At 55.4% G+C, this 115,343-nt stretch carries 83 protein-coding genes and 6 pseudogenes (2 of these 89 cut by a window edge); 47 read left to right on the top strand and 42 right to left on the bottom strand.

Annotation, left to right across the window (positions count from 1 at the left end; genetic code table 11):
* On the bottom strand, positions 1 to 634 hold the 5' portion of the coding sequence (locus RRF56_RS03385) for a class I SAM-dependent methyltransferase (RefSeq protein ID WP_317036222.1). The gene continues 146 nt to the left of window position 1, outside the view; the window shows 634 of its 780 coding nt (coding positions 1–634); its start codon is at positions 632 to 634; its stop codon lies beyond the left edge, outside the window.
* Positions 635 to 842: 208 nt separating this feature from the next.
* Here RRF56_RS03385 and RRF56_RS03380 point away from each other — a divergent pair, with 208 nt between their 5' ends.
* Together RRF56_RS03380 and RRF56_RS03375 are read left to right on the top strand one after the other, a co-directional pair.
* Positions 843 to 1,172, top strand: coding sequence for a hypothetical protein (locus RRF56_RS03380; protein ID WP_317036221.1), 330 nt, complete (start codon positions 843 to 845; stop codon positions 1,170 to 1,172).
* 311 nt (positions 1,173 to 1,483) lie between these two features.
* Complete coding sequence (locus RRF56_RS03375; protein ID WP_317036220.1) at positions 1,484 to 1,873, top strand: AbrB family transcriptional regulator; 390 nt, start codon at positions 1,484 to 1,486, stop codon at positions 1,871 to 1,873.
* Between the two features lie 509 nt (positions 1,874 to 2,382).
* Here the strand turns inward: RRF56_RS03375 and RRF56_RS03370 are convergent.
* Complete coding sequence (locus RRF56_RS03370; RefSeq protein ID WP_317036219.1) at positions 2,383 to 6,063, bottom strand: VCBS domain-containing protein; 3,681 nt, start codon at positions 6,061 to 6,063, stop codon at positions 2,383 to 2,385.
* Between the two features lie 57 nt (positions 6,064 to 6,120).
* On the opposite strand from RRF56_RS03370, the gene RRF56_RS03365 reads away from it, so the two are divergent.
* From RRF56_RS03365 to RRF56_RS03335, 7 genes are all read left to right on the top strand, one after another.
* The gene (locus RRF56_RS03365) at positions 6,121 to 6,288 is read left to right on the top strand and encodes a hypothetical protein (protein ID WP_317036218.1); all 168 of its coding nucleotides are present in this window, start codon (positions 6,121 to 6,123) and stop codon (positions 6,286 to 6,288) included.
* Between the two features lie 708 nt (positions 6,289 to 6,996).
* Positions 6,997 to 7,527, top strand: coding sequence for a hypothetical protein (locus RRF56_RS03360; RefSeq protein ID WP_317036217.1), 531 nt, complete (start codon positions 6,997 to 6,999; stop codon positions 7,525 to 7,527).
* Between the two features lie 264 nt (positions 7,528 to 7,791).
* Positions 7,792 to 8,352 (top strand): hypothetical protein, encoded by a 561-nt coding sequence (locus tag RRF56_RS03355; protein ID WP_317036216.1) that lies wholly within the window; start codon positions 7,792 to 7,794, stop codon positions 8,350 to 8,352.
* Between the two features lie 128 nt (positions 8,353 to 8,480).
* Positions 8,481 to 9,287: a hypothetical protein gene (locus RRF56_RS03350; RefSeq protein ID WP_317036215.1), complete on the top strand. Its 807-nt coding sequence runs from the start codon at positions 8,481 to 8,483 to the stop codon at positions 9,285 to 9,287.
* 255 nt (positions 9,288 to 9,542) lie between these two features.
* Positions 9,543 to 12,911, top strand: a complete 3,369-nt coding sequence (locus tag RRF56_RS03345) for a carboxypeptidase regulatory-like domain-containing protein (protein WP_317036214.1) — start codon at positions 9,543 to 9,545, stop codon at positions 12,909 to 12,911.
* A 279-nt stretch (positions 12,912 to 13,190) separates the two neighbouring features.
* The gene (locus RRF56_RS03340; RefSeq protein ID WP_317036213.1) at positions 13,191 to 15,137 is read left to right on the top strand and encodes a protelomerase family protein; all 1,947 of its coding nucleotides are present in this window, start codon (positions 13,191 to 13,193) and stop codon (positions 15,135 to 15,137) included.
* A gap of 191 nt (positions 15,138 to 15,328) precedes the next feature.
* Complete coding sequence (locus tag RRF56_RS03335; protein WP_317036212.1) at positions 15,329 to 16,168, top strand: YwiC-like family protein; 840 nt, start codon at positions 15,329 to 15,331, stop codon at positions 16,166 to 16,168.
* A 179-nt stretch (positions 16,169 to 16,347) separates the two neighbouring features.
* Here RRF56_RS03335 and RRF56_RS03330 read toward each other — a convergent pair whose 3' ends face one another.
* Positions 16,348 to 21,486 (bottom strand): PAS domain-containing protein, encoded by a 5,139-nt coding sequence (locus tag RRF56_RS03330; protein ID WP_317036211.1) that lies wholly within the window; start codon positions 21,484 to 21,486, stop codon positions 16,348 to 16,350.
* Between the two features lie 581 nt (positions 21,487 to 22,067).
* Between RRF56_RS03330 and RRF56_RS03325 the strand changes: the two genes are divergently transcribed.
* Positions 22,068 to 23,825: an EAL domain-containing protein gene (locus RRF56_RS03325; RefSeq protein ID WP_317036210.1), complete on the top strand. Its 1,758-nt coding sequence runs from the start codon at positions 22,068 to 22,070 to the stop codon at positions 23,823 to 23,825.
* 200 nt (positions 23,826 to 24,025) lie between these two features.
* Here RRF56_RS03325 and RRF56_RS03320 read toward each other — a convergent pair whose 3' ends face one another.
* Entirely contained in the window at positions 24,026 to 25,495 is a 1,470-nt protein-coding gene (locus RRF56_RS03320; RefSeq protein ID WP_317036209.1) for a PLP-dependent aminotransferase family protein, read from the bottom strand.
* A 113-nt stretch (positions 25,496 to 25,608) separates the two neighbouring features.
* Between RRF56_RS03320 and RRF56_RS03315 the strand changes: the two genes are divergently transcribed.
* A complete protein-coding gene (locus tag RRF56_RS03315) occupies positions 25,609 to 26,259 on the top strand; it encodes a pyridoxamine 5'-phosphate oxidase family protein (protein ID WP_317036208.1) in 651 nt (216 codons plus the stop codon).
* 240 nt (positions 26,260 to 26,499) lie between these two features.
* A complete protein-coding gene (locus RRF56_RS03310) occupies positions 26,500 to 27,870 on the top strand; it encodes a flavin monoamine oxidase family protein (RefSeq protein WP_317036207.1) in 1,371 nt (456 codons plus the stop codon).
* Positions 27,871 to 27,948: 78 nt separating this feature from the next.
* Here the strand turns inward: RRF56_RS03310 and RRF56_RS03305 are convergent, their stop codons facing one another.
* Positions 27,949 to 28,230 carry a hypothetical protein gene (locus RRF56_RS03305; protein ID WP_317036206.1) on the bottom strand — a complete coding sequence of 94 codons (282 nt, stop codon included), beginning with the start codon at positions 28,228 to 28,230 and terminating at the stop codon, positions 27,949 to 27,951.
* Positions 28,231 to 28,382: 152 nt separating this feature from the next.
* Between RRF56_RS03305 and topA the strand changes: the two genes are divergently transcribed.
* From topA to RRF56_RS03270, 7 genes are all read left to right on the top strand, one after another.
* Positions 28,383 to 30,569, top strand: coding sequence for a type I DNA topoisomerase (gene topA / locus RRF56_RS03300; RefSeq protein WP_317036205.1), 2,187 nt, complete (start codon positions 28,383 to 28,385; stop codon positions 30,567 to 30,569).
* Positions 30,570 to 30,700: 131 nt separating this feature from the next.
* Positions 30,701 to 31,675, top strand: coding sequence for a GTP-binding protein (locus tag RRF56_RS03295; RefSeq protein ID WP_317036204.1), 975 nt, complete (start codon positions 30,701 to 30,703; stop codon positions 31,673 to 31,675).
* 129 nt (positions 31,676 to 31,804) lie between these two features.
* The gene (locus tag RRF56_RS03290; protein WP_317036203.1) at positions 31,805 to 32,863 is read left to right on the top strand and encodes a WD40 repeat domain-containing protein; all 1,059 of its coding nucleotides are present in this window, start codon (positions 31,805 to 31,807) and stop codon (positions 32,861 to 32,863) included.
* Between the two features lie 784 nt (positions 32,864 to 33,647).
* A complete protein-coding gene (locus RRF56_RS03285; RefSeq protein ID WP_317036202.1) occupies positions 33,648 to 34,274 on the top strand; it encodes a hypothetical protein in 627 nt (208 codons plus the stop codon).
* Positions 34,275 to 34,281: 7 nt separating this feature from the next.
* Positions 34,282 to 36,009, top strand: a complete 1,728-nt coding sequence (locus tag RRF56_RS03280; RefSeq protein WP_317036201.1) for an asparagine synthetase B family protein — start codon at positions 34,282 to 34,284, stop codon at positions 36,007 to 36,009.
* Positions 36,000 to 37,265, top strand: a complete 1,266-nt coding sequence (locus tag RRF56_RS03275) for a hypothetical protein (RefSeq protein ID WP_317036200.1) — start codon at positions 36,000 to 36,002, stop codon at positions 37,263 to 37,265. The genes RRF56_RS03280 and RRF56_RS03275 overlap by 10 nt, the downstream gene beginning before the upstream one ends.
* A 37-nt stretch (positions 37,266 to 37,302) precedes the next feature.
* Positions 37,303 to 38,421, top strand: coding sequence for a hypothetical protein (locus RRF56_RS03270; protein ID WP_317036199.1), 1,119 nt, complete (start codon positions 37,303 to 37,305; stop codon positions 38,419 to 38,421).
* 573 nt (positions 38,422 to 38,994) lie between these two features.
* Here RRF56_RS03270 and RRF56_RS03265 read toward each other — a convergent pair.
* Both RRF56_RS03265 and RRF56_RS03260 read right to left on the bottom strand, forming a co-directional pair.
* The gene (locus RRF56_RS03265; RefSeq protein ID WP_410510527.1) at positions 38,995 to 40,725 is read right to left on the bottom strand and encodes an asparagine synthetase B family protein; all 1,731 of its coding nucleotides are present in this window, start codon (positions 40,723 to 40,725) and stop codon (positions 38,995 to 38,997) included.
* Positions 40,726 to 40,832: 107 nt separating this feature from the next.
* Positions 40,833 to 41,123 (bottom strand): hypothetical protein, encoded by a 291-nt coding sequence (locus RRF56_RS03260; protein ID WP_317036197.1) that lies wholly within the window; start codon positions 41,121 to 41,123, stop codon positions 40,833 to 40,835.
* 607 nt (positions 41,124 to 41,730) lie between these two features.
* Between RRF56_RS03260 and RRF56_RS03255 the strand changes: the two are divergent.
* Together RRF56_RS03255 and RRF56_RS26330 are read left to right on the top strand one after the other, a co-directional pair.
* A pseudogene (locus RRF56_RS03255) lies at positions 41,731 to 42,360 on the top strand (2-phosphosulfolactate phosphatase); the annotation flags it as partial.
* Positions 42,332 to 42,550: a DUF433 domain-containing protein gene (locus RRF56_RS26330; protein ID WP_410510526.1), complete on the top strand. Its 219-nt coding sequence runs from the start codon at positions 42,332 to 42,334 to the stop codon at positions 42,548 to 42,550. The pseudogene RRF56_RS03255 and the gene RRF56_RS26330, both read left to right, overlap by 29 nt.
* A 30-nt stretch (positions 42,551 to 42,580) precedes the next feature.
* On the opposite strand, the gene RRF56_RS03250 is transcribed toward RRF56_RS26330, so the two are convergent.
* The 3 genes from RRF56_RS03250 to RRF56_RS03240 form a co-directional block, all read right to left on the bottom strand.
* Positions 42,581 to 43,231 carry a phosphatase PAP2 family protein gene (locus RRF56_RS03250; RefSeq protein WP_317036196.1) on the bottom strand — a complete coding sequence of 217 codons (651 nt, stop codon included), beginning with the start codon at positions 43,229 to 43,231 and terminating at the stop codon, positions 42,581 to 42,583.
* A 5-nt stretch (positions 43,232 to 43,236) separates the two neighbouring features.
* Positions 43,237 to 43,716: a hypothetical protein gene (locus RRF56_RS03245; RefSeq protein WP_317036195.1), complete on the bottom strand. Its 480-nt coding sequence runs from the start codon at positions 43,714 to 43,716 to the stop codon at positions 43,237 to 43,239.
* Positions 43,717 to 44,078: 362 nt separating this feature from the next.
* On the bottom strand, positions 44,079 to 45,113 hold the full coding sequence (locus tag RRF56_RS03240; protein WP_317036194.1) for a sulfate/molybdate ABC transporter ATP-binding protein: 1,035 nt from the start codon (positions 45,111 to 45,113) through the stop codon (positions 44,079 to 44,081).
* A gap of 358 nt (positions 45,114 to 45,471) precedes the next feature.
* Between RRF56_RS03240 and RRF56_RS03235 the strand changes: the two genes are divergently transcribed.
* From RRF56_RS03235 to RRF56_RS03210, 7 genes and pseudogenes are all read left to right on the top strand, one after another.
* Complete coding sequence (locus RRF56_RS03235; protein ID WP_317036193.1) at positions 45,472 to 46,620, top strand: sulfate ABC transporter substrate-binding protein; 1,149 nt, start codon at positions 45,472 to 45,474, stop codon at positions 46,618 to 46,620.
* A gap of 297 nt (positions 46,621 to 46,917) precedes the next feature.
* A complete protein-coding gene (cysT, locus tag RRF56_RS03230; protein ID WP_317036192.1) occupies positions 46,918 to 47,769 on the top strand; it encodes a sulfate ABC transporter permease subunit CysT in 852 nt (283 codons plus the stop codon).
* A complete protein-coding gene (gene cysW / locus RRF56_RS03225; RefSeq protein ID WP_317036191.1) occupies positions 47,759 to 48,631 on the top strand; it encodes a sulfate ABC transporter permease subunit CysW in 873 nt (290 codons plus the stop codon). Before cysT ends, cysW begins: the two co-directional genes overlap by 11 nt.
* Before the next feature lie 87 nt (positions 48,632 to 48,718).
* Positions 48,719 to 49,030, top strand: a complete 312-nt coding sequence (locus RRF56_RS03220; protein WP_317036190.1) for an NIL domain-containing protein — start codon at positions 48,719 to 48,721, stop codon at positions 49,028 to 49,030.
* A gap of 73 nt (positions 49,031 to 49,103) precedes the next feature.
* Positions 49,104 to 49,250 (top strand): annotated as a pseudogene (locus tag RRF56_RS26325) (TauD/TfdA family dioxygenase); the annotation flags it as partial.
* Between the two features lie 105 nt (positions 49,251 to 49,355).
* Positions 49,356 to 50,153 carry a Crp/Fnr family transcriptional regulator gene (locus RRF56_RS03215; protein WP_317036189.1) on the top strand — a complete coding sequence of 266 codons (798 nt, stop codon included), beginning with the start codon at positions 49,356 to 49,358 and terminating at the stop codon, positions 50,151 to 50,153.
* Positions 50,154 to 50,565: 412 nt separating this feature from the next.
* Positions 50,566 to 52,179: an IS5 family transposase gene (locus RRF56_RS03210; RefSeq protein ID WP_410510506.1), complete on the top strand. Its 1,614-nt coding sequence runs from the start codon at positions 50,566 to 50,568 to the stop codon at positions 52,177 to 52,179.
* On the opposite strand, the gene RRF56_RS03205 is transcribed toward RRF56_RS03210, so the two are convergent.
* Positions 52,112 to 52,489, bottom strand: coding sequence for an NAD-dependent epimerase/dehydratase family protein (locus tag RRF56_RS03205; RefSeq protein WP_317036188.1), 378 nt, complete (start codon positions 52,487 to 52,489; stop codon positions 52,112 to 52,114). The genes RRF56_RS03210 and RRF56_RS03205 overlap by 68 nt on opposite strands.
* A 1-nt stretch (position 52,490) precedes the next feature.
* Positions 52,491 to 52,868, bottom strand: coding sequence for a nuclear transport factor 2 family protein (locus tag RRF56_RS03200; RefSeq protein WP_317036187.1), 378 nt, complete (start codon positions 52,866 to 52,868; stop codon positions 52,491 to 52,493).
* Positions 52,869 to 53,161: 293 nt separating this feature from the next.
* Between RRF56_RS03200 and arr the strand changes: the two genes are divergently transcribed.
* The gene (gene arr, locus RRF56_RS26320) at positions 53,162 to 53,896 is read left to right on the top strand and encodes an NAD(+)--rifampin ADP-ribosyltransferase (protein ID WP_410510525.1); all 735 of its coding nucleotides are present in this window, start codon (positions 53,162 to 53,164) and stop codon (positions 53,894 to 53,896) included.
* A 6-nt stretch (positions 53,897 to 53,902) separates the two neighbouring features.
* Positions 53,903 to 54,103 (top strand): annotated as a pseudogene (locus RRF56_RS03185) (YciI family protein); the annotation flags it as partial.
* A gap of 130 nt (positions 54,104 to 54,233) precedes the next feature.
* On the opposite strand, the gene RRF56_RS03180 reads toward RRF56_RS03185, so the two are convergent.
* The 6 genes from RRF56_RS03180 to RRF56_RS03155 form a co-directional block, all read right to left on the bottom strand.
* Positions 54,234 to 54,629: a VOC family protein gene (locus RRF56_RS03180; RefSeq protein ID WP_317036185.1), complete on the bottom strand. Its 396-nt coding sequence runs from the start codon at positions 54,627 to 54,629 to the stop codon at positions 54,234 to 54,236.
* Positions 54,626 to 55,963 carry an MFS transporter gene (locus RRF56_RS03175; protein ID WP_317036184.1) on the bottom strand — a complete coding sequence of 446 codons (1,338 nt, stop codon included), beginning with the start codon at positions 55,961 to 55,963 and terminating at the stop codon, positions 54,626 to 54,628. Before RRF56_RS03175 ends, RRF56_RS03180 begins: the two co-directional genes overlap by 4 nt.
* Before the next feature lie 167 nt (positions 55,964 to 56,130).
* Complete coding sequence (locus RRF56_RS03170; protein WP_317036183.1) at positions 56,131 to 56,520, bottom strand: VOC family protein; 390 nt, start codon at positions 56,518 to 56,520, stop codon at positions 56,131 to 56,133.
* Between the two features lie 109 nt (positions 56,521 to 56,629).
* Positions 56,630 to 57,142 (bottom strand): DUF1579 domain-containing protein, encoded by a 513-nt coding sequence (locus RRF56_RS03165; RefSeq protein ID WP_317036182.1) that lies wholly within the window; start codon positions 57,140 to 57,142, stop codon positions 56,630 to 56,632.
* Positions 57,143 to 57,395: 253 nt separating this feature from the next.
* Positions 57,396 to 57,926: a GNAT family N-acetyltransferase gene (locus tag RRF56_RS03160; protein WP_317036181.1), complete on the bottom strand. Its 531-nt coding sequence runs from the start codon at positions 57,924 to 57,926 to the stop codon at positions 57,396 to 57,398.
* Positions 57,927 to 58,026: 100 nt separating this feature from the next.
* The gene (locus RRF56_RS03155) at positions 58,027 to 58,155 is read right to left on the bottom strand and encodes a hypothetical protein (RefSeq protein ID WP_317036180.1); all 129 of its coding nucleotides are present in this window, start codon (positions 58,153 to 58,155) and stop codon (positions 58,027 to 58,029) included.
* A 122-nt stretch (positions 58,156 to 58,277) separates the two neighbouring features.
* Here RRF56_RS03155 and RRF56_RS03150 point away from each other — a divergent pair, with 122 nt between their 5' ends.
* The gene (locus RRF56_RS03150; protein WP_317036179.1) at positions 58,278 to 58,532 is read left to right on the top strand and encodes a hypothetical protein; all 255 of its coding nucleotides are present in this window, start codon (positions 58,278 to 58,280) and stop codon (positions 58,530 to 58,532) included.
* Positions 58,533 to 58,605: 73 nt separating this feature from the next.
* On the opposite strand, the gene RRF56_RS26315 is transcribed toward RRF56_RS03150, so the two are convergent.
* The 3 genes from RRF56_RS26315 to hppD all read right to left on the bottom strand — a co-directional run bounded on the left by RRF56_RS26315 (position 58,606) and on the right by hppD (position 61,053).
* Positions 58,606 to 58,680, bottom strand: coding sequence for a hypothetical protein (locus RRF56_RS26315; protein ID WP_410510702.1), 75 nt, complete (start codon positions 58,678 to 58,680; stop codon positions 58,606 to 58,608).
* Entirely contained in the window at positions 58,664 to 59,890 is a 1,227-nt protein-coding gene (gene tyrA, locus RRF56_RS03145) for a bifunctional chorismate mutase/prephenate dehydrogenase (protein ID WP_317036178.1), read from the bottom strand. The genes RRF56_RS26315 and tyrA overlap by 17 nt, the downstream gene beginning before the upstream one ends.
* A 77-nt stretch (positions 59,891 to 59,967) precedes the next feature.
* Positions 59,968 to 61,053 carry a 4-hydroxyphenylpyruvate dioxygenase gene (hppD, locus tag RRF56_RS03140; protein ID WP_410510701.1) on the bottom strand — a complete coding sequence of 362 codons (1,086 nt, stop codon included), beginning with the start codon at positions 61,051 to 61,053 and terminating at the stop codon, positions 59,968 to 59,970.
* Positions 61,054 to 62,446: 1,393 nt separating this feature from the next.
* Between hppD and RRF56_RS03135 the strand changes: the two genes are divergently transcribed.
* The 4 genes from RRF56_RS03135 to RRF56_RS03120 all read left to right on the top strand — a co-directional run bounded on the left by RRF56_RS03135 (position 62,447) and on the right by RRF56_RS03120 (position 72,290).
* The gene (locus tag RRF56_RS03135; protein WP_317036176.1) at positions 62,447 to 65,389 is read left to right on the top strand and encodes an amino acid adenylation domain-containing protein; all 2,943 of its coding nucleotides are present in this window, start codon (positions 62,447 to 62,449) and stop codon (positions 65,387 to 65,389) included.
* A gap of 4 nt (positions 65,390 to 65,393) precedes the next feature.
* Positions 65,394 to 66,452 carry a glycosyltransferase family 2 protein gene (locus RRF56_RS03130; protein ID WP_317036175.1) on the top strand — a complete coding sequence of 353 codons (1,059 nt, stop codon included), beginning with the start codon at positions 65,394 to 65,396 and terminating at the stop codon, positions 66,450 to 66,452.
* A 96-nt stretch (positions 66,453 to 66,548) separates the two neighbouring features.
* On the top strand, positions 66,549 to 67,145 hold the full coding sequence (locus RRF56_RS03125) for a cytochrome b (RefSeq protein ID WP_317036174.1): 597 nt from the start codon (positions 66,549 to 66,551) through the stop codon (positions 67,143 to 67,145).
* Positions 67,146 to 68,000: 855 nt separating this feature from the next.
* Complete coding sequence (locus tag RRF56_RS03120; RefSeq protein ID WP_317036173.1) at positions 68,001 to 72,290, top strand: PAS domain-containing protein; 4,290 nt, start codon at positions 68,001 to 68,003, stop codon at positions 72,288 to 72,290.
* Positions 72,291 to 72,596: 306 nt separating this feature from the next.
* Here RRF56_RS03120 and RRF56_RS03115 read toward each other — a convergent pair whose 3' ends face one another.
* From RRF56_RS03115 to RRF56_RS03040, 15 genes and pseudogenes are all read right to left on the bottom strand, one after another.
* Positions 72,597 to 75,785 carry a CHAT domain-containing protein gene (locus tag RRF56_RS03115; protein ID WP_317036172.1) on the bottom strand — a complete coding sequence of 1,063 codons (3,189 nt, stop codon included), beginning with the start codon at positions 75,783 to 75,785 and terminating at the stop codon, positions 72,597 to 72,599.
* A gap of 251 nt (positions 75,786 to 76,036) precedes the next feature.
* Positions 76,037 to 76,969, bottom strand: a complete 933-nt coding sequence (locus RRF56_RS03110) for a serine protease (RefSeq protein WP_317036171.1) — start codon at positions 76,967 to 76,969, stop codon at positions 76,037 to 76,039.
* A 235-nt stretch (positions 76,970 to 77,204) separates the two neighbouring features.
* Positions 77,205 to 77,663, bottom strand: coding sequence for a PPC domain-containing protein (locus tag RRF56_RS03105; RefSeq protein ID WP_317036170.1), 459 nt, complete (start codon positions 77,661 to 77,663; stop codon positions 77,205 to 77,207).
* A gap of 158 nt (positions 77,664 to 77,821) precedes the next feature.
* Entirely contained in the window at positions 77,822 to 78,526 is a 705-nt protein-coding gene (locus tag RRF56_RS03100; protein WP_317036169.1) for a hypothetical protein, read from the bottom strand.
* Positions 78,513 to 80,909: a CHASE2 domain-containing protein gene (locus RRF56_RS03095; RefSeq protein WP_317036168.1), complete on the bottom strand. Its 2,397-nt coding sequence runs from the start codon at positions 80,907 to 80,909 to the stop codon at positions 78,513 to 78,515. Before RRF56_RS03095 ends, RRF56_RS03100 begins: the two co-directional genes overlap by 14 nt.
* Positions 80,910 to 81,049: 140 nt before the next feature.
* Positions 81,050 to 82,024 (bottom strand): IS110 family transposase, encoded by a 975-nt coding sequence (locus tag RRF56_RS03090; RefSeq protein ID WP_317033747.1) that lies wholly within the window; start codon positions 82,022 to 82,024, stop codon positions 81,050 to 81,052.
* Positions 82,025 to 82,233: 209 nt separating this feature from the next.
* A complete protein-coding gene (locus RRF56_RS03085; RefSeq protein WP_317036167.1) occupies positions 82,234 to 86,496 on the bottom strand; it encodes a tetratricopeptide repeat protein in 4,263 nt (1,420 codons plus the stop codon).
* Positions 86,497 to 86,600: 104 nt separating this feature from the next.
* Complete coding sequence (locus RRF56_RS03080; protein ID WP_317036166.1) at positions 86,601 to 86,804, bottom strand: hypothetical protein; 204 nt, start codon at positions 86,802 to 86,804, stop codon at positions 86,601 to 86,603.
* A 51-nt stretch (positions 86,805 to 86,855) separates the two neighbouring features.
* On the bottom strand, positions 86,856 to 88,025 hold the full coding sequence (locus tag RRF56_RS03075; RefSeq protein ID WP_317036165.1) for a DUF1822 family protein: 1,170 nt from the start codon (positions 88,023 to 88,025) through the stop codon (positions 86,856 to 86,858).
* Between the two features lie 44 nt (positions 88,026 to 88,069).
* Positions 88,070 to 89,407 (bottom strand): hypothetical protein, encoded by a 1,338-nt coding sequence (locus RRF56_RS03070; protein ID WP_317036164.1) that lies wholly within the window; start codon positions 89,405 to 89,407, stop codon positions 88,070 to 88,072.
* Positions 89,408 to 89,559: 152 nt separating this feature from the next.
* Positions 89,560 to 92,304 (bottom strand): CHAT domain-containing tetratricopeptide repeat protein, encoded by a 2,745-nt coding sequence (locus tag RRF56_RS03065; protein WP_317036163.1) that lies wholly within the window; start codon positions 92,302 to 92,304, stop codon positions 89,560 to 89,562.
* 343 nt (positions 92,305 to 92,647) lie between these two features.
* The gene (locus tag RRF56_RS03060) at positions 92,648 to 94,939 is read right to left on the bottom strand and encodes a caspase family protein (RefSeq protein ID WP_317036162.1); all 2,292 of its coding nucleotides are present in this window, start codon (positions 94,937 to 94,939) and stop codon (positions 92,648 to 92,650) included.
* A gap of 159 nt (positions 94,940 to 95,098) precedes the next feature.
* A pseudogene (locus RRF56_RS26310) lies at positions 95,099 to 95,787 on the bottom strand (CHAT domain-containing protein).
* 149 nt (positions 95,788 to 95,936) lie between these two features.
* Positions 95,937 to 96,656, bottom strand: coding sequence for an EAL domain-containing protein (locus RRF56_RS03045; protein ID WP_317036159.1), 720 nt, complete (start codon positions 96,654 to 96,656; stop codon positions 95,937 to 95,939).
* A 9-nt stretch (positions 96,657 to 96,665) separates the two neighbouring features.
* On the bottom strand, positions 96,666 to 97,862 hold the full coding sequence (locus tag RRF56_RS03040) for a diguanylate phosphodiesterase (protein ID WP_317036158.1): 1,197 nt from the start codon (positions 97,860 to 97,862) through the stop codon (positions 96,666 to 96,668).
* Between the two features lie 629 nt (positions 97,863 to 98,491).
* Between RRF56_RS03040 and RRF56_RS03035 the strand changes: the two genes are divergently transcribed.
* From RRF56_RS03035 to RRF56_RS03015, 6 genes and pseudogenes are all read left to right on the top strand, one after another.
* Positions 98,492 to 98,947: a PPC domain-containing protein gene (locus RRF56_RS03035; protein WP_317036157.1), complete on the top strand. Its 456-nt coding sequence runs from the start codon at positions 98,492 to 98,494 to the stop codon at positions 98,945 to 98,947.
* Positions 98,948 to 99,106: 159 nt separating this feature from the next.
* Positions 99,107 to 99,868 (top strand): hypothetical protein, encoded by a 762-nt coding sequence (locus RRF56_RS03030; RefSeq protein ID WP_317036156.1) that lies wholly within the window; start codon positions 99,107 to 99,109, stop codon positions 99,866 to 99,868.
* 94 nt (positions 99,869 to 99,962) lie between these two features.
* Complete coding sequence (locus RRF56_RS03025) at positions 99,963 to 101,279, top strand: CHAT domain-containing protein (protein WP_317036155.1); 1,317 nt, start codon at positions 99,963 to 99,965, stop codon at positions 101,277 to 101,279.
* 70 nt (positions 101,280 to 101,349) lie between these two features.
* Positions 101,350 to 101,787, top strand: a complete 438-nt coding sequence (locus RRF56_RS03020) for a tetratricopeptide repeat protein (RefSeq protein ID WP_317036154.1) — start codon at positions 101,350 to 101,352, stop codon at positions 101,785 to 101,787.
* Positions 101,769 to 101,921 (top strand): annotated as a pseudogene (locus RRF56_RS26305) (CHAT domain-containing protein); the annotation flags it as partial. The gene RRF56_RS03020 and the pseudogene RRF56_RS26305, both read left to right, overlap by 19 nt.
* Positions 101,922 to 101,993: 72 nt before the next feature.
* Complete coding sequence (locus tag RRF56_RS03015; RefSeq protein WP_317036153.1) at positions 101,994 to 102,935, top strand: trypsin-like serine peptidase; 942 nt, start codon at positions 101,994 to 101,996, stop codon at positions 102,933 to 102,935.
* 215 nt (positions 102,936 to 103,150) lie between these two features.
* Here RRF56_RS03015 and RRF56_RS03010 read toward each other — a convergent pair whose 3' ends face one another.
* A complete protein-coding gene (locus RRF56_RS03010; RefSeq protein ID WP_317036152.1) occupies positions 103,151 to 103,333 on the bottom strand; it encodes a hypothetical protein in 183 nt (60 codons plus the stop codon).
* Between the two features lie 581 nt (positions 103,334 to 103,914).
* On the opposite strand from RRF56_RS03010, the gene RRF56_RS03005 reads away from it, so the two are divergent.
* Positions 103,915 to 105,261, top strand: coding sequence for a diguanylate cyclase (locus RRF56_RS03005; protein WP_317036151.1), 1,347 nt, complete (start codon positions 103,915 to 103,917; stop codon positions 105,259 to 105,261).
* A gap of 47 nt (positions 105,262 to 105,308) precedes the next feature.
* Here RRF56_RS03005 and RRF56_RS03000 read toward each other — a convergent pair.
* Positions 105,309 to 105,431 (bottom strand): annotated as a pseudogene (locus tag RRF56_RS03000) (DNA-binding response regulator); the annotation flags it as partial.
* Positions 105,432 to 105,657: 226 nt separating this feature from the next.
* Here RRF56_RS03000 and RRF56_RS02995 point away from each other — a divergent pair.
* From RRF56_RS02995 to RRF56_RS02985, 3 genes are all read left to right on the top strand, one after another.
* Complete coding sequence (locus RRF56_RS02995) at positions 105,658 to 106,611, top strand: chromate resistance protein ChrB domain-containing protein (protein ID WP_317036149.1); 954 nt, start codon at positions 105,658 to 105,660, stop codon at positions 106,609 to 106,611.
* Between the two features lie 129 nt (positions 106,612 to 106,740).
* Entirely contained in the window at positions 106,741 to 107,943 is a 1,203-nt protein-coding gene (locus RRF56_RS02990; RefSeq protein ID WP_317036148.1) for a chromate transporter, read from the top strand.
* A gap of 78 nt (positions 107,944 to 108,021) precedes the next feature.
* Entirely contained in the window at positions 108,022 to 108,375 is a 354-nt protein-coding gene (locus RRF56_RS02985) for a transposase family protein (RefSeq protein WP_317036147.1), read from the top strand.
* 75 nt (positions 108,376 to 108,450) lie between these two features.
* Here the strand turns inward: RRF56_RS02985 and RRF56_RS02980 are convergent, their stop codons facing one another.
* The 3 genes from RRF56_RS02980 to RRF56_RS02970 all read right to left on the bottom strand — a co-directional run bounded on the left by RRF56_RS02980 (position 108,451) and on the right by RRF56_RS02970 (position 110,655).
* Positions 108,451 to 109,161, bottom strand: coding sequence for a cytochrome b/b6 domain-containing protein (locus RRF56_RS02980; RefSeq protein ID WP_317036146.1), 711 nt, complete (start codon positions 109,159 to 109,161; stop codon positions 108,451 to 108,453).
* Positions 109,162 to 109,172: 11 nt separating this feature from the next.
* Positions 109,173 to 109,346, bottom strand: a complete 174-nt coding sequence (locus RRF56_RS02975) for a hypothetical protein (protein WP_317036145.1) — start codon at positions 109,344 to 109,346, stop codon at positions 109,173 to 109,175.
* 193 nt (positions 109,347 to 109,539) lie between these two features.
* Complete coding sequence (locus RRF56_RS02970) at positions 109,540 to 110,655, bottom strand: SDR family oxidoreductase (RefSeq protein WP_317036144.1); 1,116 nt, start codon at positions 110,653 to 110,655, stop codon at positions 109,540 to 109,542.
* Positions 110,656 to 111,184: 529 nt separating this feature from the next.
* Between RRF56_RS02970 and RRF56_RS02965 the strand changes: the two genes are divergently transcribed.
* Positions 111,185 to 112,753 carry a hypothetical protein gene (locus RRF56_RS02965; protein WP_317036143.1) on the top strand — a complete coding sequence of 523 codons (1,569 nt, stop codon included), beginning with the start codon at positions 111,185 to 111,187 and terminating at the stop codon, positions 112,751 to 112,753.
* A 150-nt stretch (positions 112,754 to 112,903) separates the two neighbouring features.
* Positions 112,904 to 114,565 carry a hypothetical protein gene (locus RRF56_RS02960; RefSeq protein ID WP_317036142.1) on the top strand — a complete coding sequence of 554 codons (1,662 nt, stop codon included), beginning with the start codon at positions 112,904 to 112,906 and terminating at the stop codon, positions 114,563 to 114,565.
* Positions 114,566 to 114,704: 139 nt separating this feature from the next.
* On the opposite strand, the gene rppB is transcribed toward RRF56_RS02960, so the two are convergent.
* Positions 114,705 to 115,343, bottom strand: partial view of a two-component system sensor histidine kinase RppB gene (gene rppB / locus RRF56_RS02955; RefSeq protein WP_317036141.1) — the end only. 765 nt of this gene lie beyond the right edge of the window; the window shows 639 of its 1,404 coding nt (coding positions 766–1,404); the start codon falls outside the window, past its right edge; its stop codon occupies positions 114,705 to 114,707.

Below are 115,343 nucleotides of genomic sequence, written 5' to 3'. Positions count from 1 at the left end.
CTTGGGCAATGTGTTGTGGGTTAAGCAAGGTCATGGGGCCAGTGGCGTAGTGCTGAACAGGGAGTCCAGCCTGGCGGCAGGCGTCGATCCAGTTATCGCTGGAGAGGGGTTGGGCGTTGACGCGAATGGCGGCGGCTAGGTCGCTATGAATAACCTCAGGGTTAGGGCCATTGGCTAGCAGTTCGTGGCTGAGGAAACGACCACCGGGCTTGAGGCGATCGCGCACGCCCGCTAGAATTTTGGCTTTGCCGGAGGCCGACTGCATGGTGAGAATGGCTTCGGCCAGAACGCAGTCGAAGGTCTCTGGCACCTGATCGAGGTGAAAAATATCGCCTTCGCGAATGGTGACTTGGTCGCTCAGTCCGGCCTTTGCGACATTGGCACGGGCCTGGGCGACACTGTCGGGGTTTTTCTCGATGCCGACGACGCGCACGCCATAGCGCTGGGCCAGAGCGATCGCACTGTAGCCAAAACTGGCGGCTAGCTCTAGCACCGTTTCTCCCGGTTGCAGGTTTGCCCAGCTCAGCAGTTGCTCGGTAGCACCATAGCCACCGGGTCGCAGTGTCTGCTTACCAGCGGCGGCTAAAACCTGGTGGCCAGGAGCTGTCTTGAGGTTGATCGATGTTTGAACCATGGTCTCTACCTGAGCGCTATGGTTTGAGTCTGACAAAGAACTTCAATGAGTTCTATGAGGTAGCTCATAGTGACGCAGGTATTGAGCTGTGCTGCTGACTAAGCGGCGGGGGATAGGGCTGCCGCCGATTTTTGTGATTGTTATTTTTCTGCTCTAAAGCAGACTGTGATAGATAGCATGGGGCAAGACTGGTTTAGAGGGAGAGGCCATGCTGATAGCTTGGATGCGGCTGTTTCATACCCTTGTTTTTGTAGTGATGTTTGGGGCCATTCTGTTTTTGCTGTATTGCGGCTTGACGAATCAGCTCACCCGGTGGACTGCGATCGCCTTTGGCCTCATCAGTATTGAGGTTGTGATCTACGCTGTAAACGGCTTTCGCTGCCCTCTCAGAACTTGGGCCGAACAGCTTACCCCTCCTGGGCAAGCTGTTCAAGATATTTACTTACCGGCGTGGCTCTCGGCTCGTGTGGTAGCGATCTCTACTCCTCTGCTAGGAGTAGCCTGTCTGCTGCTTTTAGGACGGTTGCTAACGAGGTGACAGCACAGTGTAGGGTAGTCAAGCTCGTCATAAATTATGACAACGGCTATCAACATAAAATTAATTTTATGCTTAAAATTTTACAATGTAATCTTATGTAGTATATAGTAATTATTCGGATCCGTGTGAACAAGCCACCATGGTGACAAAATGAGTGAGCTATAGTTCTACAGAAAGTAGCAGTCAGACAAAAATTATTGCCGATTTTTTTAATTATTGGATTGGGTAGGCGAGAAAATCTAAAATTCCCTGGAATAATTTCCTGTGGATCATTTAGTATTTTGACATGTATTTGGTGGACGTTCTAAATTATGGCCGTAAAAGATAGAGAAGCGTTAACTGGTAAGGATCTTCTAGCAAAGGTTAAAGAGAACGATGGGTTGACCAAGCGGGAACTGGCTAGAGAATGCGGTTATTATACTGTGAGCAAAGATGGGCAGACCCGTGTAGCTCTGGCTGAGTTCTACGATGCCTTACTAGCGGCTAAGGGCATTCAGCTTGAACCCCAGAAAAGTGCAGATGGTAGAGGCCGAGAAGCGTCTTATACCCTAACCGTTCACAAGAATGGTCAGATTGTAATTGGGGCAGCCTATACCCAAGAGATGGGTCTGAAGTCTGGCGATGAGTTCAAAATTAAGCTGGGCTATAAGCATATTCACTTGGTCAAACTGGATGATGAGGGCAATGAAGACGAAGCTTGATTGGGTCGCGAGGTCAATCAAGTGAACTCTGGGGCATTCGGCACTGCTGGATATTAGCCTGGGGCTGCTGTTGGGGATGAGTTTATCCTCGGTGCTGCCCTTTGCGGTGCTGTTTGCTTTAGTCGTCACTTGTTTATGTTTATGGGAGCGCATTCGACTGTGGACGGATGCGCTAGTAATGGCTGTGGACGTATCAACTCTGGGACGGTGAGCAGTGGCAGTAGCAGCGCATACCAAAGCTGACCCACAAAACCCTGATTCGAAACCGATACCTTGTAAGGGCGTTGCACTGCAATGCCCTTACAAAATCAGATGGTTTTCGCTGTGGCGGCCAGTTCGCAGCTGCACGCTCTAGTGGTCGCTAGGGGTGTGATCTAGAGGCCAACGCAGGCTGTTCAATAACAGAAAATCAGCGCTGGAAACTGGTTTTCTATTAAGAATCTCTCCTCAAATATTCCTTTGCAATTCTAGGTAGGCTGTTGAATAGCTTTCCTAAGCTGAGTTGGGGCTTAGGTGAAGAGAAACTGGGTTGTGGTGTTGGAGGTGATGTTGTCTCTGATGTTGGCCTCCGTAAATCCGGTTGTACCTTCTAGAGTCATCAAGATAGTGCCTGTACCAAAGCCTGTATTGCCCGCAGTACCGTCGCCCAGTCGGAACACGGTGTTGGTGCTCGTGGTGACGACATCAATGGCCGCAATGTCTCTGAACTCTAACAGGTCGCCACCCCGCCCTCGCTCGAAGTCATGGAGGGTATCTCGGCCATCTCCTCTGTGGTAAACGACGGTGTCAACAGCGCCGTCGTTCTGGCCTAAATAGATCAGATCGTTGCCCGTGCCGCCAACCAGCCAATCTGATCCCATGCCTCCACGTAGCGTGTCGTTACCGCCTCCACCGATCAGGGTGTTATTACCGGCTCCACCGATCAAGATGTTGCTGGCACCGTTGCCAATGATCACATTGTCTAGATCGTTTCCTGTTCCATTAATGGCGCTGCTGCCTGTCAGGGTGAGGTTTTCTAGGTTGGCTCCTAGGGTCCAGGAGATAGACGATTGGACGGTATCAATGCCCTCGCCTGCGTTCTCGAAAATCATGTCTCCAGCATTGTCAACGATGTAGATATCGTCTCCTTTGCCCCCATAGAGCTTGTCTGCCCCAAGTCCTCCATTGAGGGTGTCATTGCCATCGCCGCCATACAGAATGTCGTTACCGCTGCCGCCGAACAAAAAGTCATTGCCGCTGCCGCCCTGCATAATGTCGTTACCGGCAGCGCCAGTTACTCTATTTCCCTGGTCGCTGGTGAAAACCGTGAGGCTGCCCATGAAACTACTAAAGTCAAATTGCTCAAAGTTTTTCAGGGCAAAATTAGAGATGCCAGGAAGCGTAAGCTGATTTTCAGAGTTCCTCAAGTCAAGGGTTAATTGAATACCCGATTGATCTACACCCGAGTCGCTAAACAGGAAGAATCGATCGCGATCGCCTTCGCCCCCGTCAATGATGTCTCCTGACAAGAGGTGGCTGTAGTAAGCAACCACGACATCGTCGCCACCCAAAGTTTCAATCCACTTAGAGCCAGCGGTGGTTTGCATAACATCGGTAAATTCGGTGCCGATGATGCGGTTAATGGTGTTTGCGCCGGAGATAGTAAAGCTAATTTGCTTTGTAGTGCCATCAACCGACGAAATGATAAAAGTCTCTACCTTACTTTGACCAGCATTGAGGTACTGCAATTCACTGTTGCCTACGCTATAAGTGTAGGCACCGTTGGCATCCAGGGTTAAAACACCGAGATTGCCCTCAGTGCTGGTAACGGTGGTGTTAAAGAACGCTTGTCCTTGGTCAAGGTCGGTAATATCAATGGTACCTGTCGCTATTAGGTTTCCGTTGGCATCAACGTCTTGATCCTTAGTAACAGAACTGGCCGTGGGCTCACCAATTTCCGCTATGTCATTGGCACCTGTAAACGTAACGACTAAGCTCTTTTGATCGCTGAGGCTGCCATCACTAACAGTGAGATCAAAGCTTTCAGACGCATTAGTACCTTCTGGTAATGCGTTGATTGCTTCTGAAGTCGGAATGTAGGTGTACTGTCCGGTTTGGCTATTGAGATAGAGGATCCCGTAGGTGCCACTGCGCATTACATCGTAGGTAATACCATCAATGGTGATACTGGTGGTGCTTCCATCGTTAATGTTGTGGACCAGTACTGTCCCAGCATCAGCATCAACTGCAGAAAGACCACCTGTAAAAGCAGTAAATACATCATTCCCGGATGTATCTGTGTAACTAAGAGGCGCAATTCCTGAAAGTACTGGAGCAAAATTTAAGAGAATTGCCTGGCTGGTATCAGTGCCCGCCGAGACATTTTCGGTCACCAGTCCAGCAGCCGCGCTTTGGGTATTGTCTGCACCTGCCCCAGCACCAGCAGTCACTAAACTTGCGGTAGCGTTTTGGGTATTGTCTGCACCAGGTGCAACATTTTGAGTTAATGTTGCTTGTTGAGCTGATAGCTGAGTACCACCGGTTGTAGCTGACGTAGTGAGCGCTGTTCCCGCTGTTCTTGCGGTAATGGTGATAACACCGTCAAGGGCAGTGGCAGTAACCAGTGTCCCTAAGGTTGAATTTGAATTAATCCTGGTTGCTAAAGCTGTAGCCATGTCAGCGGCTGACACGTTAGTTGGTGCAGTGTAACTAATTTGCGTGCCATTAATTGTAACTGTCGCAGTCCTCGATGCGCCCTGCGCACTACCCGTGAAAGTTACCGTATCGACTTGAGCAACACCGATAGCATTCGCGGCAGAACTGGAGAGGTTAAAAGCAGTCCCTGGGGTGTTAGCGGTTAGGGAGACAACGCCATTGGCAGCCGAAGCTGTTACAACCCCGCCAGTTGTGCCGTTGGCGTTGATGGCTTGTGAGAGTTTAGCGGCAACGTTTGCCAGGGTGGTTGTGCTGTTGGCACCAAGGTCAGCAGCAAGAACTCTGTAAGAGACTGTCGTGCCGTTAATGACGGCAGAAATGCTGTCACCCACCTCATAGCTGCCGCTGAGGGTGACATTGCTCACCTGAGCTACCGCTGCTCGATTAGTAGCAGAACTGGAGAGGGAAAAAGCAGTCCCTGGGGTGTTAGCGGTTAGAGAGATAACGCCATTGGCAGCTGAAGCTGTTACAACACCGCCAGTTGTGCTGTTGGCGTTGATGGCTTGCGAGAGTTTATTGGCAACGTTTGCCAGGGTGACTGTGCTGTTGGCACCAAGATCAGCAGCAAGAACCGTGTAAGAGACTGTCGTGCCGTTAATAACGGCAGAAATGCTGTCACCCACCTCATAGCTGCCGCTGAGGGTGACATTGCTCACCTGAGCTACCGCTGCTCGATTGCTAGCAAAACTGGAGAGGCTAAAAGCAGTCCCTGCGATGTTAGATGTCACCAAAATGCTTCCGGCACTGGCGTTTGCAGTTACTGATGAACTGACAGTGCTATTGGAGTTAATAAGTTGCGATAGCTGGGTGGCAATATTGGCCAGGGTCGCATCAGAGGTGCCAGCGATATCAGCAGCGGTGATGATATATGAAAGAGTAATTCCGTTGATGACTACAGAAATTGTATCTCCAACTTCGTAAAGGCCACTTAGGGTTAGGGCCGCTCTCTCTCCACTTAAAACTGATGTGTAGTCTTGTAGCAAGTTGACGTTAAAAGGTGCGGGCATGTTTTGGTTGGTCAACCTCCAACTGCCACCCTGGCTTGTCGCACCGACTTTCCCAACTGTGGCCGCAACCTGTGCCTGAGTAATGGTTTCTAGCGCCAGAATGAAAGGGCGATCTTCACCTACTTCACAACTGTAGAGGGCAATTTCTTCGACGACCCACTCCTGAAGGAGGGCCGATCGCGCTTGCAGTTGCGCTTGGGTAATGGGGGTAGCGCCAAGGTGAATGACACCGGGCGCACCGTGGGCCACAATGGCCAGCCGCCGGGCGTTGGTCTGGCTAAGCAGGTAGGTAATGGTGAGGAGGGCATCTTCGTTTGGGTCGAGAATGTAGGGAATGGTGTCTTCGACCAGGGCATTTAACAGAATGGGGAGATCGGGAACGCGGGCATCGAAGACGGCTAGAGTGCCACAGGTGGGTGCTTGACCTTGAGGGGAAATCGCTTGTGCCACTACATTTAAACTAGAGGAAAGATGATCTGTGCGACGCATGGTGTGTTGTAGTAATTGATGTGTTTGTTGATGAAGGCGCTACTGCGATCGAGCGCTGTGTTAAATCTTGAAGCTTTTGATTATTGGCAAATGCAGGCTGTGGGTAGAGTGCCGCCGCCATTACCCGACTCACTTTGGTTGGGTTTATTTACTATTGATCAGCCCCATGGAGGGGCGACTATTCCTAATTTTATGGGCAAGATAATAGAAGATTCCAAAGGTTAGATGAGCACCACTCTACTCATCTACCCAAAGGTGGCTAACAGAAGAATCTGTAAGTTCATCAAAAACTTACTCATATTTTTTATTTGGAAAATATTTAAAAATTTGTCCTGATGAATAGTGTGGCGGGCTGAAGGTATTAACTCAAATTATTTATGCAGCATGGTTTGGGCAAAATTAGCCTGCTCTACGGCCTCAAACCTCAGCAGAGGATAAAACCCCTTTGGCTACGTAGCCCTCTAAAACTTTACTTAAGAGCCTTGTTTTTCTGTTGTTTTTAAAAAGCTTTGGGTACTTTGCTATTTCTGCGATCGCAAACATGGTTACTATGGGCGTGGCCAGATGAGACAGGTGGTGCAATCTGCAGCTTATACCAAGCGCAAAAGAAATCCGAGGTTTTGCGATAATTCAAACTGATAAGCCAAGTTGGTCTGATTAGCTTTTGAAGATGGAACTTCGAGAGCCGGACTCGAAGAACAGATCGTAAAAAACAAGGGCTTTGCGTCAGCATCTATGGCTAGATCGTTTGTGAGGGCTATCTCACGCGACAAAGAAACCAAGCTCATAACGGTCGTTATAAGTCTGCTGTGGTTTCTCAGACTATTGCTTAACGACTAAGGAAAGGTTTGGGTGACAGCCTGTTAACCAGCGCAGATCACCAAGCTTCACGGTTCCATACTTCCACTCAATTATCAATTAGGTAGACTGACCATGAAATCTGCTCGTTTTGCTTCTTTTCTAACCGTTGCTATGGCCACCGCTGGTGTTTTAGCCAGCGCAACTTCTGCTTCTGCACAAGCAGTACTAAACGAAGGAGTCGTTACTTTTTCAGGCAATGTTGAGCCTTTCTGTGTTTTTTCCGCTCCAGAACCCGGTACTTTGGATATTGACCCAGGGTCTGCAAGAAGATTAAGTTCCACGGTAGGTATTGGTCAGGCTGCCAGGATTAATGTTGCTTGCAATACGGAAGCAGCTAATCTTAGTACTGACGCCAGGAATAGTACTATTCCTGGCAGCGCAAATAATCTCCTGACTACGCCTACTTATAACGTCGGTGCGACATTGCCGGCGGCCGTGGGAAGTGTCATTGATGGCACAATGCCGGTAGATCTAACTGTTACCTCCGCTAACATTATTCCTGAAGGCATCTATAACTATGACGTTCAATTGACTGTGACAGTGGGCGATGCTGGCACCGGTCTCGTTGACGATGAAACGACGGAGCCAGTGACAGCCCTGTAGGTTGGGTTGAGGTCATGAAACCCAACGCCAGCAACTGTTTTGTTGGGTTTCGCTATCGCTAACCCAACCTACGGCTTAAGCTCTTTTTAGAAGCTGTTAGAGTCAAAGATACAGCGTGTCTGGTAGTGATGTCACTGAATTAAGCATGACGAATGACTCTTATCTAGGTAGGCCAATACTCTGGATGATCTTCAAAACTTAATTCAGTGATGTCTCCCTATGACAATATATTTCTCCTTAATACTGAAGGGTCTTTTTGCCCCCATGACTCTGCGATTTCTCGCCTTTGGCCTGGTAGCGATGGTGCTAGGTATGCCCCATCCTGCCCTTTCCCAAGATACCCTTTTTGAAGTTCCTGCTTCTGAGTTTGAGGTTCCTGCCTATGAGCCTGAATCTCCCGTCTCTGAATTTGAGGTTCCTGCTTCTGAGTTTGAAGATCCCATACCTGGGTTTGAAGCTCCCGTCTATGAGCAGGGTCAAAATGCAACTTTCGAATCAACGGCTGGCGTATTATCTCTAGCAGATCAGGGTGAAAGGTTAAGCACTACGCAGGTCAGCAACGTCATCATTACGGTGCCTGAGGGCAGGCAGGCCACCATTCGTCTGGCACCGCCTCAGCAAGTACAAGGGCCAGCATCTCCTGAAATCACGGCTACAGCTTCAGCAGAAATCAACGGTATTGCTTTAAGCAGCGATCGCGAAACCACCGCGACATTGTCTAGCGGCGTTTTTACGCTACCCGTTCGTCTCGAAGTTGTGAGTCCGCGCTTATTTTTGGCAGGTGACTACGCTTACACCGTCGAAGTTCTCATGCAACTCGACTAAGGCTTGCCGACAAAAGTTCGATAGACAAGGTTTTAAGTGTAATGCCTAAGCTGTTCTAAGCAGACGCAGCCTAGGAAAGGAACACTCGCCCCATAAACAAAGTTTCTTCTTATCTAATTTCAACTTTTATGATTAAGCCCTCTCGCTGGTTTTTTCCGCTTAGTGCTGCCGTGCTATCTGCCCTCACCTGGTTTCCTGGCATGGCCCAGGCACAGGTTCGCGTTGGCCCCATGCTGATCCAGAGTCAGGCCCAGCGGGGGCAGGCTCAGAGCGTGATTCAAATTACTAACCTGGGCAATGAACCGTACCGCGCGCGGGTCTATGCCTCGCCCTTTACCTACGATGACGAGGGATTTAAAGTAGTAGACGCCAGCGCCAGCGATCTGACTCCTTATTTACTCTATGCTCCACGCGAAGTGCTAATCGAGCCGGGGCAAACGCAGCAGGTGCGGTTGGTGGCGCGCCTACTACCCAGTGCCGATGCTGGCGAGTACCGGGCAGTTATTTTTACCGAGGAGTTGCGGGCGGCAGCGCCCACTGCCGATTCGACTGCAACATCGGCTACAACGGCTCAGGTGAGAATTGTGCCCCGGATTGGGGTTGTCATGTTTGTGCGCCAGGGCGACGCCAGATCTGCGATCGCAGCCACAGCCGCACGAGTAGATGCTGCCCGTCAAACCATTGCCCTCTCAGTCAACAACCAGGGCAACGCCTCTGCCAGAGCGATCACTCGCTGGGCACTAAGTCAGAATGGCGCTAGCGTGCAATCTGGCGAGGTCAGTGAGACTACCATCATCGCCGGAGAACAGCGCAACATCAGAATTAACTACGGAGCGAATGGCCAAGCTCTGAGGCCAGGAGCTTACGTGTTGTCTGGAGAACTCACGTCAGGAGACGGCACTATTCCCTTTTCGCTCAACGTCACTATTCCCTAACGGTTGGAGAATCCCCCCTGCCCTCCTTAAAAAGGCGGGGCTGCGTCTGCTTCAAAGTCCCCCTTTTTTAAGGGGGATTTAGGAGGATTGGTTGTTTTAGCCGGTAGTCTCCCAATCTCTAGGTGTACCCGTTCCCACGACCTGTCACCTAAAACCCAACACCCAACACCCTCAGTATTGGTTGCACTATTTTTGCCGATTAGTACAGCCCCCTGCCCTATTTCTAGCCTTCTACCATATTTTTAACCCTTAATAATGAAGAGCGAACCTGCCAATCTTAAGGCGAAGGTCTATATTCTTGCTGCCGTTACTCCCTATTTTCTCCAGCTAAATACAGGGACAGCTACTGCACAGCCCGTTGAGGCCCAAACACCTCCAGAGAATGACCAACAGGATCTAGAAATGCCTCAGCAAACTGAGGTAACCGCAACTGTGTCTACTCCAGAGGGGGTAGATCAGGGGCTGCAACCACAACTCTCTAGCAGCAGCGCGCACCCCCCAGAGATGGCTCAAGCAGCGCGATCGTCGGCTAATTCTTCGACCGAGGCTACTTCTCCCCCGCCAGCGACCGCCTTAGCCCTCGCCCATACAATACCCCCGGAGACGGAGCATACTGCTGCCGACGGGTTGCTGTCATCGTCCACTATGCCGTCGGTTCCGCCCACGACTGCTGCCCCTTCAGAGCCTGAGCAATCAGCCGCTGCGCCAGTTTTATCTGTTGTGCAACCTCCCCAGACCACTTCTCCCCAAACCGCAGTTCAAGCTGTCGCGCAACCTCCCCAAATTACTCTTCCCCAAACCACTTCTCCCCAAGCCACTTTTTCCCGAACCACTCTTCCTCAGACCACTCCTCCCCAAGCCACTTTTTCCCGAACCACTCTTCCTCAGGCCACTCCTCCCCAAGCCACTTTTTCCCAAACCACTCCTCCCCAGACCACTCCTTTAGCCAGCAACCCACTCGTTCAACCGAGCCCAGTACCCGATCAGCCCCCGCCCGACCCTACGCCGCAGCCTAATGCCTCGGCTAAATCTTCAGTTTCTGAGCCTGCCATTGCAGAGCCTGGCGCTGTAGAATCTAGCACCCTGGCCCCAGATGCCGTTGCTGCGCCCACAGAACCCAACCCGTCTGACATATCCGAGATAGCGGTTACGCCACTAACCGTTATCCCCGTTGGCATTAATCTGGGAAACCGTACTGTTGTGGCTGGAGCACTAGTCCGAGGTGCTGAAAACGGTAGGGAGGCGATCGATTTTGACAACTGGCTGATTCCCTTTGATGTAGTGGTTTCGGCCTTGAATATCACGGTGACGCCCAAACCTGAGGGCCAGTGGGAGTTGCGATCGCCCAGCTTTGCCGTTTTCTTGAGTCCCGACGATCTCTCCCGCGACCCCGAACTGGGGCAGGTGATTAGCATTGGCGACATTCGCAGGCGCTTCGGTATTGCGGCTAAATTCGACCTTCGCAGCTACGCCATTCAATTTGAAGAACCGGGCACAACGGGCGGACAGCGCTACGTTGCTCCAGAAAATCAGCCCGTAGTCACCGATGGCCTGCCCTACGTCGGTGCGCCTGAGGCTAACGTAACCGTTGTCTCCCAAGGTTTGGTCTTGTCTGGCAACTCATCCAGCAGCAGTCGCACACAAGGCGGCTTTACAGCCCTCGGCAGCTTGGGGAATGGCAGTTGGTTTACTCGCATCGACCAGTCCAACCTGCTCGATACCAGCACCTGGTCTGTAGGCGAAGCTCAGTACCTGATTGAGAGCGATGCTGCCGACTATGCCATTGGTTCGCAGCCCAGCTTTTGGCGGGGTGAAGAGGCGGGCGATCTCTGGGGTTTTACGACCATACAGCGATGGGGGTACGAGCCCTATCAAGCGGCGGGCGGCGGCGGCTTTAATGCCAATGCCCGCTTGGGGGCCGATGCTGTTCCTCGCAACATTGTCGGAGAAGCCGCGCCAGGCACCCTGGCCCAACTCGTGCTTGGTTCGCGCCGCAATGTGGTGGCAGAAGTTCTCGTAGACGGGTCTGGGCTATATCGCTTTGACAATATTCCGGCTGGGGGGGCCTACCAGGTGCTGCTGTTCCCTGGCGGTCAGCTGTCTGCGATTCCTGAAGTACGCGAGGCTAGCAGTCTGTCTACGCTTCCCAGCCGTTTACCGGCTGGTGCTTCGGCACTGGTAGCTTCAGCCGGGATGCGGCGCACCTCGCGCAACAGTTTTTGGGGTGAGTTTAGCAGTCTTAATGTCGGGGCCGGTTATCGATATGGTGTTTCTGACGAGCTGACAGTGGGGGCTGGGCTGATTTACGACAATGGGGTGCTGGGGCTGGGAGAAATCTTTTTTCAACCAGACAATGTGCCGCTGCAAGTGGCTGTTTCGGCCCTAGTCGGCGGGCGGCAAGGGCTCGACGTGAATGCCAATTTGGCCTATCAGCCCACCCCTGACCTGCGGCTTAGCCTTAATAGCGATCGCTTCTCGTCTCGTGTGGCAGCCAACTGGCGGGCCACCCAAAACCTCTCGTTAAGAGCTACAGGAGATAGTGCCCTTGGGGCGTTTGGCCTGGGGGCAACAGGGTCTTTTCGCAGCGGTGAATTTTATGGAACGGCCAGTGCCGACTATTACCTCAATGGCCGCTATCGCTGGTCAGGTACTGCCCGGTACGATCGCTTTGCCCTCAATACCAACGGCACCGAAAAAGGCACCAATTCAGAACTCTCGGTACGCCTATCCGATCAAGCCTTCCGCGCACCGGAGCATTCTCTGCTGCTGGGGCATTCCACTCGCAGCAGCGGCAGCAGTTTGACAACCCTGGGGTATCGCTTCCGCTCTGGAGAACAAGCCTCTGACGGTCGCTATCTCTGGGGCGTTAATGCGGGCTATGGCTTTAGTGACCAGGGCAGTGGACCCACTCTCGGCGTTTCTACCGCAGCCATTCCTGGTGTTATTTTGCGGGCACAGTACAACGGTGGCGGAGCCCTTTCCAACGATTCAAGCTTCCGGGTTGAGATACAGCCGTTTGTCAATACTCAGGTTGGCACCCTATCCGATAATTCGCGCTTTGACCATCTGCGGCGGCGGGGCGGCCTGTGGTTCCAACCCTTTCTCGATCTCAATGGCAACAACCAACTAGATAGCAACGAAGAAATTCTCACAGAAGATGTGGAACTGTTGGTGCAAATCAACAACCAGAATCTCAGCCGGTACCGCCCCGAAGTTCAAAATGCAGGGGTTTTAGCCGAGGTCTTTCCGGGTGTTTACCGGGTTGATCTCAATCCGGCAGGTTTTCCGCTTGACTGGCGACCGGCTCAAACGTCCTATGCAGTGGAGGTGATTCAGGGCCAGTACACGCCTGTGCTCATTCCTTTTGTCCAATCGTATACGGTCGCAGGCAGAGTCTTGACGGCTGAGGGAAATGGGGTTGGCGGCGCGATCGTCGAAGCTATTTCTGCCCAAACTGGTTTGGCCATTACGTCGGTGACCAATAGCGCTGGGGTCTATTATTTAGAAAATTTGACTCAGGGCAGCTATGAGTTGCGCGTAAACGGTTTGTCTGTTCGAACTAACCCTTTGGTAATTAATCAGGACACCGAAGTCTTTCAGGAAATCAACTTGCAGGTGCCTTAACAGGAGATATCGCCATAGCCGATTTCATGGGGGTAGGGACGTCACACGTTTTCGCGGGGGCCGGCTCTCTGCGGGAGTGATACCAAGCCGGGCGCATGCCGGGCGCTCCTACGGGTTGGCTTGTGGAAATTGGGGTTTTGTGAGTCGGCTTTTGACTAGCACAAGCTAGTTGACTGCTATAATATGGACCCATGGCACCGCTATCTGCTGCGTTAACGTCTTCTCAGCCCCACCCTGAGGGGAGAGACCTCGGCAGACGCACCGAAACCACGCACCACGATGGCACCTGTACTCTCCCACTCCTTTGACAGCACTCGCGCCGAGATCGTCGCCGCTATGGAGCAGCGGATTGAAAAGGGCGATCGCACCAAGCTTACCCGCAAGGAGTTGGAGGAGCTGATCGCTATTTTGGTGGCTCGATTAGTGGACCTCAACCAGCGTGATGCGGACACCAAGGGTGAAATCGAAACCCTCTGTGCAGCGGAGCAAACCCTCTTAGAACAAGCCTTTTCTCGCAATTCGATCAATTCGGTCTATTTTCCTCGCTATACAACGGCGATTAAAGCTGCGATCGCCGAGGGGCGCATTCAACTCACCAGTAAAAATTCTTATCCACGCCCATGGTTTAAGCGCAATCCGCCGCCGGGGGAGTCGAGCCAGGGGGTGGACCGTCGCCACTATGCCCTCGACGGCTTTACCTACCCGATTGAGGTGCAGTCTCAACTCAGGGCCGCCACGACTAAAAATGCCAATGCTCGCCAGGACGATCGCCAGCCCGTCGATCTCGATGCCTACCTGAGTAAAATCAACCTCCTGTTGGCCTCAAATGACCCCATCGACTTGATTATTGCGATCGCCGCCGTCACCGGGCGACGCCATACTGAAGTCGTCAGCCTGGGGCAGCTCCAACCTCACGTTGCAGATACGGCTCAGCTGATTCCCCAGGAGCACCCTTACCTACTGCGCTTTACCGGGCAGCAGAAGGCTGCGAAGCCGGCCTACGACCTGTTGACCCTGGTGCCCGCCCAGGATGTTTTGCTGGCGATTAAAAAACTCAGGGCCACCGCTGATATTCATGACTTAGACGGGGTCGCCTCAGACGATCCTCGGATGGAGGCGCTGAACGCTCGGGTTAACCGCCGGGTCGTCAAGGTGCTAGATGGGGTGCTGCCAACCCCCAAGGGGTTTACCAATATTTCAATTCATCGCTGCCGGGCCGTCTATGTGCCAATTGCCCTCCATTATTTTTGCCCAGCCAATATGGCAGAGCAACGCCTGGCCCAGCATCTCTTGGGCCATGTGCTGCTCGACGACACTGCCTCTGGCAATGCCTCGGTGACGGGTCATTACTACCAGTATTATCTGACTCGCCAGGGGAAGCCGCTCACCGCTCGGGGGGTGAAGTTAGCGGCTAGTGGCCCCATTCCATTGCCGCCCGATGAGCTTGACGCACCCGTTGCCCAACCCTTTACCGAAACCCAAGGAGACTTGATCGTGGCCGATACTCTGCCTTCAAAGACGATGACGACGCCAAGCCCGCAGGTTAATGGGTCAAGGGATAGTGACCCGGTTTGGGCAACGATTTCAACCCAGGCGGCGACGATCTCGACTCAGGCCCAAACCATCTCGGCCCAGGCGGCAACCATCGATCGGCTGGCTCGCTCAGGGGGGGGGGGGCAGGGCAACGATGCAGAACTCAAGGCACTCAAGGTCGATCATGAACGACTGCTGGCGATGCTTGACGAACTCAAGGCGATCGCGGCTGACCCCAATCAGCTCCAGGCGGCCCAGCGGTTCTTTGCCTTTGATTTTGACCTTGAGGTTGAGGTTGAGGTCGATGCGCCTACTGGTGACGCGGTAGAGCCACCCGCAGAGGCACCCTCTGTGCCTAGCCCGACTCTGTTGGCGGCGGCGGACCTCTCCGACAAAGCGCAAAACACTAAGCCCTATCAGCGGGGGGTGCGGCTGCTTGAGATTGCCCAGCAGTGGGCTCAGGAACATCCTGAAATGACGGTCAAGTTTTCGGGGGCGTTACTGAAGGCGGTAGGTGTTCATGCTGCTGCGATTAAGGCGATTACCACTGACCTCGAAGATGAGATTGAGATGTTTAATAAGTCTCTGGGCAATGCTTCGCTCAAAACCCATAACAAGGGTAAAACGGAGTCGTTCCTTGCCTTTGCCAAAGCTAAACTCCAATCAGAAGGTCTCTATTATCCCCGCAGCTAGTATCCCCGCAGCTAGTATCCCCGCAGCTAGAGCGAGCAAGACTGCCCTCTGTCCCCGCCAAACGTGACATCGGTCTTCTATGAGCTATCTCATAGAATTGCCCGATTGAATTTGCCAGAGTAAACCCATAACCTGCCAGGTTTGGATCGCAAAGCCCGCGATCGCCGCCCAGTCTGCCCAGGAGACCCACAATGCAATCTCCCCCCCTTGAGCTGAACCAAGCCGCCACCCCAAAGCGAAACCCCCAGGCCTGGTATCGCCCCATCTTTTCGCCGGAGCACGGGGTTTACGTCATGCTGTTGGTCTCCTTCGTGACCGGGGCGACGGCGGCCCAGGCTTGGAGCTGGGCCACCACCCTGGCTCTGCTCTGTGCCTTTTCTGGCTTCCAAGCTGAGCATCCCTGGATGCTGCAAATCAAGCAGCGCAGCAGTTTCAAGCCTCGGTTTTGGGTTTGGGGTGGGTTGTATTCCTGGGTGGCTGCCAGCCTTGCCCTTTACCTGCTGTGGCAGCAGGGATTCTGGTCCTCCCCGCTGTGGGTGATTTATCTGAGTGCTTTTGCGGCCTTTGGGATAGATGGTATAGCAGTGTTTCGCCGGGGGCAGAAGTCTGTTGCCAATGAACTGATTACCTTTGCGGCGGTTTGTCTATCGGCACCCTTTGCCTACCTCGTCACCACGGGTAACCTGGTTCCCCAAGTGGGAGGACTCTGGGCGCTGAATGCCCTGTTTTTCTCCAGCGCTATTTTTACGGTAAAGCTGCGGAAGTCGAAGACCCATTCGGCAATGCCAGGGGGTGTGTTCCATGCGATCGCCACGCTCCTCATCCTGGCCCTAGCCTACTTCAGGCTATTAGATCCCCTGACCGCCTGTGCTTTCGGCGTCGCCCTGGTCAAATTCGGCTTCATTCTCTGGCAGCGTGACTGGTACTGCACGACTAAAATTCAGCGGGTTGCCCTACTCGAAACCAGCATGGCGCTATTGTTCCTGGTGATTGTGGCGCTGTCTCTGCTGCCTGCCCATCTGCCTGCCTAGATAATGGCGTGAAAAATGGGTATAGCTGTGGTCATCTAGGTTAGGACAGAGCCGTCATTCCTGTGGCAACGGGAATCCACTAGCCTGTAATTGCTCTCGAATGGATTCCCGCCTACGCGGGAATGACAGATAGGGATCGTTGCCAGCGAAATGTTCTAATGATGTTGGCTATGGCTATATCAGACCGACTGCAAAAGCTGCTGAATTAAACCCTTTAACACTTTCATTTTGAAGGGCTTTGAAAGGTAGTCATTCGCGCCTGCGGCTAGGCATCGCTCTCGATCGCCGGGCATGGCCAAGGCGGTTAGGGCGACGATGGGGATGTGGGCACAACGAGTATCGCTGCGAATGAGCTGCATGGCTTCTAGACCGTCCATACCAGGCATTTGAATATCCATCAAAATCAAATCGGGGGTCTGAGTTTGGGCCAGCTCAACGGCTACCTGGCCATTTTTGGCGTAGACCAGGCGATACCCTAGAGCCGTGAGGTAGCTAGAAACCGTAGCTATATTCATGTCATTGTCTTCAGCTAGCAAAATGAGCGGCGGCTCGACTGCCGAGTTGGCCGAGTCGGGCGAGGAGACAACCATCACTGGAGACAGGGGGGCCTGGTGGCTGTGTTGCAGGCTGTCGATCGCCTGCTGGAGCTGGTGGCGGCTAATCGGTTTGACCAAATACTCTGACGCACCGAGAGCCAGCCCATAGGCTCGCTCGTCTACGACAGACACCACAATCACCGGGATGGCTTGGGTTTTGGGATCGGTTTTAAGCTGTCGCAGCACATCCCATCCAGACAGATTGGGCAGCAAAATATCGAGAATAATCAGGCCCGGTTGAAACTGGGTCACGTCGTCCATCACCCGATCGCCGCTGGGGCAAATGATGGCTTCCATCCCTTGCTCTTCAAGATAACGAGCGACCAGGTCTGCCGCAGCGGCAGAGTCTTCGATCACCAGGACGCGAGAGTTATGGGTATCGAGCCGGCTGCTGGGGGGGGCTGGGGGGGCGATCGTCGGTAAAGCGATGTCGGTGAGGTAAGGAATATTGAGGGTGAAGCAGCTGCCCTGATTGACCTCGCTGGTTACGGACACCGTGCCTCTATGCAGGTCTACCAACTTGCGCACTAGGGCTAGACCCAGACCCGTGCCATTGTATTGGCGGCTTAAGCTACTGTCGATTTGCACAAAGGGTTGAAAGAGTTTGGCGAGATCGTCTGGGGCAATGCCAATGCCAGTGTCGATTACCGACAATTGGAGATAGTTTCTACTGTTTTGCTGGTCAACGCGAGCCCGGAGGGTGACCTGCCCGCCGGAGGGCGTAAACTTGACGGCGTTGCTGAGTAGGTTGATCAGCACTTGGCGAATGCGTCGTTCATCGACCACGATATCGGGTATGGCCTGAACGCTGTCTAGGCTCAGACCTACATCTTTAGAAAGTGCCAGTTGGCGGACGAAGGTTAGACTCGATTCGCACAGATAGTGAACACTCACTAACGCCGTCTCTAGCTCAAGTTTGTCGGCTTCAATTTTAGATAGATCGAGAATATCGTTAATGAGATCTAGCAGATGGGTACCGCTGCGCTCGATGGTCTCGATGGCCTGCCGCTGGCGATCGCTTAAGCTGCCAAAAACCTGTTCTTTAAGCCCCTCAGACAGACCCAAAATGGCATTGAGCGGGGTGCGGAGCTCGTGGCTCATGTTGGCCAAAAACTCGTCTTTGAGGCGGGTGGCGCGATCGAGCTCGGTGTTGGTTAACAGGAGCTGTTGATTGATTTGCTGGAGGCGGTCTTCGGCCTGTTGGCGCTCGGCTTCGAGCTGTGCCCTTTCGCTAATGTCTAGGTTGATCCCAATCATACTTTTGGGGTTACCCTCAGCGTCGAGCACCACCATACCGTGAGCCTTAATGTGGTGGATGCTGCCGTCGCCATGGATCACTCGAAACTCGGGATCGTAGATGGCTTGCCCTAAGATAGCCTGGTGCAGTAAGGTTTCGGTCGCGGCGCGATCGTCAGGGTGAACGCTGTTGGCCCAAATCTCGTAGGGCACCGAGGCAGCTATATCAGCGGCGGCGGCTCCGTACAGTTCATACATCCGCTCATCCCAAAAGATGGTGTTTTGCTGAATATCCCAGTCCCAACAGCCGATCGCCCCAGAGCTCAGGGCGAGGGCCAGCCGATTGGATAGGTTTTGTCGCTCGAGTTCGGCAACTTTGCGCTCTGTAATGTCTAGGGCTGTCCCAAAGATTTTGGCAATGTGCCCTTGGTCATCCAGTTTGGCTTCACCCCGCGCGTCTAGATAGCCAGTGGTCCCGTCCACCCGGAGAATTTGCAGCTCGATTTCGAAGGGGGTGCCTTTCCTTAGGGCTAGATCAACGTATTCCTGAAGGCGATCGCGATCCTCAGGGTGAATTAGATTGAAATGCTCCGCATAGCCAGGCTCAGGATCGCTGGGGTCAAACCCAAAGATATGGAACAGTTCATCGGACCAGCTCAGTTGGCGAGTGGCGGCATCGACTTCCCAACTGCCCAGATGCACCATGCGCTGGGCTTCTGCCAGGTCGGCTTCGCTCTTGCGGAGTTGGTTTTCAACGGCTTTGCGATCGCCAATATCGGCAAAGTAGCCCACAATTTCGACCGGTACGCCCTGGGTATCGCGCATCAGCCGCAGTTCGTTGCGAACCCAGATGTAATGGCCAGCTTTGTGCAAAAACCGATATTCATGGATGTGCTGCCCCTGCTCAAACAGGGCTGGTAGTTCTGCCAACAGGCACGGGGCATCCTCAGGGTGAAGATGATTCACCCAAAAATCGGGGCAGGACAAAAACTCAGCGGGCGTATAGCCGCTCAGGTTGACAATGTTGTCGCTCATGAAGGTGGTGGCCCCATCCATCTGACAGGTAAAGATCGCCGCTGGGCTAGAGGACAGCACAAACTCCAACTGCCGCTTTAGCATTTGGGCCTCCAGTTCGGCTTTTTTTCGCTGGGAAATGTCCATTTCGGAGCCGATGATGCGGGTGGGGTTACCGGCCTCATCCCAAACGGCCTGGCCCCGATCAAGAATCCACAGATAGTGACCGTCTTTATGGCGCAGGCGATATTCCTGCTCGTAGAAGGCCGTTTTCTGGGCGAGATGATCCGCCATTGCCGCCAGAATGCGATCGCGGTCGTCGGGGTGAATGCGATCGGACCATTCTTCGGGACTGTCGCTCACCTCCTCCTCCGTCACCCCCCGTAGCTCGTGCCAGCGTTTGGTGCGAAAGACCTTACCGGTTTTCACATTCCAGTCCCAGAGGGAGGCATTGCTCCCCTGGAGGGCCAGCTGCCAGCGCTCTTCGCTTTCTTGAAGAGCGGCTGTGCGCTGGGCAACCCGCGCCTCTAGCTCGTGGTTTAACTCTTGAAGGTCGATTTCAGCCTGCTCGCGTTCAGCTTCGCTGCGTTTACGATCGGTAATGTCGCGAATCATAAACAGCACTTCGTTGTCGCCGTTGGCGATGGCGCGCACTTCCTCATACTGCATGCGATCGCCGATCTGAAGCTGCTGCTCATAAACTTGCAGGGTGCGGGTGTCTAAGGCCCGCCGAATGGCGGCTAGGTGACGTTGGGCCACCGCTGACGGCAGCAGATCTACCATCGATTGCCCCAAAGAGTTAACCGTAGGGGGCAGCAGGTCGGTGACGCGTCGGCTGGCGATGTACTCCAGATACACCCCATCGGCCGTCGTCCGGAACATCAGGTCAGGAATAGCCGACAGGATGGCACGGCTCTGGGCCTCACTCTGACGCAGCCTGTCTTTGGCCTGTTTGCGTTCCCGCAGGGCAGCCTGCTGCTCGGTGATATCGCGAATCATCAACAGCACTTCATGGTCGCCAATGCAGATCGCCCGCAACTCTTCGTGGCGAAGCCGATCACCGACCTGCATTTGCTGTTCATAAACCTGTAACTCTCGGGTTTCTAAGGCGCGACGAATGGCGGCAAGCTGGGGTTGGGCCAGCTCCGGCGGCAGCAAATCGGCGATCGCCCCGTCGGGGGTTACCAGGGCAGGGTTAAAGAGGTTGAAGCTGCGATCGGGGCCGATAAAATCGAGATAGCGCCCTTCGGCACTCACCCGCACCAAGAGATCGGGAATGGCGGCAAGAATCGCCCGCTGAGTAGCCTCGCTCTCGGCTAGCGCGAGTTCTGCCTGCTGGCGGTCGGATTCACTGCGTTTGCGATCGCTAATATCGCGAATCATCAACAGCGCTTCATCTCCGTTGACAGGGCTAACCCGCACCTCTTCCCAACACAGCTCGCCATCGATTTCAATCTGCTGCTCGTAGATTTGAACGGTCCCTGTATCGAGAGCTTGTTGGGCCATCTGGACTTTCTGCTCAGCTAAGGTGGGGGGCAGCACGTCGTAGATCGTGTAGTTAGAGAAATCTGGGGGAGGCAGCAGCACTCTCTTAACCGACTCGCCCCTCAAAATGCCTAAATATCCCCCCTGGCGATTGATCCGCACGAGCAAATCGGGAATCGCTTCGAGGATGGCACGATTGGTGTCTTCAAGGGTTTTGCGAGCGGTAATGTCGCGCACGATCACCAGCACTTCGCGATCGCCGCAGACGTTGATTCTGACTTCCTCCGTGCGCAAGGTGCCGTTGATCACAATCTGCTGGTCATAGATTTGCAGCTCTCCCGTCTGCAAGGCCTGCCGAATGTACTCTAGGCGTTGGGCCGCTAACTCGGCTGGCAAGATCTCGTCGCCCCGTTTACCCACCAGATCCACCTGGCCACAGTAGAGTTCGAAGTCCGCAGAGCCCACGCGGTCGAGATAGACCCCTTCTGCTGAGGTGCGGACGACCAAGTCGGGCAACGCCTGAAGCAAAGACTGATACTGGGCAGCGCTTTGGCTGAGGGATGTGGTTAGCTCCTGCTGGTGAGTGAGTTCAGCCCGCTGCCCCTGAAGCGCCTCCCACAGGTGGGGTTGCAAACTCGCGCGGGTAATCACCCCCGCCAGCGCCCCCTGATCGTCCACTACGGCCAGACAGTCGGTGGCAGACTGCTGTAAGAGCCGTGCCGGAATCGAGATATCGTCGAGATCAGACTGCCGCACGCTGACCACTGGCGTCTGCATCACCTCAGCGATGGTCAGTTCAGCGAGCGATCGCCCCTGGGCCACCAGCGGCAGCAGCGCGCCCTCAGTAAAACTGCCGATCAACTTTCCCTTGTCAATGATAAAAATACAGGAAAATTGCGGTTGACTATTTCCCATTAACCGCACGGCATCGCTCACCGATGTTGTGCAGCCTACAGAAGCGGTAATGTCAACAAACGCGTGACGCATACAAGCAGCTAATGGGAAATCTATGTTTAGTTTAGTTTTCCCAGAACCTGAGCAATAAGATGTTTTCGATATCACATGCATCCTGGGTTGGTAAATTCATCACGCTGACGGCTAGCTGGTCCATTATTACCGTGCAGACAAAAATCCACGGTGGACATCTCGCTTCAGAATGGACTCCCACTTACGTGGAAATGACGTAGACACCGGCAAAAGTGGGATGAAACCTATGTATATACCTCTTGTGACCTGTATTTAAAGACACAGAATTTACTTAGTTACTTAGGGATATGGCTCACCCAAATTGCTGCACTGTATTTTTTATTGTTTTGAATAGGACTTTAAAATAATTAATGGTCTTGCTCTATCGTGTCTGGACCTCTAACGTGTAATGCAGTGCCTTGAACGCAGGGCTTTAATCTCGATGGGGCTACGACCTGTCATAACAAGTTGTAGCCCGATCAAGGCTCGTGCCGCTCTATTTTTCACAATGTCCTATGCAGAGCTTGCATAGGATGACGACCTTTGTGCGCTCGGCCAAGTGGCTGAGGTGCGATTGCTAAAGCAGTTTAGTCAATGCTCCCATGGCTACGTCTCAACCCTTTTCTATTCTTGTTGTTGACGATGAACCTAATAACTTTGAAGTAATTGAAACGCTTCTGTCCATAGAAGAAACTGCTTTGGGTGAGACCCAGGACTATCAGCTGCACTATGCGGCCAGCGGAGCGGCAGCCCTTGAACTGCTGACGTTATTTCAGCCCGATGTGGTTTTGTTAGATGTGATGATGCCGGGCATGAGTGGGCTGGAGGTCTGCCAGCGGATTAAAGCCATGTCGCAGTGGCAAGCGTTGCCCATTATTATGGTGACCTCCCTGACCAGTAAGGCCGATTTAGCTCGCTGCTTTGCTGCTGGGGCCGATGATTTTATCAGTAAGCCCGTTACCGGTCTTGAGTTAAATGCCAGGGTGCGATCAATGCTTCGCCTCCATCGGCAGCATCAAGCCTTAGCTAATTTTAATAGTCACCTTGAAAAGATGGTGCAAGAGCGCACGGCCCAGCTTCAGGCGATGATCGCCCAGGATGGTCTGACCCAGCTCTCTAGCCGCACCTTTTTGCTCCAGCAGCTGGCCGAGATGCTGCGGGCTCAATATTTCTCCTTTGCGGTGGTCTATTTAGATTGCGATCAGTTCAAGCTGGTCAACAGTGCCTTTGGCCATAGGGTTGGCAATCAGCTGCTCTTGGCGATCGCCGGGCGTCTGCAACAGCTACTGCGGCCCGGCGATACGCTGGCGCGGGTAGGGGAAGATGAATTTTGTTTTTTGCTGCGCCAGATCGATAGTGAGAGGGCGCTTGAACCCTTTATCCAAGCGGTACTTCAGAGCTTTGTTAGCGCCTTTGAGGTGGGTAACTGTGAAATTTTTATGACCGCCTGCATTGGCATTGCGCTGGGTAACAGGGCCTATCAACAGGCCGAAGAACCGCTGCAAGATGCCGATACAGCGATGTATAAGGCCAAACAGCGCGGCAAAAGTGGCTGCCAGATCTTCGATCGCCAGATGGCTATGGCTATGCTAGAGCGCCTGACCCTAGAGACTGACTTACAGCGTGCCCTCAACCATCAAGAGTTTGTCGCCTACTACCAGCCCATTATCAATCTGCACACCGAAGCCCTGTGCGGGTTTGAAGCCCTGGTGCGCTGGCAGCACCCCAGTCGGGGGCTAGTGTCACCCAACGACTTTATTCCCTGCATGGAAGAAACTGGGCTGATTGTGCCCCTCGGCATCGCGATTTTGCAGCAGGCCTGTGCACAGCTGCTGGCCTGGCACCAGCAGGGGCATACCGACCTCACCATGAGCGTCAACCTGTCGGTGCGCCAGTTTGCCTCGCCCACGCTGCTGGCCGATATCGACCAGGTTTTAGCTGAGACGGGTCTTGACCCCACCTCCCTCAAGCTAGAGATTACCGAAAGTGCTTTGCTCGAAAATGCTGAGACGGCCATCGGCATTATGGCCCAGCTGCGATCGCGTCAAATCCACATCAGCGTCGATGACTTTGGCACCGGGTATTCCTCCCTGAGTTCGCTCCACCGCTTCCCGTTGAGTGACCTAAAAATTGACCGCTCCTTTGTCAGCCAAATGGACGAGAGCCAGCGCAATTTTAAAATTGTCAGCACCATTCTTTCGTTGGGTGATCAGCTTGGGTTAACGGTTGTGGCCGAGGGCATTGAGACTCGCCAACAGCTTGAGCGGCTGCAACAGTTGGGCTGTCAACTGGGGCAGGGATATTTGTTTAGCCAACCCCTCAGCGCCGATGCCGTTGAGAGGGCGTTATGGCTTGGCTAACTTGCGTTGGCCTCTAGCCAGTCATGGCGTTGATCGGGGCAACTGTCGCTAGCCCATAGGGCCACAGCACGATGGCTAGCAGGGCGCGATCGCCCGTGTCGTGCCTGAGCGCCATTACCCCTGAGCTTGAACCCTGTTTGGTTACCTCGGTTGAGCGGGTCGCGTGCTATGCGTTCCTACGGGTTGGCCTTTTGAGTAATCTAGGGCTGGAGGCTACTGGAAACGAGAGTGGCTAACCTGGCGATGCCGTTGGCGATCGCCCCTTCATTCAGCTCCGTAAAGCTAAAGATGAACTCATGGCCGGGGCTTTTTCCCAGGTATTGAGGGGCCGCTGAAATCAGGCCAATACCGACCTGCTCTGCCCGAGCGATCAACTCTGCATCGGGGAGGGTGGTCTGAAACCGCACCATCATGTGCAGTCCAGCCTTGTCGCCCAGAATGGTGGCGCGAGGGCCGAAGTGAGTCTGCAACGCCGTCACCATGGTCTGCCGTCGCTGGTCGTAGAGCGATCGCATCCGGCGAATGTGGCGCTCCAAATGCCCCTCAGCGATAAAATCTGCCAGCACCGCTTGCTCTAGGGTCGGCACCTGGCGATCGGCCAGCCACTTGGCCCGACTGAAAAGTTTTACTAGTTCCAGGGGCAGCACCATGTAGCCAATCCGCAGGGCCGGAAACAGCACCTTCGAGAACGTGCCCAGGTACAGCACCGACTGCCCGCTACCCAACCCCTGCAACGCCGGAATGGGCCGCCCCCCATAGCGATACTCGCTGTCGTAGTCGTCTTCGAGAAGTAGAGCACCCTGGCGCTGCGCCCAGGCCAGCAGCGCCAGCCGACGCGGCAACGACAGCACTGCCCCAGTCGGGAACTGGTGCGAAGGGGTGACGTAGACCAGTCGAATGGAGTCGGTCAACCGGGCCAGGGTGTCCACATCCAGACCCTCTCCATCCACCGCGATCGGATGCAGGTTGGCTCCCTGGCTGGCAAAAATGCGGCGGGCGCTGAGGTAGCTGGGTTCCTCTAGGGCCACAGTGTCGCCGGGGGAAACCAGGAGTTGGGTGGCTAGGCTGATTGCCTGCTGGGTGCCGTTGGTGATCAAGATCTGGTCGGGGTGGCACTGCACGGCGCGGGCCTGGGCTAGGTAGGTGGCGATCGCTTCCCGCAGCGGCCCATAACCCATAGGGTCGGTAGCGTAGTCGAGCCAGTCTGCCCGCCGACAGTGGCGCGACAGCAGTTGCCGCCAGATTCCCAGAGGCATCTGGTCGAGGGCGGGGCGACCATAGCGAAAGCTAATCGGTGTACTGGGTTCTGGGCTTGGCCCAGCAACCAGCTCAGCCAGACGTTGGCCGTAGGCGGAGAGCACCAGCGGTGGGGGCGACTCAGCGTGAACGGGCTTGGTGCTGTGGGCATGGAGTAGGGTTTCGGGCAGTTGGTCGCCCACGTAGGTGCCGGAACCAACCACAGTTTGCAGATAGCCCTCGCTGAGTAACTGGTCATAGCTCTGGGTGACGGTGGAGCGGGCCACGCCCAGGCTCTGGGCCAGGGCGCGGGTCGAGGGCAGGCGCTGACGAGGGGCGAGCTGGCCCGTGAGAATCTTCTGCCTTAGGGCGGCATAGATCTGTTGGTAGCAAGGCACCGAGCTTTGGGGGTCGAGCAGCAGAGTGAATTCCATGGGGCCAAAGTGGACTGGTCAGTTGCATCAAAATTGGCTCTTGTGGGCTACCAATCTGCTGCCTATGCTAGGCGAAGACCTGCTCAAAGCACCACCCATCCACCCATCCACCCATGAACTCCCCCACCCCCCGCACCCAAGTCAAGCGCCTACCCCAGCGCGCCAGCTACGACCCCCAGCCGGTCTACGACATTCTCGATGAAGGACTGGTCTGTCACCTGGGCTTTGTGGTCGAAGGGCAGCCCTTTGTAATTCCCACCGCCTATGGCCGATTGGATGACCAGCTCTACATCCACGGCTCTCCTGCCAGCCGGATGCTGCGCACCCTTGATCAGGGGGTGGAAGTGTGCCTAACGGTGACGCTGCTCGATGGGCTGGTGCTGGCGCGATCGGCCTTTCACCACTCCATGAACTACCGCTCGGTGGTGCTGTTTGGCACGGCCACTCGGGTAGATGACCCGACTGAAAAGCTGACGGCATTGAAAGCGTTTACTGACCATGTGGTGTGCGATCGCTGGGCAGAGGTGCGTCCGCCTAATCCCCAAGAGTTGGCCGGTACCCTGGTGCTGGCTCTGCCGATCGCTGAGGCCTCGGCTAAAGTCCGCACTGGCCCCCCGATTGATGCACCGGAAGATTACGCGCTGCCAGTGTGGGCGGGGGAGATTCCGCTGCGGCTGACGGCGGCGGCTCCGGTGGCGGATGATCGGTGTTTGGCACAGGTTGAGGTGCCGAAGTATGCGGTGGCCTATCAGCGAGCCAAGTAACTTGAATAGATAGACTGGTCGCCTCGGCATTGTATGCATCGTGGCCGATCCAGAGGGCGATCGCCCTCTGGATCGGCACGGCTACCAGGGGTGAAACCCTTCAGGATGCGATCGCTGGGAAACCAAAAGCGGCATAATCGATTGAGCTGATTTTGGCTTGGACTGGCTAGAGTGCTGTGGCCTAGAGGGTGTCCAGTTAATCCCTGCCCACAGCGGAGGTGCCCATAGCAGAGGTGATAAATGCCAACTATCTATGACTGCATTGTGGTGGGGGCTGGGTTGTCGGGGCTGGTTGCAGCCCGCAATCTCCATCGGGCGGGGCACAGCGTTTTGGTGATTGAGGCGCAGGAGAGCCTGGGCGGTCGGATGGTGGGTCGGCGGTTGCCCTCGGGCCAGTGGATTGACTATGGCGGGCAATGGGTGGGGCCAACCCAAGACCGGTTTCTGGCGCTGCTGGATGAGTATGGGGTCCGTCGTTTTCCCTTTGCCGTTGAGGGTAAGAAAGTGCTGGTGTTCGATGGCGTCCGGTACGAGTTTGACGGATTTTTTGAGGGTTTTCCCGAAGGGGAGCCGCCCCCAGTCAGCGAGGCCGAATGGCAGGATGCGATGGCGGCCTGGGCGCGGTTTGAAGCGCTGGCAAAAACCTTGCCCCCCGGCCATCCCCGCCGCAATCAGCACACCCAAGCGCTAGACCGTCAGACCTTTGCCCAGTGGATTGACGCCAACACAACCACGGCCTTTGGCCACTGGTACTTTGCCTATATGGCTCGGACAGTGGGCTTTTTAGGCCCCGCAGAGCCGGGCCAGGTCTCGCTGCTCCATGTGCTCTGGGGCCACACCTGCGCCTCCCAGGCCGAGTACCCCGAAGCCGCGCTGATCTGCGGTGGGGCGGGCCAGATGCCCGCCAAGCTGGCAGCGGAGCTGGGTGAGAGCATTCGCCTGGGGGAACCCGTTCTCCGCCTTAACCACAGTGACACGGGGATTGAGGTTGAAACTACTAAGGGTCGCTTCGCGGCCCAGTATGCCGTTGTGGCCATGCCCCCCCATCTGGCTGGGCGGATTTTTTACGACCCGCCCCTGCCCCCGATGCGGGCCCAGTTGACCCAGCGGGTGCCAATGGGCTGTTGCGCCAAGGTACTGGTCTCCTACGACCGACCTTTTTGGCGGGAGCAGGGGTTGGCGGGGCTGGCGATCGGCGATTGCCCCTGGGTTGAACTCTGTGCCGATAGCTCTGACCCCGAAACCGGCGTGGGGGTGATGGCGGCCTTTATCGTGGGCGATCGCTATGGCGTTTGGCAGGCCCTGGGCGAAGGCGACCGCCGGGCAGCTGTCCTGGGCGATCTGGCGGGCTACTTTGGGCCAGAAGCCCTGTCGCCAGTGACCTACGATGAAATTGACTGGCCAGGCAAACCCTGGACTGGGGGCGGCTATGCTGCTTTCATGCCCCCTGGAGTATGGACGAGCTACGGTGAGGCCCTCACTGCCCCGGTCGGGCGCATTCACTGGGCCGGCACAGAAATGGCCGATCGCTGGCCGGGTTTCTTTGATGGTGCCGTGCGCACCGGGGAGGCGGCGGCAGCGGCGATCGATGCCCTGCTGGGCAATGGTTAGCGTTGTGGGAGCCCAGGAGAAGCCTCCCCTTTGGCTTAGCAGCCTACTGGGCAGGGCTATAGCTCACTCTAAAAATGACTAATGGTGGGCGATCGCGTGGGCGATTGCCTCTACACAGTGGCCGATGCTGCTCCCTATACAGTCGCTGGAAGCTGCCGCAATGTTCTGTCCGGCATGGCCAACGGCATCTCCCGCAGACTGAAAATCGTCCCCATCGAGGACACCCACCTCGTAGCAGGTCAAATTGGTTGTCGGCAGCGGCTTCTTGGTTGGTCTGCGCCGATTGCGGTAGAGGTCTGCACTAAAGTAGCTCAGCCCGATCGCCGTCGAAGCGCCAATTACCAGGGTTAGCAACGACATTGCACCACCTCAACATCGGTATGACCCAATTCTAACCTCTCCTTGGTAGGGGAGAGGGGTAGGGTAGCTGGAACTGAGATGCTGCAATTCTCAAGTTCAGGTGTACTATTGAGCTAGTGCATTCCTATCCCCGATCGTCCGTCGAGGCAACCATGGTCAATTTGCTGCTGATCGAAAGCCCTGGCAAGGTGAAGAAGCTGGGGCAAATTTTGGGTTCGGGCTGGGTGATCAAAGCCAGCATGGGCCATGTGCGTGAACTGGCCAACGATGGCGAGGATGCCCTCGGTTTTGATCTGGGCGCAGACGCCATCGACTGCCGCTACCAGCCCCGCGATGACCGGGCCAAAAAAGTTTTGTCAGAACTGCGCCAGGCGGTCAAAGCCGCCGACTGTGTCTACATCGCCACCGACCCCGATCGCGAAGGCGAAACCATCGGCTGGCATCTCCAGCAGGCGCTCAACCTGAAGCATCCCCGGCGGGTAGTCTATAGCGAAATTACCGCTCAGGCGGTGCGGGCAGCGATCGCACGTCCCCGCACCCTCGACCAAAGCCTGGTGGCCGCCGGTCGCGCCCGCGACTGTCTCGATAAGCTGGTGGGGTACAAGGGCAGTCGCCATGTGGTCTGGCCCCTGAACAACGGGGCGAAATCTATGGGTCGAGTGCAGAGCGCCACCCTGCATTTGCTCTGCGTTCGGGAGCGGGCGATTCAGGCCTTTGTGCCCCAAGATTATTGGAGCGTGTGGGTCACCTACGGCGAAGGGTTCAAGGCCTTCTACCGCAGCAGCCCCAAGCCGCAGCGGAAACCGGGTAAAGATGCCGAGGATAAGGGGGCCGAGCATGAGTCTGAACGGGTGACCACCCAGGAGCGGGCGGATGCCTTGGTGGCGATCGCCCGCACCCACCCCCACCAGGTCCTCCAGATCGAGGGTAAGCAGGCCAGTCAATCGCCCCCGCCCCCCTTCATCACCTCCACGCTCCAGCAGGCGGCGGGCTCCAAACTGCACTTCAGCCCCGAGCACACCATGAAAGTGGCCCAGGCCCTCTACGAAAAGGGCCACATCACCTATATGCGCACCGATTCGATCGCCCTCTCGGCTCCCTTTTGCGAGGCGGTGCGCATGTACCTGGAGCAGCACGACCCCACCAACCTGCCCCGCCAAACCACCCGGCACCGGGCCGTCAAAGGCTCCCAAGCCGCCCACGAAGCGATTCGCCCCACCGACGTTAACCACCTGCCCCAGCAGCTTCAGCGCGAACTCTCGGCCGAGCAAGCCCGCCTCTACGAACTGATCTGGAATCGGGCGGTGGCCTCCCAGTGCGCCCCGGCCCGCCTGCGCAAAACCCGCATTGTCACCCAGTCTGGCGATGCCTATTGGGAAGCCCGAGGCCAGGTGCTAGAGTTTGCGGGCTACACCCGCTACTGGAACAACCTCAGCGCCGATGCGGTATTGCCCGCCCTGAGCCAGGGGCAGCCGCTCCAACTCGACCAGGCCCAGGCCGATGCCAAGCAAACCCAGCCGCCGCCCCGCTACAGCGAGCCGAAGCTGGTCAAGCTGATGGAACAAAAGGGGATTGGCCGCCCTAGCACCTATGCCCCGACGATCAAAACCCTGCAACAGCGGCAGTATGTGGAGTTGCTTCAGGGTAAGCTACAGCCGACGGCTCTGGGACTGGAGCTAGATGGGGCATTGGAGAAACTGCTGCCCGACCTGATTCAGCCGGAGTTTACCGCCCAGATGGAGACGGCTTTGGATGCGATCGCCACGGGTGACCAGGACTGGCAGACGTATTTGCTCGATTGGAACCGGGGTTACTTTGCCCCGGCGATCGCCCAAGCCAAATCCCAACTTCTTTTCCTACCCACCTTTGCCGAGCAGCCCCCAACCCCGGGAGCCGTGCCCTCTCATCCACCCTCAGTCACCCGGGCCAAGCCCACCACCGGGCAACCCACCAAAACCCAATGCCCCACCTGCGGCGAGGCGATGACCAAACTGCCCTCCCGCTCCAAAAAGATGAAAGCCAAGCACTTCCTCAAATGCTCTGGCCCCGGCTGCGGCACGGTGATGTTTTGGAATGCCAAGGCCAAGTGTTACGAACTGCCCCAGGCCCAGCGCCAGGCCCTCCATTCAGACCTATTCACCGACCACCCCTGCCCTGTGTGCGGTGCCCTGCTAGAGCGCTACGCCTACAGCAAAGACGGGCAAGACAAAGTCATGCTGCGCTGCTCCATGCTTGAGCACCGCCGGGGCAAGTGCAAGGAGGTGGCCTTCTTCCAGAGCCGGGGGGAATTTTGGTCGCCCAAATTTGGCACCTTGAAGCTACCGACCCCCAGCCCTTAGCGGCTTTCTAGACCGGGCACGATCAACCGTCACTCAACTTTTCCCTCTGCTTTATTCACCTTGCAATGATAATCATTATCAACTCACCTATAATTAGCCAATGATGGTTATTCTTTAGGGGAGGTGTGGCTATGGTCGCTGCTGACGCACAAAGCACGGTTCCGGTGACGGTGTTGACGGGATATTTAGGGGCGGGCAAGACCACGCTGTTGAACCGGATTCTCACCCACGAGCACGGCAAGAAGGTGGCGGTGATCGTCAACGAGTTTGGCGAGGTGGGCATCGACAACCAGCTGGTGATCGATGCTGACGAAGAAATCTTTGAGATGAATAATGGCTGCATCTGCTGCACCGTGCGCGGCGACCTGATTCGCATCATCGCCAACCTGATGAAGCGGCGCGACAAGTTTGACCACCTGGTGATCGAGACGACGGGCTTGGCCGATCCGGCCCCGGTGATTCAGACCTTTTTCGTCGATGACGAGGTGCAAACCCAGGCCAGCCTCGATGCGGTGGTAACAGTAGTGGATGCGGGCCACATCGCCCAGCACTGGGAGGCGGACGAAGCCATTGAGCAGATCGCCTTTGCCGACGTGATTTTGCTGAATAAAGTTGATCTAGTTACGGAAGCAGAACTGGTGGCCCTAGAGCAGCGGATTCGGGGGATGAATGCGATCGCCACGATTCACCGCACCCACGCCGCCGAAATTGCCATGGACACCATCCTCGGCGTCAACGCCTTTGACCTGGGCAACGCCCTCAAGATCGACCCCGAGTTTCTCAGCGAAACCGCCCACGAGCACGACGAAACCGTCGCCTCCATCGCCCTGGTGGAAACGGGCGAGGTCGATGGCGACAAACTCAACCAGTGGCTAGGGGCATTGCTGCGCGATCGCGGCCCCGACATTTTTCGCATGAAAGGCATTCTCAACATCGCTGGCGAAGACTGCCGCTTTGTCTTTCAGGGGGTGCACATGCTGTTTGAAGGTCGCCAAGATCGCCCCTGGCGATCGGACGAAACCCGCAAAAATGAGCTGGTGTTTATCGGGCGAAACCTCGAAGAAATGGGGTTGGAGGAGTCGTTTAGGGAGTGTTTGGCCGGGTGAAGGAGTTAAGAGTGAAGGGTAAAGGGTGGAGGGGTAATTTTTAATTTTGGTTGTTTTTTCACCTCCCCACGTCTTCACCCCCCCACGTCTTCACCTCCCCATCCCATCCCTTCACCTCTTAACTATCAAATGCCCAAACCCCTCCTCACCCCCACCTGGCAAACCCTGCTTGCCGACTACGTAACTGCGATCGCATGGCTGCCTGACGGCTCTCGGCTAGCGGCCTGCTCGGCGGCGGGGGAAGTGGTGTTGTTTGACGCCAGGACAGGGGCATCGGTGGCCTTGCGAGAAAAGCAGGGCTTGTCGGTGGATGCGATCGCCTTTTCCTCCGATGGCCAATTTTTGGCGGCGGGGGGGCAAGATGGCGCGGTGAGAATTTGGCAGATGGCAGGGGATGGGCCGACGCTGGTGACTGAGCTGGAAAATTCTAGGGTATGGGTGGACCGTTTGCAGTGGCATCCGCACCGGCCAGAGCTGGCAGTCGGTCTGGGGCGCTACGTCCAGGTGTGGGATGCGGCAGCGCAGATGGTGATAGCGACGCTGCATTTTGAGGCGTCGTCGGTGCTGGATCTGGCCTGGCACCCCAGCGGTGACTTCTTGGTATTGGCGGGCAACCAGAGCGTCAAGACCTGGCGACGAGAGGACTGGGATGACGACCCCCAGGTGCGTGAGACGGGTGGGGCCAGCGGTGCGATCGCTATCTCCCCCGATGGTCAGTACCTGGCCTCGGGCAACAATGATCGCACCCTGCTGGTGTGGGAGTGGCACAACCCCTACCCCTGGCAGATGCAGGGGTTTCCGGGCAAGGTGCGGCAGTTGGCTTGGTCTACGGCTAAGGCCCAGGGGGGTGCGCCGTTGTTGGCTTCTACCAGTGCAGAGAATGTGGTGGTGTGGGCCAAAGCCGAGAGCGATGCCCAGGGCTGGACCTCTCAGGTGCTGGATTTGCACAGTGGGGCGGTGAGGGCGATCGCGTTTCAGCCCCAGTCCACCCTCCTGGCCTCGGCCTCTGAGGATAGCTGGGTCTGTCTATGGCAAAAGGCCACGCAGGCAGCCCAGGTTTTGGAAGGGGCTACGGACGGGTTTTCGACCCTAGCCTGGTCACCCCAGGGCAAGTACCTGGCGGCGGGGGGCGATGGGGGGGAGGTGATGGTCTGGGGGCAGGCGTTGATGGGTAAGGGGTTTGGGTAGGGGGAACGGTAAACGGGGTAAGGTTTACGGTGCCAGGTAGGCGGTAAGCGGTGCAAGGCTTGAACCCTATACCTTTGACCCCAGGGATTCGTGCAGAAATTCTGCTAAATAATCAGCACAATAAATGCGTTTCCGTCTGCCAGGGGCGGGGCACTGGGGTGTGGCAGGCGTTGGGCAGGTCGGGTGCATAGATTGCAATGCGGCCCTGGGTCGTGGGTTCTCCGGTGTTGTAGCCCACAGTAGGTCTGGATTTTATGGTCGGGGGTTGGGGGTGGGTGTCGGGTTATCGGGTGTCAGGTACCCGGAACCCGATTAACCCACCCCTGCCTCTCCTAGGAGGGGATGCCGAAACCCGATACCCAGAACCCGATACCTTGCACTCTTATTGACTTAAATTCTCAATAATATATCCCGCCATAGATGAGAATTTTTGCCAATAAGCAATATGTTAGGTTATGTGGAGATGAAGTGTTGCTACGCAGAGTTAGGCTTTGATTGGCAGGCTGGGTGGAGGCTTCTGAGGCTCAATGCCTAGGGATCGGTACTTCATCTGCCTATCTATTGACATTTGATCTTAATAGCTTTGGCTTGGGTATGCTATTGGTTTTTCTTCCTTAGATAGCTGTTGCCATGGGCTTATGTCATAGCAGTCAACTCGTTTATGCTAGTCAATGGCCAGGTCAAGAAATGGCCCAGCTACTTACTCGTGATTGGCCGAGTTGCTGCGAAAAGGATAGCCTTAGACACGAGTAAGTAATCGCACCCTCTAGCTCCCCTTTTTTCTATGGATAGGCGATTGACTGATGCCCAATTGCAGCGTCTAGTTGCTGAAGTCCAGCGACTCTCCGATCGCCACCAATCGGAGCTGGGTACCCAGGACGTGCAAGATATTTTGCAGCAGCTTGACCTGTCGCCCGAGTTTTTAGACGATGCCCTGGTGCAGCTCAAGCGCCAGGATGCTCTGGTGGTGCAGCAGCGGCGCAGGCGCAGGCTAATGGCCGGGGTGGTGGGAGTGGTGGCCCTGGGTCTGGCCAGTTGGCTATGGCTGGGGAGTCGACAGCAGCAGCAGCTCGCTCAGGTGGTGGCCCAGGGCGATCGCATTACCCTGAGCCAGGATGACGGCGGCAATCTCAGCCAGGTGACGCCCCAGGCGGGCGGCAGTGAACTGGTCTACCGCATTACCCTAGCTGACGCTCCGGTGGGTGAGCAGCTGGCCCTCTCCTGTCGCTGGAGTGACCCCAGCGGCCAGGTGGTGCACCAAAACCAGTACCGCACGCAGACGATTACGACCCCGGTGTGGCCCACCTACTGCCGCTATACCGTTGGCCCTGAGTCGCCCAAGGGAAATTGGACGGTAGAGGCGTTTTTGGGCGATCGCCAGCTCAGCGACGCCACTTTTACGGTGGATTAGGGACTCTATGGGATGGGATGCGATCGCATCAACAGCAATCCATCCCCAGGGCTGTCTCGGCTACTGGGGCTACGGCGATGAAGCTGCTCTGGGCCAAACCCTGAGCGAGCTGGTGGCCCAAACCGAGCTGAGCGACTGGCAGCGCCGGGGTCTAGTCACTCCTGGGGATAGTCGAGTTGCCCTATCAGCCTCTGGGGTGAATGCCGATGCCTGGGTCACGGTGACCGCTGACTGCCTCACCTTGGGGCGCGATGCCTTTGGCCGCATGCCCCTGTACTGGATGCAGCGCGACCAGACAATTTGGTTTGCCTCGCGGCTGCGATGGCTGCTGCCTCTGGTGCGTGATCAGGAAAAATTACCCCAGGTCAACCTGGCGGCGCTCTACGGCTATAGCTGCTTTTCCTACGTGCCAACGCCCCTTACCCCAGTGGCAGGAGTGAGGGCGGTGCCAGCGGGCATTGAGCAAACTTGGGGGGGTGACGGCGCGGGGCAGGTATTTTCTCCCACCAGCCACAGTCTGGTGAACTGGCGCGAAAGCCCGACCCAGCTAGAGGATGAGGCGACGGCGATCGCCCAGCTTCAGGCCTTGCTCAAAACCGCTGTGGAGCGCCAGATTGGCGATCTGGGGGATGAACCGGTGGGGGTGCTGCTGTCGGGCGGGCTGGATTCCTCCATTGTGGCGGCGCTGCTGGTGCAGGCGGGGGTGCGGGTGCGGGCCTATACCCTCGATTTTGGCGAAAATGGTTTACCGGAATGGCCCTACGCCGAGCAAGTGGCCCAATTTCTGGGGATTCCGCTGGTCAAGGTAGAGGCGACGCCTCGCCGCATTCGCGAGGCTATTTCAGCTACGGCGATGGCGCTGGAGCTACCCTTTGGCGATGGGGTGACGGTGCCCCTGTACCTGCTCAACCAGGCCGCCAGCCAGGAGGTGGGGGTGATCTTTAATGGCGAAGGGGGCGACCAGCTGTTTGCCGGGTGGACGAATAAGCCGCTGATTGCCGCCAGCCTCTACCAGGCCGATCATCCTGAAGGCATCGAACCCTTCGCCCACCAGTACCTGCGCACCTTCCATCGGTTGTGGGGCTGCGAGGCCCAGGTATTTCAGCCTGCGGTGCTGGGCGAAATACAGACGCTGAACCCTGAGGACTGGCTGTACCCGGCCCTCGACCCAACGGCGGCCCAGGGGCTCTTACATCGGCTGCGGCGGGCGACGCTGATGCTGAAGGGGGCGCAGAATATTCACCCTCGGGCGACGAATTTGGCACTGGCTCAGGGGCTGAGGGTGCGATCGCCCTTTTGCGACCCCGACCTGGCCCAGTGGACCTTTGGCCTGGCCGGTACCCTGTGCCTGCGGGGGGCCTGCGAGAAGTACATTCTCAAACGGGCGGTAGAGCCCTGGCTGCCCGCCGACATTGTGTGGCGACCCAAGCGCGGCATGGGGGTGCCCTTAACCTTCTGGTGCTTGAATGAGTGGTGGCGCGATTTGGGTCAATGGCTGAATCCTGGGGTGCTGGCCGCCGAGGGGATCTGGCAGGCCGATCTCGCTTTTCGTACGGCCTTAGGCGACCTCAGCGGTACCATTCAGGGGCGGCGGATTGGTGAAATCCTCTGGCTGCTGGTGATGTGGCAGCAGTGGCGATCGCAGGTGCTGGGCGAACCTTTAGAAAATCCGCTGTGGCCGCACCCGTTTTGGCTACCCCCCCGAGTTTGGAGATACCGCAAGCGATGGCTCTAACTACCCAATCCAGTCCCCAGGTTATCCCCATGCCAGCGGCGTTTCAGCCCTCGGCGGCGCTGGCGGCAGACCTGCTGCGGGTCTACGGGTCGCCGCTGTATGTCTACGACGGCGATCGCTTCCAGCAGACCCTGCACTCCATTGCCCAGGCCATTCCCTACCGCCGCACCCGCGTTCACTTTGCCACCGTCACCAACGGCAGCGTAGCTCTGCTGCAAATTGTGCGGGCTGCAGGCTGGGGGCTGCACGCCAACACCCCCGGCGATGTTTACTTGGGGCTGCACGCCGGGTTTGAGCCGGAGGCGATCGTCTACAGCGGCAGCAACCTCAGCGGCGACGACATGGCCCAGGTGTTGGCCTGGGGCGTCGCCACCCTCAATTTGGATAGCCTGGCCCAGCTTGAGCAGCTCTGCGAGAGCTATCGAGCCCTGGACAGCGCCGCCAAGCCTCCTTCCCTACGCCTGGGGCTGCGCCTTAACGAGCCTGTCTTGACGGGCGACAGCCGCATTGGGGTGCGCCCTGAGGACTTTGCGATCGCCCAATCCCTCGTCACCAGGGCCAACGAATCTATGGGTGCTGCAAACATTCAGCTCGGCGGGCTGCATTTTTACCGGGGCACGGGCACCAACGCCACCCAGGCCTTTACCCAGGTGATTGACCGGGTGGTGGCGTTGGGGCAGCAGCTACCCGACTGGGCCTATCTGGATTTTGGCGGCGGCTTTGGCCACCCCTACCGCCACGGAGGTGCGGCCTTTGACTGGTCTGAGTTTGGTCAAGCCATCACCGCGAGGCTAAACCCGCTGTCGCCGCCGGTGGAATTGGTGATTGAGCCGGGGCGGGCGGCGATCGCCGGCTGCGCTGCCCTACTGACCACCGTAGTCTCGGTGAAATGGCAGGACGACAGGCAAATTGTCGGGGTCGATACCACCGTGGCTAACCTGTCGGTGCCCTCCGTCCACGGCGGCTACCGCGAGATTGTGGCCCTGGCTCCCGGCTCAGATTCCCAGACCTACGCCACCGATGTCTGCGGCAACACCACCTACTCCCGCGACTACCTGGGGCGCAATTGCCAGCTGCCAAAACTGGCTCCCGGTGACACCCTGGCCATTTTAGATGTGGGGGCCTACGGCTATGCTATGGCATCTCACTTTTTGCACCGTCCCCGCCCGGCAGAAGTTCTTTTGGAGTCGGGACAGCACCGCCTGATTCGTCAGCGCGAGAGCTACCAAACGCTGATTCACAATCAAATTTTTTAGTCTCTATTTTTTAGCGTTTAGGGCAAAGGAAACGGCCATGAAATGCATTCAATGTAATGCCGACAACAACCTCAAAGATCGCACCGCCAACCAGGGCCGCTGTAAAAACTGCAACCATCCCTTTGCCTTTGAACCCACCACCATGGATGTCAAAATCCGGTTTACCGATGGGTTCTTTGCCAAGGCGCTGGCCGACATTTCGGCCAATGACACGCTATATTTCACTCCCAAACAACTGCTCTATCTCTTAGAAAAACGGCTGGCTCGCAAGGCCGCCCTAACCGCTCGATCGGCCAAAATTGGCGGTGGCGCTGTCTTAATCTTTGTGGGCTTTGTAACGGCGGTCTTTGGCATTGGCCTGGTGGTGATCGCCATTGGTCTGTGGTTGCTTATTTCTGGCCTGCGTTCGTCGGCCCGGCGGCCCCAGCTCCGAGGGTTAACTATTACCGAAACGATGGTGAATACCTGGCTCCAGCAGTGGCAGCGAATTAATGGATCCTCGACCAGGCTGTTATCTGCCCCCAGCGCCGCCCAACCCCTCGCCCCCGCCGCTGAGGATGTGACGGCCTACAGCTTTGACCGGGTGCTGGTGTGCGACAGCGGGGCGATCGCCCAACTTTTGATCGCCAACAACATTCACTTTGAGCACAACTGCGCGGTGCTCAGCATTACCGGCTACCCCCAAACCATTTTTGCCACCACCATGGCCATGCTGCGCCGCAACCCAGACCTACAGGTGCTCGCGCTGCACAACTGTAGCCCCCGAGGTGTAGCTCTAATGCACGAACTGCGCACCAGCCCCGATTGGTTTGCTGAGAATACGCCGATGATTGTTGACCTGGGCCTGCTGCCGCGACAAATTGAGGCGGCCCGGCAGCAGTCCTACATTCAGACTTCGACCGACTCGGCCCAGGCGGCTACAACCATGTCAGCCGAGGTGCGGCAATCCCTGTCGGAGGCTGAGCTACAGTGGCTAGAGGCGGGGTATTTTGTCGAGCTAGAATCGTTTACTCCCCAAAAGCTGATTCAAATCGTCAGTCGCGGCATTGCTCGACTACAAAACCTGGGTGCCGCTGATGATGACAATTTAATTTTGATGGGCGATACCGGCGATCGCAGTGGCACCTTGATCTACACCTCCGACAATTTTGGTTGACTGATACCAAATCCTATGTGGCTATCCCCGATTGGTAGGGGCATTGCACTGCAATGCCCCCACGAGGGCCTGTTTAACTCGGGGTTTTTCCGATCGAATTGCGTATGAGAAATAGTTTTCCAGCGGTGGGCATTGCCCACCCTACAATGGTTACAGTTACTGCAATGCCCCTACGAAATGCCTGTTTAACTCGCGGTTTTTCCTGTCGGATTGCGTATGAGAAATAGTTTCCCTGCAATGCCCCTACAAGGTGCCTGTTTAACTCGGGGTTTTTCCGATCGAATTGCGTATGAAAAATAGTTGTCCAATGGTGGGCAATGCCCACCCTACAGCGGCTACAGTCGCTGGGTTGAGACTGGTATCTTCTTTAATAAAGTACTTAATACCAAATCCGAGTCCCATAACCCCGATTCCCAAAAGGCCAAACCGTAGGGGCAAACAATCGTTTGCCCTGCTGAATCGGGGGTAGCCAAGGAGGATTTGGTATAAAGGGTTGATTGCCGTAGGGTGCATTCGCGAAGCAATGCACCAATAGAAATAATGCAATTGGTACCTCGTTTTCTTGCGCGTCCCTTACCGCTGTTTGAGGTTGACTTTCAGCCAGATTTCTAGACTGACCAGCAGCCATAGTTTGACCCCGTAGCGTCGCCAGGGGTCGCCCTGGTAGTTAAGCCAGTCTTTAATCAGCGCTTGATTCAGGTAGGGGGCGATCGCCGCCTGCCGACTCAGCAGCAACTTCCTCGCTGCCCGCTTCCATTCGCGCTGAAACCCGGCCTGCACCGGTACCATCATGCCGCTCTTGGGGCGCTTGAGAATCGCTTCGGGCAGCAGGTCGGCCACCGCCTGCTTGAGCACAGCCTTTTCCTCCACCCCCGACAGCTTGTACTGGGGGGGAATCGCCATGCTCAGCTCGACAATGCGCGGGTCAAACAGGGGCGATCGCCCCGCCACCCCGGCGGCGCGGGTGAGGTTGTTGACCTTAGTCAAAATCTGGTCGGCCCCTTTGAACTTGATGTTCAGCGCCATCAGCCGATTCAGGTAGCTGGCTGAACTGTGCAGATCCTCGGCAAAGCAGTAGGGTTCGTGCTGCACTGCTGCCCACAGATCGGGCTTGAGGAGCTGGGGCAGGTCGGCGGCACACTTGCGAAAGGCCAGCAGATAGGCCTGAAGTGAGTCTTGAGGGCTGATAGTGCCGTAGAGCTGGTTGATCAGCATCGGCTGGTTTTTGGGGCCGCCAAAGCAGGGGTCGCCCCCTTCGCCGTTGAGCACGACCTCGACCTGCTGCTTTGCCAGCCGCCCTAGCAGCAGGTTGGGCACCGTCAGCGGGTCGCCAATCGGGTCGTCGAGCCAGGCCGTGGTTTCCGGCAACTCCTCCCACATTTGGCGCAGGGGAATTTCGAGAATGTGATGCTCGGTGCCGCAGTGCTGGGCTACCAGGCTGGAAAACTCCAGCTCGTTGGGGTACGGGTCACCAAAGTGAATGGAGTAGGTGTGGACAGGGTGAGCGTGAAACTTGGTGGCCAACGCCGCGATCGCGCTGGAGTCGAGCCCGCCGGAGAGGAAGACGCCCACCGGAGCGTCTGGCAGCGAGTCTTGCACAACCTGGTCGAGGTGCGATCGCAGCCGCTCCCCATGCCATGCCAAAGATTCTTCCTGGCTCTCCGTCTCCAGCCGTTCCTCCAGGTGCCAGTAGAGCTGGCTGGCATCCCCCGGCCAGGTGAGCCGGGTGCCGGGGCGTAGCTCGCGCAGGTCTTGCCAGAGGGTGCGATCGCCCGGTACAAAGGCGCAGCACAGGTAGTCGCGCAGGGCGATCGGGTCAAGCTCGTTGGAGCGGTAGGGGGCCAGCGATCGCAGGTCTCCCGCCGCCCAGCGAGTTGAACCCTGGACGGTGTAATACAGCGTTCTGGCCCCCACCGGGTCGCGCCCCAGCTCCAGCACCTGCCGCTCCCGATCCCACACCGCCAGGCTAAAGGAACCCACCAGCTTGGTAAGGGTTATGGCCTGCCACCGTTCCCAGGCGGCAGCTACCAGTTGAATATCGGACGGTTGCAGTGAATGTTCTAAGGCTAGCTCAGTGAGCAGCGATCGCTGATCCGAGAGCCAAATATCCCCAACGACGACGTAGCGGCGGGAGGGGCTGAGCGCAAGCTGCCTCTCAACGGTCTGGGCTGGGTTGATGGCGAGCGCCAACGGCCCTTCCTGCCAGGTAGCATCGTCCAAGTGGGCCGCTGGTCCCCAACCCACACGCCAGGTTGAGGCAACGGGTAATGGACAACTAATAGGCGATCGAGAAAACCGGAGCATAAAGCCAAGAACAAATGGTGTAAAACAGTGCCGCGATGTAGACTCCAGAGTTTTTCCAAAAACTCCGGGGTCTGTGGCTTTGGGGAACAGTGCTTAGCGCTGAATGGTTACTCTAGCAGCACCGTTTTGGTCATGATTACCATCCACTGGTTGGGTTTGGTGGCGGGGCTGGCCTCGCCCTGGGGCACGGGGATGGGGTCGCTCCAGTCGTTGGGGTCGGCATAGCCGATCGCATGGAGAATTTTGATGGTGCGGTCTATGGCGGCGAGGCTGCCGTAGAGCAGGTGCCGCACTTTCTCGGGCGTTAGGGGTCGGGTGCCCCCGCTGGCTCCAGATTGGGGCGGCAGCGGCAGGGAACCGGCCTCTAGGTTTTCGTTGGGCTCAAGATATTCAAACATCGGTTCTGTTGCCTGTGTTGTTTGCAGTGAGCAAGCCCGATCCCGCAAGTCCCCTCTTGGGAGGGGTTAGGGGTGGGTCTAACCCAATCAACTAAACGACTTACTCGCGGTAAGCAACGGGTTTGTTGCCAAGACTGACCCACCCCGCCCGGCGGGCACCCCTCAGAGGAGGGGAAAGGGCTGAGAAAAACAGAAGCCTAAGGAGCTTCCGCTGGATAAGACCGCTGTGAAGGTGCTTATCCGTCACATGTGCTGGATAAGCACCCCAATCTCCTGACTTAACTCTCATATGTGCCGGATAACACCCTAAAACAAAGGGTTTATCCAGTACATATGTTGTTTAATACCTTAAGATTTGGGTGTTATCTCGTAGATTTGCCAGATGATATCGGAGGTGTAGGGTCTTATCTAGCAGATCTGAGACTTAATACATAGTTATCTTGCTCCGTCTTCGGGTTGGGGCAGTACAGTTAAGCCATTTGTGAGGTGTTCGGCATTAGGTAAGCGGTAATTGTAGTTTATGAACTTCGATCAAGCTGATTTTGAAGTGCGGTGTGAGTGGGGTGAGAAGGGCATTTCGTAGTTAGCTCCAAGCAGCGATGTAGTTGTCATTATTGACGTTCTTTCATTTTCAACTTGCATTGATATTGCTAACAGCCGAGGTGCGATCGTTTTCCCCTATCAGTGGAAAGATGAATCTACTAAAGCGTTTGCCCAATCTGTTAGCGCGGAAGTTGCAGAGGAGCGTGGTGATAACCGTTATTCGTTATCTCCAGCTTCATTGCTTGCCATTGATTCAGGAACTCGTCTAGTCCTACCCTCTCCTAACGGATCATCTCTGAGTTTGGCGACAGCCGGAACTCCAACTTTAACTGGATGTTTGAGAAATTGTAGAGCTGTTGCTTTGGCTGCGATGAATTATGGGCAGCGCATTACCGTGATTCCAGCCGGGGAAAAGTGGCATGATGGCAGCCTTCGCCCTTCGTTTGAAGATTTTATTGGGGCAGGTGCGGTGATCAGTTATCTTAGAGGGAAATTGTCACCGGAAGCGCAATTAGCAAGCGAAGCATATCAAGGTCTTCGTCAATCCCTAGAACAGTTGATAAGGCAATGCGGTTCTAGTCGAGAACTGATTGAGAGAGGCTTTGAGCAAGACGTTGATTTGGCATCAGAGATGAACATCAGTGATTGTGTTCCTACGTTAGTTCATGGAGCTTACGCAAATCACGCAAGATAACAAGTCGATTTGGGATCTGGTGCAGTATCGTCGCCTGGGGGCCACCGACGCCAAAATTTTGGAAGCCTACCCGCAGCTTACAGCTATTGACTTAGCCAATGCCTGCACTACGCCAACATCTATCAGTCTGAAATCGAGGCCGCCATTGGTGAGAACGAGGCTGCTTAACCATGGTGCGGCTTTACGCTGACGAACAGTTTTCGTTAATTGACTCATCCACTCATCTCAATGGCTGCGATCGCGCCAAAGGCAACCAGCGAAACATAGCCTGGTGCAGGCCCACCGCCCAAGCGATCGCCAGCAGCCAGCCCCCCAAAACATCGCTAGGAAAATGCACGCCCAGGTACACCCGACTAACGCCAATGGCCAGGGCAAACAGGCCCCCCAGCCCGATCAGCCAGGGCCGTCGGGGGCTAGTCCAATTGATCAACACTAGGGCCAGCACAAAGGTCATCGAGTAAGTGGCGTGACCACTCGGAAAGCTAAAGTCGCTAGGGGACACCATACCCTCCCACAGGTCGGGGCGCACCCGGTGCCAGAGCAGCTTGGTGTTGAGATTCAGCACTGCACTGCCCCCGGTTACCAGGGTCAGGTAAGCCGCCACTGGCCAACGTCGCCGTACCAGCGCCAGGGCAATGAGTACCCCACTGGCGGGCATGACTCCCCAGTAGGTGCCCAGCTCGGTGGCGATCGCCACGCCCCGATTCAGCTCTGGGGTGGCATAGCGGTGCAGGCGCAGCAAAAAAGCTGCATCCCAGGCGGGCAGGGTAGGGTAGACGGCAACCAACAGGCCCAGGGCAATGAGGGCCACGAGGGCGGTGAGGGCGGTGAGTAGGCCCCAGGGGGTAGGGGTAGGGGCTGATCGTTCCATACTTCTTACCTTATCCACCCATCTGGCAGCCACGCATCTAACGTCGCCATTAAGTCACCGTTGAGAAAATCGGGCATCTCTAGAATGTGCAGCTGAATCAGCGCCACGATCGCCACTGTGTAGACCGTCGACGTGATCAACCCATTGCGAAGCGATTGACTTGTAGAACCCTGCCCGTCTTTTTGCAGAGCGGTGACGGCCCCCTGCTGCATCAGCACAAAGCCCACTACATTGGTCAGCCAGTAGCCTACCCCGGTCATCGGCACCAGGGCATCGGGCCAGGGGCGGCTGAAGAGGTAGCCAAAACCCAGCGCCAGGGGCAGGTTGATCACCAGATCATTCCACCAGCAGAGGGGCGAGAGCAGGTAGCCCACCACCACCAGAGTGCCACCCCACAGACGGCGCAGCCAGGATGTCGTGGAGTTAAACACACTTTTTGCTTCGGGGGTGGTGTTTGGCTTGGTCTCTGACTCGATAAGTTGCAAGGGAAGCATCCTTGGATAGTTGAGTTGGTGCAAGGGGCAGGTCGAGGGGAGCCCAGCCAGCCCGGTTTTGACCAGCCTAAAGGCGTTGGCAGTTAGCCTGTGCCTAGGTAGATCATGGGAAAGCGTGGTCAGTTTTTCACCCACCTGGGGAATGAGATGGTCAGGCGCAGCCGCCAGCATACTCTGGTGGGTTCTGCTAACACGCTATCTAATCTACGCCAAAAAAACTGGGGTAAGGCGGCTGGTATTTAGCAAGATATTGACCCACAAACCCCTGGGCAAACGGCATTTGTCCAGGGGTTTGTGGGTTAACCAAGCAGGATTTGGTGTCAGGGTTGGTTAAAACCAGGGCTGCTCAACCCCTAGGCGATCGCCTGAGAGTAGTTTGGCGACTCTTCAAAGGTGCGCAGCAGCTTAGCCCGCAGGTAAACCCGCTGCTGGGGCTGAATAGCTAAGGTTTTGTACTGCTCACGGTTGATGTGGGCGGTTACGGGCTGCCCATTCTCTAGGTTCAGCTCCAGACGAATCGTCCAGCCCAGGTGAATGATGTGATTGATGGTGGCGGGCAGGCTGCCATCGGCGGGGGTTGTAAATACTTCAATGTCGTGGGGGCGTAAGAATACCTGGCCCGCCCTCTGGGGCGTCTCTTGGTGGTGCGACTTCCAGGTGTGGTCGGGGGAGAGCACGTTCACAGCCCCAATGAAGCTCATCACGAAAGGAGTGGCAGGGTTTTCGTAGACTGCTTCGGGGGTGCCCACCTGCTCGATCTTGCCGTTGCTCATCACCACGATTTCGTCGGCAATTTCCATCGCCTCTTCTTGGTCGTGGGTGACAAACACCGTGGTGACGTGGACATCGTCGTGGAGGTGGCGCAGCCAGTCACGCAGGTCTTTGCGCACCTTGGCATCGAGGGCACCGAAGGGTTCATCCAACAGTAGCACTTGAGGCTCGATCGCCAAGGCGCGGGCCAGGGCCACCCGCTGGCGCTGGCCGCCGGAGAGCTGGGAGGGGTAGCGATCGCCCAAATGACCTAGCTGCACCAGATCTAGCAGGGTATCGACCCGGTTTTTAATCCGCTCCTTGGGCCATTTTTGCAGGTCTAGGGCAAAGGCCACGTTCTTGCGCACCGTGAGGTGCTTAAACAGGGCGTAGTGCTGAAACACAAAGCCAATCTGCCGATCTTGCACCGACTTATAGGTGGCGTCTTGGGCCGAGATATAGATTTTGCCGGTGTCGGCGCTCTCCAGGCCAGCAATCACCCGCAGCAACGTGGACTTACCCGAACCCGACGGCCCTAGCAGTGCCACCAGGGAGCCGCTCTTTACCTCTAGGTTAATCGGCTCTAGGGCCTGGAAGTCACCAAACCGCTTAGTTACGTTTTCTACTCGAATTCCCACGGGTTATCTCCCAAAACGTGCAATGTGCCGTCAACCAAGTGCCAATTTCACAGAACCCGCCCCGAATCTGCTACGCCACGGCGGGGTGAACCGTCCTGCGCCCCCAGCGTGACCTACGGCCAGACTGCGGTGAAAGACGGTGGGGCGTGATTGACAACGCTAAACAAACCTGTGAAACAAACCTACCTCAGGCGCAAGCCAAGTGCAAGTTATTTGAATCTAAGATCTAAACCACGCTGCAAAATCATGTAAATGAATTTCATTTTGATCTCGATTTAATTTCAAATTTCTATGATACAGTCGGTAGGCAATCACCGAAAATCCTACCGAGATACCGTAGATTAAGGAGAAGCCGTTTATGACATCACCTCGTAACCCTGAGCGCCCATCCGCCCAAGGCCCGCTCAGCATTTTTTCTCAATTAACCCGTGGCCTGGGGGGTGGTTCTGTGTCTCGCCGGTCGGCGATTTTGTTTGTGGCTGGCTTGGGGCTCTCTGGGGCGATCGCCGCCTGCGGTAGCACAACTTCGGGCACCGCTCCCAACGATGGCGACCAAGCTGCGCGGCCTGACACCATTGATGTCACCCTGGTCAGCTTCGCTGTGACTGAAGCCGCTTACAGCAACATCATTCCGCTGTTTGTCGAGTACTGGAAAGAAGAGACTGGCCAGACCGTGCGCTTTGACCAGAGCTACGGCGGTTCCGGCAGCCAAACCCGTGCTGTAATTGATGGCCTAGAAGCCGACATTGTTGCCTTAGCCCTGGCCGCCGATACCCTTCAGATTCAAGAAGCTGGCCTAATCGAGTCTGGCTGGGAGCAAGAAACCCCCAATGGCGACGGCATTGTCACCTCGTCCGTAGGCGTCATTGTGACCCGTGCAGGCAATCCCAAAAACATTCAGGATTGGTCTGACCTGGCTCGTGACGACGTCACCTTTGTCACCGCCAACCCCAAGACCTCGGGCGGTGCCCGGTGGAACTATCTGGCCCTGTGGGGAGATGTCTCTGAAACGGGTGGCACTGAGGAGCAGGCTAAAGCGTTTGTTACCGATGCCTACGCCAACGTACCGGTGCTGCCTAAGGATGCTCGTGAGGCCACCGACGTGTTCTTTACCCAAAACCAGGGTGACGCCCTGATTAACTACGAGAACGAGGTGAAGTTGGCGGCCCTCCAGGGGAATGAGCTGCCCTACGTGATTCCTGACAACAACATCTTTATCGCCAACCCGGTTGCGGTGGTCGATACCTATGTCGATCAGCGGGGCACCCGCGAGGTGGCCGAGGCATTTGTCGCCTTTCTCTTCACCCCCGAAGCCCAGCGGGAGTTTGCCAAGGTGGGCTTTCGCCCGGTGATTCCTGAGGTGCAGCAGGAGTTTGCCAATGAGTTCCCTGAAGTACCCAACCTGTTCACCGCCGAAGACTTTGGCGGCTGGGGCCAGATTCGCGAAGAGCATTTCGCCGATGGCGGCATCTTCGACCAGATTCAGACTGCCATTGCCCGCCGCTAGGGTGCATGGGTAGATCCCAGGGTTCTTCGGTGGGAAAGCAAGTAATATCTGCTCCCCCCAAGAGAACCCTGGGATCTGGGGCTGGCGAAGAGATCCCAGGGTTCTTCTAACTGAGCCAGGTGACTATCTGCTGCCCACAGAAGAACCCTGGGATCTGGGGTTGGCGGAGAGATCCCAGGGTTCTTCTGGCTGAGCCAGATGACTATCTGCTGCCCACAGAAGAACCCTGGGATCTGGGGCTGGCGACACCCCAAGTGATGAAATTCTTACCTCTGTTCTCGTTCTCACCGTTGAGCCATGACCCTTGCTTCCACAGAGTTCTGTCAGTTTAATCGGCCCAAAACTGTGCTGCAAAAGGTGTCTATCCCCTGGATAGTCGTCTTTACCCACATGTCTGTGATTCTGCTGCTGCCGCTGGTGGCGCTGCTGCTGCGGGCGCTGGTGCTCAACCCGGCGCAGTTTTGGGCGCTGGCCACTACCCCCGTGGCCCTGTCCACCTACAACATCACCTTTGGCACGGCCACTGTGGCGGCGATCGTGAATATGTTGATGGGCACGCTGACGGCCTGGGTGCTGGTGCGCTACGAGTTTCCAGGCAAGCGATTTTTAGACGGCATCGTTGACTTGCCCTTTGCCCTGCCCACGGCGGTGGCGGGGGTGACATTGGCCACGGTTTACAACCAGAGCGGCTGGCTGGGCCAGTTTTTTGCTCCCTTCGGCATTCAGATTGCCTTTAGCCGGGTGGGTGTGGCGATCGCCATGATCTTTGTCTCGCTGCCCTTTGTAGTGCGCACGGTGCAGCCAGTGCTGCAAGAGGTCGAACCCACCATCGAAGAAGCGGCTTGGTCTCTGGGGGCATCGCAATTTGACACCTTTTGGAAGGTGATTCTGCCACCAATCATTCCGGCTATTTTGACTGGCACGGCCCAGGCCTTTGCCCGCGCTGTGGGCGAGTTTGGCTCCGTGGTACTGATTGCCGCCAACATTCCCTTTCAAGATTTGATCGCGCCGGTGCTGGTGTTTCAGCGGATAGAAGGGGCAGATATTCCGGGCGCTACGGTGATCGGGCTGGTGCTGCTGCTGCTTTCGCTGATTTTGCTGTTGATTATTAACCTGTTGCAAGCCTGGGGTCGCCGTTATGACGCTTAACTTAGATGCTCAAGTCCCCATGGGGGAGACTACGGTGCAGCCAAAAGCCCAGCGCGAGTGGGCCAAAATTGGCCTGATTTTGCTGGTCTTTGCGTTCTTTACCGTAATTTTGATTGTGCCGGTCATCTATGTGTTTGTGGGCGCATTCAAAAACGGGTTAACGGGCTTTTTAGGCACGCTGTCCAGCCGCGAATTTCTCAACGCGCTCAGGCTGACGCTGATGGCGGTGGCGGTGGCGGTGCCCTTAAACGTAATTTTTGGCCTTTGCGCTGCTCTGGTGATCGCCCGCAAAAGTTTTCGGGGCCGCACCTTTTTGCTCAGCGTCATCGACTTGCCCTTCTCGATCTCGCCGGTGGTTGCCGGTCTAATGTTGGTGTCGCTTTACGGTCGCCAGGGGTTGCTCAACCCGGTGTTGCAGGCCATTGATCTGAAGATCATTTTTTCGTTTCCCGGCATTGCCCTGGCCACAATTTTGGGCGGCATGCCCTTTGTCGCCCGCGAGGTGATTCCGGTGCTTGAAGAAATTGGTAGTGAAGAAGAAGAAGCCGCCAAAACCCTGGGGGCCAGCGGCTGGCAAACCTTTTGGCGCGTCACCCTGCCCTCCATTCGCTGGGCGCTGGTCTATGGCATCATTCTCACCACCGCCCGGGCCATGGGTGAGTTTGGCTCGATCGCCATTGTCTCCAGCAACCTGATTGGCCGCACCCAGACCCTCACCCTGTTTGTCGATAGCGCTTACCGCAACTACGACTCCCAGGGGGCCTTTGCTACGGCGGTGGTGCTAGCGGGTATGGCGGCGTTAACCCTGGTGATCAAGCAGGTGTTAGAACACCTCTATGCCCAGCGCCACACGGTGAAGTAGCCCCTGAGCGGGCCGAGAAGATCATGACTCCTCAGCGTTATCTCCCTGGCCTCTATTTAGCAGTCGATTTTATGAGGTTCTATTCTTATGGCGTCTATTTCTCCCGACTACGGCCTTGAGTCGCTGCACCTTAAAGATCCCAAGAGCCGGGTGCAAACTCAGGTCAAAATCCGTATTCCCAAAGCGCGGCACCCCGACCCGGTGATCTCTAACCTGATCAACCGCTACGGCCTCAAGGTAACTATTCTGGGCGCGCTACTGGGGGCCAACGGCCAGGAAGATGGCTGGTTTGACTTGGCGATCGAAGGTTGCGCCGCCACTATCCACGAAGCGCTGCTGGATCTAGTCGAGCTAGAGGCCGATCTGTGGTTTGACACTGACGCCGACGATGGCTACTAAAGTTAGGTTTTGGTTTTGATAGCAGGGGAAACAAGGTCACGCTGGGTTGTGGCCTAGCGTGACTTTTTCGGGCTGGTGCTGGCAGCTGGGCAATAGGGCCTTTTGGGATAACCGGGCTACCCAGCACTACGCGATCGCAGACTACGGCCACCAACTCCGCCGCGTCCAGCGGGTTACCGTCGGCGTCGAGTTGCCCGTCAATGTCGAGGGCAACTCGAGCTGTTCCAGCTTGATCTGGCTACAGAGCTTAGCAATACCATTGCGTTACTGGGGTATAACAAGGGTTGCGAGCGACAATGGCAGAGTACGGAATCTACAGCACCCCATGGCAAAGGCAAAAAGCCCCAATTTGGCTTCAAAAACGATTGAAACGTTGACGACCCAGAGCTTTTTGTTCCGTGGCTTAGAGCAAGACCCGCTGCTCACCGACCTAGACCCCGATGGGCTGACCGTTGAAAAGCTTTATTCCAACCGTCCGGTTTACACTGCCTTTCGCCCCCACAGTTGGCAAGAGCACCTGTACGTCGTCGTCGATGGTGGCCCGGTGATCATGCGCAGCACCCCCCTCGACCGGGTGACGGCCCTCACCTATCCCGGCGGTTGCTTTGGCATGCGTAGTTTGCCCGTGGGCGTGGGCGCAGCGACGCGGGCCTTCCCTAGCTTGGTGGAAGCCTATAAGACGACTAACGTGGTCAAAATACCGGTGCAGGTGGTGCAAGATCTCTACGATCGCAATGAAACCTTTCGCGATCGCTACACCTTGCTATTTGAGCTGCGCGAAAAGTTTCAGTACCACCTGCTCAATTGCAGCACCTACCCCCCCCAGGCGGTGGCGGCGGTACTGCGGGGGCTGATCTTTCAAGAGCGCAGTCTGGGTGCCCAGCCCCAGGGCAGCAAGCCCGAATACGTATTTGACCTGCCCATCGACCTGATTGCCCGCGCCTGCCAGCTCAACCACCGCACCGTGGAGCAGGTGCTCAAGGGGCTAACCAAGGCGGGCTACATCAAGACCGACAAGGTGGCCGAGTCAACCAGCGACCTGGTGAAGGTGGTTGACCCCGAGGGGCTTAAAGAAGTCTACGGTGCCACCCGCGATAAGGTCTCTTGGTGGCCGCTGAAGTAGATGGCTTAGGCGAATGCTAGTCTGAGCCCTGATCACTCACCTTGGTATTAGATACAGGACCGAAGCATCAAGCTTCGCCCTTGGGGGCTAAAGATAGCCCACTTCACTCACGGCTGCTACAACATAGGCCCAGAAGCGCGTCGGGTCGTTACCTCAGTCCAGTTCACCAACGTTCCCAACCGTTGAATTCGCTCCATTAGGGGTGGCGTTTCTGGTTCGCCCAGGTTGTAGACCTGGCCGGCGGCGCGATCGTCGGTGACTGCTAATGCGATCGCCGCTGCAATATTGTCTACATAGGGCTTCCTGAAAAAGGCTAAGAGGCTTGTAGGTTGGAGTGTTCAGAGTGGATCCGAGGTGATAAAGTGCAAGGAAAATCGCCCGATAGGGCCAAAACCCTTGCACCTGATTGCCGATGTACCGCCGTCTTAGCCCAGGCCAACTGAGTTTTGAAGACTTCTATTTGCCGTTTGGGGGCAAACTCTCCGGTGAGAACCGCTGGGTGAAACTGGCGGAACTTATCCCCTGGGAGGCCTTTGAATCGAGTTATGCCGAGCAGTTCAGCGAGAGCCAAGGAGCCCCAGCCAAATCGTTTCGCATAGCATTGGGCGCACTGATTATCAAAGAACGGCTGGGCACGACTGACGCCGAGACGGTAGAGCAGATCCGCGAGAACCCGTATTTGCAATACTTTCTGGGATTCCATGAGTACAGCGACCAGGCCCCGTTTGAGGCCTCAATGCTGAGCCACTTTCGGCAGCGATTGAGTCTGGAGTTGGTCAATCAAGTGAATGCTCGAATCGTCGAGGACGCGTTGGCGGCTGAGCGGGCTACGCCTGCGGTCCAGCCCGGCGAGACGGCCGCCGAAAGCCGTGCCTCGCAGACCCCAGTTAAGGCGTCATCAGCCTCTGAGCCGTCCTCATCAAACGAGTCAGATGATGAGGATGAGCCACCACCACCGAATCAGGGCCAACTGATACTTGATGCCAGTGTGGCTCCGGCTGATATTCACTATCCCACTGACCTGCATCTGCTCAATGCGGCCCGAGCCAGCAGTGAACGCATTCTCGACTATCTCTATGACGCGATAGCACAACCGAGGATGCGCAAACCCCGGACCTACCGGCAGCAGGCGCGTCGCGCCTATCTCAAGGTGGCGAAACAACGCCGCGCCACTCGACGACACATCCGGAAGGCTATCGGTCAACAACTGCGCTACCTACGCCGCAACTTGGGCCATATCCGACGGTTGGTGTCAGGTGGGGCACCCTTAAGTGTCTTGCCTCGCTTTTGGTACCGACGTCTGCTGGTGATTCAGGAGGTCTATCGGCAACAGTGGCATCTCTATCAACACCGGCAACGGCGTATTGAGCACCGCATTGTCAGTTTGGCTCAGCCCCATGTGCGCCCTATTGTCCGGGGTAAAGCCGGAACTCCGGTCGAATTTGGGGCCAAAATTTCGATAAGCTGCGTATCGGGCTACTGTTCCCTTGACCGCCTCGATTGGGAGGCGTATCACGAAGCCGCTGACTTACCCCGCCAGGTGGAGCAGTACAAGGCTCGCCACGGCTATTATCCTGAATCAGTCCATGCCGACGCGATCTATCGCACTCGTGTCAATCGCAGTTGGTGCAAGGCCCACGGCATTCGCCTCAGTGGTCCACCCTTAGGACGACCGAAGGCAGGGGCGAGAGCTGAGGTGGACCGGCAAGCTCAAGCCGATGCCAAGATTCGCAATGCCGTCGAAGGCAAGTTTGGCCAGGGCAAGCGGCGGTTCAGTTTGGCTCGGGTCATGGCTAAGTTGGCCCCTAGCGCTGAAACCGCTATTGCCATTACCTTTCTGGTGATGAACCTGGAGCGCCGTCTCCAGGCGTTGAGACTCCTTTTTATCGCTATCTTGGCGGCCGTTGTCTCGCCAAGGGGACGTCGAAACCGGGGGCGATCTCGTTGGATTGACTCAGCTACCAGGGGGTGGCTGAGTCTTCTCGCTCAGGCAACCCCATCGCAGCTCTGTTACCCAAATTGCTGATTTTTTCAGCAAGCCCTACATAGCCGTGGGAAAACCGCCAGTGGGCCTGTTTCTCATCGAGTAAAATAGGCTGCTGGTCAAACATCTGCTGAAGATAGGCGAGAAACCGATGCTGCTCATCGCCAGGGCCATATACCGCTTTGAAGTTGGGAAGCTGATGGCGTGTGCCATGGAAATGTAGAACTGAATCTAAGTCGCTGGCAGTGGTGCTGCCTCGGTGAAACAGAGCAACTTGATGCCCCTGCGCCATTAATTGGTGAGTGACCCGAGAACCGATAAAACCTGTTGCTCCGATGGCAAGAATTTTCATACTATGGGACAAAGGAAAGTTGACTTACGTGACCTGCGGCAATTTGCCAACGGTTGTTGCGCTGTAACCAGACGCGAGTAAATCGATAGACGTCAGAGAACGTTTGATCGTTAAGAATCCCTTCGATTTCTGCTTGTAAGGTAACGATGATACAATCGCGACTAAGCGGATGAAGTTGGCGATCGCTAACTTCTAATTTTGTAAATCGAAAGATCCCAGAGCGATGCGCTTCTAGATCTTGTTCTTTGTTGCTCACACCCCCTGTGTGCATGGTCCAGACCAAATCGTCAGCGATAAGATCGTCTAACACAGCAATGTCACTGTTAAGCATGGCTAGCCGCAGTTTTTCTTCCAGGCCTTCAATCAAGTCGGTCGTCATTGGATACGTTGCCTCAACTTGGAGTTTAATATCATTCTCCATTCTTTAGACGGCAAAAGAAAGCCGATCGCGCTTCAGTCGCTAACAACAGTCGGCGACTGATCATTACCAGAATCTCAACTTTAGATTAGGAAAATTCTCTCTCTTTTCACCGTCTAATTCTTGCGGTACTATCACATTTCTGCGATGAGTTGCGAAAGGCCTTTATTAGTTAGTTGAATGGAAGTGGGTCTCAAGCCAGTCTCCCTCTAGCCGAGACCAGCCAAGCTTTGCACACAGCACAGCCAAAAAGTATGAGGAGCAAACCGATGACGGCGATCGACGATCTGAGTCCGCAGCGGTTCTACCACGGTACAAAAGCCGACTTGAAGCCGGGAGATCTGATCAAGTCCTGCAATCTTCCAGAGATTGGCAACCAAGAGGCAATGGAAACCCATGTCTACCTCACTCCCAATCTGGATGCAGCCATCTGGGGGGCAGAGTTGGCGGTCGGCGAAGGTCACGGTCGGGTCTACATCGTGGAGCCGACCGGTCCAATTGAAGCTGCCCCCGCACTGACGGATCAGAAGTCTCCAAAGCATCTGTCGATGTCATACCGCTCCTACGAACCGTTGCGGGTGACGGGCGAGGTAACAGAGTGGACTCTTTATCACGGCACGCGGGCAGACCTGAAGCCAGGAGACCTGATTGAACCTGGTTATCGCTCTAACTACGGCAAGCAAACGAAGGCGGCCTACGTATACCTGGCCGCCACCTTAGATGCGGCCACCTGGGGAGCCGAGCTAGCTCTCGGCGAAGGCCCCGGCAGAATCTACATCGTGGAGCCAACTGGCCCGATCACCGACGACCCAAATCTGACCGACAAAAGGTACCCCGGCAATCCGACGAAGTCGTACCGCTCTCGGGAGCCGCTGCGGGTCACGGGTGAGATTACAGCCTGGCAGGGGCACTCCCCCGAACAGCCCAAAGCCATGCAGGACAGCCTTGAGCGACTTAAGCAACTGGGTATAGAGGCGATCGAGGACTGAGTCGGGAAAGAACTGATTGCCGGGTTTTGGATCTGGCAGGTGCAGCCAATGGCAGAGGCGATTGATTGGATTAAACGCAGCCCTTTTCAGGACGACAAGATTGAAATTTACCCCATCTTTGAAGCGGATGACTTTGGCGAAGCCTTTACCCCAGAACTGCGGGAACAGGAAGATCGCCTGCGAGTCGAGTTAGAAAAAGGAAAATGACCTGACATTATGATCATAATTTCACAATGAGTAGGTTCAAACCTGATACCCAACCCGGCTTGGCTGACTCCCAATCGGCTCGATTTGGCTGGGTGTAAGGTCTTGGGCAAGACCAGCATCGACGGGCAGCTCAAGGGTAAAAGCTCGGTCGAGCATAGCTAACGGTCAAGAGTTCCCACTGGTGGCCGTCTGGCTCGTTCCAGTAGATCATGCGCCCGCCAAATTGGGTACTGAATAGCCTATCGACGCTGCCTCGCAGGGTGCTGCGATAGGCTGTTCCACTGGCCTTGATGCGCTCGAGAATGGCGTCAAACTCTGCTTCTGTGACCCGAAAGCAAACGTGATAGATAGGAAAATCATCATCGGTTGATTGGAAGTCGAGGGTTAACTCACTGTTGACGTAAACGGGTGAGAAGGGGCCAATACTCTTGTCTGCCCAGGGAACCCCAAGCAGATCGGCTAAGCACTGGGCCGACTTTACCTGGTTGCGGCAGGGAATAATGGTGTGATCAAGTTCTATGGTCATAACAATAGTCTCCCAGCCTCAACTCGGGCATTGTTTGCGTAGCGCCTTTGATAGTTCACCGATAGGGTGCGGTAAGCGCGCGATCGCATCGCCAGCACCGTTACCACTAGACCCACGCAGCCCGTCAGGGTAAACAACAGGGCAATGCCGCGATCGCTGCCGGTGCCAAACCAGGGGCCAATTAGATCGACCCCGGCTCCGGTGGTCATAAAGGGAATAAACAGAAAGTGGGCGATCGGGCCAATCATAAAGGCGGTGAGCGGGGCGGCGGCCTGCTCAATACTTTGGGCAAAACCAAACACCCGTCCCTGGCGCTCCAGCGGAATCATCGTTTGCAAAATCATCTGTTCCGAAGCTTCGACCACCGGAATCAGGCACAGGTACACCAGCAAACCTACCGCCAACAAAATAATCGACGGCTGAATCGTAAAGCCCATCGCCACGATCCACATCACAATGTTGGAGAGAAACATGGTTTGCAGGGGGCTTTTGCCCAACCCAAACCGGGCCACCCCCAACCCACCAACGATAAACCCCAAACTCAAGACTCCCCACACAATGCCCCAAACCTGCACCGAAACCAGAGATAGCCCGTAGGCATCCATCAGCGACATAAAGACGCCGCCCAAAAAGTTGTTGAAGCAGTTGAAGAAGATCAGCGCAAATAAACCGGGCACTAGACGAATCACCTGAATGGTGCCTCGAATATCGATGTGGTGGGGTTTCGCCTCGGTCTGAATTATTCGCTGCTCGGGAATGGCGATGGTACACAAATGGAGGATGCTGAGGACGGTGAGGGCGATCGCTATCACCAGCATCCAATACATGCCCAGAAACCCGATCGCCAGCCCGCTCACAATGGAAGCTGCCAAAAAAGCTACCCCGTTGACGGTGCCCACTAAACCATTGGCCCTGTCGCGTTCTGCTTCAGGAATTAGCACCGTTACCAGGGTGGGCAGGGCGATGGTGCGCAGGTTTCCGGCGATCGCCCCCACCAGCGCCACAATGATAAATCCCCAGAGAATGGCGCTAGACGCGTCGGCAAAAACTGCCGCTGGCGTAGCTACATAAATCAGATAAGCAAGCGCGTATAGCACCAGCGACCCAACGCTGGAAATCAGCAGGGCAGTTTTTTTGCGGTAGCGATCGACCAGCGAGCCTAAAAAAAAGCCCGAAACGGCGACGGTGACCAGATATATCCCAGCCATCACTGAGGTAGCCAGCACCGACTGGGTTTGCAGATAAACCCAAAAGGTGACCCCAAACCAGACCAGGGTGTTGGTAAGGCTGGCCACCAGTGAGTTAGCTAAAATTTCGTAAAAAACGGGTTTCATTCAACATTACGAGGTAGAAAGCTGGGGTGAGTGGTGTTGGTTGAATGGGTGGGCATTGCCCTCCGGCCAACCGCTCCTATCCTCAGCTTTCCGGATCTACACAGCTACGACAGAATTGTCGTATACATGTTACAGCGTAGTGCTGCAAGTTTTTGTTGGCCGAATCACTAAGTCGGGGGTGTCATCCACTGCACCAGCTGAATCACCACCCCGTTGGGGTCGCTCACCTGAAAGAACCGCTCACCCCAGGCTTCCGTCTCAATTGGGGTAGTAATTGTCACCCCTTCGGCCTGGAGTCGGGCGTACTGGCGATCGATGTCGTCTACGACAAAAACAATCAGCAGCCCATCGGCCCGATGCCCGCGCATGGAGACTGGTTTGAAGGTGGTTAGCTCGGTGTGCAAAAAGATCAGGTTAAACCCCGCATCGGGCCGCGAGAGCGAGACAAAACCGTCGGCTGACATGTCTTCTTGAAAACCAAAATGGTCGGTGACAAAGGCCGCCGATGCGGCTACATCATCCACGTTGAGCGAAATCGCTGAAGCCGTAATCTGCATAAATTCTCTTCAGATAGGTTAGTTGATACCAAATCCGAATTCCATACCCCTAATTTGTAGGGGCATTGCATGCAATGCCCCCGAGGTACTTGTTGACAACCGGCAACCTCTACTGACGGTGGTAGTTGGCGGTCATAAACTGCTGCCACTGGCCGTCTTCGCCTAGGCAAAAGGAGGTCAGCACCCGGTGATCAGGGCTCTTGAATTCGACCACGTCTTTGTACTGAGCCATCTGGCCTTCGCCAGCCATAGACGGGCCTTCAGAATGCAGAGTGAGCACTCGTTCGGCAGCGTCGAGTTTGCCGTCGTAGATCCAGAGGTGGGTCATTATTGACCCCATCCAGGTGCCGACAAAGCGCTGCTTTTGGGGGCTGTAGCCGAGGGTCATAATGGTGGTGGCCATGGTGCCACACATTTCGCCCTGGCCTTCGGCCACCACCCAAAGCCCACCCACAGATTTGACGCTTTCTGTTCCCGTAGAGGTTTCCATGGGCTGATCCGGCCCTGTCATGCCCTCAACCTCATAGGTCCAATCGCCTAGGAGTTGTTGGAGCCACTGGTGTTCTTTTTGGGGCTGTTCTACTGCGGGTTGAGCTTGTTGGACATCAGTTGTAGTAGTCATTGGTTTCTCCTTAGGTTGTGATGCTTCTCCTACAGCCATGGTGGGCACTGCCCACCCTACAGCGTCTAGAGTTTTTGAGAAGAGTAGGAAACTTCTTGCTTAGAAAGCTCCTAACTTGGCTGTCAAGCCAGCTAACTGATTGACGGTTAAAACGTTTTGCGTAGGTTGGGAAGAATAGTGTGGAACCCAACACATTGAGGGTTAGGCATTGCTCATCCCTGAAGAAAATATTTTCCCAGAAACAACCTTCAAACTATCTAGAAAGCATTGGCGTTACCTCAGACCAGGTGGCTCGATCTAGGCGATAGACTGAGCAGTCGTCATCGCCAAAGGGGCGGTGCTCTAAAAATTTGAACCCCAGGCGTTGGTAGAAGCGGTGGGCACGAGTATTGCTAGTCAGTGGGTCAATCAGCACCGCCGTCACATTGGGGTCGGCAAAGCAGCGGGCGAGGGCCAGCCGCATCATGGTGGTGCCGTAGCCTTTGCCCAACTCGGTGGGTTCGCCAATCCAAATGTCGATCGCCCGCAAATTGTCAGGTACTTCCCCCCAGTAGTGGCTGTCTTCTTGGGCTGGGTCAATGATCTGAATGAATCCGATGGGGCGGCCCTCTAGCTCGGCGATCAGCTGCTCGCGCCAGGCGGGGGTGTGGGCCAGCTCCACTTCCCATTCCCAGTCATCGTTGGGGTCGGCGGCGACCACCTGGGGTTGCTCATCCCAGTGACGGAGTAGGCTCACATCGTCGAGAGTGGCGAACCGCAGGGCAATGGGGCTTGGTTCAGACATGGTTGTTACCGGCTGGTTCAACATCAGCTAACCGCCCAACTATCTTAGTTCTTTTGTACTATTATGTGGGCAAGCGAAATAAATCTTCAAAGCCATCACTTCAGACGATGGTGAAGTCGCACCACGCCGTTGTCGCATCGGAACGAATGGTGTTGGGGCCGCACTTTCGGTGGGTGCCGTCTTTGACCAGACCATAGCGGTTGTCGAGGGTGGAGGTGAGTTCTACCACCTGAATGGGGGTATCTAGAGCCAGATGTTCCGTGCACTCTGTACCGTGGTATCGCGATCGCTCTGCATCAGCCCCGGGTCAATCGAGGTCTGCACCATCAGAGAATCAGCAGCGTGAACAGAGTGGCGATCGCTACTACTCTGTCAGACGTATTGGTCTACATTTCATCCCATACCGTCGGGGCCGCAGAGCAAGCTACTCAGTTTTCTCCTGAACTGTATCAACTCTACCTAGACAATGGGCTGTGGTTTGAACTGGTGGCCGCGCTAGCCGCCAATGCCCAAGCAGAAGAAGGAGCTGCGTTGTTGCAAAAGCTAGGCACCCTAGCCGTTGATCCAATCCCTCAAACCCTGACACCCGTTACCCTGGGTCAGTAGTTAGTTCTTGACGTTCAGCAGAAGTCAATGCTCCTTCGGGGTCACCAGAGCGATCAATTGGGGCTTGTTTCACCTATTGACGCAACGCACTTTCGGTCAAACCCATCTCTTGAGCCACCTGGCTGACCGGTTTACCCAATTGGCCCACAATGCGAACAGCCTCTGCCTTTTGCTCGTTTGTCAAAGTCCTTCGCGGTTTTTGAATCATCTGAACATTCTCCTTCGTTATCGACTCTTCGGGAATGTCCACTTTTTCGAGGCAAGGTCAGATGCTGGGTTTCTACCTGGGTAGCGGCAACAAAGGTGCTCAGGTTGTTCAACATGTAGCTACTTTCCACCATGGAGCGATCGGCCCCAGGGCTGAAGGCGGCTCGGGTCTTCTCGAACTCGGCAATCAGGGCGGCGCGATCGCCCTGCTTCAGCAGATTAGCTAGATGGGCATAGGTGGAAACCATCCGCTCGATCGCCGCACAGCGATCGGGGGAAGCCATCAAAATGTCTACATAGAGAGCAGCATCCTGGGTTACCAGACGGCTGATAATGTTGATTTCAGAGCGGTACAGGGGGCTGGAAAATTCGAAGCTGCGATCGATGTCCACTCCTTCTCGGGCATAGAAGGTTCCCAGGCTGAAGTCTGAGAAGAAGCGAATGACCTGTACTGCAATCATCATTGCATCATGTTCGTCGGGGGTGCAGGTGACCAGGGTTCCTCCATCCGCCTCAATCAGATCTAGCACCCACTGAGCTGTATCCAAGCCCCGCCCGGGGCACACCACCACCTTTTTACCCAGAAATGTTCCGCTACCCAGACCAAACATGGGGTGCAGACCGACCACAGGGCCACTGTGAGCTTTCAGCATGGCCTGGACCACTTCCACCTTGGTACTGGCTACATCCGCCAGAATGGTATGGGGAGAGAGATACTCAGCGACCCGTCGCACAATGGGAATAGTGTGTTTAAGGGGAACCGCAATCAACACCAGATCCGCGTCTTCTAACAGGATATTGGCCCGATCCCAGTCGTCATACTCCAACACTCTCACCTCATGGCCTGCGGTAGCCATGCGATCGCAGAAGAATCTCCCCATAATGCCTCGGCCTCCAACCACCGTAATGCGTCGCCGTTGGGCTTGCCGGTGCTGGAGGCTAGGTTCCTCCGTTGCTAGAGCGGCCATGCAGTTAACAATCAGCGTATTCCAGGTGAATTCCGAAACGTTCGCATCCATCAGAAAGGGGCGAATGTGTTCCAGTTGTTCCACCATTGAGGGGGCATCCTGAGTCTGTAACAGAGTAATTCGCTCGCTTAACAGCGAAATCAATTCCTGATCGATCTGTTGTAGTGTTTTGGTTTCGGACATAGTCAACGTTTATTGTGTAGGTGAGGACGACCGTTCACCAAAAAAGGCCGTAAATGGTTGCCGCAAAGGCAAGAGAATTAGAGGTTACCGCGCAGCGCTTGCTCCCGTTCTAAGGCCACAAACAGCGATTTGAAATTACCAGCCCCAAAACCCCGCGAACCGTGGCGCTCGATAACCTCGAAGAAGAGCGTGGGGCGATCGCCCAGGGGTTTCGTAAACAGTTGCAACAGATACCCATCTTCGTCGCGATCGACCAAAATTCCCAGTTCAGCCAGCTTTTCAACCGGTACATCAATATCCTGAACCCAATCAGCCAGACCGTCGTAATAGGTTTTTGGGATCGGTAGAAACTCAACACCAGATTGACGCAGCTGCATCACCGTTTGAACAATGTCATGGGTTTCTAGGCCAATATGCTGAATTCCAGGGCCATAGTGAAAATCCAGGTATTCATCAATTTGCGACTTACGCAAACCATCGGCAGGCTCATTGATATTGACGATAGTTTTGTCGCCATTTTGCAGCACTTTCGACATCAGCGCCGAATATTCGGTGGCAATGGCCTGATCATCAAAGTGCAGGCGCATTTCAAACCCCATCGTTTTCACGAAAAATTCTACCCACCGATCCATGAACCCACGCTCCACATTGCCAACAATGTGGTCGATTCGCACTAACCCAGCAGAGGCAACAGTTGCCGAAGACCGAGCCGTAAACCCAGGAGCAAAGGCTCCAGAATAGTTGTGTCGTTCGACAAACTTGACGAGTACGTCCCCAAAGCTACGAATAGCGGCGTACCGGAAGGTGCCAAACTCGTCATCTTGATCGGTGGGGGGAATGGCTCCGATTGCCCCTTGGGAGATAGCACGATCATAAGCTACCTTAACATTAGGCACTTCCAGGGCAAGAATTGCGATAGTGTCGCCATGCTGAACCACGCTCTGGTTGATAGGGTGATCCGGACTCATGGCAGAGCTGAGAACAAATCGGATTTTGCCCTGCTCGATGACATAGGATGTGGTCTTTCGCTCACCGGTTTCTAGCCCACAGTAGGCTGTCATCTGGAACCCGAAGCATTGGGAGTAAAACTGCGCAGACTGCTTCGCATTTCCAACAAAGAACTCTAAATGATCAACACCAACAATAGGACAGATATCGCTCATCATAGCTTTTCTAAATTGTTATAAATCAAAATCGAAAGCTCGAATCAATTACTGTATTTCTTATTGATTCAGATCTTTATTCGCCAAGCTTGGATTCAATCTAGCTCACTAGGCAACGGGATTACCAGAGCCAATATCAGCTCTTCATAGGAATCCTACGAAAAAACACTTAATTAAAAAATATCTATTAACGCTTGTCTATGGCCTACTGTTTTTTTGGAAAATCAAATTATCAAAGAAGTTGTGACTCTAGCGTGGTAGCTTTCAATTGTGACTATTAAAAGCATGGTGAAGGCAATTGATTCAGCCAAATCTTGATGAAGCTTCATGAAAACTTTTTAATGCAATCATGAAAAGCAGTTAGTTTTTGCCGAGATTTGACAAAAGCTCTTTACTCAGTGGTCTTCAGAAGTTGCTATGGAGAGATGTCTTCGTGTTTCACATATTCCTGGCATTTTAGGGCCGAAGTTTATGGTTTCTATGAATTTTAGGGCACTATACGTAAGTATTATTACGGTCGCTGTAGGATTTTGTTAAAAGTAAACTTGGATTTCATAGGGAGCCCTTTTTAATCTGGATGGTTTTATAGGTTCCTTGTCTTTGTTCGTAAGAGTTAACCGTAGAAATTATCTAAGTTGGCTGAATTAAGGTGATGATATTTTTTAAGCCTGTGATCTGTTTAGTTAGACGCCTGGTTTAAATTTAGAGGTTTTTCTGAATTTTCTAGCTGCATCTGCATGTATTTAGTTGACTTGCGTAGTTGTGATCAGTCCTATTAAGCAGCATTTCTACAGAGTTTAGCCACATTTCTACAGTGCTTGCGATAGTTGATCGAGCATAAATCCAATTTTTTAACTACATTTGATCGGGAATAGCAATTATGAGTTTTGAGCCAGTTCTGGCGATCGCGGATGCGTCAAATCCTTTAACGGATGACAATTGCTCGTTAGAATTATTTCCGGTTTTCTCATCTGACCAACCTGTTGAAGCCGTACGGGCAACGCTTCTGCTCCCTTGGGACTTTCTTAAAACTCCATCTACTCCCTATCAGCTTGGCCACCTAACCTTTACTTACCCTGCGATCCTTCCACTGGCATCCAAATTTTCGCCTACCCAGGATGCCAGACACCCTGGACTCTTTGGGCTAGCCCTATTTCAGGGATTGCTCTCCCGGTATACCCAACAGGAAACGATCGATCTAGATGTCACCTTCTCCGATGCCCTAGGCGATCACAGAAGCACATCAGCGATCGCCATAGACTTGCCTCCCTCCGTCTCAACCCAATCGTTAATCGATCACCTTGCTACAGCTTTACAGCAAGCACCATCCCCGGAGTCCCCGGCTTCCGTTGCATTCACATTCTGGGTTAAGGACGACGATGCTTGCGGCACGATGGCAGCCTATCCCACTCTGCCTACCGATACTCAAGGCCCTGACCTGCACCTTTACATCGTGCAGTCTGGTTCTGAGCTGCATGGCGTTCTAGAGTACAATGCCTGCCTGTTCCGCCCAGAGACCATCAAACGCCTGGCTGGGCACTTGGTCTGTCTGGCGGAAGGGGCGATCGCCAATCTCAATAGGCCCATCGCATCCCTCCCTCTGCTAACGTCCACCGAAGACCAACAACTGGAGGACTGGGGGAGCCCCTACTTCGAGTTGCCCCAACAGCCCATTTTTACCGCTATTGAGGCCCATGCAGCAGCGCGACCAGCAGCGATCGCCCTCAACTTTAAAGACCAATATTTGTCCTATGGCGAGTTGAACCAGCGAGCCAACCAACTAGCTCACTACTTGATCCAGCGGGGGGTGGGTCCGGGGGTGCGGGTAGCCTCCTGCCTAGACCCCTGCCTGGATGTGCTGGTGGCGGTGCTGGCTATTTTCAAGGCGGGGGGCACCTACGTACCCCTAGACCCCAGCCATCCCCAGGAGCGGCTGACCGCTATTCTGGAGGACACTCTGCCCCCGCTGTTGCTGACCCAGGCTCACCTGGTTTCAGTAGTTCCGGCGATCGCCCCCCAAACCTTCTGCCTGGATCAAGATTGGACGCAGGTGCGATCGCAGCCCACCCACAACCCCAATCTCCCGCTCGATCTCGATCAGATTGCCTACATTATCTACACCTCTGGCACGACAGGAAAGCCTAAAGGGGTGATGGCCAGCCACCGTAACCTGCTCAACTACATCTGGGTAGCCCAGGAGAAATACGGCTTCAATGCCAATGACGTGATGCCTGCCATGGCGCGCTTCACCTTCAGCATCACCATGTTTGAGCTGTTCTCTCCCCTGGTGGCTGGCGGACGACTGATCATTCTAGAGCGGGACCATGTTCTCGACTTCAAGCGACTGGTGCAGACCTTACAGGAGATCACCGTCATCCATATTTCCCCCAGCTTGATGCGGAAACTGCTGGCCTATATCCAGGAACAGGGGATTGATCTGCAAACCTTACAGGGACTGCGACACATCTCCTCCGGCGGCGATATGGTGCCTGCGGATTTGTTAGACCAGCTGCGAACCCTGTTTCCCCAGGCAGAACTCTATGTGATCTACGGATGCAGCGAAATTAGCTGCATGGGCTGCACCTATCCGGTGCCCACAGAATTGCCCATTACAGAAACTCGGGTGGGCAAACCCTTCAGCAACGTATCTGTACAGCTCTACGACCCTCAGCAAAACCGGGTTCCCATTGGGGTGATCGGCGAAATTTACTTTGGCGGGGCGGGAATTACCCAGGGCTACCTGAACCGCGATCATCTGACCCAGGAAAAGTTCGTCACCATTGACGGGCAGCGATTCTACCGGACAGGGGATCTAGGCCGCTTTGATACCCATGGCAACCTGGAAATTTTGGGTCGTTCCGACTTTCAGATTAAGCTGCGGGGTATCCGCATGGAGCCCGGTGACATTGAAGCAGCCCTGCGTCAGGCTCCGGGGGTGCGCGATGCAGTAGTGGCAGCCTGTGAAGTGGGCAACCGGGAGAAAAGCCTGGTGGCGTATCTGGTGCCCCAGCCCCAGCAAACCTTGAATGTGGTCGAAATCCGGCGATTCCTTCAGACAAAGCTGCCTGATTACATGGTGCCCACCGCTTTCATGGCCCTAGACGCGCTGCCCGTCAACATCAACCAAAAAGTTGATCGGAAAGCCTTGCCGCTGCCAACCCCTCAAGACTTGCTGGGAACCCAGTCCTATGTCGCGCCTCGAAATGAGGTCGAGCAAAAACTGGCCAGCATCTGGGAAAGTGCCCTGGGGACCAGCCCTATCAGCGTGCAGGACAACTTCTTTGATGTGGGTGGCGATTCCCTTCAGTCCATCGCCGTGATGATCCAGATTGAGCAGACCTTTGGTAAAACCCTGCCCCTCAGTACCCTGCTCACGGAACCCACCATTGAGCAAATGGCGGCGGTTTTGACCCAATCTAAACCTTCTGACCTGCATAAATCCGTGGTGTTGCTGAAGCCGGGGGGAAGCAAGCCCCCCATTTTCTTCGTTCATGATGGGGAAGGAGAAACCCTGCTCTACCGCAACCTGGCTCTATCGCTGCACCCCGATCATCCTGTCTATGGCCTTCAGCCCTACAGTCGCGATGGGTTCCCCATCCTACATACCCGTCTAGATGAGATGGCCACTTACTATATGGAGCAAATTTGTTTAGTGCAGCCGGAAGGTCCCTACTTCCTAGGTGGGCTGTGTATTGGAGGTTTTTTAGCCTTTGAGATTGCCCGCAAGTTACGGCAACGGGGGCAAGCGGTGGAGATGATTGCCCTGATTGATACGGCAGACGTTAAAGCCGAGTTGCGCTCCAATCTTTACAGCACTGAGCGGCGCAATCGTTTATCGCAAGCTCTGGGCGAAAGTCAGCAGCGACCTGTGCACCAGCGGGTGTGGTCGATGGCTCGCACCATCAGCGCAAAAGCCTTTAACCTGGTGCGCTACGAAGTCAGTTCTCGCCTGACCGTTATCCAGTGCAAGCTGAGGATGCGGCTATTGCGGTATTACCTGGACCGAGGTTGGGGTTTACCTGCGTTTCTAGAAGGTATTCCAGTGCGAGTGGCCTTGAAGTTTGCCGAGAAGGAGTACGTGCCGGCAGCACCTTACCAGGGCGAAGTTTTACTGTTCCTGGCTACAGAGAAGAGTCCTGTATTTGATGGGACGGAGATCGATGACACTCCCTATGCTCACCTGTATGCAGATCCTTTGCTGGGCTGGGAGGTGCGTGTGACGGACGGGGTTTGCCTGCATAAGGTACCCGGTGGTCACTCCAGCATGTTGCAAGAGCCGAATGTTCGTGTACTGGCAAAAACGATGCAAGCCTATATTGATGCAAGGATGGCATAACCCGATGACAACAGGCACTCTGACAACGGAAACGAAGGCGAAGAACACTCCATCGCTGCTGGTGGTGATTGTGAATTACCGCACGCCGGATTTGAGCATCGCCTGCTTGCGATCGCTCGCCCAGGAAGTAACCACCCTGCCCAAACTCCGGGTGGCATTGGTGGATAATGCTTCGGGGGATGGTTCGGTGGAGAAGATCGGTGAGGCGATCGCCCAGGAAGGCTGGTCGGACTGGGCGGCGCTCCTCCCTTCTCCCCACAATGGCGGTTATTCCTATGGCAATAACTATGCCATTCGTCCTGCTTTACAACAGCACAACCCACCGGATTATGTACTGCTGCTCAACTCCGACGCTCAGGTGCTTCCCGGTGCGCTTCAAGCGCTGATCGATTTTCTCGACACCCATCCCCAGGTTGGTATCGCCGGTAGCGCCATGATCAATCCCGATGGCAGCGAGTGGTCAACGGCGTTCCGCTTTCCATCCATTTTGGGTGAAATTGAGCAGGGTTTTCGTCTGGGGCCAGTGTCGAAGCTGTTAGCAAAATGGTCAGTAGCCCAGCCAATGGGACAGCACCCTCAAGCCATTGACTGGTTGCCTGGAGCCAGCATGATGGTTCGGCGGCAGGTGTTTGAGTCTATCGGATTGATGGATGAGGGGTACTTCCTGTATTACGAAGAAACTGACTTTTGCCTCCAGGCGAAGCGAGCCGGGTGGCCCTGCTGGTATGTGCCTGACAGCAAAGTGATGCATATTGCCGGACAAAGTACAGGTGTTACCGATCGCACCCATGTTCCCAAACGGTTGCCACAGTACGTTTTTGATTCTCGCCGCCGCTACTTTTTGAAAAACCACGGTTTCTTTTACCTGTTGGCAACGGATGTGGTCTGGACATTAGCTTTCTCCACCTGGCGGCTGCGGCGCATCCTGCAACGCAAGCCCGACACCGATCCACCTCATCTACTATGGGATCGAATACGGAATAGTGCTTTGTTTAAGCTGGGTACAGGGCTGCCGAATAGCAATACTCCTCAGGCTACAGATGCGATTGCAATGGAAGGCTAAATAAATTCAGCATAGATGTTTAGAACCCGGCAACAACTTTAAGGTTACGAGTAAGCAACGCAGCTTATCCAATTTACTAACGTTAAGGAGGTAGGTATGAGTTCTAAATTAGCTCCGCAAAAACCAGCATCTTCGGCGACGAAACCCCAGTCCAGATTAAACTCGGCGTTCAAACAATTGTGGTCTATGCACTGGTGGATGGCCGCCTGTTATTTGGTGCTGTTTGTCGGTGGGTTTTGGATGGTTCGGATGTCGGGAGATGCGGCTGCGTTACGGGGAAATGCCTACACAATGCATAAATCCATTGGGGTATTAACGATGGCGTTACTCACCTTGCGAATCCTCATTTTGCAGCGGGTCTGGTGGCAAAAATATACCCGCCGTATTCCTAAACTTACCGGAAAATGGATGCGTACTTTTCTGCTCCATACCGCCATTTATGTGTTCATGCTGGCGGTTCCCACAAGTGGCTTTTTCCTATCCAACTCCCATGGAAGTGGCAATGTTCCCTTCTTTTGGGCAACGTTGCCCGATGTCTTTCCTAAAAACGCGGCGGTTGTTGGCTTAGCGCGAGACATGCATTTCTGGCTTGCTTACACGTTTTTAGGGTGCATTGTGCTGCATGCCGTCGATCAGCAAAAGTATGTGCGATCGCTCTGGCGACGCAGCCGTCAAGCCATCCAGAAAAGTTGATATCCTCCCCGACTTCAAGGCACGGGAATTCCCAGTTTGAAAGTTGGCGCGTCAGAATAGCCTTCAGTCGAGCAGGTTGCCTCAGCATTTTGCCAGATTGCTTGACAGAAAGGGGCAGAAACCGTTCAAGATTTGGCAATATTGCCGAGGGCTTTAGGTCGCCCTCTTGTAACGACCCCCAAAATTCGTAGGTATAGCTGTAGCCAGCCTGGTTGAGACATTTCCTCAAGAACGTTCAAACGTTCTTGAGGTTTCTGGATGTCCTAACCCAGGTGACTATGGCTATAATCCCGATCGCTACACTGGCGAACAACGTTCTGAATTGCAGATTCTATCAAAGGTGAACGGTCTTGGCCATCAACTGCCAACGGTTCAAGTTGGGGTAACCCTAGGCAGCGCAGCAGGTGCTCATGGGCGGTTGGGGTCAAGGCTTGTTTGTGCTCAACTTCTATCGCTCCCATGAGTTCTCTAATATGGCTCAGGTTGAACGACTCTGCAAATTTGGCCTAGATATCCTCAAAATTATTTTTAGAATGAAATAGCCCTGCTCAAAGTCTAAAATTGCCATTGCTCAAAGACTTTGATCAACGCAAAATACTTGCATGCTACAACATACCCTTCAATAGGCCGCATGCTGGTTTAATAGTAAGTCGTAAGCACGCCGAAAGAGCCATCAGCCTAGCTTTTCTAGAGAGTCAAATCATATCACATAAACACCTGTTTGGCTCAGGTAGAGCCAGTTGACGTCAGCCCCAGAAGCATACTAGTCATTTCCCTTAGTAAATGGTATTTATGTAGACTTGCCTATGTTCTGGATTTGGGTGCGGTCCCTAGCTATCGTCAAAGTGTTGAAGTATGCTAAATCAACGAAATGTCCTGGTCATTGCTAGATCCGACGCAGATAACCTGACTTATCAGCAGCAATTACAGCAGGACGTCACTGTAGACTACAACGTGCTGGTGGGTCGTAGCGCCACCTCCTTACTGGCCTTCGCTCAATCCACCTCAAAGCTAGATGGCATTCTTCTAGAGCTGGGCTCCCCCCATAACCGCAGCCTTCAGCTTTTACGTCAATTAAAAGAGCAGACCAGCGCCCCCGTCGTTGTCATTGATGGGGGCGATACCGAAGTGGCTGTGCAGGCGTTTAAGCACGGGGCGATTGACTATCTAATCAAAGATCGAGCGACGCCAGATGACTTACGTCTGGCCATGCGCAGCGCCATTGAAAATGCAGAATTGAAACAGGAGTTACAGCGCAGCCAAGAAACCTTTCGCACATCGGTAGAAAACATGCTGGACTGCTTCGGCATGTTTTCAGCCATGCGAGACGACTCCGGAGAGATTGTAGACTTTCGCATCGACTATCTCAATGCGGCGGCCTGCGAGAACAACCAGATGCCCGAATCGATGCAGATTGGCCGGGGGCTTTGCGAAATTTTGCCTGCTCATCGTGAATTGGGGCTGTTTGACGAGTACTGCCGGGTGGTAGACACGGGAGAGCCCTTGATCAAAGATGCCTTGGTTTACGACGATACCTTTGGCGATCGCCGGCTGAGGCGAGCCTTTGATATTCGCGCGACGAAGCTAAACGATGGTTTTGTTGCCTCCTGGCGCGATGTCACCGATCGCAAGCGGCTCGAACTGGCGCTCAACCAGACCATCACAGACTTACGCGCCAGCCAGCAGCACAATCGGGATCTGGCCGAAGCCATGCCCCAGATGGTTTGGACGGCTGACTCAACCGGGGTGATCACCTACTGGAACCAATCCTGGTACGACTACACGGGCTTGAGTGAAGCCGAGTCCTTGGAGTTAGCAAGAACTAGCACGGTGCATCCAGAGGATCGCGATCGCCTTCTTGCCCAGTGGAACGCCGCCGTCACCCACCGCCAAGCCCTTGAAACTGAGTACCGCATTCAAAACCAAGCGGGAGACTATCGCTGGTTTATCTGTCGAGCCACCCCCACCCGCGATCGCCCAGATCAGATCACAGGCTGGATTGGTACCATCACCGATATTGACCACCAGAAGCAAGCGGCCCTAGCCCTACAACAAAGCCAGACTCGACTTGAGATGGCGATGAGAGCCGCCCACATGGGCAGCTGGGACTGGAATATTCAAACGGGTGAGGTCAACTGGTCTACTAATCTAGAGCACCTGTTCGGCATGGCTCCCGGTAGTTTCGATGGCCGCTACGAAACCGTCCGCGCCATGATCCATCCAGAGGATTTGCCCCAGTTCGAACAGGCCATTCAGCGCGCCCTCTATCACCATGAAGAATTCAACATTGAATTTCGCTTTTTCAGGCCCGATGGCAGTATTCGCTGGGCACTGAGCCAGGGCAAAGCCCTGTACGACCCCAGCGGGCAGCCAATCTGGATGGCAGGTATTGATGTTGACATCACCGAGCGCAAACAGATCGAGGAAGCCCTCAAAGCAAGCGAAGCACGCTTCCGTCAGCTGGCCGAAAATATTGACGCAGTGTTCTGGCTAAAAGAGGTGAGCGAAAACCGCTTTAGCTATGTAAGCGCTGCGTTTGAACGCCTGTGGGGATTGCCGTCATCTACTGTCTTAGAGGCTCCCTGCGTCTGGCTCGATTACATTCATCCCGATGATCGAGCAGCCGTGGTGCAGTCATTGCAAGCGGGGGCAATGGCAGAGCTAGGTCACCAAGAATATCGCATTATTCTCCCCGACCATACCGTTCGCTGGGTGCGTAGCCGCTGGTTTCCTCTATACGATGGCACCGGCGCGATTTATCGCTTAGCCGGTATTTCTGAAGATATTACTGAGCAAAAACAAACCCACGAAACCCTGCTTGAGAATGGACGACTTTTACAATTGGCGCTAGCCGGAGCAAAAGCCGGTTCCTGGGATTGGAATCTACAAACCAACGACGTCACGTGGTCGCCGGAGAACTACGACCTGTACGGCATTAGCACCGCCAATGCCACCAATTGGTATCGACTCTGGTACAACACCATCCACCCAGACGATCGAGAACGCGTTCGACTGGAGCTACTTCAGGCGATCAAGCAGCGTCAAGTCGAGTTGCAAATCGAATTTCGGATTGTTCATCCCCAGCGGGGTCTTCGCTGGCTACTCGGTTTAGGACGCTTCACGCTCAACCAACAGGGAGAGCCAATGCGACTGAGCGGCATTAATTTAGATATTACCGATCGCAAGCAAACCGAGGAAGACCTAAGACAAAGCGAAGAATTTAAAAACCGCCTGCTCGAAAGTAGTCTCGACTGCATCAAGGTTTTAGATATTGAGGGGCGACTGCTCTATATGAACACAGGTGGCATGTGCATCATGGAAATTGATGACCTGCGGCCCTATCTCCACCAGGAGTGGATCTGTTTTTGGGGAGAGGAGTTTCGTCACTTAGCAGAGCAAGCCCTGGCAGCAGCAAAAGCCGGAGAAGTCAGTATTTTTCGCGGCTTTTGCCCCACCGCAAAAGGTACCGATAAGTGGTGGGAAGTGATTGTCAGCCCAATTCGGGGAGCCTCCGGGAAACCCGAACAGGTGCTCTCGGTGTCTAGAGATATTACCGCTCGCAGAGAGGCAGAACTACGGCTTCAGGAGTCAAAAAAACGGTTGCAGTTGGGCATGCAAGTGTCAGGGTTTGCCCTGGCTCAAATTGATTACAGCACAAACACCGTTACCCTGACCCCAGAAGCGGCCGCGCTCTATGATCTGCCCCCCGATCACCTCACCCTCTCCCGTGACCAGTTGCATGCCACGTTTCATCCTGAAGACCGGCCTCAGCTGGAGCAGCACATTCAAGCCGTCCTGGACCCAGAAGGTGAAGGCTGGTTTAGCCAAGACCATCGCATTCTGCGGAGCAACGGCGCGGTCAGGTGGCTAAGCGTGCGTAAGCAGGTGTTCTTTGACCGCTCAAGTTCTCCCCCCAAACCCAGTCATGCCATTCTCGTGGCGCTAGATATTACCGATCGCAAACAGGCTGAGGTAGAACGCGCTCACCTCTTACAACAAGAGCAAGCCGCAAGGGCGGAGGCCGAGCGGGCCAACCGGATCAAAGATGAATTTCTGGCAGTTCTTTCCCATGAATTGCGATCGCCCCTCAACCCGATTTTGGGCTGGACAAAACTTTTGCAATTGCGCAAGTTTGATGCCGCGAAAACAGCAGAAGCCTTAGCTATTATTGAGCGCAATGCTAACCTGCAAACTCAACTGATTGATGACCTCTTAGATGTTGCTAAAATTTTGCGCGGCAAACTGGTGATCGAGCTGGCGACCGTTGATTTAGCGGTTGTCATTGAATCGGCGATCGAGACCGTCAGAGCTGCCGCTGTTGCCAAGTCGATCCAGCTGCATTCAGCTCTCCCTCAGATTGGGTGCATATCGGGCGACTCAGCTCGACTCCAACAAGTCGTCTGGAACGTCTTATCGAATGCCATTAAATTTACCCCCCAGCAGGGGCGCGTCGATATTCTGCTGGAGCGCGTCGGCAACCAGGCCCAGATCAAAGTCAGTGACACTGGCAAAGGCATTAACCCCACTTTTCTACCCCATTTGTTTGAATCATTCCAGCAGGAAGACGCATCAATCACCCGGAAATATGGCGGGTTAGGATTGGGGCTGGCGATCGTTCGCTCCCTCGTTGAGGCCCATGGCGGCACTATCACCGCCGATAGCCCTGGGGAAGATCAAGGGGCAACTTTTACCATTCACTTTCCGCTGATTGCGATAGAGCCGGAGGTGGAGCAATCGGAGCCACGCCTGGCGCAAGACCTCGATTTAACAGGTGTTCGAGTTTTGGCTGTCGACGATGAACCCGATGCCCGTGAGCTATTGACTGTGGTGTTGACGATGTATGGAGCCGACGTCTTGACAGTGACCTCGGCGGCTGAGGTCTTGACCGCTCTGACATCGTTTCAACCCGATGTCTTGGTCAGCGATATTGGGATGCCCTATGACGATGGCTATAGTTTAATCCAACAAATCAGAGGCTTACCCCCTGAACAGGGTGGGCAAATTCCAGCGATCGCCCTGACAGCCTACGCTAGAGACGAAGATTATAAGCGAGCCATTGCCAGTGGTTTTCAACAGCAGGTAACCAAACCGCTGAACCCCGAGCAGCTGGTGCAAGTCGTGGGCACTTTGGCTCGTGGGTTATAATTCGTTCCGCAACAATCAAAGCTTTTGGCGCACTGTTGAAGAACTGAGAGAAGATGAATATCTCTTATACCAAATCCGAGTCACATAACCCCAATTCCCAACAGGCGGATTATGTAGGGGCAAACGGTGTTTGCTCCACCCAACCGGGGCTAACCAAGTCGGATTCAGTAGTAGGCACACAGGAGATCTCCAGTAAGAAGAAATCAGCCAATATTCAATGTCAAATCAACCCCGAGAAGCTCAGGGTCGTGGCCGAAGACGGCAAAGCAGCCCAACGCTAGTCCTCACCGTCCTGTAGGGTGCAATCTACAGCCCATTGCCAATCAGAATAAACGGTGCCCAGTAGTAGGGGTGGGCCAGATTGCCGCCAGGGGTGAGAGGTTGCCCCGTCTGGGTGCTGATTACGTCAATAGTGGCGCGATCGCCCCCTACCGCTGAAAGGTCGCCGGTAATCAGCGCTTGCTGGGCCGCTTGCAGCGATTCGGTTTTGGTCATCCCCTGGGCCAAAGCATCATAGAAAGCCGTGATCAAGATTTGAGTGCCTTGGTCGCTCACTTTCCACAGCGAGGCCAGCACCCCTTGAGCACCGGCCTCCTGAATTTGGTGGCCCAGGCCCAAAATTTCTACCCCACTGCCCAGTTCTGGGCTGCCCACCGCCGTTTCACAGGCGCTTAGCACCACTAGCTCTGCATGGCTCAGGCTCCAGCTATTGCGAATGGTCTCTAGGGTTACTGTCTCGCCGCTGCCTAACACCAAGAAGGATTGGCTGGGCTGGTTTTCGACGACCGCGCCGTGGGTGGCCAGGTGAATAATGCTGTAGTTACCCAGGCGGTTTTCTAGCTCCCTGCGGTTAAAGCCCTGGTTCAGCAGCACGCGGGTGTTGGGCACCTGTTTGGCCAGGCCATTGACCTCAGTTTCGGTGTAGGGCAGGTCGGCGAAAACAAAGGCGCGATCGCCCACGTTGACGGTGAAACTGCACTCCGCGCAGGCCGCTGCCAGCAAGCGCCGCTGCCCCTCGGGCCTGCGATCGAAGTTGGTGAGGGACGCGGCGGTGATATGGCTGATGCTGAAGCGCTCGGCCAAGTACTGCTCACCGTCGTGCAGGGCGGCCAGGGGGACATAGCGCAGAGCCCCATCAGGGGCGTAGAGCAAGGACTCCATACCAATTTGAGCCAGTTGCGCTTCTAGGGGAGCTACTAACCAGGTATAGAGCTGCTGGGCCAGGGGCTGAATGTCGCTGCTGGGGTCTTTAAGCGCCTGACCAAAGGCGACAATGGCCCGGTTCAACTCTGTGCCGGTGACAGCGATGGGGTAGCGCAGGGGCGGGCCATCGGCGGTGACCACGACGAGTTCGAGGCGATCGCTCAAAATTAGCGGGTACAGTAGGGCGGTCTTTTGGGGTAGGGCGCGCAGGTTGTTTTGTAGGGCGCGGTGCTGGCGTTCAATTTCTAGGTTTTGCCCTTCGGTATCCTGGCGAATTTGCGCCAGCAGTTGCCGCACCTCTGGCCGATCGAGAAAGGTGATGAAGCGGCTCTGCACATCGGCGTTGCGCTGGCGCAGGGTGGCAAGGCGCTGCTGCTGCTCGGGGCTGAGGTTGTCATAGTCGGCGGCTTGCAGTTGGGCGAGTTCGTCGCCGTCGGCAATCACTTGTTGGTAAAGGGCCAATAGGTCGGTCTCGATTTGCCAGAAGGTGACGCCGCTGGCAGTATCTGCACTACTGCGGACACCCCGCAAGGAATCGTCAAGTTCCTGTACTTTCAGCAGATCGAGCACCCGCTGGGCTTCGAGAATGCGGTTCTGTTGCAGCAACAGGTCGGCGAGGCGGCGATAGGTGTCAGCAACAGTCTCGGTGAAGGATTGTTGTAGGGCGATATCTAGTCCACGAATGTCGCCGCGAATGCTTTCTCTTACGTTAACCGATTGTTTGTAGAAGACAAGGGCCAACTCCGGTTCGTCCAACGCTTCTAGAACACGCCCAATGTTGTTGAGCGTAGTGCCTTCGCCGCTACGCTTACCAATTTCTTGAGCAACAGCAAGGGCATCGGTGTAGGTGTCCAACGCCTGATTATACTGGCCCTGGGCATAGTACACTGCCGCAATGTTGTTGAGAGTGGTGCTTTCTCCGCTGCGATCGCCAATGTCTTGACGGATACCCAGAGCATCGGTGTAGTAAGTCAGCGCCTCCTCATATCGCCCTAAATACTGATATACGCCTCCAATACCATTGAGGGTAGTGCTTGCTCCATTGTGATCGCCGAGGTCTTGAAAGATCGCTAGAGCATCGGTGTAGTGAGTGAGTGCCTGCTCGTACTGCTTCAGGTGGAGATATGAGGCCCCAATATTGGTGATAATAGTTCCCTGTTGCTTGCGATCATCAATGTCTTGATAGATTGCCAGGGCATTCGTGTAGTAGGTCAGCGATTGCTCATGTTGTCCCAGGTTGCTATACACCACCCCAATGTTGCTGAGGGTTTCCCCCTCACCTGCGCGATCTGGAATTTCTTGGCGAATTGCCAGAGCCTCAGTGTAGTAGCCCAGTGCCCGCTCATACCGCCCCAGGGCTCTATATACCACCCCAATATTGTTGAGGACAGTACCTTCGCCTGTACGGTCACCGAGAGATCGAGAGATTGCCAAAGCGTCGGTGTAGTAGGTCAGCGCCTGTTCATATTGCCCTAGATTGCGATATATGACCCCGATTTTATTGAGGGTGATCCCCTCACCTCTGAGATCATTAGTAGCTCGACGAAGTGCCAGGGCATCAATGTAGTACGTTACTGCCTGCTCATACTGGCCTAGGTTACCGTACACATCCCCAATGTTGTTGAGGGTGTCCCCTGCACCCGCATGATCAGAAATTTCTTGACGAATCGCCAGGGCATCGGTGTAGTAGATGAGTGCTTGCTCATACTGGCCTAGTTTCTCGTACCCTGCCGCAATGTTATGGAGGGTGACACCTTCGCCTCTGTAATCGCCGACTTCTTGACGAATCGCCAGGGCATCGGTGTAGTAGCCCAACGCTTGCTCGTATTGTTCCAATGAGTCATACACCACCCCAATGTTGTTAAGAATGGTGCCTTCGCCCGCACGGTCGTTAACCTCTCGGCTAATCACCAGAGCATCTGCGTAGTATTTCAACGCCTGCTCATATCTCTCCAAAACACGAGAAATTGCGCCCAATCCGGTCAGGGTTCGCCCCTCACCCTGACGACTCTCATCGAGAGAGGCTGCCCGCACGTCTGGATGACGGTATAACTCTAGCGCTTGCAACAACACATCAAAAGCCAATTCCAACTGTCCAGTGCGCCAGAGTTGAAATGCTTCGCCATTGTAAAGACGATTAGCCTCAGCCAAGCGAGCTTCAGCGGTCTGTCCTTGGGCCAGGGCGGCGGGCATCAGATCCCTGGGTTCTCTAAAGAACCCAGGGATCTCGGCGAGGGGCACCATCACCGCCGTAACCGCAACCAAACCCAACAACTTTATGGCGTAGCGCATCGGGGCAATGCTCCATTCTGAGGTAACACCAGCATATAGGTCTGGGCCAGAGGTACTTATTCAGCTTCAGGCTATCTTTCTAACAGTGCTGTTGATACGTTGTCGCCGTGGCCATCATAGAGTTGCTACCCCCAGATGGGGCAAGAACACAAGACGCTGGCTCTATTCCCCCATTCCAGGGTTGACCACACCATGGACATTTTCGGGAGCTACCCAGAAAAACCAGGAACAGGGGAAAGACCAGGAGCTGACTAGAAGCCAAAGATGCGGCGGAAGCGGTTGACCGTGTCGAGCAGTTGGTTGACATTGCCCAGCATGTCGTTAAAACTGACTTGATCGCTAGCATTGGGTTGGTGCGTGTAGTCGCCGGGTCTAGTCACAGCTCCAGAAGCAGGAGCCTGGGGCATTGAGAACGCTACATCGTAAGGGTAGTTAAGCCCAGCCTGGGACGCTCGACCCAAGAAAGTTGTGACTGGAATGCCGTAGTTAAACCCGGTCTTTTGTGCCAGCCCTTGGGCGGTCTCTACGGGCACATTTAGCCGTTGGGCCACCACCCTGGCATCTTCCAGAGTGCCAATGCCGTGGATGGCTACCAGTCGTCCAGCGTCATCCAGTACTTGGCCCCCCGACATGCCACTGCGGGTAACGTTGGTGTACCCCACTTGATAGCCTCCCACGGGCCGATCGAGCAGGGTCGAGATGGTCCCGCTAGTAAATTGGCGGGTCAGCCCACCGGTCGGGTTGCCATCTCCAGGCCAACCCGACAAATAGACCGTCTGTCCCGGTGAGAGCTGATAGGTAGCAATGGTAATCGGCTCATAGTTGCCCTGGCATTCAAAAGTCACCACAGCCAAATCTTCGTTGGCAAAGGCCCGCACATTAGTGACTGGGTGCACCGCCTGGTCAGAGGTTCTAACCGCAAATTGGGCACCAGGCACATCAATCACATGGGCATTGGTGACGCCTACGCAGGTGTTGCCGTCTCTGGCAATCAGTGAGCCGGAGCCATGGCCCATAGGTTGGCCGCTATTGTTAAAACCCACAATCAGCAGTGTCGTGCGCTGGGAGATTTCGTTAATTTCGGGGCCAGACTTGATGGTGTCGCTGACGCGAGCCTGGCTTGGCATTGGCGCGGCGAGTACCAGTGCCGCAGCGCAGAGTGCTGGCAGGGTAGCTTGTTTCATAGGTAAATGTTCCAAGATAGATAGATAGGGAGCCGCTCAAGCAATCAGAGCGGCTATTGGTAAGAAGACTAGGCCAGATTGCGGCTAACCTGGCAATTTCGACACATAACAGGGAACCAGGACCATTTCTTCCATTAAAAGGGAAATTACCCAAGGGAAGCAATAATGCTTTGATAAAGAATCAGGAAATTGTCTAGGGCTGATGTTTGCTAGGAGCAAGGTGAAAGGCGGTATTTCAGCTCTGGGGAACCACAGCCAAGCGATAGTCACCTTGCCCTTCAAACTCGAAGGAGGTGACCAGCAGCATGTAGCGATCGGTGGCGGGCAAGGTGATATCGATGCGAGAGTTGGTGTTGGTTTGGCTAATGTCATCGCTAGATGCGATCCGTTCGCCCTTGGAGTTAATGAGCATCAAGATGGTGTCAAAATCATTGCTTTCTAGGGTGATGCTCACCATTTGTCCCGCTGTGCCATTGAAGTGGTGAGCAGAGGCAAACCGATTGCCCTCGTCAAACTCCACCACTTGCTTGTGGGGGCCAAGACGGTCTTGCACCTGCAACAGGGGTGCTGAAGCCACCGCCTGGGCAATGCTAAGGGTAGGGGCACTCTGGGGCACATAGCGCACCGTCAGTGGGGTCGCAATGGAGATAACGAGGGTAGCCAGGGAGAGACCGACAGTGTTGAGAAGTTTCATGGAAGTAAGTTCTTACGAGGGTTTGTTGCTGTCGTAGGTACTTACTTCTGAGCGATCATGACTTATTCAGTTCTAGAGAATTCTTCGAAAGAATTTCCTCTCAGCGTAGGCTGGGCAAATCTTTTTGCCTAGCCTACGGGTAGGTTGTTGCACTGAAATTACTCAGGCAAGACTTGTTCGCAAATGGTTTTGACGAGCGCCTGGCGGGTCTCAACCAACTCTGCCGAGGGGGCATCTACCGAAAACAGAGATTGGAAGGCATCGGCGGCCAGGTCGCGCTCAAAGAAAAACTCTGCCTTGGCAATGGCGATCGCCTCAGCATCTTCCTGAGCCTCAGCCAACTCAGCTTCTAGCTGCGCCAGATCGGCCTCAATCTGGTCGCGCTCTTCACCCGCCGGCATGATCTGGAAGGCGTAGCGGCGGCTTGGCACCACGCTAAAATCGAGCCGTAACACCTGTATCTGCTGTTCGTAAGTAGTGCCGGGTTGCAGGGGGTCGCCGTCGTAGGACAGTTTAGCCACAAAGTCATCGGTAAGGGCGATGGGGGCACTCCAAAAGGGCTCTGCGCTGTCGGCAACGTATAGGGCCGTGCTTTGTAAATTGCCCTGGAGCAGCAGCAATGGCTCCATTGTCCAGACCACTTCGCCCTGACCGGGGCTAATTAGGCACAGGTTGCCGCCCCGCGAGCCCCCCTCACGGCCTCGATTGCTATCTTGCAGCGGGCCGCCGCTGAGAAAGGAGCGAATGCGATCAAAACCGAGCCAGGGGCTGTGAATTTCGGCGGCAGAAAGAGCCGTGGGGGAAATGGCCGCTGCGATCGCCACACCGCCAATTGCCGCTGCTATCCACCTAACTGTATTCATGGGAAGTCTCCTTGAGCTTGGGTAAACTGTACAACCACAGGGTGAGCGACGGCAGCAGCCAGGGTAACAGCACCGCCGCAGTGATGTAAATTTGTAGCGCCAACACCCCGTAACTCATGGTGGCCGTCGCCAACCAGGCCGTCAGGGTGAGGCGACGGGGGGAATGCTGATCCCCATACAGCGTCAGCGCTTTGCCCAGCGCCGCCGCCGCCAGTATCACCCACAGGTCGGGGATGGGAATCACCAGGCGATTGTGGATCAGGTGGTGGGTGATATAGGCATGGGTTTCGCCGCCGGTAAAGTCGAGCAGCCGCTGACCCGTGCGATCGCGCCAGTAGCCAATGGCGGGCGGCTGGGGAAAGTTGTCGTCGCCCTCGCGGCCAATGCCCGCAGCATCGTAGTAGCCCGGCACGATCATCACCAGGGTTTGGTCGAGGCTGGCCAGGGGCAGCAGGGCCGCATCGGGGTCATCTAGCAGTTGCCAGGCGGGCACCGTGCGGTAAACCTGCGACGGCGGCATGGAAAAATCGATCAGCGGTTGCAGCCAGTGCTGGCCAAACCGGGTGGAGATCTGCGTCAGGGGGTGCACCTCCGCCCAGGGCGACAGACCCAGGTGATGGTCTCGTTGGTAAGCCTGCACCTGGGTTTCGAGGGGTGGCCCGCTGAGGCTGGGTCGGGGCACGTCGGCATCGCCAGCCCCAGCCTTTTGGTGCATTGTCCAGGCGGTGGCCAACTGATAGCTAAAGGGCGTTTTGGCCTCGGGCCAAGATTCGCGGGGCAGCACATGGCGAAAGGGCACGAAGGCATTGCCCTGTAAAATCCAGTCGGGGTTGACGACGGTGGGGTAAGGGTTGGTCCAGGAAAAGTCGCGGTTGCGGCTGCTGATCAAGACCGGCCAGGTTTGGTTTTGCTCGATGGCCTGGCGCAGAGCCTGGTTGAGAGTGGGGTCGTGGTCGGTCTGGGGCATATCGAGCAAGTAGTCGAGACCGATGACGGCGGCCTGGCGCTCATTTAGCCGAGTGACCAGGTCGGCCAGCAGAGAGCGGTCAATCGGTCTGGGATTGGCAATGCCTTGTCGATTGAAGGTCTCGGGGTCGATCTGCACCAGCAAAATCGGCGGTGGGTCGGTCGCTATCTGACCAGTGCGATCGCGGTACACCGCCTGAGCCCACACCCGCTGATCGAGCAGCCAGTCTTGCACCAAGGGCACTAGGCTGAGCAGGCCCAGGGCCGCCACGGCGATCGCTTCATGCTTAGTGGGTCGCCAGCGGCGGGCCAGGGCGCGCCAGCCCACTGGCTGAATGCGGTAGGGCACCGAGTCGGGATGGCGAAACAGGGAGGGCACCAGGTAGGCCGAGGGGTAGGTGAGTTCTTGCTTGACTTTGAGAAACTCGCAGGCTTTCCCCAGGGCCTCTTGCACATCGTCAAACTGGGCCAGGTGCTGCAACAGCTGCACTAAAAACGTCTGAGCCACCTCGTTGTGGATAGGCTCGCGCATGATCGCCACCTGGCTCAGACCCAGGCTGACCAAGGCCTGGGCAATATCTAGGCCGCTGCACGAGTTGAACAGGGCAAACTGAAGCCCCTGCCGCTGGGCCTCTCGCAGGGCGGGGGTGAGTTCTTTGATAGACAGGGCGGTGTTGGGTGCGATCGCTACCTGACCATCCAGCAGGGCCGCTTCGTTGCTGTGACCGGCAAAAAACAGCACATCCCACCCCCGAGGGTCGGCGATGGTGCGGCAAATGCGCTGCTTTAGGGCGTTGGTGTCTTCCCCCGGCTGCCAGCCGACGTAGTGAATCTCTAAAAGCCTTTTTTGGGCATTGAGGGCGGTGCGCTCACCGGTAAAATTAAGCCCGGTTTCGTCGCCCAGAATGGCCAGCACTCTAGCTTTGCCCCGGCGGAATGACTGGCGATCGCCCGTGGCGGCGCGGATATTGGGGGGCGATCGCACGATCTGCACCTGCTGCCCCAGCTCCCAGGTCTCCCAGGGCAGGCGGGCAATTGCGATCGGGTCGCAGGTGATAAATAGCTCAGTCTTGGCCTGGTCAGGTTCTGCTGCTTGAGACGCTGAGGTCAATTCGGCCCGCAGGTCAAACAGTTTGCCATCCTTCAGCCAGGTGTGAAACTCCGATAGCAGCCGAGCCTCGGCCTGCTTGAGCTGGCTGTGCCAATCGACCTCGGCAGCTACCACCTGCCCGGTGGCCCCGACCCGGCCCCGCAGCGCCTGCTTGTAGTAGCCCAGGTAGGCCCGCCGCCAGGCGTCGTACAGCCCCAGTAGTGCTGAAGGAAAAGCCAGGTGCGTAGATAGCTGCTGCCCCTTGCCCCAGGTGAGGTCGAACAGACAGCTCTGGTCTATTTTGCGAATCGTAAGGCGGTAGGGCATGGGAGTGGGGAGCGGATGGGTGGATGGGTAGCGATTATCTTCTTTGTCAAGCTCATCCTGCTATGCGATTAGCCTCGGCGGGATGGCAGCGGAAATCAAGCCAGGAGCCCTGCCTGCATCAGACAGAGTCTTGCTGTTCCTTATGTGGCGGCGGGCAGGGAGCAAGCCGGAGCCTGCCAGAGGGTGTCATGTTCTACCATGGCATTGAGAATAATCACCAGTTTGTGCATGCAGGCCACCAGGGCAACCTTTTTGAGTTTTCCCCGCTGCAGCAGGCGCTGGTAGTAATCGCGAATGACCGGATTATGGCGAGTGGCGACTAACGCGGCCATGTAGAGGCCTGTGCGCACGGTGGCTCGACCGCCGCTAATCATCCGCTTACCCCGCATCTGGCCGCTATCGCGGTTGAACGGGGCGAGGCCACACAAGCTGGCTAGGCGCTTCGCTGAGATCTGTCCTAACTCGGGGAGTGAGGCCAAGAGGAGCCCCGTCGTCACAGCCCCAATACCCGGCACACTGGTGAGGATCTCGCGGGTGCGCTGCCACTGATCGCTCTGGGCGATGAGCTGCTCAATCTGGGTATCGAGGTCTTGGATCTGTTGCTTGAGCCAGTCAATATGCTGCTCAATGCTCTGACCCGTCCTGGCTCGTGCTGAGCGTTGCCGGGCTTTTTCGGCACTCATCATCTCGACGAGTTGCTGCCGTCGCGTGACGAGGTCTTGAAGGTGTTGACTGGCCTCACTCGCCATCGCCCGTACCTCTGGACGGATGGCATCGGCAAAGTGAGCCAACACCTCGGCATCAATTTTGTCTGTTTTAGCCATGCGCCCCGTGGCCCGGGCAAAATCACGCACTTGACGTGGATTCACCACAACGGCGGGCCAGCCCTCCGCCATCAACGTTCGCGCCGCCAGGGCTTGATAGCCCCCGGTCGCTTCCAGCACAATCAGACTCGTCTCGCGACGAAACGCCGTTAACGCCTGTAGCAACTCTCTTAAACCAGAGTCACTGTTGGCCACCTGAACGCTTAATCCAAGTGGACGGACGTACACATCTAAGGTGCGCTTGGATACGTCAATGCCAACCCATTGATGCGCTTGTGATAGTTCAGTCATGGTTGTATCCACCCGTGTAGGAGGTTAATCTGACATCACTCGTCCTTGCTCGATACGGAGTCTAAGCTCCTGGCGATTTTGCGAGTTAACTTCAGAGGTGTGCAGCGACCCATGCTACGTTCGGTTTTGGACAACCTAGGGTGGGACGGTCTGCCACACACCTCTAAAGATACAAGGGTGGGCATTGCCCACCAGGTCTCTGGCGCTAGCTAGCGATCGCCCATGGGGCTCCACTGACCCGAAAACAAAAACGAGGCCCAGTAGTAAGGATGTTGATAGGCTGGAGCCTCAATAAACTCAAGCTGTACCTGGCGCAGGGCCTCGCTGCGGCCTTCGCCGTTTTGCAAGCGCTGGTAGTAGCGCTGCATCAGTTCGGCGGTGCCGAAGTCGTCTACTTTCCACAGGCTCATCAGCTGACTTTCGGCCCCGGCCATGACAAAGGCACGGCGCAGACCGTAGACCCCTTCACCATTGGCCACTTGGCCGACGCCGGTTTCGCAGGCGCTTAGCACCACCAGACGGGTGCCGCGCAGGTTTAGCCCGGTGGCCTCTAGGGCGGTGAGCACACCGTCTTCGCCTGCGCTGGTGCGGGGGTTGAACCCGGCTAGAGCCAGGCCAGAGCGCAAGAGGGGATTTTCGGTGCTGGTGGGGCGGGTGGGTGGGGGTGCCTGCCCGGTAGAGATAATTTCGATAGAGGCGCGATCGCCCCGAGTAGCCCCAGGGGGCGGCACAAATTCCACATCTTCGAGAAAGAATCCGTGGGTGGCGATGTGCAGAATGCTGGGGGCTTGCACTTGCTTGAGGGCGTTTTCGGTGGCGTTGGCTTCGGTGAGGATGATGGCGTTGTCTGGGAGCAGGGGGGTAATGGCATCGACTTCTTGCTGAGTGCCTGGCAGGGGGCCAAAGCGCAGGTCGGTGATGTCGGTGGAGCGCTGGGTTGTGGCCCTCACCCCCGGCCCCTCTCCCAAGGGGAGAGGGGAGGTAGCAGGGGAGGTAGAGGCGGCGGCGATGAGTTGGGTGCTGCTGGGGTCGGCGGTGTCGTAGTTGGGGTTGGCGAAGAGGACGGGGGGCTGCTGGCTGAGGGCGGGGTTTTGCAGGCGTAGCAGGTCGCGCCCGGTGGTGAGGTGGGTGAGTGTGTAGGTTTCGGCCAGGTAGCGGTCTTGCTCATCGACCAGGGCGGCGAAGGGGACGAGGTTGAGCTGGCTGTCGGGGGAGAGCAGTAGGTGGGTGGCCTCGCCGAGGAGGGGGCGGATGGGGGCCATGACCAACTCATCGAGAGCGCGGGCGGTAGTGCGGGCTTGGGTGAGAGAGTTGGGGGTGCGGGTGGCGGAGAGGAAGGCGCGGGCGGCGGTGTCGATGGCCTCAGTATCGCCAAGATCGACCCATTGGGGATCGCCTGTGGCGTGGAGGATGTAGGCGGCGTAGCGGGGAGAGCCCCACTGTTCTGCTCGGCTGGCGGTGGGGTCGAAGGGCTTGTACTGCACTAGCTCCACCAGGGCAGCATCGGCGGAAATCAGCGCTTGCACGGCTTCGATTTCAACAGGTTCGGTTTCGACCCGGAACGCTGCACTGCGGCGGGATAGCTCATTTTCTAGGCGGTTGGCTGTCTGGCGAAGGTCGTCAATGCGGGTGCGGTATGCCTCTGGGTCTTGGTCGCCCAGGCCACCGTAGAGCTGAGCGGCGAGTTGGGTTTGTGCGGCGGTGTAGTCGTCGAGCAGAGGGGCCAGGTCGGGGCTGAGGTTTTGGCGCAGGAGTTGCTGTGTGTCGGTGACAGCATCAAGGACACGGCCTTTGCGTCGGAGGACGGTGGTGAGGGCGAGGTGGGCAGCAGAGGGGCTGGGGTTGGTATCTTGCAGGTGTAGGGAGATAGCACCATTGGTAGTACCAGAGATAGTAGCGATATAAGCCTGCTTGCGATCGTCGGAGCCAACAGCCAGGTTGAGGTTGAGGTTAGTTTCTTCTACCGCCAGCCCCTGTCGCAACAATGTCAATGTGGTGTCTGTTTCTCCCTGCGCCCAGGACAGTGTGGCCAGGTTGCTGAGGCTGGTAGCCACATCGGGGTGGCGATCGCCCAACTGCTCGCGTCGGATGTCCAGCGCCTCTTGGTAGAGGAGTTTGGCCTCCCCATAGCGCCCTTGGGCTTTGTATACTCCCGCTAGGTTGTTGAGGCTGGTAGCTACATTGGGGTGGTGATCGCCCAACCTGTTACGAAGAACTATCAGCGACTCCTGGTAAACAGGTTCGGCCTCCCCATACCGCCCCTGGGCCTCGTACAGCACAGCCAAGTTATTGAGGCTGATAGCCACATCGGGGTGGCGATCGCCCAACTGCTCGCGGCGGATGACGAGGGATGCTTGAAGGAGGGGTTCGGCCTCCCCTAAGCGACCTTGCATGTTGTGTAGCACAGCTAGGTTGTTAAGGATGGTAGCGACCAAGTGATGGCGACTACCAAGCTGCTCGCGAACAATCGATAAAGACTCCTGGTAGAGTGCTTCTGCCTCCCCGTAGCGCCCTTGGGCGCGATATAGCTCGGCCAGGTTATTGAGGCTGTTGGCCACATCGAGGTGGCGATCACTCAACTGCTCACGTCGAATCGACAGAGCCTCCTGGTGGAGGGATTCAGCTTCCCTATAGCGACCCTGTGCGTTGTACAGGATCGCTAGGTTGTTGAGGCTGGTGGCGACATCGGGGTGGCGATCGCCCAACTGCTCGCGACGAATATCTAGCGATTCCTGGAAGAGGGCTTCCGCCTCGTCGAAGCGCCCTTGGTCTCGGTACAGTGAGGCCAAGTTGCCGAGGTGGCTGGCAACATCAGGGTGACGATCACCTAAATGCTCGCGTCGAATATCTAGTGATTCAAGGTAGAGCACTTCAGCCTCCACCAACTGACTCTGGGCACGGTACAGCCCGGCTAGGTTGTTGAGGCTGGTGGCCACATCGAGGTGGCGATCGCCCAACTGCTCGCGCCGAATATCCAGCGACTCCTGGTAAAGAGGTTCAGCCTCACCAAAGCGACCTTGCGCACGGTACAGCCCGGCTAGGTTGTTGAGGCTGGTGGCGACAGAGGGGTGGCGATCACCCAACTGCTCACGACGAATATCCAGCGACTCCTGGTAAAGAGGTTCAGCCTCACCAAAGCGTCCTTGGGCTTCGTACAGAAAGGCCAGGCTGTTGAGGCTGGTGGCGACAGAGGGGTGACGATCACCCAACTGCTCGCGACGAATCGTTAGAGCCTCTTGGAAGAGGGGTTCGGCCTCCTCATAGCGACCTTGCGCACGGTACAGCCCGGCTAGGTTGTTGAGGCTGGTGGCGACAGAGGGGTGACGATCACCCAACTGCTCGCGACGAATCGTTAGAGCCTCTTGGAAGAGGGGTTCGGCCTCCTCATAGCGACCTTGCGCACGGTACAGCCCGGCTAGGTTGTTGAGGCTGGTGGCGACATCGGGGTGGCGATCGCCCAACTGCTCACGATGAATTGCCAGTGACTCCTGATAGATGGGTTCGGCTTCCCCGTAGCGCCCTTGATCCCGATACAGATTGGCTAGGTTGTTGAGGCTGGTGGCGACATCGGGGTGGCGTTCCCCCAACTGCTCGCGACGAATCGTTAGAGCCTCTTGGAAGAGGGGTTCGGCCTCCTCATAGCGACCTTGCGCACGGTACAGCCCGGCTAGGTTGTTGAGGCTGGTGGCGACATCAGGGTGGCGATCGCCCAACTGCTCACGACGAATCGACAGCGCCTCATTGTAAAGGGGTTCGGCCTCCCCGAAGCGTGCTTGATCACGATACAGTCCAGCCAGGTTGTTGAGGCTGGTGGCGACATCGGGGTGGCTGTCGCCCAATTGCTCGCGACGAATCGACAGCGCTTCCTGGAAGAGGGGTTCGGCTTGCCCGTAGCGCCCTGCCCGAGACAGCTCAAGTCCTTGGGCATTAAGACGGGTTGCTTTGGCTAGTTGTTCTGCCCGTTCTCCATCAGCCGCTGTTCCCGCCTGCACGGTCAACTGGTAACGTCCCGTCTCCCCAGAGGTAAACGAGAGCGCACCAATCTTGTAAGTGCCTGTATCGGGCAAGTTCAACATAAGGCGGGCATTAGTACCCTCTCCACCATCGTCATCTGTTGCAACAGGTTGATCATTAGGGCCAAGCAGCGCCAAAAATGCATCAAACTCATCACTGATCAGGTCAATGACGACGATTTGACCCGCTACGCCTTCAAACATGTGGACATTAACGTAGCGGCCATCCTCCAAAACCTGGCTACTCTCATCTAGCACCCCTCTGATGGTCAAGGGCTCGATCGCCGGAACCGACTGGGCCACCCTCATCGCCTCAGCCTGGGCCGGGGGCCGCGACCAGGCGCTAGGGCTCTGACCCACCACCAGCGCCGCCAACAGTGCCAGGCTCACCATGCGGGTGGGCCGACCATTCTGCATAACCCAAACCAACCTGCGGATGTGTTGTGGTAGCGATGTCATAGCGGCCTCTTAGGAGTAGACTTTGGCAAACGGGGGCGTCATTCCATCATTTATATTCCTGGCCGCACTGAACTTATTCAGCATTGCCCAGATAGTCTTTAGCTTTAGCCAGGCCGCCTATGATAAAAATTGAGGTCTGTAATCTCGGCCAAGATGCCAACCCCACCGTGGGCATCGGTCACATAGCGCAGAGCCATCAAAAACTCCGCCACATTCCCGCCCTCAATCGCCGCCGAGAGGTATTCAGCCGCCACCTCAACATCTTGCAGCTCTTCCACCAAAATATCGTCGTAGCTTTCAGTCGGCATGACTTGTATACTCCTGCCAATAAGGGGATAAGGGAAAGGGGACAGGTATCCTCAAACCTCGGGCCGAAACACAAACGGCGGCCAATTGAGGGTCGTGCCGTTGGGCAGCTCAATGGTGGCAGTAAACTGCTCATCCCAGGTGCCAATCACCTGGGCATAGAGGTAGGCAGCATCGAGATCTGGGCTCAGGGTTTGCTCCGCCAAAATCGCCTCAGCATCGCGCACAATCAGCCGGGTGCCGGGCGGCAGCTGTTCCCCAGGCACCGGCCCCAAAAAGAGAAACAACGACCATTCTGGCGGGCGAGGTTCAAACATCGTCCAGGTGAGGGCATAGAGCCGAAACGGTAGGCCAAACTGCTGGAGGTCAGTGTAGGCTCCCCTCGCCGTACTAGGAATTGAGACCCCCGCCGGTTCTAAATCTCGCAAAACAGCCTCCAGCTCTTCGGCGGGGGTGCTGGTCGACATCATGGCGTGGGCTGGGGCCAGGGGCTGCAGCAGCGTCCAGGCCAACCCATCGGCCACGGTGTCGAGCTGGTCGCGCAGCCAGCGGCCCGCGTTGATCAAATCTCCGGCCCGCTGGGTCAGAAGAGAGGGCCGGGCCGGGGTCGGTGCGCTGGTGGCTTCAGGACTGGCCACTGCCAGTTGCTCAGGGTCAAGGCAGTTCAGATACAGCAGGATATCTTCGGGAGAGGAATCAAAATACTGCACAGGCACGCGGTAGGTGCCGTCGGCCTGGGCGACGAATTCTCCCTGGCGCTGATGGGCCAGCAGGCGATCGCGCCGCAGCCCCGCCAAAATGGTCACCTGGTCGGCTTCTTCTTGCACCTCCGCCAACACGTAGAGGTGGGCAAAGTTACTGGCATCGTCCACCGCGCTCTGGGGAATGGTCACCACCTCATCGCTGAGGCTGCCCTGGGCCACCACCGCCAGGCGAAAGTCGTTGACCCGGCATGTAACCGCTGGATTGGGGGGGCGATTCTCCTGCGGAGAGGCTTCGCCAACGCGATCATAGTAAAGGGCGATATCTTGAGCCCCGGCCTCTAGCCACTGTTGCAGCCCCTGCACCGCCATGGCCCGCAGAAACGTCGGCCACTGCTGGGCCACATCGGGCTCTTGCTGACACACCTGCACCGCCCAGTCGATGGCGGTGGCCGACAGGGTCACCGTCGATGAGCGCCAGGGCTCAAACTCAAATTCAGCAGACTCGGCAGAATAGCTCATAGGACGTAGAGGGGGGAATGGGTAGGCGGCGAAAGAGAGCAACATCATGACTCAGTACCCGGCATAAAGGGGTGAATGGTAGTGCAGAGCTGGTGGGCAAACAGGCTTTTGGCGGTGCGGCCCTTGGGCTGTTGGGCCTCAGCGGCGGCGGCGGCTAGCATGTCGTCCACCTCTTGGGCTAGCAGGGTTTCTAGGGCTTGGTCAATTGCCTTAAGGCGATCGGCAGACACGTAGGCAAGGGCTTGGCGGCGCACGGTTTCGTAGAGCTGGGGCAGCAGCCGGTGGCGCACATCCGATCGCAGGCGCTTCAGATTGAGCAATCGATTCACCTGCACCTGGGAGCTAAGGCCAATGTCGGCGGCTAGCTTGCCCATGGGTAACCCTTTGCAGTGGAACAGGTGCAACCCCTGCACGTAGGCCCGATCTTGGGGTGGCTTACGGCCCCGCAACCGATCAATGTTGGCCTGGATGACGGCGGCGATCGCGCCATCTAGCTCCTGCACCATGGCCTGGCGATAGGCCTGCAAAAACTCGTCCTGGTCATCGCCGGTATCCGGCGGCGGGCTGGCCTGGGCATCGGCCAACTTTTCCCAATCTGCGCTGTCCGATTGATAGGCCACCGCTGGGCCACCCCGCACATGCACCCGGTACTGGCGCAGTTGCCCGGCGAGCTGCCGCAGCTGGGCCAGGGTGTCTTTGGGGGACAGGTGGGGGGCGATCTCCCGCAGTTGCTCGGGAGTGGGGGTTTGGCAACGCTGGCGGTTAAGGCGCTGAGCCATGCGATCGCGCAGATAGATCTGCTGGTAGCGATCTAGCAATGCCGCCGCCTGGGTAACTTCGTACTCGCTGCACAGGTGGTACTGACGCAGAATCCGCTGCACCTGATCGGGCGTGGTGTCGTTCAAAATGGCCCAGTCGCTGACCCGGTATAGGCCCTTTTCGAGCAGCACCCGGTTGAGGGCCGGGTGGTGGTTAGTGCGCCGACTGGCCCAGGTGCTGAGGGCCGCTTTGGTGGGGTCGTAGGTCTCTAAAATCTCTAGGGTAAAAGGGCGGTAGTCGGAGGCTAGCCGCCCATCATCGTCGAGCACGAGATAGAACAGGTCAGTTTTGCTAAAGCCGTAGTCTGGGCCAAACCGCTGGGCTAGGCTAATGCACACCTGCTGAATCTGGTGGGTAATGAAGCAGCGCAGGCTCAGCTGGGCTAGCTCAGCCTCGGTCTGCCCCGACGACCAGGTAGCGAAGATCAACCGTGGCCAGTCAGTTTCAGGGGCGTCGGCAATGGTGCTCTGAAACCAGGTTTGCACCTGGGGCAGCACCTGCACCTGGCACTCGCCTGAGCTGGTCAGGCGCACCAGTTGCCAATAGCGTGAAGCAGTATCCATGGGTTGCTGGAACTTGCAGGTTAACGGTAACGGTCGGGGTGGCAGGGTGATTTCCCCCGCCACTATTAACTATTGCTGACCACCGGGAACTTATTCATGGAGTTTTCGTAGATTTGAAATACGGCTGCTGAAACGGGCGATCGCAGCCAACCTCACTCGGCAGCCCCGATTAGGGTAAAAGCAGCCCACAGGCGCGGGTCAGGATAGTCTTGCAGAGTGGTCAACATGGCCTGCCTTAGAGCCTGGGCTTTGTCGCCTGTCTGCTGCCAATGAAAATAAAACGCCTGCATCAGCGCTGCAGTTGACTCATCATCTACTGCCCACAGAGACACCATCAAACTGGGCACACCAGCGGTGGTAAACGCCCGCGACAGACCAATCACACCATCGCCCGTGATCCGTCCTCGCCCGGTGTCGCAGGCGCTGAGCACGACTAGGTCGGCGGTCAAGTTCAACTGCAAAATTTCTGCCGAGGTCAGCAGCCCCGCATCGTCGCCGTTGGGGGCTAGCGCAATGGCTCCGGGAACATCTAAGACGCCAGAGTCTTCGGGGGTGCCATATTCCAGCAGGCCATGGGTGGCGAAATGAATAATGCGGGCCTGGGGCATATGTTGCACAACCGCCGCTTTGGTGGCCCGATCGCCTAGGAGCGCTTCGGTGCCAAAGTCATTGGCGATGGCAATGGCTTCGTTTTCAGCCCCTTTGAGGGGGCTAAGTTGCGTCACTTGATTGCTCAGAGGATTCCACACGCTGGGCATGGTGGGGTTGCCCACAATCAGCATTTCACTACCTTGCAGGGTCGATGGGCCAGTGGCAAGGCGCTGTTGATGGGTTAAATCTAGCACTTGAATGGAGGGGGCGGTGAGCAGGGTATGGTTTTCGATCAGGTATTGACCGTCGGCGTTAACTAGGGCGGCAAAGGGCACCAGAAAGAGGTCTTGGTGGGGGATGATCACCACTCGCTGGGTTGGATCGGTGGGGAGGTGTGAAGCGATCGGGGCGATTAAAAGCTGGTGCAGCTGCTGAAGCCGCTGCTGCCGCTCGGCTTGCTGCTGCTCGGATGCTTCAGAACTGTGGGCAATGAAAATGTCGCCGCGATCGCTGCCCCGCACCCCAAGGGTTTCGCGCACTAAGCTAACCAACTCAGGCAGATCTTGCCCAGCTAGGTCAACAGCCTGAAAGGCGATCTCTCCAGTAGGTTGGATGACCCAGATAAAAAGCTCTTGGCTAGAGACAGCGGAGTATTGAACCAGAGTAGCCTGCTGCTCTCTGGCAACCCGTTGGATGCCTGCCAATGAAAGAGCCTCTACCGAGTTAAGTAACGGCGCATCTGAATCACTATTACCGGAAACACGTATTGCTAATAAATCAGCAAGCGCTCTACTTCTGCCTCTTTCAGAAAAGACGAGAGCTTGTTCGGTGTTATTTTGAGCAATGAGTGATATTTGCAGATTTTGATAGGCTCGAAGGTAAGTATCAAAAAAAGAAATCTTGCTGGCATCAGGAAGACTCTCAATTTGCATAGATTCAAAAACATCGATAGCCATCTTCAAAGCATCTATTGCCAACGAAAATAGCCCTGATTCATGATAGCTCAATGCAAGATTGTTCAGTCCACTTCCTACATCTCCTTGCGTGCCAATCTCTTGTGCAAGAGCAATGCTCTGTCTGTGAAAATCAGCAGACTCTTCGTATCCACCTAAAAAAAAGTAAGCAAGGCCTAAACTGTTTAACGCAATTGATTGTCCTCTTTGATCACCAATTTCTTGGGCTATTGCAAGATGTTGGCCAGAAAAATGGATGGCTTTCTGATATTGTCCTAAGCTAATGTAAGTATTTCCTAGCCCACCTAGCGAGATGCCTTCATTCTGTTTATCTCCAAGTTCACGGGCAATCGCAAGTTGCTGTTCATATAAATCAATGGCTACTTGGTACTGCTCTAAGTTGCGATAAATAATAGCCAGGTTGCCTAAACCATTGCCTTCACCTTGGCGATCTTCAAATTCGCGAGCAATATTAATGCGCTGTTCGTATAGACCAATTGCTGTTTGGTATTGTCCCAAGCTAGAATAAGAATTGGCTAGGTTGCCTAAGGCTCTTCCTTCTGCCTGCTTATCCCCAGTCTCGCGAGCAACTACTAAACTTTGCTGATATAATTCGGTAGCTTGGTGATAATGTCCTAGGCTGAGGGCAACAATCCCTAGGCCACCTAATGCAGTTGCTTCTGATTCTCTATTTCCGGCCTCCCGTGAAACGACAAGCTGTTGAGAGTAAAATTCACCTGCTTCAGGATACTGATCTAGACTGATATACGAAAGTCCTATGTTCCCTAATGTAGTTATTTCAAGATCTTGATAGCCGAAATCGCGGGCGACACTAAGACATTCCCTAAAGAAATTTATTGCCTGTTCATATTGTCTAGAGCTAGCGTGGTATGTGCCTAGGTTGTTGAGTGCACTAGCTTGGCTTCTGGAATCTTCAGTCTCGCGAGCAATGATTAGTCTTTGTTCTTCAAAGTTGACTGCTTCTTGGTGTAGGCCTATTCTTCTGTAAGCAATAGCCAAATTTCTTAGGATAATTCCTTCCTTTTGCAAACTTTCTTGGAAGAACGTGGAGCGCACTTCAGAGTCTTGGTAAAGTCTCAAGGCTTGCTGCCAAAATTGAATTGCCTCTGTGAATTGGCTCATCTGATATTGCTGATCGCCTAATTCGCTCAGCCGATCGCCCTCTGCCAGTTGAGCAGCCGGATCTGCTTGGGCGATCGCAGGCGCAGATTGAGCAGGCAAAACTCCCCAGGGGAGCAACGGACTGAGGAGTGCGATCGCGCCTGCATGGACGAGATTAATGACGAAGACACGCATGGGATACCTAAAAAATAAAGTGATTGTGTAAGTCATGGCACTTCCGCTAAGTCCGCTCTCCCCTAGAGAGTGTTTGAAAAGTGATTCGCTGTAGCTTTAGTCACCTGTCGATCCCCCCTGCCCCCTTAAAAAGGGGGGTCTGAGTCCGCTTCAAAGTCCCCTTTTCTAAGGGGGACTTAGGGGGATCTTCACTTTGGCTACAAGAAACAGGACTTTTCAAACGTCCCCTCAGCAAGAAACCTCACTCACCATGCTTCCGTCACCCTTGCCAGGTTTGTAGGCTGAGTGGCGCGATCGCAGAACCCAACAAGGCTTACCGCTGTTGGGTTTTGCTCCGCTTTACCCAATCTACAAGAACTACTGCTATACCGGTACAGAGCTAGTTCTCTACGATTTGAATCATGGTCGAGATAGCTGCCATTTTGGTCACATCTACCGCTTGTACCCCACCGCGCACCTCAAAATCGCCTCGGGTACTGCGGTCAATATCCCCCAGCAGGTTCTCCACAAAATTCAGCGTATCCGTCTCCCGCAGGCTCATCGGTTGACCCCGAGTAGCCCGTGTTTCACCGGCAATATCTTGAATGGACCGCAGCACATCTCTCAAAGGCTCGGTACTGGCAATGGTGAGCATCTCCACATAGCCCGAACCGCGCAGGCAGAGGTGAAAGTCATCGCTGGGATCTGCACAATAATCGCGGCCAGGGCTGCGGGCCAAGCGGTGTTCTGGGGCGGTCAGAGACTGCCCCGGCTCCAGCAGCGCGGCATCCTCAGGAGCAGACCAGTCGGTTGGGTGGAGCACTGTAATCCGTCCCGTGCTGCCAATACCCAAGACCCCTACATAAATGCGACGGTCTTCGTAGTTGGTGACGGTGATGGTGATCTCAGCCCCTGACTTAAGCGGGGTAATGGTCTCATCTAGGCGTTGGGCAATAGTCTCTGTGCTGCGACCGCCCCGGCTGCCGCCTCGGCCAACGGCATCGCCTTCCATGGGCTGCACCACGACAGTCATATTCAGGTCAGACGTGTCACTATTGAGCACTGATCGCAAAATCCGTCCCGCTAGCAGCACCTGAAACTGAGGCACCAGGCGATTTACCGCTGTTTCTACTGCCTCCCCAGGGGAGCCAAAGCTGTCGCGCAGGGGCACTAGCCCTAGGGTAAACAGGCCCAGGGTGCCTAGAGCCCCAACATTTTGTACCTGCTCGGTAGCGGCTAGGGCTAGCCCCGCTTCGGTCATGCGGCCAATTAAGAAGTTGGGGCTCTCTTCTCCATTGACAGCCACCGGCTCTACCCGCCTGATCGGGTTGAGGCTCGCTCTCATTGCCGCTGCATCATTTCCCAAGGACGGATCGAGGCCTAACCGGAGGGTTAAATCTTGAGGCACCCCCCGCACCCGCTCGCGCAGTAGGGCACTGGTCAGGGTGTTGGCACGCCCTTGGCCTTGTAAGACCCCATAGCCCATCAACCCTGATCGCCGGGTTTGCTCGATTTGCCCCAGCTCATTGCCCTGGGCATCAATGGCCGTAAAAATTGCCCCCGCTTCAAAGGCATCTAAACTTTGAGATGACACCCCCCCCAGCCAAAACTGGATCTCGCCATTATTAGTACCGAGTACCACCGCCTCTGCCGCTGGGGTTTTAGGAGCCAGGAAAAACAAAGGCTGCTGGCCATGGCTGCTGTCGGGCGCTGTCATGAAAACGGGGGCCTGGTCTAAGCGAGCACTGCGGGCCACATCGCGGGTAGAGCGGGCTAGGTCAACAAACACTCGCTCTAGGGGCAGGCTGCCGGGCTGCTGCCACAGATAGCGGGTTAGGGCATAGGTAAAAGCCCCGGCGTGAAATTGTCCTGGCCCTACCCGGCCAAAGGTGGCATCGGCAGCCAGTTGGTTGGCCTGGGCCGACCCCAGGGCTACTCCCTTGGCAATCCCTGCTGTGCGTCGTGCTTTGAGTTCTTCGGTAGACCAGCCCAGTTGCTCTAGCCAGTAGGTATGGGTGTCTTTTTCAGTCTGACTGGGGCCAGCTTCGCCTAGTTCTAACCGCGACTCTACCGCCCGAAAGCGCAAGTCACCCCGAGTGCCGCCGCCAGAGTGGCAACTGTCCAACATCACCGTCACCTGGTCTGTTTTCAAAGCTGACATCAGCAAAAACAGGGTTTTGCCCATGATGTCGTTGACCTCGGTGCCCTGTATGCCCTGGCGGGCATCGTAGGGGAGCATGGTGCCGTTATAGCCTTGAACGCGATCGTAGCGATCGATACGGGGCAAGAGAATCGGGTCAGGATCGCGCACCAGAGAGCCATGGCCCGAAAAATGAAACACCACCACATCCCCTGGCTGTGCCTGCATTAAATGGTTTTCAAAGGCGTCGAGCAGGTTTTGGCGGGTGGCGTTTTCATCGGTGAGGGTGAGAATATCGCTGGGGGCAAAGCCAAACCGATGCACTAGCAGTTCTTTCTGCATCTGCACATCGGTGACGCAGCCTCGCAGGGGCGACACTCCGGGGGGATAGGCGTTAATTCCCACTAGCAGGGCTAACTTTCGAGGAGTGCCCTGGGCTAAAACCTGACCGTACTGATTGGCCTGGCGCAAAAAGTCAGCTTGGCTAAGGCCGATAGCCGCTAAAGCAGATCCGGCAGCCTGAAGAAAATGGCGACGGTTGAGGTAAGGCATAGGACAACACTATTAATTATGAATATCGTGAAGCGGGAACACAGGTATGGAAACCAGGGCTGGGGTGACATTAGCCTATCTGTCTGACTCCCAAAAACTTATTCACTTTTATGGAATCTTCCAATCAAAGCTTTGGGATGACTTCACGGCTAGACCGGGCTACAGCCCATTGCCGATCAAAATAAACGGTGCCCAGTAGTAGGGATGGCTGAGGCTGTCGGCCACCGCCAGGGGCAGCCCCGTCCGGCTGCTGATAACGTCAATACCCGCTCTGCGATCGACCCCCGACGCCGTAAAGTCGCCCTCGATCAGGGCGATTTGGGCCTGTTGCAGGGCCTCGGTTTTGCTCAGCCCCTGGCTGAGGTTGGCGTAGAAGGCATCCATCAGCATCTGGGTGCCGCCGTCGCTGACGATCCACAGGGAGGCGATCGCCGCGTCGGTCCCCGCCCGCTTCATCCGGTAGCCCAGGCCCAAAATTTCGGCCCCATTGCCGTCGATGATATCTCCCACCGCCGTTTCGCAGGCGCTCAGCACCACCAAATCTACGTTGGGAAAGTTCCAGCGGCTCACATCCTGTAGGGTGACGTGGCTGCCATCGCCAAACAGAATAAACGAGTCCCCGATGGGCCAGGGTTAAAGCTGGCGTGGGTGGCCAGGTGGATAATGTTGTAGTTGTTCATGTCCAGCACCAGGGACTGGTCAAAGGCTTTATTCAGCCGCTGGTCGGTACCGGGCACCAGACAGGCAATGTTTTCGACCTCGCGCCCGGCGTAGGTGAGGCCGTCAAACAGTAGAGTACGGGTGCGGGTGGGAATGGAAAACTGCCCCTCGGTAACGGCGGCTAGCATCGATAGCCCGCCGGAGAAGGGGCGGTTGTTGGCATCCTCGCCGACCTGAAGGCACGGAGAGGATGTCACATTAGGAGGTTAGTAGTATGACGACAATATGCAGCGACGTTAGATGATTGTTGAACAACGGTGGCAAACTACAGGAGAAACTAATCGCTATAGTTAGGAAAGAACGCAAGTGGCAATTGCTCAAAACCTGGCTTCCCAAAAAAATATCCTTGAAATAGGTTGATCCCCTCTTCGTGACACCACTGATATTCTTCGTTGTTTTCAACCCCTTCAGCAATGATGTCGATTCCAAGATCTTGACAGGTGCGAACAATCCCACGAACAATCGCCTGACGAGGCCCGTGAGTGTGAATATCTCGTATCAGTGACATATCAATTTTGATACTGTCAGGTTGAAATTCAGCTAGCAAATTCAGCCCAGAGTAGCCAGCACCAAAATCATCAATGGCAACGCTGACACCAGAACTTCGATGAGCATTAACAGCCTCAATAAACCATCCAATATTATTAATAATTTCAGACTCGGTTATTTCGATTGTGATTTGATTAATAGGAATACCTGAGTAAGCAGCCATCTCAAGAGTTGAGGAGATTGCTGACTTAGATACCTCTAAACTGCGCGGCAAAAGATTGAGATTGAGATTGCAGCCAATCCCAAGACGTGCAGCCAAAGGAATCGCTTTTAGGCGAAGGATTTCATCAAAGCAGTATTTGTTTCCTTCGTGCACCTGTTGAAAAATATTCAAAGCTGGGCTATTGTCAATACCCCGAACTAAGGCTTCAAATGCAACAATTGAAGCTGTATCAACATTGATAATTGGTTGAAATGCGAATGAAAATTGAGGTAGAACTGGTTCCATAGAAAAATTCTAGAGATAGGTGGCAGAGGGCAGCTTCTCAAACTCTGGCTTGGCAATGAGACTGCCCTGGATGAGGCTGATCTCCTCTTCACAAAACCATTTATATTCGTCATAAGTTTCAACTTGCTTTGCGATTAGATCAATGCCTAAATCATTACAAGTTTGATAAATTCCACGAACAATGGCTTGTCTTGGACCATTCGTATCAATGCCACGGACGAGCTGCTCGTTCAGGCAAATCATCTCTGGACGCAAGGGTTCTAACAAATTCAACCCTGCACGTCCAGCTCCAAAATGGTCAATCGCAATTCTTAGTCCAGCACTGCGGTAATCTTCAATAATTCTGGCAAATTTCTCGGAATCGCCAATTAGCTTATCTTGATCGATCTCGAGAATGATGCGACTTGGGTCAATTCCATTTTTCTCAGCAGATTCCAATGTAGATTGAATAGCCGAGCGTGCATCATCGACGTGGCGAGCTAGAAAGTTGAGATGAAGATCACATGGCAGCCCTAATTTGGCTGCCATACTAACTGCAATTGCGCGGCAGTTTGTGTCAAAGTGCGACCATTCTCGTTCGCTTATCTGTGGTGATATTTTTAGGAATTCTTCGTTATTTGCCCCACAAATTAAGGCCTCATATGCCACAACGTTTGATAGACTAACATCAATGATTGGCTGAAATGCAAATGAAACTTTGGTCGTTTGCATCGTGGCTGGTTGCATCGTTCCTAAATCTGGATTACCCCTGCCTGCTGGAAGTGAGGTGTGCTTGACTTTAGACCGCCAGCGTCCTTCACGAAACGCGGCTAGCAATTTCCTTGCTCGTCCTGAATTAATTTGGGTAAAACTTGAGCCTGTGGCGAAAAAATCATTCAACCCAATAATTTGATCTAGTTCCTGCGAGCTGATTGTTGAGAACCCCATAGTCCATTCACCAAAAGAGCGCTTTGGAATCGGTTCGCGAATGATCACAACGGCTTTAGTATGCCTCTCATCTTGAGCGATAGTCTGATACAACTGATCGACCGCTTCGGGAGCACCTTCAAGAACTTGAAAGAAACTGCCATTGTCATAAAGGAGCATGCCTGTGATGCCAAGCTGAGCATTTTTGGCTCGTGAATTTGCTAGTAGTTCTACTAGTTCATCATCTTGAAAAGGCCGAGTTGCAGCGCTGCTGTAAATTATATGGATTAATGGAGACATGGCTACCGTGACTTATCTTTGGATATTTGTTTCTTGGGCTTCTGTCGTCGTTTTGGCTACCTACGATCAATCATAGATAGTTTACCCGGACTATTGAGCCCCAAGACCATGAGCCGCAAGGGTTAAAGTTCTCTGGGGCCTATACTTGCTTAGTCTGAGTGGTCGAAATGATGATCAAGGTTGCTCATTGTACCCAACTCCTTCAATCATCACGCAAAAAAGGCTGTGCAATGAAAAATTTCCATGAAAAAGCTTAGCGTAGTATCATTTTCTGCTAATTTATGCAACGAAACCATGGCCTCTGTCAACGCCTCAATCACCACGCCTGCTCGACCAAATTGGAACTGCTGGTTACCTTGTTGAAAGAGGCGATCGGCTGCGGCGCAGCGGGCAGCGACTTCTGTATCAGGTGATGACGTTTCCTCGGCAAGAGTATTGGCTGGGTCCAGTATTCCAGCCGCCTAGATCACCCTAGAAAAAGAAATTGAGTTTCTGGCTCTGTCACGCTAGCTCTCGCGCTAAAGCATCAAATTAAGTCATCAAAATCGACCTGAAGTGAATAAGTTCCGATCGCCCAGGAGTAGGTACCCTCGACCGCAATCAACACCTATCCAATGAGGAAACCTGCCATGAACCGTTTTAGCGCCCTGGGCCTATCCTTCGCTACCCTATTCGTCACCCTAGCCGCCCCCATTAGTCTGCAAACCCTACCCAGTGGCACCGTCACCCTTGAAACCGCCGAGGCTATTGCCACCTCTTCCCTCATCAACGTTAGCGGCCAAATTGGCCCCGAACACGAAAAGACCCTCTCCAGCGGTCGCACCATGCGCATGGCGCTGCATTCCTTCTGGGGCCGCAGCGGGCAGTCCATTACCATTTCGCTCACCAGCCAAGACTTCAACACCGTCGTCGCGCTCATTGACGCCAACACCACCGAAGTCATCGATATCCAATCTGACCCCACCAGCAACAACTCTAGCCTGCAAATTACGCTTCCCACCGACGGCCCTTATCTGGTTGGTGTCACTTCCCCCAGCCCGCAGCCCGCAGGCAACTACCGCCTGCTCGTTACCGCTCGGAACTAGAACCCTCGATTCCTTTCTGGCCCCTTTCTTTTCCAAAGAGACGTCGCCAACAACTCCCGTTGACAGGCTCAGGACAAGCCGTCCAGGGGCCAGGGCTAAAGGCTGAGGAGACCCAACGCCATCCAAAAACTCCACCCTAGAGCATTGGTGAAATTGATTATGAAAAAAGCCACCCTACTGACCCTGGCCGCCACCGTTGCGATCGCCGCTGGCATCCCCAGCCTGGCCCTGTGGCACCACACCGACCAAACCAACCAACAGCTGGCCGAGATCGAAGCCCAGCGCCAGGAAGAAGCTAGGGCCGAAGCCCTACGGCAACAACAGCTAGAACAAGAGCGAGCCGCCGCTCAGCAAGAGGTGGCTCGCCTGGAGGCTTTAAGCCAAGAGCAGGAACAGCAGCGCCAGCAAGCAGACCTGGTCAACCAAACCGCTGAAGCCTGGCGACGGTTCAACCAGGCCCTCGATACTGCCATCTCGGCCCACAGCAACAATGCCCAAACCCCAGCGCAGATCTTTGGCACCCTGGCCAACGATCTTGGCACCATTCCCCTAAACCAGATCGACCCCGAACTGGCCACCCTGATCAACGACTTTCGCAGTACCGCCCTGGAGGCCCACCAGATCAAGACCCACTACACCACCCGTATGCAAGAGCTGGATGCTGGAGTCGTCAAGGCCAGCAAAACCGGCTGCGATGTGGGCCGCATGGCGGGGGACGAAAACCCGTTGCGCAACTGCATTGTTGGCGGCCTGCTGGGCGGTTTTGTCTCGGCAGTAGGGGTCAGCGAAGACTTTAACCAGCTGCAAGCCGACTATGAGGCCCGCAGCCAGGGCTTGCTCCAAACGTTTAACGACCTCTACGGTAGAAAAGAGGCCATGGGCGATCGCCTGCAAACTACCTACGGCATCTCGCTATCTTGAGCACTAGTCGCTTCCATAGCACCGAGCATTAGCTAGCCCTACCGAGGGAGCTACATAACCCCAATTCATATTCATCAAACCCGGAGAAAACCCTATGCACCTGACCCGCACCCCTCAGCCCCGGCAGTGGCTGCGCTTCGCCGCCTGCTCCCTCACCCTGGCTGCTTTTCCCTTGGGGTGGAGTCTGCTGCCCGCGCTTCCTAGTCAGGCGATCGCCCCCGCCCAGAGCATTCACAGCAATTCCAGCCTCTCTGAGACCCCGGCCACCCCCCCCCGAATGGCCCGCCTCCAGAGCCTGCTACCCGAGTTAGAAACAGCGGTGATTTTGGCCCCGCAGGTGTATGGCGATCGCATGGAGCTATCCCTGACCACCAAGGACGGTGCTCCCCAGCGCTACACCATCCCCGTCGGCGAAACGGAACTGCGACAGACCATTCTAGACTTTCGCCAGACGCTGACCAGTCCCGGCACCGATCCCCAACCCGCCGCTCAACAGCTCTACCAATGGCTGATCGAACCAATTCAGGCTGAGTTGGCAGCGGCGGGAGTCGAGACCATTCTGTACGTGCCCGACGGCATGTTGCACTACGTTCCCCTGGCGGCCCTCCACACGGGCGATCAGTGGTTGGCAGAACGGTACGCCGTCAACAGCTTCACCGCTGCCGCCATGGACGTTGCTAGTCGCCCTGACCGACAACCGCCCCAAATTCTAGCAGCGGCTCATACGGCAGGGTCGTTTGAGATTGCCGTAGGAGAAGGGCAACCGCTACAGCTCCAGGGGTTTCCCTTTGCCAGAGACGAAGTCGAGGCGATCGCGGCTCGCTTCGCCAACACCACTGTGCTCCTAGACGAGGCCTTTTCTCCAGAGGCGCTGCTGCCTGAACTGGGCAATCATACCGTTGTGCATCTGGCTGCCAATACATGGGTGTTTGCCGATCGCCCCGAGGAATCGTTTTTGCTGTTTGGCAATGGCGATCGCCGTTCTTTTAATGACCTGCGACAGTGGCCCCTAAGCCAAGTCGATCTGCTGGTGCTGAGTGCTTGTGAGACGGGGATCAGAGATACCCTCGACGATGGCCAAGCTGTGATTACCTTTAGCAATCTGATGCACAATGCTGGAGCCGCCGCCGTGGTTGCCCCCCTGTGGCAGGTGGATGATTTTGGCACAAAGGTGCTGATGGCGGCATTCTACGCAGCGATCGCGGAGGGCACTCCCTACGCCACTGCTCTTAACCAGGCCCAGCGATCGCTGATTGCCACCCAATCATCCCCGGCGACGCGCCAGCTCAAAGGCAGCATTGATGTTCGAGCGGTTGATGGCGAGGAAGTTTTCCCCCCTGGCACCAGGCAGCGAGACCTTAGCCATCCCTACTACTGGGCACCGTTTGTGCTCACCGGTTCTGGTTTCTAACCAGCTTATGGCCCAGAGTTAGCAAAAGGCCGCAGGTTACCTGCACCTCATCATCTGAGGAGACACCCTGATGAAACCCCGATCGCTTCCCTTTGTTATCGCCCTGACGTTGCTGGCGGGCTGGTTACCCCCGACCCTGGCCCGATCGCCCGAGCTGCCGACGATTACTGACGTGATGGGCACTGGCGCGATCGCCCCCACCGGCCTGCCCCAAACTCCTAGCAACGCCAGCGAGCTGATAGATCAGGGCTTTGCCCTGCTGGCTCAGGGGCGCTACATGGAAGCGATCGCTGTCTTTGACCAGGCGATCGCCCTCAATGCTCACCAGCCCGAGGCCTGGCTGGGGCGGGGTTATGCCTGCTACAGCCAGGGCAACTACCCAGCCGCATTGCAGTCGGCCCAGCGGGCGATCGCCCTCGCCCCTGACTATGACGCCGCTTGGACGCTCAGTGGTTCGGTGCTGTTTGCCATGGGCCGCTACGCCGATGCCCCACCGCCGATCTCATGACCGAGTTTTATCGCCAGATCAACCAGGGCCAAGACAAAGCCCAGGCTCTGCGCTAGGCCATGCTCACGACCCTAGAACAGCACCCCAATCCCCGCAACTGGGCGGCTTTTACCCTAATCGGTGCCGCCGAGTGAATAAGTCTGCGACCCCCAGAATTACGTAACTCCAGAACCACCCAAACGCCGTTCTTTTTGGAGTTAAGCATCATGAATCTCTATCTTAGCCTTGGTACCACCGCCGTCAGCCTGGCCTTAGGCCTGACCAACTACCTCCCCGAGGCACTACGCCCCCAGCCTGCTCAACTAGCGGGCAATGTAGAAATCGTCCCCACCGAATCTGTGGCCGATGCACTTCTAGAGCTGGGGCTCGACCTAGAGGCCAGCGAGCCGATGATTCCCGAAGGCCTGAACATTTCGGCCAACCCCGCCGAAGGCAGCCGCGCTGTCATTGGCGAAGATAAGCGAGTGCCAGTAACCAGCACGTCCTACCCCTGGTCGGCGGTGGGGCAGATCTCGGGCACCACCCCCAAGGGCAACGGCTACATCTGCACCGGCTCCCTGGTGGCCGAAACCATTGTGCTCACGAACGCCCACTGCATCATGGATGCCGAAACCGGGCAGCTCGCCACCAACATCAAATTTAAGCCCAACCTGATCAACGGTCGGGTGGCCAGCAACAACGACATCGCCAACGTACAGCCGGTGCTGGTGGGTACCGACTTCTCTGACGGGCGCAACCCTGACCCTGACGACTGGGCTTTTGTCACCCTCGATCGCCCCCTGGGTCAAAAATACGGCACCCTGATGATGGCTCCCATCCCTACCACCGCCCTAGCTAATCAACCTTTTGCCGAAAACTTGATCATGATGGGCTATTCCGGCGACTTCCCCGCCGACAAGCCGGGGCAGACCGCCAGCGCCCACGTAGGGTGCAGCATCGTCGGTGAAGAACTGGACGTGGTGCTGCACCTCTGCGATACCTACGGTGGGTCTTCGGGTGGGCCAATTTTGACCCTGGTGAATGATGAGATTCGCATTGTGGCGTTGAACTCGGCGGAGGTCAGAAGCCGAGAGACGGGTGAGGGCATTGTCAATATCGCGGTGCAAATTCCCCGCATTGTTTCCCGCCTCAGTGCCCTGAGGAACTAGAACGGAGAACTCTGGACAGCTGGTTCGCCACCGCTAGCCCCATCTCCCTGTCGCTGTATCCTCACCTTTGCCCAGCTAGTGAGGCGATCTGCGCCATCGCCCTCCATCTGTGCGTGAAAAATCGCCTCTTGGATACTGCCTCGAAAGCCATCTAGCCGTTCTAAGAGGCGATCGCGCTCCGTTCCCCATTCTGCTCCTCCAGCTCAAACGCCGCCTTAAAGCTGTGCCAACACCTCCGGCCGAGCCAGGCACCCCTGTACCCGATTGGCAACGCGAGGGCCGCTCCCCGGCCCAGACTTGCTCGAAAACCTGACTAGATAAACTGGCTGATCCATGCCGATGCGCTGGGTTTGCACCTTAGCCCGCCTGGGGCCAGGGCCAGTAGCTGAATTGGGCATAGGAGAGCCTAGGGCGCTTAATAGTTGCTGACTTGTACAAGTGAATAATTTACTGTAGCTAAAGCTAGAAAATTACCGGTGGGTCGCCGCTGGCGTGCTGCCTGGTTTTCTCAAAACCTACGTATTAATATGGGTGAGCCGACCGACGATATTGTCCCTGTGACTGCCAGTGTGGAATGGCTCGATCTCTACAGATGTCATCCTGGCGGCATTGGCTGAAGGACAGGCTGCATTCAGGGCTGAGCAGCAGCAGCGGCAGGCTCAGCTCGAACGAACCCTGCCCCTACTCTATCGAACTCCAGCAGAGGGTTTCACTGTATCTCCTCTTAACAGACCAGTGCCGTGGGTTCACAAGTCACACCCGAAAACTTAGGCTTATCTTTAAAGTTGTGAGCAATACTTTAAATACTGAAATATTGTGGCCCAGGAATGTTGAATAACATAGAGCATAGGGAATCTTAAGCGTTAGATCTAAATGTTGAAAACATAATTGTGCAGCAGACGAACCGAATTGATTTGGAAAACTCAACGAAACAACGCTTTAGAACATATGGGCTCTATCTTCACGGCTGACCCAAAAAATGCGTGAGAATAAAAAATTTGTCACAACAGAATCTGTTATTGCCTTAATCAGTGGGCTTTATGTTGCGACTGGCTTTGCAGTTGTGTTCAGCATCCTTTTTCTGTTAACTTCTCTAGACCGAGCAGCTAAGCTGGATCGAGCCAACCGAGTAGATATGGCCCTAAATTTGGAAACCCGGTATTTGAAAGCGATCCTGCTTGAATACTCTGGCTGGGATGAGGCCTACGAAAATCTGATTGTTAATCTGGACGAAACTTGGATTGAAGGTAATTCTGGTCAATATCTGATCGACCAACATGGGTTTGATTTCACTCTGGCCATCAAAGCGAACAGACAAGTCGCTAACCTGAGCATCAACGACGAAGTTAAGGGGCTTAAATTTGAAACACTCATGTCAGGTGGACTGGAAGATCTGATTGAGGAGTCTTTGAAAGTTCAAGAAGGTGATGAGGGTATGGTGGCTGGATATATTCTGGCCGGGACTGATATCTATTTGGTCGCTCTGGGCCCGTTCAAAAATGAGAAAACTAAGAAAATTAGGCCCGATAGCTACTTGTCTCTGGGTAGACGGCTGGATGCCGAATATATTGGGGAACTTGAATCTTCCTATGAACTTCTAGGTCTACGCCTTGCCAGCCAGACTAAAGGCACTATGAACTCTAAGGTGCTGCTTGATGCGTCCAATCGATCCATAGGCTATCTGACATGGTTTGTGGAACAACCCAGTCGGCTCATTGCACCGAAGGTGATTGGTATTGTGACACCATTTTTTTGTCTGGCCATATTTTTGACCCGATATTTTTTGAAACTGGATTATGCTGACCGGATTGCCTTTGAGGAGCGATTGTATAAAGAAGCCACATGTGATCCACTGACTAACATTAGCAATCGTCGGCAATTTATGACTCTGTGTCAGCAGGAGATGGCCGTTCACAGGCGCAATGGAGGAACGCTTGCCGTAGCTCTATTTGACATCGATCACTTTAAGACCATCAACGATACCTATGGACACGCTATGGGCGATAAAGCCCTAGTCCATCTGGTTCAGGTCTGTTCTAGCGAATTGCGTGAATCTGATATCTTTGGCCGACTCGGGGGTGATGAATTTGCCGTTATCCTGCGAGAAACGCCACTTGAAGAAGCTGTCAATGTAGTCGATCGCGTCCGAGCAAAGATAGAAGCATGCCCGATCAAATCAAATCACAATGTCATTACCATAACCGTAAGCATAGGGGTAGCTCCAATGAACGATTCCATAACCTTTGACAGTATTCTGGAAATGGCAGATGTGGCCCTGTATAAGGCTAAAAAGAATGGACGGAACCAGGTATTTGTGAGTGCTTAACGCGACCGATAGCATTGTTGCAGGCTTGCTTGTGCCGACAGTCGACATTCCAGCCAGTACCAGGCTTGGGCACCGTCGGTGACCCAGGCAATGACGTACTTTTCGCCCACCAAAACCTGCTTAATGGCCAAGCCCAAACCTTCCTCGTCTTCTACTAAAAGGACTCGCATTAACCTCCAAAAAGCACCCTAACTAGATTTTATTCAATTGATTAGCTGCATTCTCAACAAGAAACTCGCTTGCAGGATGCCCGTGTGTTGATCATCCCTGTGTTGATCATAGTTTCTCCAGCGCCCTTACCTTAGACGTAATACCTGTTGCCCCGCGTAGCTGTATCCGCTACTCTGGCTCTTGAGTAGAGGTCATGGCGTGAGCTGGCTGGTTTTTTCCTATTCTTTGCCTTCTAAGGCCTCGTCGAGCCCGAGGGTGACCCTGTGGCGACGGCTGAAGCGGCTGGGGGCGATCGCCTTCAACAGTGTTCAGGTGCTGCCAGATCGCGATGAGTGCCTCGAAGCTTTTCAGTGGCTGGCCCAAGAGGTGCAAAAGGCCAAGGGAGAGGCGCTGATTATGCGGGTGGAGCAGTTTGAGGGCCTCTCCGACGCTGAGATTGTCGAGCGGTTTCGGGCCGCTCGGCGCGACGACTATACCGAGCTGGATGTCGAGGCGACAGCGCTGGCTAACTCTCCTAATCCTGATGTGCAGGGCGAGCTACAGGAGCGCCTCGAAAAGCTCTACAAGCACCATGCCGACATCCGCCGCATCGACTTTTTTGACTGCCCTGAAGGGGCGCAGGTGATGGCCCACCTTACCCAGATTGCAGCAGCCCTTGCACCGGCACCGGGGGCGATCGCTGTTGTCGCCGCCGCTCTAGAGCAGTATCAGCAGCGATCGTGGGTGACTCGGCCTCGCCCCCATGTCGATCGCCTGGCCTGCATCTGGCTGATTCGCCGCTTCATTGACCCCAAGGCCGTGATTCGCTACGCCAAAACGGCGGAGGCCGACGAAGTCACCTTTGATATGAATCAGGGCGACTTCCAACACCAGGGCAATCTGTGCACCTTTGAGGTTATGGTCAGAGCCTTTGGTTTAGGCAACGATCCAGCTCTGCAAGTACTGGGCCAGATCGTGCACGAAATTGACCTACGCGACGGTCAATACCGTCAGCCTCAGACAGTCGGGGTCGATGCCCTGCTGCGGGGTTGGCTGCTAGCCAATTTTTCTGACCCTGCCCTAGAACTCCACGGCACCGCTCTGTTTGAAGGGCTGTACGCAACCCTAGTCCAAGAGCGAGCCCAGGAGCGAGCCCAGGAGCGAGCCCAGGAGCCGAGTGCCCCACCCCCCACTCGATGACCTGAGCCAAGAGTCACTGTTTTTTATGCAACATCTGTTGCGATCTTGATAAATAGATATTACATTGCTGACTGAGCACCCTCGGAATCGCATTAGAGGGTGCTGTTTTGTCGTCAGAGGAATCAACCCATGACCGATGTCCTAGATTCGCAGGCAGACCCGCAACCCGACCTGTCACCGCCGCCCTATTCTCTGGGGCAGATGGTGTTGTACTTCCTAAAGTTGGGTACCTGGGGCTTTGGCGGCCCCATTGCCCTGGTGGGCTACATGAAGCGCGACCTGGTAGAGGCTCGTGGCTGGATTTCTGAGTCAGACTACAAAGAAGGCCTATCCCTCGCGCAGCTGGCCCCAGGTCCCCTGGCCGAGCAGCTGGCGATCTACATGGGCTATGTCCACTACGGTACCCTGGGTGCAACGCTGACGGGACTAATCTTTCCCTTGCCGGCCTTTTTGATGGTGCTGGCGCTGGGGTGGGCCTACACCATTTACGGTGGTCTGCCCTGGATGCAGGCCATTTTTTACACTGTCGGTGCCACGGTAATCGGCATCATTGCCAACAGCAGCTACAAGCTCACCGTCAAAACCATCGGCCAGGACTGGTTGTTTTGGGCAATTTACATCGTTTCAGCGGCGGTCACGGTGATCACCGAGTCTGAGAAGATTTCTCTAATTTTGGCGGCGGGGGTGCTGGTGTGGTTGGTCAAGGCTCCCCCTAAGCAGTGGCGTCCCAGACGGCTATCTAGTTTTGCTATAGTGCCGTTTCTGCCGACTCTAATGGCTATTCCAGCGGCCGATCTAGGCATCCTCTGGCAAATTTTCACCTTCTTTGGCAAGGCAGGGGCGTTTGTGTTTGGCAGTGGCCTAGCGATCGTGCCCTTTCTCTACGGCGGCTTGGTGAATGAGTTGCAGTGGCTAAATGCCCAAGAATTTGTCGATGCGGTTGCCGTAGCGATGATTACACCAGGGCCAATTGTGATTACGGTCGGGTTTATCGGCTTCCTGGTAGCTGGGTTCTGGGGGGCAGTGATAGCGGCGATCGCGACCTTCTTTCCCTGCTACCTATTCACGATTATTCCGGCACCGTACTTCAAGAAGCACGGCAAGCAGCCGGGGGTAGCAGCCTTTGTCGAAGGGGTGACGGTGGCGGCGATCGGGGCGATTACTGGCGCGGTGGTGGTGCTCGGAAAGCGATCGCTGGTAGATATTCCTACAATTATCGTAGCTGTTGTCACCCTCGCTTTGCTGCTGACCTTCAAAAAGAAGCTGCCAGAGCCTTTACTGGTCATTGTTTCTGCGGTGATCGGCTTGGCAATTTATCCGCTCACACATTAGACCTGATCGGAATACAAACGGCAGTTACCGGAGCGAGAGTTTGCCAACCTAGAGACCATTCTCAGCGCCTGTCCCAGTATGGAATTCATCATCGATAGCACCGAACGTCGGATCAATCGGCCTCAGGATACGGGAGACCGCAAGACTTACTACAGCGGCAAGAAAAAGGCCCACACCGTCAAGAAGGTGGTGATTCATGACCGGGGGGGCAAGGTCCAGTATTTGAGCGACACCTATGAAGGCAGAAACATGACCACCGCTATCGAGACGATGAACAACCGCAGCATTTCCAGCCTTCGCGTCGCCGTAGAACACCATATTGGCGGCATTAAGCGGTGTCAAATTCTGGTTCAACCGTTTCGCAATTGGGTTGACCATTACGTGGATGACGTCATGGAAACTGCTTGCGGGTTGCATAGTCACTTGGGTTAGGATATCCAGAAACCCTAGAAACGTTCGAACGTTCGAACGTTCTTAGGAGACATGTCTTAACCGAACTGGCTACAGCTATACCACTTTGAAAATTGAGATGAGCCAGGCCGCTAGGATAGTACCCAGTAGGGTCGCTTCGAGGCCAATTAGATCAGACCGGGACTGCCACCACCCCAACCAAGGGCTGGGCCAGTAACGCCCCCACCACTCAGCCACCTGCTGCGGCCAACGGATAGGACTGTCTTGGGTCCGGTAGCGCCACTGCACCATGGAAAGCAACAGCGGTGCCCCCCCAACCTTGGCGTTGATCAGGAGGTGAAACGCGATCGCCGCCACCATCACGACCCAAGATATGAGATGAGCATAATACCATCCATGGGTTAACTCTCCTTCGGGGAGCCATTTTTCATCCATCATCTTGCCGCTAAAGAGGGCAAAGGTTAAGGCCAAAAGTGCCAGAGTATTGCAGATTTGATTTAGTGTATACCACCAGATTGGTTGGCCAGTTTTAGTGAAGCTTGCCAGAGAGCTAGCCTGGACTAAGCGCCTTTTACCTGGCCGACAGGCATAGACTACAAAAGCCGGAAAAATCAGCAACGTCCACAGGCCAAAAGTGCCGTGTATGCCCTCAATAGCTTGAAATTTAGGCAGTGAAATGCTTCCCCAGCGGCCATCGAAGCTGTTATAAGTCCAGAATGCAGTCAAGATGGCAGCAATCAGGCACAGTCCTGTTAACCCATGCAAGAATCGCAATAGTAGAGGTTGATAAGGCTGTGTTGATCTCACGACAAAAGCCTTTAGTCGTCACCTTCACCTTCCTCCTCCTCCTCTTCGCCGTCAAGAGGCTCAACCTCAGTCGGCTCTGTTTCTAGCTGCTCGTCAGCCTCTCCATCGCCACCGGGGTTACAGGCAACGGTCATAGTAGAGAGACCAAGCACCAATGGCAGAATCATCCAGCTAGATAATTTCACGATGTTTGTTCCATAGAATAACTACGGGCAGTATACACTTAGCATAAGAATGCAGTGCTACCGGCGACCACGGCGACTGAAACCCTTGTTCTGCCGTAGGTTGGGTTAAGCTAGCGTAACCCAACAAAACCGTTACTGGTGTTGGGTTTCACTTCGCTCAACGCCAACCTACCTCAAAACTTTTGTCAGTCAATCAGGCCGTTTCCTCGGGCTGTGGCGCTCTGGGGCTAACCGGCTTGACCTCGGTCGTCGCCTTGGGCTCGTTGACGGGCAGCTCGTTGTTTCGTCGAGCGGCGCGATCGCTCAAATAGGTCAGCCATGACGGTGCCCAGGAGGAGTGGCTGTCGCGGCCAAAGGCCCGCTCTTGGCCGCCCTCAGTGGGGCCTGGCAGCAGCCTATTTCCCCAGCTCAGCAGGTTGGTCATTACCCCAGGGAACACACCGTAGAACCGGGCCATCAGCAGAATCGGCAGCGGCACAATGACTTCGGCGGCCCCCCGCCGCAGGCCAGCGATCGCCACCCGCGCCACCTTTTCTGGGCTGGCAGAGATCACAGGCAGCGACTCGCTAATGCTGAACCAGGTAAACTCTTTGCGGTGCTGCCCCTTAAACAGGCCGTGATCGTTAACGCCGGTATAAATTAAACCGGGGCAGACGGTGGTGACGGCAATGCCTGACTGGGCCAGCTCAACGCGCATGCCCTCTGACAACCCTGTGAGGGCAAACTTGCTGGCGCAGTAGGCCACCATATGCGGCGACACGACTTTACCGCCGACGGACGACATATTGACGATGCGGCCAGCCCTGCGCTGGCGCATTTCGGGCAAAACGGCCGTGGTGGTGAAGAGCGGTGCCCAAAAATGCAGCTGCATCAGGTCGTCGTAATCCTGCATGGTCAGGTTTTCTAGCGGCCCCACGATGTCAGTACCAGCATTGTTGATCAAAATATCGATCGCGCCAAAGTGCTCTTTGACCTGCTGCACCATTTGCTCAACCTGGGCCTGATGGGTCACATCACAGGTGAGCGCTAAAACATCGCCGCCTCGCTGCGTCAGTTCGGCGCATGCCCGCTCCAGTTCGGCCTGATCGCGCGCGCAGATCGCCAGGCGAGCACCGGCCTCAATCAGCTGTCGTGCCATTACCAGCCCCAGACCCCGTGAGCCCCCGGTCATCAAAACGGTTTTGCCCTGGAGGTTATACCCCCGCTCCCGCGACCCGCGATCGAGCCAGACAAAAACCGGTAGTAGTGCGATCGCGATCGCGACTAATCGCAGCAATCCTAAATAGTTGCCTAAATAGTTGATAGTCATCTTCTGCTCCTTGCCAGTGTGGCTTTCACTGTAGGGGGTGCAGGCTGGTGCAATTCTCCGTCGCAAGTGGAAATTGCCCTAATCAATAGGTCAGTTTTTAAGCGGAGAGCCTGCCCCCGCGCAGGCGTGGAAACGGGAATCCAGATGGGAGTAGGTTATCGGAAATCTGAGTTACTAAACCCAAATTCATAATCAGGAACCCCGTAGGGACGTAGCCGGCTACGTCCCTAAAAATCGGGGGTATTCATTCAGAATTCAGGAGGTTGACCGGTTGGGAATCGGGAGTATGGAATTTGGATTCGGGATAACGCGATCGAAAAGAAGTACCCGCGCGGGTCATGTCAAACACCTATTGAGCTTCCATACTTAAAACATAGCCAATTGGCAGCAGTTTACTTTTTGGCTTTTTGAAGACCGAATGGATAAATTCTTAATGGGTTATATCCAGGATGGCCTTGCGAATCTAACAAGAATAAGGCGACAAGAATAAAGCTGCCAGAGCTGTGTTTTAAAAATAGGAGACTCGATTATGTCCTTCGAAACCCCCAGTGCTTTAGCCAATTCGATTATGGCTAGTCTATACGATGTGCTAACTAGCGGTGACAGTAATGTTCCTGCTTCGGAAGATAACTTCTTTAGCTGGACAACACCTGGCATGCCCATTGAAGCCGATGATTTTGACTTTCTTAGCCAGGGACTAACTGGCATTGTCAATAAAACTGCCATTAAAGATCTGGGTACTGAAACTGAAACTCCAGAAATCACCCCAGAGCTCCTCGACCAATTGCGGGCAACCGATACGGCCCGACTCTACATGCAGGCCGAAAGCTTTGCCCGCATGGTCGATTTTGTTCCAGATTTAGCCAAGCTCAACAACGAACAATTCACCCGCCTCAGCGTGATGAATAATGAAGGCACGCTCTCCGAGCGCTATGAGTATGTTCTACGCATGAGTCAGGTCATGCAGTCAGAACTACCCGCTGATATCAAGCAACGCATTGAGCAATTCCGGGGTCTTTTGAATGTGACCCGTACAGAAACAGACCTATTTGGTCGCGAGCGGGAGATTACCGAAGATGGCCCGATTGTGAAGCTCTACCAGGAAAAAATGGCTAACTACGAAGCGGCTGCCCTAGAGTACAATAGCCGTCGTATTGCAGCCTTGGCCGCTAGCCGTCCTGAAGATGTTCATTACTGGGCAATGAACGCCAACATTCTGCGTAACCGAGTGCGGGCCGCCATGTCAGATTGGGTCTCCAATGGTTACAAAAATGACTATGAGCAAATCAACGCCTTCATTGATCAAGTGATGCAGCGAGATATGTCGTTGCTGAAGGATCAATATCGCGACGACCTGCTAAAAGCGAAACTCACCAGTTTGGCCTCAGGCAGCGACTTTTACTTTACCTCGGTCGTTCCCGGAAACTTCACCCGTGCCTCTGGTTGGACGCAGTTTACCTTCAACTCTACCCGCTACAACCGCTATCGCAACTCCAAGTATGCTTCTCAAGCCTCTAGTACCAAGGCCGGTGGTGGCTTTAGCCTCGGCTTCCTCACCGTGGGCGGCGGCGGCGGCGGTAGCAACGCTAGCTCCTCCTACGAGTCAAAGGTGAAATTTGACAGCAGTCGCTTCCGCCTCTCCTTCAAGATTGCTCAAGTGATGGTGGCTCGGCCCTGGCTCAAGACGGCTTTTCTGAACAGCAAAACCTGGCGCTTTGACCAAAACAGTCCTGATGCTAAGTCGCAAATGGTGAGCGATGGCGGCAACCCTGCTAAGGGTTTGATTCCGGCCTATCCTACGTCGATGGTGGTGATTAAGGATCTAGAACTCTCCCTTGGCCAAAGCAGCGGATTCTCGGAGTATCTCTCTGAGTACGAGCGGTCATCGGCCAGTGGCGGCGGAGCACTTTCCTTTGGGGCGTTTAACCTGGGCGGTTCCCACAAACGCAGTACCAGTTTGGGTGAAACCACTGCCAAGCACGGGTATACCTTTGATGGCCAAACTATGAAGGTGCCTGGAATGCAGGTGATTGGCTTTAAGTGCCATATTCTGCCCAAGTCACCCAATCCGTTGCCCAATATTGAAAAGTGGATTTAGGCCCTTCCCCCGACCCCTCTCCCACCGGGAGAGGGGAGCCAACCCACTTTCTTAGTGCTCTCTCCTCTGGGGGGAGACGTTGAAGTCTGCCACCTATTCTCCCGGTTTCCCTTGCCTCATTTTTGACCCGCTCCATTGGAGGAATTTTTGATGGCTATAGATGCGATCGCCCAATTGGCCCTTACTCAAAAGGCCCAAAATGTTTTTGGCGGTGATAATACCTTTCTCAGCTTTCCCCTCACGCCGCTGCAATATACCCAGGCCGACCTGAGTTTTGTACAAAATTTCAACGTGTCTCGGCTAAAAGAATTTTCACTGTTGGTTAACTTAATTCCAGCTGGGCAAGCGTGGCAGCCGGTAGAAGCCCGTTATCTCTGGGACGTTTACAAAAATGTTTTAGGTGGGCATGATACCGAGTTAGCCCAGTCCACCCGCACGGATCAAGAAGACGTTCAATACCAACGAGCCGTACAGTTCTTAAGCGTTTCAGGTACGGATGGTTGGCCAGAGCCGAGCCCAGCCGTGAAAGCCTATAATCAATTTCGTGATCAGTGGTTTGTGCTTCAAGAGCATTATAACTCAGCTAAAATTACTGGTGAAACTACAACCGATCTAACGCTTAAAGAGCATTGGCTTAAGGTAGAAGAACCTCAACTCCGGCAACAGCTGCGTAACTTAGAGAACCGTTGGCTGAATGAAGGGTTTAAGCAAGAGGTAGAGCAATCTCAAGAGATACGCAGTCGCCTAGGGGCCAAAAATCCTTATAAAACCTGGGGAGAATGGAACAGCAAAATTGATCCCAATATTAATGTTTTGACTGATACTGATGGCGTAGAGTTCTATCCCAGTAGTTTTTCACCGATGAATGCGTTGGAGTCGGGCTCTTGGCAAACCTTTAATCTAACTCGGGATGAAGTAAACCTGATGGTCAAGACGGCTCCTGCGGAGTTGCGATCGCGTCTTGCCGCCGAGCTACAGACCTCCGATATTGAGTCCATCTCGTTGGAATTTAGCTCTGCTGCGATCGTACGCACTTGGCTGGATTCTGACCTTTTTAAAGCCCGCTTTTGGCGCTTTATCGATCGCAGCCGCCAGCTTTCCAACGGCAATACGCCCCCTGCTGGCCAATGCCCTGCCTATGTCAGTGCGGTGGTGTTCGCCCGCAATATTACGGTGAAGCGCCGTGTTCAAGCCCCTGCTCCTATACCCCCGACAACGTCTAACCCATCTTCCCCAGTAAAGCCCGTAGTCATCGGCCCTAGACGCCCCAAGCTCAATAGTTTGATTGACCCAACTGACTTTCCTAAGGGTAAAGACGTCTTAAATCGCCCCCCTGTCATGATGCAGGTAGCGAGTAGCCCTGTCACCTCCCTTGACTTGGCCTATCCCATCCTGACTCAAACGACCCAGCCCAACTTAGCCTCAGTTAACCTTACTCAGACGGCAGCGACTCAACCCTTCAGGGCCAATCTCCCTCAGTCGACGACGGCTCAGTCGCTTAAGGTCAACTCGTTAACCCCGGCTCAAATCCGGCCAATACAGGCTATCGAGCCGACGACTTTACCTTTGAAGAAACCACTACAGCCAGTGGATAGGCAACCTGGACTGTCTCAGGCCGTTGCGTCAAAAGCGTTTTTGCGACTGCAGCAGGAAGCTGTCATGCGCCCCACATTGCCCCAAACTCCCCAGGTTCCTCAGCAACCTAGCCAAATGACAACTGCTTCCACGGAGGCTCACCAAATTTACATCCTGGCGTTTATCTGCAAACCTGTCCCCCTCAGCCCTAATCCCGATGCCGCGTTGCAGTGGTAAGTTGCCGCCGGTGTAGTAGGACGACACAGCCTGCATCTGCTAGATTTCCTGACGCTGGGTATTGGCGATGTTTTGAGCAAAGGGTTGAATGTCAGAATGCTCAATCAGGCCGTGATTCACCAGACGTTGAGACATCAGCTTAAGCTGATCGGGGTAGTTGAATGGTGAAACAGCTACCCTGGCCAACTGCACTTTTGACTTGAATATTGCCGCCGTGGGCCTGGGCGATCGCCCGCGCGATCGCCAGCCCCAGCCCAGAACCGCCTGTATGGCGGGAGCGATCGGGGTTGACCCGGTAAAACCGATCAAAAATCTTGGACTGGTCTGGGGGGGCAATGCCAATGCCGGTGTCTTCAACGTCGATCAGGGCATAGCGATGGTCAGAGACCGGCCGAGGACGGCCATCGCGTGGGGTGAGGCGAATCGTCACGCTACCGCCCCTGGGGGTGTACTCCAGGGCATTGCCAACCACATTGAGCAGCAGCCGATAGAGTTCAGACTCGTGACCGCGCACGGTCAGCGTTTGGGCAGTGGGCGCAACCGTGGTCAGGTGAATGCCTTTGGTCAGGGCCAGGGCGGCAAATTCTTCTTCGATGTCTTTGACGAGGTCGGGCAGGTAGATCAGGGTAGGTGGCGAGCGATCGTCGGCTTGCTCTAGACGGGAGAGAATCAACAGATCGTTGACCAGGGTGGTGAGGCGCTGGGTTTGCCGTACCACAACGGGCAGCACGGCTTGGGCTGCGGTCTCTGAGGTGCGATCGGCACTGGGCTCGGCGCG

Source organism: Nodosilinea sp. E11 (assembly GCF_032813545.1).
Classification (GTDB): domain Bacteria; phylum Cyanobacteriota; class Cyanobacteriia; order Phormidesmidales; family Phormidesmidaceae; genus Nodosilinea.
The sequence above is the reverse complement of the archived record's forward strand: the minus strand, read 5'-3'. Positions and strand labels throughout refer to the sequence as shown.

What these genes read in the sequence shown, in the direction of transcription:
- RRF56_RS03065 (WP_317036163.1), bottom strand. Translation starts at nt 92,304, where the DNA reads ATGACTTACACAATCACTTTATTTTTTAGGTATCCCATGCGTGTCTTC.
- RRF56_RS03330 (WP_317036211.1), bottom strand. Translation starts at nt 21,486, where the DNA reads ATGCGTCACGCGTTTGTTGACATTACCGCTTCTGTAGGCTGCACAACA.
- RRF56_RS03350 (WP_317036215.1), top strand. Translation starts at nt 8,481, where the DNA reads ATGATTAAGCCCTCTCGCTGGTTTTTTCCGCTTAGTGCTGCCGTGCTA.
- RRF56_RS02965 (WP_317036143.1), top strand. Translation starts at nt 111,185, where the DNA reads ATGTCCTTCGAAACCCCCAGTGCTTTAGCCAATTCGATTATGGCTAGT.
- RRF56_RS03035 (WP_317036157.1), top strand. Translation starts at nt 98,492, where the DNA reads ATGAACCGTTTTAGCGCCCTGGGCCTATCCTTCGCTACCCTATTCGTC.
- RRF56_RS03040 (WP_317036158.1), bottom strand. Translation starts at nt 97,862, where the DNA reads ATGTCTCCATTAATCCATATAATTTACAGCAGCGCTGCAACTCGGCCT.
- RRF56_RS02985 (WP_317036147.1), top strand. Translation starts at nt 108,022, where the DNA reads ATGGAATTCATCATCGATAGCACCGAACGTCGGATCAATCGGCCTCAG.
- RRF56_RS03380 (WP_317036221.1), top strand. Translation starts at nt 843, where the DNA reads ATGCTGATAGCTTGGATGCGGCTGTTTCATACCCTTGTTTTTGTAGTG.
- RRF56_RS02990 (WP_317036148.1), top strand. Translation starts at nt 106,741, where the DNA reads ATGACCGATGTCCTAGATTCGCAGGCAGACCCGCAACCCGACCTGTCA.
- RRF56_RS03045 (WP_317036159.1), bottom strand. Translation starts at nt 96,656, where the DNA reads ATGGAACCAGTTCTACCTCAATTTTCATTCGCATTTCAACCAATTATC.
- RRF56_RS03265 (WP_410510527.1), bottom strand. Translation starts at nt 40,725, where the DNA reads ATGCTCCGGTTTTCTCGATCGCCTATTAGTTGTCCATTACCCGTTGCC.
- RRF56_RS02960 (WP_317036142.1), top strand. Translation starts at nt 112,904, where the DNA reads ATGGCTATAGATGCGATCGCCCAATTGGCCCTTACTCAAAAGGCCCAA.
- RRF56_RS03345 (WP_317036214.1), top strand. Translation starts at nt 9,543, where the DNA reads ATGAAGAGCGAACCTGCCAATCTTAAGGCGAAGGTCTATATTCTTGCT.
- RRF56_RS03070 (WP_317036164.1), bottom strand. Translation starts at nt 89,407, where the DNA reads ATGGATACTGCTTCACGCTATTGGCAACTGGTGCGCCTGACCAGCTCA.
- cysW (WP_317036191.1), top strand. Translation starts at nt 47,759, where the DNA reads ATGACGCTTAACTTAGATGCTCAAGTCCCCATGGGGGAGACTACGGTG.
- RRF56_RS03200 (WP_317036187.1), bottom strand. Translation starts at nt 52,868, where the DNA reads ATGACGACCGACTTGATTGAAGGCCTGGAAGAAAAACTGCGGCTAGCC.
- RRF56_RS03335 (WP_317036212.1), top strand. Translation starts at nt 15,329, where the DNA reads ATGCAATCTCCCCCCCTTGAGCTGAACCAAGCCGCCACCCCAAAGCGA.
- cysT (WP_317036192.1), top strand. Translation starts at nt 46,918, where the DNA reads ATGACCCTTGCTTCCACAGAGTTCTGTCAGTTTAATCGGCCCAAAACT.
- RRF56_RS03285 (WP_317036202.1), top strand. Translation starts at nt 33,648, where the DNA reads ATGGATAGGCGATTGACTGATGCCCAATTGCAGCGTCTAGTTGCTGAA.
- RRF56_RS03120 (WP_317036173.1), top strand. Translation starts at nt 68,001, where the DNA reads ATGCTAAATCAACGAAATGTCCTGGTCATTGCTAGATCCGACGCAGAT.
- RRF56_RS03310 (WP_317036207.1), top strand. Translation starts at nt 26,500, where the DNA reads ATGCCAACTATCTATGACTGCATTGTGGTGGGGGCTGGGTTGTCGGGG.
- RRF56_RS03010 (WP_317036152.1), bottom strand. Translation starts at nt 103,333, where the DNA reads ATGCCCAATTCAGCTACTGGCCCTGGCCCCAGGCGGGCTAAGGTGCAA.
- RRF56_RS03325 (WP_317036210.1), top strand. Translation starts at nt 22,068, where the DNA reads ATGGCTACGTCTCAACCCTTTTCTATTCTTGTTGTTGACGATGAACCT.
- RRF56_RS03100 (WP_317036169.1), bottom strand. Translation starts at nt 78,526, where the DNA reads ATGAATACAGTTAGGTGGATAGCAGCGGCAATTGGCGGTGTGGCGATC.
- RRF56_RS03180 (WP_317036185.1), bottom strand. Translation starts at nt 54,629, where the DNA reads ATGACCATAGAACTTGATCACACCATTATTCCCTGCCGCAACCAGGTA.
- RRF56_RS03370 (WP_317036219.1), bottom strand. Translation starts at nt 6,063, where the DNA reads ATGCGTCGCACAGATCATCTTTCCTCTAGTTTAAATGTAGTGGCACAA.
- RRF56_RS03235 (WP_317036193.1), top strand. Translation starts at nt 45,472, where the DNA reads ATGACATCACCTCGTAACCCTGAGCGCCCATCCGCCCAAGGCCCGCTC.
- RRF56_RS03320 (WP_317036209.1), bottom strand. Translation starts at nt 25,495, where the DNA reads ATGGAATTCACTCTGCTGCTCGACCCCCAAAGCTCGGTGCCTTGCTAC.
- RRF56_RS26330 (WP_410510526.1), top strand. Translation starts at nt 42,332, where the DNA reads ATGGAGCTTACGCAAATCACGCAAGATAACAAGTCGATTTGGGATCTG.
- tyrA (WP_317036178.1), bottom strand. Translation starts at nt 59,890, where the DNA reads ATGTCCGAAACCAAAACACTACAACAGATCGATCAGGAATTGATTTCG.
- RRF56_RS03080 (WP_317036166.1), bottom strand. Translation starts at nt 86,804, where the DNA reads ATGCCGACTGAAAGCTACGACGATATTTTGGTGGAAGAGCTGCAAGAT.
- RRF56_RS03215 (WP_317036189.1), top strand. Translation starts at nt 49,356, where the DNA reads ATGGCAAAGGCAAAAAGCCCCAATTTGGCTTCAAAAACGATTGAAACG.
- topA (WP_317036205.1), top strand. Translation starts at nt 28,383, where the DNA reads ATGGTCAATTTGCTGCTGATCGAAAGCCCTGGCAAGGTGAAGAAGCTG.
- RRF56_RS03340 (WP_317036213.1), top strand. Translation starts at nt 13,191, where the DNA reads ATGGCACCTGTACTCTCCCACTCCTTTGACAGCACTCGCGCCGAGATC.
- RRF56_RS03075 (WP_317036165.1), bottom strand. Translation starts at nt 88,025, where the DNA reads ATGAGCTATTCTGCCGAGTCTGCTGAATTTGAGTTTGAGCCCTGGCGC.
- RRF56_RS03030 (WP_317036156.1), top strand. Translation starts at nt 99,107, where the DNA reads ATGAAAAAAGCCACCCTACTGACCCTGGCCGCCACCGTTGCGATCGCC.
- RRF56_RS03090 (WP_317033747.1), bottom strand. Translation starts at nt 82,024, where the DNA reads ATGACTGAACTATCACAAGCGCATCAATGGGTTGGCATTGACGTATCC.
- RRF56_RS03060 (WP_317036162.1), bottom strand. Translation starts at nt 94,939, where the DNA reads ATGCCTTACCTCAACCGTCGCCATTTTCTTCAGGCTGCCGGATCTGCT.
- RRF56_RS03375 (WP_317036220.1), top strand. Translation starts at nt 1,484, where the DNA reads ATGGCCGTAAAAGATAGAGAAGCGTTAACTGGTAAGGATCTTCTAGCA.
- RRF56_RS03165 (WP_317036182.1), bottom strand. Translation starts at nt 57,142, where the DNA reads ATGACTACTACAACTGATGTCCAACAAGCTCAACCCGCAGTAGAACAG.
- RRF56_RS03085 (WP_317036167.1), bottom strand. Translation starts at nt 86,496, where the DNA reads ATGACATCGCTACCACAACACATCCGCAGGTTGGTTTGGGTTATGCAG.
- RRF56_RS03115 (WP_317036172.1), bottom strand. Translation starts at nt 75,785, where the DNA reads ATGCGCTACGCCATAAAGTTGTTGGGTTTGGTTGCGGTTACGGCGGTG.
- RRF56_RS03270 (WP_317036199.1), top strand. Translation starts at nt 37,303, where the DNA reads ATGAAATGCATTCAATGTAATGCCGACAACAACCTCAAAGATCGCACC.
- RRF56_RS03095 (WP_317036168.1), bottom strand. Translation starts at nt 80,909, where the DNA reads ATGCCCTACCGCCTTACGATTCGCAAAATAGACCAGAGCTGTCTGTTC.
- hppD (WP_410510701.1), bottom strand. Translation starts at nt 61,053, where the DNA reads ATGAGCGATATCTGTCCTATTGTTGGTGTTGATCATTTAGAGTTCTTT.
- arr (WP_410510525.1), top strand. Translation starts at nt 53,162, where the DNA reads ATGAGGAGCAAACCGATGACGGCGATCGACGATCTGAGTCCGCAGCGG.
- RRF56_RS03110 (WP_317036171.1), bottom strand. Translation starts at nt 76,969, where the DNA reads ATGAAACAAGCTACCCTGCCAGCACTCTGCGCTGCGGCACTGGTACTC.
- RRF56_RS02970 (WP_317036144.1), bottom strand. Translation starts at nt 110,655, where the DNA reads ATGACTATCAACTATTTAGGCAACTATTTAGGATTGCTGCGATTAGTC.
- RRF56_RS03105 (WP_317036170.1), bottom strand. Translation starts at nt 77,663, where the DNA reads ATGAAACTTCTCAACACTGTCGGTCTCTCCCTGGCTACCCTCGTTATC.
- RRF56_RS03130 (WP_317036175.1), top strand. Translation starts at nt 65,394, where the DNA reads ATGACAACAGGCACTCTGACAACGGAAACGAAGGCGAAGAACACTCCA.
- RRF56_RS03160 (WP_317036181.1), bottom strand. Translation starts at nt 57,926, where the DNA reads ATGTCTGAACCAAGCCCCATTGCCCTGCGGTTCGCCACTCTCGACGAT.
- RRF56_RS03220 (WP_317036190.1), top strand. Translation starts at nt 48,719, where the DNA reads ATGGCGTCTATTTCTCCCGACTACGGCCTTGAGTCGCTGCACCTTAAA.
- RRF56_RS03355 (WP_317036216.1), top strand. Translation starts at nt 7,792, where the DNA reads ATGACTCTGCGATTTCTCGCCTTTGGCCTGGTAGCGATGGTGCTAGGT.
- RRF56_RS03020 (WP_317036154.1), top strand. Translation starts at nt 101,350, where the DNA reads ATGAAACCCCGATCGCTTCCCTTTGTTATCGCCCTGACGTTGCTGGCG.
- RRF56_RS03290 (WP_317036203.1), top strand. Translation starts at nt 31,805, where the DNA reads ATGCCCAAACCCCTCCTCACCCCCACCTGGCAAACCCTGCTTGCCGAC.
- RRF56_RS03305 (WP_317036206.1), bottom strand. Translation starts at nt 28,230, where the DNA reads ATGTCGTTGCTAACCCTGGTAATTGGCGCTTCGACGGCGATCGGGCTG.
- RRF56_RS03025 (WP_317036155.1), top strand. Translation starts at nt 99,963, where the DNA reads ATGCACCTGACCCGCACCCCTCAGCCCCGGCAGTGGCTGCGCTTCGCC.
- RRF56_RS03175 (WP_317036184.1), bottom strand. Translation starts at nt 55,963, where the DNA reads ATGAAACCCGTTTTTTACGAAATTTTAGCTAACTCACTGGTGGCCAGC.
- RRF56_RS03170 (WP_317036183.1), bottom strand. Translation starts at nt 56,520, where the DNA reads ATGCAGATTACGGCTTCAGCGATTTCGCTCAACGTGGATGATGTAGCC.
- RRF56_RS03205 (WP_317036188.1), bottom strand. Translation starts at nt 52,489, where the DNA reads ATGAAAATTCTTGCCATCGGAGCAACAGGTTTTATCGGTTCTCGGGTC.
- RRF56_RS03275 (WP_317036200.1), top strand. Translation starts at nt 36,000, where the DNA reads ATGGCTCTAACTACCCAATCCAGTCCCCAGGTTATCCCCATGCCAGCG.
- RRF56_RS03280 (WP_317036201.1), top strand. Translation starts at nt 34,282, where the DNA reads ATGGGATGGGATGCGATCGCATCAACAGCAATCCATCCCCAGGGCTGT.
- RRF56_RS03210 (WP_410510506.1), top strand. Translation starts at nt 50,566, where the DNA reads ATGTACCGCCGTCTTAGCCCAGGCCAACTGAGTTTTGAAGACTTCTAT.
- RRF56_RS03250 (WP_317036196.1), bottom strand. Translation starts at nt 43,231, where the DNA reads ATGGAACGATCAGCCCCTACCCCTACCCCCTGGGGCCTACTCACCGCC.
- RRF56_RS03005 (WP_317036151.1), top strand. Translation starts at nt 103,915, where the DNA reads ATGCGTGAGAATAAAAAATTTGTCACAACAGAATCTGTTATTGCCTTA.
- RRF56_RS03125 (WP_317036174.1), top strand. Translation starts at nt 66,549, where the DNA reads ATGAGTTCTAAATTAGCTCCGCAAAAACCAGCATCTTCGGCGACGAAA.
- RRF56_RS03295 (WP_317036204.1), top strand. Translation starts at nt 30,701, where the DNA reads ATGGTCGCTGCTGACGCACAAAGCACGGTTCCGGTGACGGTGTTGACG.
- RRF56_RS03135 (WP_317036176.1), top strand. Translation starts at nt 62,447, where the DNA reads ATGGCAGCCTATCCCACTCTGCCTACCGATACTCAAGGCCCTGACCTG.
- RRF56_RS03315 (WP_317036208.1), top strand. Translation starts at nt 25,609, where the DNA reads ATGAACTCCCCCACCCCCCGCACCCAAGTCAAGCGCCTACCCCAGCGC.
- RRF56_RS03360 (WP_317036217.1), top strand. Translation starts at nt 6,997, where the DNA reads ATGAAATCTGCTCGTTTTGCTTCTTTTCTAACCGTTGCTATGGCCACC.
- RRF56_RS03260 (WP_317036197.1), bottom strand. Translation starts at nt 41,123, where the DNA reads ATGTTTGAATATCTTGAGCCCAACGAAAACCTAGAGGCCGGTTCCCTG.
- RRF56_RS03015 (WP_317036153.1), top strand. Translation starts at nt 101,994, where the DNA reads ATGAATCTCTATCTTAGCCTTGGTACCACCGCCGTCAGCCTGGCCTTA.